This window comes from Faucicola sp. SE7633 (assembly GCF_059264685.1).
Genome location: NZ_JCADBW010000007.1, coordinates 1 through 97,090, shown reverse-complemented (window position 1 = coordinate 97,090; position 97,090 = coordinate 1). Strand labels below are relative to the sequence as shown.

The 97,090-nt window shown below is 50.4% G+C and carries 79 protein-coding genes, 1 tRNA gene, 2 rRNA genes and 2 pseudogenes; 42 read left to right on the top strand and 42 right to left on the bottom strand.

The features are described from left to right. From AC5L4R_RS04485 to rnr, 8 genes are all read left to right on the top strand, one after another. A 23S ribosomal RNA gene (locus tag AC5L4R_RS04485) occupies window positions 1-227 on the top strand; the annotation flags it as partial. A gap of 81 nt (window positions 228-308) precedes the next feature. Continuing rightward, window positions 309-422, top strand: a 5S ribosomal RNA gene (gene rrf / locus AC5L4R_RS04480). 148 nt (window positions 423-570) lie between these two features. Next, on the top strand, window positions 571-1,068 hold the full coding sequence (locus AC5L4R_RS04475) for an NfeD family protein (RefSeq protein ID WP_494472867.1): 498 nt from the start codon (window positions 571-573) through the stop codon (window positions 1,066-1,068). Window positions 1,069-1,137: 69 nt separating this feature from the next. Next, window positions 1,138-2,001: an SPFH domain-containing protein gene (locus tag AC5L4R_RS04470; RefSeq protein ID WP_494472866.1), complete on the top strand. Its 864-nt coding sequence runs from the start codon at window positions 1,138-1,140 to the stop codon at window positions 1,999-2,001. Window positions 2,002-2,202: 201 nt separating this feature from the next. Next, a complete protein-coding gene (gene trhP / locus AC5L4R_RS04465; protein ID WP_494472865.1) occupies window positions 2,203-3,675 on the top strand; it encodes a prephenate-dependent tRNA uridine(34) hydroxylase TrhP in 1,473 nt (490 codons plus the stop codon). Then, window positions 3,672-4,724 (top strand): NYN domain-containing protein, encoded by a 1,053-nt coding sequence (locus AC5L4R_RS04460; protein ID WP_494472864.1) that lies wholly within the window; start codon window positions 3,672-3,674, stop codon window positions 4,722-4,724. The genes trhP and AC5L4R_RS04460 overlap by 4 nt, the downstream gene beginning before the upstream one ends. A 54-nt stretch (window positions 4,725-4,778) precedes the next feature. Beyond that, entirely contained in the window at window positions 4,779-5,036 is a 258-nt protein-coding gene (locus tag AC5L4R_RS04455) for a YfhL family 4Fe-4S dicluster ferredoxin (protein WP_494472863.1), read from the top strand. 140 nt (window positions 5,037-5,176) lie between these two features. Next, window positions 5,177-7,432, top strand: a complete 2,256-nt coding sequence (rnr, locus tag AC5L4R_RS04450) for a ribonuclease R (protein ID WP_494472862.1) — start codon at window positions 5,177-5,179, stop codon at window positions 7,430-7,432. Window positions 7,433-7,520: 88 nt separating this feature from the next. Here the strand turns inward: rnr and AC5L4R_RS04445 are convergent, their stop codons facing one another. Further along, window positions 7,521-8,084: a DUF2799 domain-containing protein gene (locus AC5L4R_RS04445; protein ID WP_494472861.1), complete on the bottom strand. Its 564-nt coding sequence runs from the start codon at window positions 8,082-8,084 to the stop codon at window positions 7,521-7,523. Window positions 8,085-8,283: 199 nt separating this feature from the next. On the opposite strand from AC5L4R_RS04445, the gene AC5L4R_RS04440 reads away from it, so the two are divergent. Beyond that, window positions 8,284-9,054: a ParA family protein gene (locus AC5L4R_RS04440; RefSeq protein ID WP_494472860.1), complete on the top strand. Its 771-nt coding sequence runs from the start codon at window positions 8,284-8,286 to the stop codon at window positions 9,052-9,054. 147 nt (window positions 9,055-9,201) lie between these two features. Further along, complete coding sequence (locus AC5L4R_RS04435; RefSeq protein ID WP_494472859.1) at window positions 9,202-9,957, top strand: LOG family protein; 756 nt, start codon at window positions 9,202-9,204, stop codon at window positions 9,955-9,957. Between the two features lie 92 nt (window positions 9,958-10,049). On the opposite strand, the gene AC5L4R_RS04430 is transcribed toward AC5L4R_RS04435, so the two are convergent. Together AC5L4R_RS04430 and AC5L4R_RS04425 are read right to left on the bottom strand one after the other, a co-directional pair. After that, complete coding sequence (locus AC5L4R_RS04430) at window positions 10,050-11,534, bottom strand: FAD-dependent oxidoreductase (protein WP_494472858.1); 1,485 nt, start codon at window positions 11,532-11,534, stop codon at window positions 10,050-10,052. Further along, entirely contained in the window at window positions 11,527-12,951 is a 1,425-nt protein-coding gene (locus AC5L4R_RS04425; RefSeq protein ID WP_494472857.1) for an FAD-binding oxidoreductase, read from the bottom strand. The genes AC5L4R_RS04430 and AC5L4R_RS04425 overlap by 8 nt, the downstream gene beginning before the upstream one ends. Before the next feature lie 376 nt (window positions 12,952-13,327). Between AC5L4R_RS04425 and serA the strand changes: the two genes are divergently transcribed. After that, window positions 13,328-14,560 (top strand): phosphoglycerate dehydrogenase, encoded by a 1,233-nt coding sequence (gene serA, locus AC5L4R_RS04420; protein WP_494472856.1) that lies wholly within the window; start codon window positions 13,328-13,330, stop codon window positions 14,558-14,560. Between the two features lie 107 nt (window positions 14,561-14,667). Here the strand turns inward: serA and AC5L4R_RS04415 are convergent, their stop codons facing one another. After that, window positions 14,668-15,156 carry a glutathione peroxidase gene (locus tag AC5L4R_RS04415; RefSeq protein WP_494472855.1) on the bottom strand — a complete coding sequence of 163 codons (489 nt, stop codon included), beginning with the start codon at window positions 15,154-15,156 and terminating at the stop codon, window positions 14,668-14,670. A 273-nt stretch (window positions 15,157-15,429) separates the two neighbouring features. On the opposite strand from AC5L4R_RS04415, the gene AC5L4R_RS04410 reads away from it, so the two are divergent. Then, window positions 15,430-17,130 carry an aminotransferase class I/II-fold pyridoxal phosphate-dependent enzyme gene (locus tag AC5L4R_RS04410; RefSeq protein WP_494472854.1) on the top strand — a complete coding sequence of 567 codons (1,701 nt, stop codon included), beginning with the start codon at window positions 15,430-15,432 and terminating at the stop codon, window positions 17,128-17,130. A gap of 108 nt (window positions 17,131-17,238) precedes the next feature. On the opposite strand, the gene AC5L4R_RS04405 is transcribed toward AC5L4R_RS04410, so the two are convergent. The 4 genes from AC5L4R_RS04405 to AC5L4R_RS04390 form a co-directional block, all read right to left on the bottom strand. Further along, window positions 17,239-18,648 carry a sodium-dependent transporter gene (locus tag AC5L4R_RS04405; RefSeq protein WP_494472853.1) on the bottom strand — a complete coding sequence of 470 codons (1,410 nt, stop codon included), beginning with the start codon at window positions 18,646-18,648 and terminating at the stop codon, window positions 17,239-17,241. Between the two features lie 667 nt (window positions 18,649-19,315). Continuing rightward, window positions 19,316-20,662, bottom strand: a complete 1,347-nt coding sequence (locus AC5L4R_RS04400; RefSeq protein ID WP_494472852.1) for an aminopeptidase P N-terminal domain-containing protein — start codon at window positions 20,660-20,662, stop codon at window positions 19,316-19,318. Window positions 20,663-20,800: 138 nt separating this feature from the next. Beyond that, window positions 20,801-21,577 (bottom strand): single-stranded DNA-binding protein, encoded by a 777-nt coding sequence (gene ssb / locus AC5L4R_RS04395; RefSeq protein WP_494472851.1) that lies wholly within the window; start codon window positions 21,575-21,577, stop codon window positions 20,801-20,803. A 101-nt stretch (window positions 21,578-21,678) separates the two neighbouring features. Beyond that, on the bottom strand, window positions 21,679-23,091 hold the full coding sequence (locus AC5L4R_RS04390; protein ID WP_494472874.1) for an MFS transporter: 1,413 nt from the start codon (window positions 23,089-23,091) through the stop codon (window positions 21,679-21,681). 462 nt (window positions 23,092-23,553) lie between these two features. Between AC5L4R_RS04390 and uvrA the strand changes: the two genes are divergently transcribed. Then, a complete protein-coding gene (uvrA, locus tag AC5L4R_RS04385; protein WP_494472850.1) occupies window positions 23,554-26,487 on the top strand; it encodes an excinuclease ABC subunit UvrA in 2,934 nt (977 codons plus the stop codon). 218 nt (window positions 26,488-26,705) lie between these two features. After that, window positions 26,706-27,809: a calcium:cation antiporter gene (locus tag AC5L4R_RS04380; protein WP_494472849.1), complete on the top strand. Its 1,104-nt coding sequence runs from the start codon at window positions 26,706-26,708 to the stop codon at window positions 27,807-27,809. Between the two features lie 75 nt (window positions 27,810-27,884). Here the strand turns inward: AC5L4R_RS04380 and AC5L4R_RS04375 are convergent. Both AC5L4R_RS04375 and AC5L4R_RS04370 read right to left on the bottom strand, forming a co-directional pair. Beyond that, a tRNA-Ile gene (locus tag AC5L4R_RS04375) sits at window positions 27,885-27,961 on the bottom strand. Window positions 27,962-28,061: 100 nt separating this feature from the next. After that, window positions 28,062-28,844, bottom strand: a complete 783-nt coding sequence (locus AC5L4R_RS04370) for a phosphodiester glycosidase family protein (RefSeq protein WP_494472848.1) — start codon at window positions 28,842-28,844, stop codon at window positions 28,062-28,064. A gap of 276 nt (window positions 28,845-29,120) precedes the next feature. On the opposite strand from AC5L4R_RS04370, the gene ndk reads away from it, so the two are divergent. The 5 genes from ndk to AC5L4R_RS04345 all read left to right on the top strand — a co-directional run bounded on the left by ndk (window position 29,121) and on the right by AC5L4R_RS04345 (window position 33,938). Next, window positions 29,121-29,552 (top strand): nucleoside-diphosphate kinase, encoded by a 432-nt coding sequence (gene ndk / locus AC5L4R_RS04365; RefSeq protein WP_494472847.1) that lies wholly within the window; start codon window positions 29,121-29,123, stop codon window positions 29,550-29,552. Window positions 29,553-29,617: 65 nt separating this feature from the next. Beyond that, the gene (ispF, locus tag AC5L4R_RS04360) at window positions 29,618-30,115 is read left to right on the top strand and encodes a 2-C-methyl-D-erythritol 2,4-cyclodiphosphate synthase (protein ID WP_494472846.1); all 498 of its coding nucleotides are present in this window, start codon (window positions 29,618-29,620) and stop codon (window positions 30,113-30,115) included. Between the two features lie 116 nt (window positions 30,116-30,231). Further along, window positions 30,232-30,567: a Grx4 family monothiol glutaredoxin gene (grxD, locus tag AC5L4R_RS04355; RefSeq protein WP_494472845.1), complete on the top strand. Its 336-nt coding sequence runs from the start codon at window positions 30,232-30,234 to the stop codon at window positions 30,565-30,567. Window positions 30,568-30,674: 107 nt separating this feature from the next. Further along, window positions 30,675-32,852, top strand: a complete 2,178-nt coding sequence (dnaX, locus tag AC5L4R_RS04350; protein ID WP_494472844.1) for a DNA polymerase III subunit gamma/tau — start codon at window positions 30,675-30,677, stop codon at window positions 32,850-32,852. A gap of 186 nt (window positions 32,853-33,038) precedes the next feature. Continuing rightward, window positions 33,039-33,938 carry a LysR family transcriptional regulator gene (locus tag AC5L4R_RS04345; RefSeq protein ID WP_494472843.1) on the top strand — a complete coding sequence of 300 codons (900 nt, stop codon included), beginning with the start codon at window positions 33,039-33,041 and terminating at the stop codon, window positions 33,936-33,938. Between the two features lie 102 nt (window positions 33,939-34,040). On the opposite strand, the gene AC5L4R_RS04340 is transcribed toward AC5L4R_RS04345, so the two are convergent. The 3 genes from AC5L4R_RS04340 to AC5L4R_RS04330 form a co-directional block, all read right to left on the bottom strand. Then, entirely contained in the window at window positions 34,041-36,359 is a 2,319-nt protein-coding gene (locus AC5L4R_RS04340) for an esterase/lipase family protein (RefSeq protein WP_494472842.1), read from the bottom strand. A 183-nt stretch (window positions 36,360-36,542) separates the two neighbouring features. After that, window positions 36,543-37,496 carry a tetratricopeptide repeat protein gene (locus AC5L4R_RS04335; protein WP_494472841.1) on the bottom strand — a complete coding sequence of 318 codons (954 nt, stop codon included), beginning with the start codon at window positions 37,494-37,496 and terminating at the stop codon, window positions 36,543-36,545. A gap of 285 nt (window positions 37,497-37,781) precedes the next feature. After that, complete coding sequence (locus AC5L4R_RS04330; protein WP_494472840.1) at window positions 37,782-40,589, bottom strand: penicillin-binding protein 1A; 2,808 nt, start codon at window positions 40,587-40,589, stop codon at window positions 37,782-37,784. A 367-nt stretch (window positions 40,590-40,956) separates the two neighbouring features. Here AC5L4R_RS04330 and AC5L4R_RS04325 point away from each other — a divergent pair, with 367 nt between their 5' ends. The 9 genes from AC5L4R_RS04325 (at window position 40,957) to AC5L4R_RS04285 (ending at window position 50,820) form a co-directional block, all read left to right on the top strand. Continuing rightward, window positions 40,957-42,021: a pilus assembly protein PilM gene (locus AC5L4R_RS04325; RefSeq protein ID WP_494472873.1), complete on the top strand. Its 1,065-nt coding sequence runs from the start codon at window positions 40,957-40,959 to the stop codon at window positions 42,019-42,021. Then, window positions 42,021-42,737, top strand: coding sequence for a PilN domain-containing protein (locus tag AC5L4R_RS04320; RefSeq protein ID WP_494472839.1), 717 nt, complete (start codon window positions 42,021-42,023; stop codon window positions 42,735-42,737). Before AC5L4R_RS04325 ends, AC5L4R_RS04320 begins: the two co-directional genes overlap by 1 nt. Before the next feature lie 3 nt (window positions 42,738-42,740). Further along, on the top strand, window positions 42,741-43,490 hold the full coding sequence (locus AC5L4R_RS04315; RefSeq protein WP_494472838.1) for a type IV pilus inner membrane component PilO: 750 nt from the start codon (window positions 42,741-42,743) through the stop codon (window positions 43,488-43,490). Beyond that, the gene (locus AC5L4R_RS04310; protein WP_494472837.1) at window positions 43,487-44,023 is read left to right on the top strand and encodes a pilus assembly protein PilP; all 537 of its coding nucleotides are present in this window, start codon (window positions 43,487-43,489) and stop codon (window positions 44,021-44,023) included. Before AC5L4R_RS04315 ends, AC5L4R_RS04310 begins: the two co-directional genes overlap by 4 nt. A 51-nt stretch (window positions 44,024-44,074) precedes the next feature. Next, window positions 44,075-46,348: a type IV pilus secretin PilQ gene (locus AC5L4R_RS04305; RefSeq protein ID WP_494472872.1), complete on the top strand. Its 2,274-nt coding sequence runs from the start codon at window positions 44,075-44,077 to the stop codon at window positions 46,346-46,348. 99 nt (window positions 46,349-46,447) lie between these two features. Next, on the top strand, window positions 46,448-47,023 hold the full coding sequence (locus AC5L4R_RS04300) for a shikimate kinase (protein WP_494472836.1): 576 nt from the start codon (window positions 46,448-46,450) through the stop codon (window positions 47,021-47,023). Further along, the gene (gene aroB / locus AC5L4R_RS04295) at window positions 47,020-48,129 is read left to right on the top strand and encodes a 3-dehydroquinate synthase (RefSeq protein ID WP_494472835.1); all 1,110 of its coding nucleotides are present in this window, start codon (window positions 47,020-47,022) and stop codon (window positions 48,127-48,129) included. Before AC5L4R_RS04300 ends, aroB begins: the two co-directional genes overlap by 4 nt. Before the next feature lie 69 nt (window positions 48,130-48,198). Then, complete coding sequence (locus AC5L4R_RS04290; RefSeq protein WP_494472834.1) at window positions 48,199-49,254, top strand: hypothetical protein; 1,056 nt, start codon at window positions 48,199-48,201, stop codon at window positions 49,252-49,254. 63 nt (window positions 49,255-49,317) lie between these two features. After that, complete coding sequence (locus tag AC5L4R_RS04285; RefSeq protein ID WP_494472833.1) at window positions 49,318-50,820, top strand: lipopolysaccharide biosynthesis protein; 1,503 nt, start codon at window positions 49,318-49,320, stop codon at window positions 50,818-50,820. Between the two features lie 360 nt (window positions 50,821-51,180). Here AC5L4R_RS04285 and AC5L4R_RS04280 read toward each other — a convergent pair whose 3' ends face one another. From AC5L4R_RS04280 to trmB, 13 genes are all read right to left on the bottom strand, one after another. Beyond that, the gene (locus AC5L4R_RS04280; protein ID WP_494472832.1) at window positions 51,181-52,077 is read right to left on the bottom strand and encodes an acetoacetate decarboxylase family protein; all 897 of its coding nucleotides are present in this window, start codon (window positions 52,075-52,077) and stop codon (window positions 51,181-51,183) included. A 118-nt stretch (window positions 52,078-52,195) separates the two neighbouring features. Further along, a complete protein-coding gene (locus tag AC5L4R_RS04275; RefSeq protein WP_494472831.1) occupies window positions 52,196-54,394 on the bottom strand; it encodes a primosomal protein N' in 2,199 nt (732 codons plus the stop codon). 47 nt (window positions 54,395-54,441) lie between these two features. Continuing rightward, window positions 54,442-54,822, bottom strand: a complete 381-nt coding sequence (locus tag AC5L4R_RS04270) for a Rid family detoxifying hydrolase (protein ID WP_494472830.1) — start codon at window positions 54,820-54,822, stop codon at window positions 54,442-54,444. 93 nt (window positions 54,823-54,915) lie between these two features. Then, the gene (locus AC5L4R_RS04265; protein WP_494472829.1) at window positions 54,916-57,099 is read right to left on the bottom strand and encodes an HD domain-containing protein; all 2,184 of its coding nucleotides are present in this window, start codon (window positions 57,097-57,099) and stop codon (window positions 54,916-54,918) included. 231 nt (window positions 57,100-57,330) lie between these two features. Beyond that, a complete protein-coding gene (rpoZ, locus tag AC5L4R_RS04260; RefSeq protein WP_494472828.1) occupies window positions 57,331-57,597 on the bottom strand; it encodes a DNA-directed RNA polymerase subunit omega in 267 nt (88 codons plus the stop codon). Between the two features lie 90 nt (window positions 57,598-57,687). Beyond that, window positions 57,688-58,113, bottom strand: coding sequence for a ClpXP protease specificity-enhancing factor (locus tag AC5L4R_RS04255; RefSeq protein WP_494472827.1), 426 nt, complete (start codon window positions 58,111-58,113; stop codon window positions 57,688-57,690). 33 nt (window positions 58,114-58,146) lie between these two features. Then, window positions 58,147-58,803, bottom strand: coding sequence for a glutathione S-transferase N-terminal domain-containing protein (locus AC5L4R_RS04250; RefSeq protein ID WP_494472826.1), 657 nt, complete (start codon window positions 58,801-58,803; stop codon window positions 58,147-58,149). A 122-nt stretch (window positions 58,804-58,925) separates the two neighbouring features. After that, a complete protein-coding gene (locus tag AC5L4R_RS04245; protein ID WP_494472825.1) occupies window positions 58,926-59,642 on the bottom strand; it encodes a cytochrome c1 in 717 nt (238 codons plus the stop codon). Further along, window positions 59,642-60,862, bottom strand: coding sequence for a cytochrome b (locus AC5L4R_RS04240; protein ID WP_494472871.1), 1,221 nt, complete (start codon window positions 60,860-60,862; stop codon window positions 59,642-59,644). The genes AC5L4R_RS04245 and AC5L4R_RS04240 overlap by 1 nt, the downstream gene beginning before the upstream one ends. Window positions 60,863-60,882: 20 nt before the next feature. Then, window positions 60,883-61,470 (bottom strand): ubiquinol-cytochrome c reductase iron-sulfur subunit, encoded by a 588-nt coding sequence (petA, locus tag AC5L4R_RS04235; RefSeq protein WP_494472824.1) that lies wholly within the window; start codon window positions 61,468-61,470, stop codon window positions 60,883-60,885. Window positions 61,471-61,984: 514 nt separating this feature from the next. Next, window positions 61,985-62,380 (bottom strand): 30S ribosomal protein S9, encoded by a 396-nt coding sequence (gene rpsI / locus AC5L4R_RS04230; protein WP_494472823.1) that lies wholly within the window; start codon window positions 62,378-62,380, stop codon window positions 61,985-61,987. Window positions 62,381-62,393: 13 nt separating this feature from the next. Continuing rightward, the gene (rplM, locus tag AC5L4R_RS04225; protein WP_494472822.1) at window positions 62,394-62,822 is read right to left on the bottom strand and encodes a 50S ribosomal protein L13; all 429 of its coding nucleotides are present in this window, start codon (window positions 62,820-62,822) and stop codon (window positions 62,394-62,396) included. Window positions 62,823-62,972: 150 nt separating this feature from the next. Continuing rightward, the gene (trmB, locus tag AC5L4R_RS04220; RefSeq protein WP_494472870.1) at window positions 62,973-63,755 is read right to left on the bottom strand and encodes a tRNA (guanosine(46)-N7)-methyltransferase TrmB; all 783 of its coding nucleotides are present in this window, start codon (window positions 63,753-63,755) and stop codon (window positions 62,973-62,975) included. 179 nt (window positions 63,756-63,934) lie between these two features. Here trmB and AC5L4R_RS04215 point away from each other — a divergent pair, with 179 nt between their 5' ends. Then, window positions 63,935-64,882, top strand: coding sequence for a DUF2628 domain-containing protein (locus tag AC5L4R_RS04215; RefSeq protein WP_494472821.1), 948 nt, complete (start codon window positions 63,935-63,937; stop codon window positions 64,880-64,882). Here the strand turns inward: AC5L4R_RS04215 and AC5L4R_RS04210 are convergent. The 3 genes from AC5L4R_RS04210 to ruvC all read right to left on the bottom strand — a co-directional run bounded on the left by AC5L4R_RS04210 (window position 64,865) and on the right by ruvC (window position 67,925). Continuing rightward, a complete protein-coding gene (locus tag AC5L4R_RS04210; protein ID WP_494472820.1) occupies window positions 64,865-66,211 on the bottom strand; it encodes an MFS transporter in 1,347 nt (448 codons plus the stop codon). The genes AC5L4R_RS04215 and AC5L4R_RS04210 overlap by 18 nt on opposite strands. A 23-nt stretch (window positions 66,212-66,234) precedes the next feature. After that, window positions 66,235-67,086: a formyltetrahydrofolate deformylase gene (gene purU, locus AC5L4R_RS04205; RefSeq protein ID WP_494472869.1), complete on the bottom strand. Its 852-nt coding sequence runs from the start codon at window positions 67,084-67,086 to the stop codon at window positions 66,235-66,237. Between the two features lie 239 nt (window positions 67,087-67,325). Then, complete coding sequence (gene ruvC / locus AC5L4R_RS04200; protein ID WP_494472819.1) at window positions 67,326-67,925, bottom strand: crossover junction endodeoxyribonuclease RuvC; 600 nt, start codon at window positions 67,923-67,925, stop codon at window positions 67,326-67,328. Between the two features lie 192 nt (window positions 67,926-68,117). Between ruvC and AC5L4R_RS04195 the strand changes: the two genes are divergently transcribed. Continuing rightward, on the top strand, window positions 68,118-68,762 hold the full coding sequence (locus AC5L4R_RS04195) for an FxsA family protein (RefSeq protein WP_494472818.1): 645 nt from the start codon (window positions 68,118-68,120) through the stop codon (window positions 68,760-68,762). 137 nt (window positions 68,763-68,899) lie between these two features. Here the strand turns inward: AC5L4R_RS04195 and AC5L4R_RS04190 are convergent, their stop codons facing one another. Next, window positions 68,900-69,232 carry an HU family DNA-binding protein gene (locus AC5L4R_RS04190; protein WP_494472817.1) on the bottom strand — a complete coding sequence of 111 codons (333 nt, stop codon included), beginning with the start codon at window positions 69,230-69,232 and terminating at the stop codon, window positions 68,900-68,902. A 359-nt stretch (window positions 69,233-69,591) separates the two neighbouring features. On the opposite strand from AC5L4R_RS04190, the gene AC5L4R_RS04185 reads away from it, so the two are divergent. From AC5L4R_RS04185 to dld, 9 genes and pseudogenes are all read left to right on the top strand, one after another. After that, window positions 69,592-70,287 carry a hypothetical protein gene (locus AC5L4R_RS04185; protein ID WP_494472816.1) on the top strand — a complete coding sequence of 232 codons (696 nt, stop codon included), beginning with the start codon at window positions 69,592-69,594 and terminating at the stop codon, window positions 70,285-70,287. Between the two features lie 208 nt (window positions 70,288-70,495). Continuing rightward, window positions 70,496-70,927 (top strand): annotated as a pseudogene (locus AC5L4R_RS04180) (Rrf2 family transcriptional regulator); the annotation flags it as partial. A 179-nt stretch (window positions 70,928-71,106) separates the two neighbouring features. Next, window positions 71,107-72,324, top strand: coding sequence for an IscS subfamily cysteine desulfurase (locus AC5L4R_RS04175; protein ID WP_494472815.1), 1,218 nt, complete (start codon window positions 71,107-71,109; stop codon window positions 72,322-72,324). A 180-nt stretch (window positions 72,325-72,504) separates the two neighbouring features. After that, a complete protein-coding gene (gene iscU, locus AC5L4R_RS04170) occupies window positions 72,505-72,918 on the top strand; it encodes a Fe-S cluster assembly scaffold IscU (protein ID WP_494472814.1) in 414 nt (137 codons plus the stop codon). A gap of 170 nt (window positions 72,919-73,088) precedes the next feature. Beyond that, window positions 73,089-73,409 carry an iron-sulfur cluster assembly protein IscA gene (gene iscA / locus AC5L4R_RS04165; protein ID WP_494472813.1) on the top strand — a complete coding sequence of 107 codons (321 nt, stop codon included), beginning with the start codon at window positions 73,089-73,091 and terminating at the stop codon, window positions 73,407-73,409. Between the two features lie 54 nt (window positions 73,410-73,463). Beyond that, window positions 73,464-74,060: an iron-sulfur cluster co-chaperone HscB C-terminal domain-containing protein gene (locus AC5L4R_RS04160; RefSeq protein ID WP_494472812.1), complete on the top strand. Its 597-nt coding sequence runs from the start codon at window positions 73,464-73,466 to the stop codon at window positions 74,058-74,060. Window positions 74,061-74,123: 63 nt separating this feature from the next. After that, window positions 74,124-76,007 carry a Fe-S protein assembly chaperone HscA gene (hscA, locus tag AC5L4R_RS04155; protein ID WP_494472811.1) on the top strand — a complete coding sequence of 628 codons (1,884 nt, stop codon included), beginning with the start codon at window positions 74,124-74,126 and terminating at the stop codon, window positions 76,005-76,007. Window positions 76,008-76,052: 45 nt separating this feature from the next. Further along, complete coding sequence (fdx, locus tag AC5L4R_RS04150; RefSeq protein WP_494472810.1) at window positions 76,053-76,391, top strand: ISC system 2Fe-2S type ferredoxin; 339 nt, start codon at window positions 76,053-76,055, stop codon at window positions 76,389-76,391. Between the two features lie 186 nt (window positions 76,392-76,577). Continuing rightward, window positions 76,578-78,299 (top strand): D-lactate dehydrogenase, encoded by a 1,722-nt coding sequence (gene dld, locus AC5L4R_RS04145; RefSeq protein WP_494472809.1) that lies wholly within the window; start codon window positions 76,578-76,580, stop codon window positions 78,297-78,299. 78 nt (window positions 78,300-78,377) lie between these two features. Here dld and AC5L4R_RS04140 read toward each other — a convergent pair whose 3' ends face one another. Beyond that, window positions 78,378-79,739, bottom strand: coding sequence for an MFS transporter (locus tag AC5L4R_RS04140; RefSeq protein WP_494472868.1), 1,362 nt, complete (start codon window positions 79,737-79,739; stop codon window positions 78,378-78,380). A 164-nt stretch (window positions 79,740-79,903) separates the two neighbouring features. On the opposite strand from AC5L4R_RS04140, the gene AC5L4R_RS04135 reads away from it, so the two are divergent. After that, window positions 79,904-81,358 carry an McrB family protein gene (locus AC5L4R_RS04135; protein WP_494472808.1) on the top strand — a complete coding sequence of 485 codons (1,455 nt, stop codon included), beginning with the start codon at window positions 79,904-79,906 and terminating at the stop codon, window positions 81,356-81,358. 3 nt (window positions 81,359-81,361) lie between these two features. After that, window positions 81,362-82,645: an McrC family protein gene (locus AC5L4R_RS04130; RefSeq protein ID WP_494472807.1), complete on the top strand. Its 1,284-nt coding sequence runs from the start codon at window positions 81,362-81,364 to the stop codon at window positions 82,643-82,645. A gap of 203 nt (window positions 82,646-82,848) precedes the next feature. Here the strand turns inward: AC5L4R_RS04130 and AC5L4R_RS04125 are convergent, their stop codons facing one another. Continuing rightward, a complete protein-coding gene (locus AC5L4R_RS04125; RefSeq protein ID WP_494472806.1) occupies window positions 82,849-84,006 on the bottom strand; it encodes an RNA-guided endonuclease InsQ/TnpB family protein in 1,158 nt (385 codons plus the stop codon). Continuing rightward, window positions 84,003-84,617, bottom strand: coding sequence for an IS607 family transposase (locus AC5L4R_RS04120; RefSeq protein WP_395146462.1), 615 nt, complete (start codon window positions 84,615-84,617; stop codon window positions 84,003-84,005). Before AC5L4R_RS04120 ends, AC5L4R_RS04125 begins: the two co-directional genes overlap by 4 nt. Window positions 84,618-84,695: 78 nt before the next feature. On the opposite strand from AC5L4R_RS04120, the gene AC5L4R_RS04115 reads away from it, so the two are divergent. Beyond that, window positions 84,696-84,857, top strand: coding sequence for a hypothetical protein (locus tag AC5L4R_RS04115; protein WP_494472805.1), 162 nt, complete (start codon window positions 84,696-84,698; stop codon window positions 84,855-84,857). Here the strand turns inward: AC5L4R_RS04115 and AC5L4R_RS04110 are convergent. From AC5L4R_RS04110 to AC5L4R_RS04070, 9 genes and pseudogenes are all read right to left on the bottom strand, one after another. Further along, on the bottom strand, window positions 84,840-85,997 hold the full coding sequence (locus AC5L4R_RS04110) for an ABC transporter substrate-binding protein (RefSeq protein ID WP_067237702.1): 1,158 nt from the start codon (window positions 85,995-85,997) through the stop codon (window positions 84,840-84,842). The two genes, AC5L4R_RS04115 and AC5L4R_RS04110, sit on opposite strands and share 18 nt — an antisense overlap. 22 nt (window positions 85,998-86,019) lie before the next feature. Continuing rightward, complete coding sequence (potC, locus tag AC5L4R_RS04105) at window positions 86,020-86,796, bottom strand: spermidine/putrescine ABC transporter permease PotC (protein ID WP_395146651.1); 777 nt, start codon at window positions 86,794-86,796, stop codon at window positions 86,020-86,022. Window positions 86,797-86,811: 15 nt separating this feature from the next. Then, entirely contained in the window at window positions 86,812-87,720 is a 909-nt protein-coding gene (gene potB / locus AC5L4R_RS04100) for a spermidine/putrescine ABC transporter permease PotB (RefSeq protein ID WP_067237708.1), read from the bottom strand. Further along, on the bottom strand, window positions 87,713-88,855 hold the full coding sequence (gene potA / locus AC5L4R_RS04095; RefSeq protein ID WP_067056090.1) for a spermidine/putrescine ABC transporter ATP-binding protein PotA: 1,143 nt from the start codon (window positions 88,853-88,855) through the stop codon (window positions 87,713-87,715). The genes potB and potA overlap by 8 nt, the downstream gene beginning before the upstream one ends. A 349-nt stretch (window positions 88,856-89,204) precedes the next feature. Continuing rightward, the gene (gene coq7 / locus AC5L4R_RS04090; RefSeq protein WP_067237785.1) at window positions 89,205-89,882 is read right to left on the bottom strand and encodes a 2-polyprenyl-3-methyl-6-methoxy-1,4-benzoquinone monooxygenase; all 678 of its coding nucleotides are present in this window, start codon (window positions 89,880-89,882) and stop codon (window positions 89,205-89,207) included. Between the two features lie 137 nt (window positions 89,883-90,019). Beyond that, complete coding sequence (locus AC5L4R_RS04085; RefSeq protein WP_494472804.1) at window positions 90,020-93,754, bottom strand: AAA family ATPase; 3,735 nt, start codon at window positions 93,752-93,754, stop codon at window positions 90,020-90,022. A gap of 44 nt (window positions 93,755-93,798) precedes the next feature. After that, complete coding sequence (locus AC5L4R_RS04080) at window positions 93,799-95,142, bottom strand: exonuclease SbcCD subunit D C-terminal domain-containing protein (RefSeq protein WP_494472803.1); 1,344 nt, start codon at window positions 95,140-95,142, stop codon at window positions 93,799-93,801. Between the two features lie 601 nt (window positions 95,143-95,743). Then, on the bottom strand, window positions 95,744-96,670 hold the full coding sequence (locus AC5L4R_RS04075; protein ID WP_494472802.1) for a hydrogen peroxide-inducible genes activator: 927 nt from the start codon (window positions 96,668-96,670) through the stop codon (window positions 95,744-95,746). Between the two features lie 306 nt (window positions 96,671-96,976). After that, a pseudogene (locus AC5L4R_RS04070) lies at window positions 96,977-97,090 on the bottom strand (IS5/IS1182 family transposase); the annotation flags it as partial.

Sequence of the window (97,090 nt, the reverse complement as noted above, 5' to 3'; positions counted from 1 at the left end):
GAGGACCAGAGTGGACGAACCTCTGGTGGTTCGGTTGTCACGCCAGTGGCACAGCCGAGTAGCTATGTTCGGATGGGATAACCGCTGAAAGCATCTAAGCGGGAAGCCCACCTCAAGATAAGATTTCCCCAAAGAGCCGTTCTAGACCAGGACGTTGATAGGTTGGGTGTGGAAGTGCAGTGATGCATGGAGCTAACCAATACTAATTGCTCGTTTGACTTGACTATACAACGCCTAATGGGTTGTATATGTTCACCAACGCTGATTCAGTGATTCATTTCTCTATAAGCCGCAAGGCACAAAGCTTTGCTGACGACCATAGCTTGTTGGAACCACCTGATCCCTTCCCGAACTCAGAAGTGAAACGACAATGCGCCGATGGTAGTGTGGTTCGACCATGCGAGAGTAGGTCATCGTCAGCGTTTTATCCTAAACCCCCACTTAGCTAAGTGGGGGTTTTTTATTGGACGCTTGTTTTGTGGTAATTTTCTGCTAAGATAGTAATAAATTATTCTTATTTTAGCCATAAAAAATTGTTAGTATAATATTAATAGGATTTTGACGCATAGAATGACGACTGAATTATTCACCCAAGCGTGGCATTGGCTGGTACTCGGCTTTATCTTAATGATTTTAGAGTTGTTTGTTGGTGCGTGGGTGTGCTTAACGTCAGGTTTGGCAGCGGTTATGGTTGGGCTTTTGGTCGGGCTTGTGGGTTTAAATGTGTTGTTTGCAGTTTTGCTGTGGTTAGCATTGTCTGCGGTATTGACGTGGCTAAGTGTGGCGTATATTCGCCCAAAAATGCGCAACCGTACGACAGCAGGCTTAGGAGCAGGCAGTATTGTTGGGCAAACGGGGATGGTGATTTATGCGCCAACTGCGGCACAAAATGGCAAGGTGCGCTTTAGTGTGCCGATTTTTGGTGCGGATGAATGGCAATGCCGCAGCCAATACGATTTGCCATTACAAATCGGTGAGCGCGTCGTTGTGGTTGATGTGGTGGGCAATGAGCTGCTTGTGCGTGCGATGCAGCCACCAAGCCTGACACAGCAGCATTTGACGCAATAATGTTTAATTTTGCACCAAGCCGATAATTATAAGCGATTAGCCTAAGATGGCAAACAAGGAGCGTGGCACATGTTTTACTTAACCGTGGTGCTGGTGGTGTTGGTACTTTTGACGCTGTTTAAAAGTGTTAAAATTGTACCACAGGGCTACAAATGGATTATTCAGCGTTTGGGTAAGTATCACCAAACGCTTGAGCCGGGGCTAAATTTTATCATTCCATTTGTTGATAGCGTCGCCTACAAGGTGACCACCAAAGATATTGTGCTGGATATTCCTGCGCAGGAGGTTATCACGCGTGATAACGTGGTGATCATCGCCAATGCGGTGGCGTATATCAATATTGTGCATCCCGAACGCGCTGTGTATGGTATCGAGGATTATGAGCAAGGGATTCGCAATTTGGTACAAACGTCGTTACGCTCTATCATCGGTGATATGGATTTTGACAGCGCGTTGTCATCACGCGACCAAATCAAAGCAACGCTCAAGCAGTCGATTTCTGATGATATCGCCGATTGGGGCATTACGCTAAAAACCGTTGAAATTCAAGATATTAGCCCATCACCAACCATGCAAATGGCCATGGAGGAGCAAGCCGCGGCCGAGCGTCAGCGTCGCGCCACTGTGACCAAAGCCGATGGGCAAAAGCAAGCGGCGATTTTAGAGGCCGATGGGCGGCTTGAGGCCTCAAAACGCGACGCACAGGCGCAAGTTGTGTTGGCACGCGGTAGTGAGCAATCCATTCGCTTGATTGCCGAGGCGGTCGGTGAGCAACAAATACCACTGTTGTATTTGTTGGGTGAGCAATACATCAAAGCCATGACCGATATGGCAAAATCATCCAATGCCAAAACTGTGGTTTTGCCGGCTGATATTTTGAATACTGTCAAAGGTATGATGGGCGAAGTTGGCGATAAAATGCCCAAGCCGTAAGATTGCGTCCGCGCTGTAAATAGCGCTATGCATTTGAATATTTTGCGATTTATTGAACATTGTCGGCAATAGCTGATTAAGTTTGCCAAGATGTAAGCCGATAAATCCAACCAAATTACTCAAGTTTATTTTAACCCCTCAAAAATTTTGTTATAATACAGGGCTTTAATTTGTTCAACCATTGAACAGGATATGCCCGTCATGACTCAATCAGCCACCGCGCAAGCCCAAATCACGCAAGATAGCACTGCTCAAACGCATTTGCCAATACGCAAGCCTGAGCTGCTGTGTCCAGCAGGGACGTTTAAAAATATGCAATACGCGTTTGCGTATGGCGCAGATGCAGTGTATGCAGGGCAAGCGCGTTATAGCCTGCGCGTGCGTAACAATGATTTTGATGAAGAAAATTTAGCCAAAGGCATTGCTTATGCGCATGCATTGGGCAAGAAGTTTTATGTGGTGGTTAATATCCAAGCCCATAACGCCAAGCTTAAAACCTTTATCGAGGATATCCGCCCTGTGGTTGAAATGCGCCCCGACGCGCTGATCATGTCCGACGCGGGAATGATTATGATGGTGCGTGAGGCGTTTCCTGAACAAGTCATTCATTTGTCGGTACAGGCAAATGCGGTGAACTGGGCAACAGTCAAATTTTGGCAACAAATGGGCGTGAGTCGGGTGATTTTATCGCGTGAGTTGTCATTGCGTGAGATTGAGCAAATCATCGCTGAAGTGCCTGATATGGAGATTGAAGTATTTGTCCATGGTGCGCTGTGCATGGCATATTCGGGACGCTGTTTGTTATCGGGTTATATTAATAAACGTGATGCCAACCAAGGCACATGCACCAATGCGTGCCGCTGGTCGTACAATACCTATCAAGCCACCGAAAATGAAGTTGGCGATATCGTGCCAAAATCGCCCGAAGTGTTCGTGCCCACGCAAACCGCGCAAGCAGGGGCGATTGGTAACGTCAATCTAAACGGTGATGTCGTCATGCCCGATGATTATGTGCAAGCGCCGTCCGATGAGGTTGTGTTGATTGAGGAACAAGGTCGCCCAGGTGAGCTGATGGCGATGTTTGAGGATGAACACGGCACGTATATTATGAACTCTAAGGACTTGCGCGCGGTTGAGTTGGTGCCAGAGCTGACCCAAATGGGGGTGCATTCGCTCAAAATCGAAGGACGTACCAAGTCACATTATTATGTTGCGCGTACGGCGCAGGTGTATCGTCAAGCGATTGACGACGCGGTGGCAGGTAAGCCGTTTGATGTCAATTTGATTGGCGCGTTGGATGGGCTAGCCAATCGTGGCTACACCGAAGGCTTTTTGCGCCGCCACGTGCATTCAGATTACCAAAACTATCAGTACGGCTCATCCAAAACTGACCATCAGCAGTTTGTCGCTGAGGTAGCCGAGGTGACGCCTGAGCGTTTGACCTTGACAATCAAAAACAAATTATCTGTTGGCGATGTCATTGAAATTATGACCCCAGTGGGTAATGTAAGCTACACGCTCGATGCGATGTGGGACAAAAAAGGCGCGCCGATTGATGCGGCATTGGGTTCAGGTTGGGTATGTCAAATTGCCAATCCGTTTAAGGATATCGACGCGGCAAGCCTACAGTTTGCGCTGATTATGAAGCAAGTGGATGAGCCGATTTTTACATGATATCTCATCAAACTGCCGTAAGCGTCCAAATTGACCAAATTGTCTTGTTGATCGATGCCGATAATGTCGCCGCTCAACAGATCGATGAGGTGATAAGGATTTTGGCAGTGCAGGGTACGCTTGTGGTTCGGCGTGCGTATGGCAACTGGCAAAAGCCGCATTTGCAAGGTTGGCAGGATGTGATATTGCGCCATGCCTTGCAGCCAATGCAACAATTTGACTATTGCAAGGGCAAAAACGCAACCGATATGGCTTTGACTGTCGATGCGATGGATTTACTCTATACCCAGCAAATTGCGGTGTTTGCCATTGTGTCATCGGATTGTGATTTTACGCCGTTGGTGCTGCGACTTAAGCGTGCAGACAAAACCGTGCTTGGCTTTGGCAGCCATGCAACCGCGTCGGCATTGGTTAAAGCCTGTGATAGATTTTATCCGCTCAAACAAAACGCCAATCAGCCGCTGACGGTCGCCGAAAACGCTGGACTTAGCGTACCAAAACTGTCGGGTGAGCAGTTACGAGACAACAAAAAATTACTCAACGCCATCACACAAGCGTTAGCAAGTTGTCGAGACAGCGACGGCTGGGCGACGGTTGCCAATGTTGGCGAGGTGCTTAAGCGTCGGTCTAACATAAGCAGCCAAGATTTTGGCTACCAAACGCTAACCTATTTACTCAAAGAATTGGCGGTATTTGCGCTTAAAACCCAGCAAGGCCGATATTGGGTAAAAGTTGCAGCAGCCCAATCGCCTAATATGTTACCGCACGACACAGCGGCAGCCGTGGCAACAACAGCCAATCAGTTAAAATGCGATACCGCGTTAATCAACGCGATACGCCAAGCGATTGGTGAATGCCAAGATATTCACGGCTGGGCAAAAGTGCAGCAGGTGGGCGTAAAACTTAGCCAAGCCAATATTTCAAGCAAAAACTACGGCTATGCCAGCTTGTCAAAACTGCTAGCGGTGATTGACCTATTTGAATTACGCCAACAAGATACCCATTATTGGGTCAAAGACAAACGCCACGCCAAATCCAAACAAGGCTAATCGGGCGGTGTGTATTTAGTAACGCAAATTTTTAACCCAAACAAGGCTGACGCAATGGCACTCAAAATCACCGCCGATTGTATTAACTGCGACATCTGCGAACCTGAATGCCCGAATGAAGCCATTTCATACGACAACAAGGGGCAAAAAACCTACGTTATCAACCCCGACCTATGCACCGAATGCGTCGGCTTTTATGACGCGCCCACCTGTGACAAAGTATGTCCGATTGATTGCATTATCCCCGACCCTGAGCGGCGCGAAACGCCTGACGAGTTGTTACAAAAGTACAAAACCATCTGGCAAAAATAATTGCTTATCGCTCCCATACCGATAGCAGCTAGCGTTTGGTGGCAAACTGTGTTACCGTAAAGCAATGCCGCATGATACGCGTTATTTTTCACCGATTTGCTACCTATTTTTTTACCCATAATAATTAGTAAGATTCAACAATGAACGATTGGCAAGACCCAAATGCCGCGCTTGAGGCGGCAAATTACGACAACCCGATTCCCAGCCGTGTGCTGATTTTGCAAACCTTGGCCGATAAAGGCGAGGCGACACAACACGAACTGGCAAACCATTTTGACCTAGACGATGTGCAGTATGAGGCGCTGGGCAATCGGCTGAAAGCCATGGTGCGCGATGGCCAGCTTAGCCGCGATGCCGATGGCGGCAACCCGTTTATTTATCGCCCGTTGAGTGAGCGTGATAGCGTGGTGGGTGCGGTTGCTGCCCATGCCAAAGGCTTTGGCTTTGTTCTGCTTGAAGATATGCCCGATTTATTTTTAAATGAATTGGAAATGCGCTGGGTATTTCATGGCGACACCGTGCGCGCGATTGCCACCCAAACCGACAACCGTGGGCGTATGCTGGGGCGTGTGTTGGAGGTTATTGAGCGTGCGCAGATGGCGTACATCGGTAAGCTTGCGCACGATGACGAGGGTTATTTGGTTGAGCTGATTAGCCCAAATGGCCATCAGCCGATTACCATCACCGATGACAACGTTGAGGCGATGCAAGCACAGCTTGGCGACCCCGTGCGCGTGGCAATCATCGACTACCCAACGCAGCACGAGTACGCCACGGGCAAAATCGTTGAACGCTTGGTTGATGACAATGAGCGCGAGCTGATTATCAAAACCACGTTGCTTAATTACGATATACCGTATGAATTTAGCCGCGAAACGTTGGCGCAGGTGGCAAGTTTTCATGAACCCAATGCGCAGGATATAGCAGGGCGTGAGGATATCCGCCATTTGCCGTTGGTGACGATTGATGGTGAGGATTCGCGCGACTTTGATGACGCGGTGTATGCCGAAAAGCGTCGCGGTGGTGGGTATCGCTTGGTGGTGGCAATTGCTGATGTGAGCCATTATGTCACGCCAAACTCTGCGCTTGACCAAGACGCGTACCAGCGCGGTACGTCGGTGTATTTTCCGCATTTTGTTGTGCCCATGCTGCCTGAACGTCTGTCCAACGATCTGTGTTCGCTCAATCCCGACGTAGATAGGCTGTGTATGGTTGCCGATATCAACCTATCGCGCGCAGGCAAGGTCACAGGCTACCGCTTTTACCCTGCCGTCATGCACTCACAGGCAAGGCTGACGTACAACCAAGTCAATGCCTATTTTGCCCATAGCAAAGGCGAGTCAGCAGACATTGCCGTGCCTGAGAGCATCACAGGCAATGCAGCGGTCAAAAAATCCATCAACGTGTTGTATGATTTGTATCACGTCATGTTGGTCAAACGCCAAGAACGTCATGCGATGGAATTTGAAACCACCGAAACCTACATCAAATTTGATGAAACAGGCGATATCAGCGCGATTGTGCCGCGCACGCGTGGCGATTCGCATCGCTTGATTGAGGAGATGATGCTGCTTGCCAACGTTTGTGCGGCGGATTTTGCCCTAAGCCAAGAGCTGCCCGTACTGTACCGCAACCACGACACCCCCGAAGCCGAGCGCGCGGCGCGTGTGAGTGATTTTGTCAAACTGTTTGGGCTAAGTTTTCCGCAAGAAAATCCCACCCAAGCCGACTACCAGCGTATCATCGAGGCAACGCGCGACCGCCCCGACGCGGTCAGCATCCACAGTGTGCTACTCCGATCCATGCAGCAGGCGAACTACGCCCCGACCAATATCGGACATTTTGGCTTGGCCTATGACCGCTACAGTCACTTCACCTCACCAATTCGCCGCTATCCTGATTTGATGCTACACCGCGCCATCAAAGCCAAGGTTTTGGGCAAAAAAATGCCCGTCACCGACTACACACTGGATGAAGCAGGCGAGCAAACCTCGATGACCGAACGCCGTGCCGAAGAAGCCAGCCGCTTTGTTGAGCAGTGGCTCAAAGCGCATTATATGCAAGCACACATCGGTGAGGAATTTGACGGTGTGGTCAGCGCAGTGACCAATTTTGGCTTGTTTGTCACCTTGACGGACTTATTTATTGAAGGCTTGATTCATATTTCACACTTGGGCGCAGACTTTTTCATTTATGATGAAAAAACTCAGCAGCTACTGGGCGAAAAATCAGGCATTGTATTTGGGCTTGGCGACAAGCTGCGTATCAAGGTGGCAGGTGTCAATATGGATACCCAACAAATTGATTTTGACTTGGTTGCCCAACTACAAAAATCTGCCTTCAACCAACGCGGTAAAGGCAAAAAACGCCACAAATCACGCAACGATGACGATTAAGCCTAAGCCGCATCTGTGGTTATCAACACAAAGCCCAAATCAAATTCGCTTGGGCTTTATGTTGCAACACGGTGCTTGTGGTAAGTGCTCAAGGGTTGGGCGCGGTGCTGACACCCTCGACAGGCGGCGGCATTGGATTTGACCGTGGCGGCGCATAGCGTCCTGCGATATGGCCAAAACCGCCAAACCGCCCCCAGCCCCAGTCGTGCCAAAATGAATCGTTGTCGTACCAAATTTGCTCAAGCAGGCGCGCGCGCTGGTAGTTGAGATAGCCTGCATCGTGCGCCTTGAGCAAGTCGAGTGTCTGCTCAGGTGGGCAGATGTTACGATAAGCGATACCCTCGCGCCCAAGTTGGTACGCGCGCAGCGGTGTGCAATACTGCTTTATTCCTGCTTGTCGTCCCTGCTGCCACGCCGCGACATTCGGCAACACGCCGCTTGCTGTGCAGGCTTGTTGGTGGCGTGTGATGGCGGCTTCATCCAGCCCGTTTGCGCCGTCTTGGTAGCCGACGGCTTGCCAATCGGTGGTGGCACATTGTTGGGCAGTCAGTTGGCGTTGGCTGGCGCAGCCTGTCACCGCGACCAGCGCCAGCAGCAGCCAGCCCGTTTGGTACGTTTGTTTGGTTAGCTTTGGCACAGATTTGTGTTGCATGGCTAAATTTGCCCCAAAAAACTGCTGTGTATGCGCTTTACTTTAGCAAATCACACCGACAAAAGCATTTGACAATGGTTAAATTTTTGTTAGGCTAAGCCGTAAGGGTTTGACAAATGAAAGGATTTTGATGGTGGTTTGCCAAGCTTCGGTTTGGGCAATACAGGCGCGTTTGGTGGCGCGTGGTCAGGCCTGTTAAATGCTAGACAACTTCGGGGGGAGTATGCAAACGATTTTGGTTGCCAACCAAAAAGGCGGCTGTGGTAAATCCACCATCGCGGTGACGTTGGCGGCGGCATTGGCAAATCAAGGCAAGCGCGTGGCACTTGCCGATGCGGATGTACAAAAATCCAGTCTGTTTTGGCTCAAGCTGCGCTCTGCTGAGGCTGCGCCAGTTGTGAGCGTGGACTGGCGTGACGCGGATGACATTGGCGAGCTGTCTAAAGCCGCCAGCAAAGCAGATTATCTGGTGATTGACGCGCCTGGTGCGTTGGCAGGCGACAAGGCTGATCAGCTGATAGCCGAATGTCAGGCGATTTTTTTGCCCGTATTGCCTGCGGTGTTTGACTTGGCCAGCAGTCAAAAATTCATCAAAAACTTGCAAGATATCAAGCGCATTCGCAAAGGCAAGGTCAATATCCATGCCGTTGCCAATCGTGTGCGCGCGTCGTTGTTTGAACACGGTGAGCCAAGCCCACGTTTGCATGACTTGTATGCCGAGTTTGATATTCAGCCAATCGCGTGGCTTGCTGAGCGCAGCATTTATCCTGCGTTGGCAGAGCGCGGTTTGAGCATTTTTGACCAACAACAAAAACCGTATCGCGAATTGCAAGCGCAATGGCAACCACTGCTGGATGTACTTGATAATTTGGCAGACACCTCAGCAAAATCTGCCAAAACCAAAGTCGCTGACCCAAAACCACCATCCAAAGACGGCAAGCATAAAACCGCCAACACGTGGTACGAATAATCCGCCAGCCACACGCGCCCAAGGTCGCAAGCGTTGATGCCACCAGCCATTTAACGGCTGAAGGCTGCTGAAGGCTAAGGCGTTTTGTTCATCAAATTGTCTTATTGGCTTGGCATAATGGCAAGCCAATAACAATTAGGAAAACTTATGACTGCACCTGCTGTAACCCTTGCTCATCAACCCATGACCAACCAACCAGCCCCAACCAACAACGTTTTAGACCCTGTCAGTGCCATCAACACCGCCAACGACACCAACACGCGCGACATCATCACCTATGACTACTTAGCACAGATTCGCGCGCAGCAAGAAGCTGCGCCATTGCCCGTGCCGTTGGTGGCAGTGTATTGCGGTTCGCGCGTTGGGCACGCGCCGATTTATGCCGACAGTGCGCGCGCATTGGGCGAGGCGTTGGTCGCACATGGCTACGGCTTGGTGTATGGCGGCGCGGTGATCGGCTGCATGGGTGCGGTTGCCGATGGGGTCATTGACCATGGTGGTGTGGCGGTCGGTGTGATTCCTGAGTTTATGCTTGGGCGTGAGGTGGCACACGCGGGGCTGACGCGCCTGCATCTCACTGATACCATGCACACGCGCAAGGCGATTATGGCAGAATACGCCAGCGCGTTTATTACCTTACCAGGGGGCTTAGGCACGCTTGAGGAAATCATGGAAATCGCCACATGGCGGCAACTGTATCAGCATGACAAGCCGATGTTGATTTTAAACATCAACGGGTTTTATGACCGTTTGATGGAGCATTTGCATTTTACGGTTGAGCAGGGCTTTATGCAGCCTGCGGATTTGACGCGGTTGATTATGTGCAACACGGTTGATGATGCCATCGCAGCCTTGCCACCGATTGTCAAAATGGATGATAGCTTAGACGTGCATAAAATTTAATGGTTGAACCAATCATAAAAAGCCCATCGTGATTTAGCGATGGGCTTTTTACACCTGATACATCCAGTAGGCAAGACCCTAACGTTTTAACATCACTCAGGCAGTACCAATGCGTGATTGACCTTGGCCATATCAACAGGGTAATGCCGCTGTTTGGCAAGCTCAATGGCGCGTGCCTCAACGTCAGCCGCATTGAGTCGTTGCCATTCGGGATGCGTGCGGTGCTGGGCATCCAACAAATCTTGCGCAATTAGGGCATCAACGATTAAATCCGCCACATCAAGCGCGGAATTTGCCTTGATATTCTCGGCAATGGCATAGCGTTTGTCGGCAAAAATTTGGCAATCGGCAACGCGTTGGCTGATGTCATCACTCGGTACTTGCTGCGCACCGTATAGCGCATTATCGATAGGCTCAGCGCGGGCAAACTTTGGTATAAATTCACTGAGGTAGGCGATTGCCGATTCTGTGCGCGTTTTTAAGACCGCTTTGTCCCAGCCTTGCTCAATGTAGCGCACATGCTCTGCCGCGACAGGTGGCTGCGCGCTGTCTGCTGTGGAGTGGGTTAGCCCATTTTCAAACAAAGTGATATTTGGTGTCATGCCGTGTAGCTGCACATAGCCGTGCGTGTAGGGCGTGAACTGTGCCATGCCTTGCGGTGTACCGCGTTCACCATGAAAAATAATCTCAGGCAATGCCATGTGGGGTTGCCAATGGCTGATATAAGACGCTTTAAACTCGACCATCCGCTTGGCGTGAATGCCTGCCATGTCATCAAGCGTGCCTGTGCGAAAACCACACGCATTGACGACAAAATCTACCGTCAGTTGGGCGTGGTCTTGTCCTGTGGTTTGGTAATCGATGCTCCAGCCTGTAGCCGCGCCGTCAGTGGCGTGCTGCGCCTGTAAGCCGTGCACTTTGGTGTGCGTCCATACGTGCGCGTTGGGCAGTTTGGCAAGCTGCAATTCGGCAGAAGCGGCTAAGCGAAAAATATTCCAGCCGTATTCTTGCACCGCCACCACAGGCAGCTGCAATTTTTGCCAATCGACGACGTGGACAAACGCGGCCAGCCAGTCATCGGTCACGCGCGCGTCATCAGCGGTTGCAGGCGGCGTTTGGTGGGCAAGTTGGGCCAAATCATCGTGGTTGTAGAGCCGATAGTAATTTGCAGGCGCGCCCAAGACCGCGTTGCGCGCATCTTGTGCCACCAGTTCGGTGTAATACTCGGTCAAGGCAACCAGCCGTGGTAACAAATCGCTGGCGTTGCCGCGGTCGCGTTTAGGCACTGTGATGACGGTTGGGCGCACGTCAATGCTATCGGGATATAACCGCGCGATGTCAATGCACTGGCGCAGCAAGGTTTTGCAATCCTCGAGCGGAATTTCGCGGTACAAATTACCGCCTGCGTGCAAGTGACACATCGGCGGTGAGTTGATAAGACTGGCATTTTGCTCCAACAAAAACGTCTCCACGCCTGCGGTGGCAAGACGCAAGGCGATCGTTGAGCCTGCCACACCGCCGCCAATCACGGCAACGCGTAGCGGTCGGTCAAGTTGGGGGCTTTGGGGGTTAGTCAAAAATTTTTCCTCGGTTCATGATGTTGTTGTTATCAAACACCTGTTTTATCGCGCGCAAATATTCGATCTCGGTTGGCGTGCGCGTGTAGTGCAAATACGGTTTTTTGGTCATGCCCACACCGTGCTCGGCAGAGATTGAACCGCCGTATTTTTGTACCGTACTAAAGACTTTGTCATTCACCGTTTGGCATTTGGCAAAAAACGCTTCTTTACTCAAATTGTCGGGTTTTAAAATATTTAGGTGCAAGTTACCGTCGCCAATATGCCCAAACCAACAAATTTCAAAATCAGGGTAATTGGCTTTGACAATCGCCTCAATATCAGCGATAAACGCAGGTACATGGCTGATAAGTACCGAAATATCGTTTTTGTACGGCGTAAACACTGAAATCGTCTCAGAAATATACTCACGCAGCTTCCACAGCTCTTGTGCCTGGGCAATGGACTGGCTCATCACCCCATCGACCACCCAGCCGTTTGCCATACATGTCTCAAACAGCTGCATGGCGGTATCCATGATGGGCTCGTACGGTGCTTCAAACTCAAGCAAGGCATAAAAGCGCGTGTCACTGTCAAACGGACGCTGCACATGTCCTGTGGCAAGCAGTTTTTGCACCGCAACATCGTCAAAAAATTCAAACGCTGTCAAATCCAGCGCGCGCTGAAACGTTGCCAAAATCTGCATGATGTGGGCAAATTCATCCACACCCAGCACCATCACCGTCAAATCCCGCGGCGGACGATCCAGCCGAATTTGCGCCTCCGTAATCAGCCCCAGCGTGCCTTCTGCGCCGATGAACAACTGGCGTAAATCATACCCTGTGGCGTTTTTGACCATGCCGTTATTGAGGCGCAAAATATCACCGTTGCCTGTCACCACCGTCAGACCTGCCACCCAGTTGCGCGTCATGCCATAGCGAATCACCTTGATACCACCAGCATTCGTGCCGATATTGCCACCGATTTGGCTTGAGCCACTTGAGGCAAAGTCCACAGGGTAATACAGCCCTTGCGACTCAGCATAGTCTTGTAGGGCTTTGGTGACCATGCCTGCTTGCACCTCGACCAAACGGTCAGCTGGGTAGAAGTTGAGCACTTGATTCATTTTATCAAGGCTTACCACCACCTCACCATTGGCCGCCACCGCGCCTGCTGACAGCCCCGTACGCCCACCGCTTGGCGTGATGACCATGTTCAAGGCATTACACGCTTGCACCACGGCTTGCACCTGCTCGGTGGTTTTGGGCAGCACCACGACAGACGGGTTGGGCTCAAACTGCCGACTCCAGTCACGCCCCCAATATTGCAGGCTCTCTACATCGGTTTTGATTTGCGCCGTATCAAAGGCGTGTGTCGGATGGTTGAGCAAACGTGAGCACAACGCATCGACGGCTGGGCTGATATTTTGTTCGGTCATATTAAACACCCAAATAAGATTTTTTATAGATAAAGACAACAATCGCTTGACAAAATTTGGCTAAATCATAGCATATTTTTGCCACAATAAGCTGTTTTATCGTGTTAAAAGCGGTGGCTATTTGCCCACTTATTATGAAGTTTTATGCAGAATTTAGGATATAAAATGCAATTTTTCTAAATAAAATTCAGCAGATATAAAAGCCAAACACCGTTGCATAAAATATCCTTATCAATGACCAAGAAAAAATTTTTAGCAAATATCTGCCAACGGGTGGCAAGTGTGCTAGGATAAGGCGTGCAATCAACTTATTGATACCCAATTTTGACGGTGACCAGCTCGTTTAACCCATTGAGTTTAATAAAAAGGACAGCGTATGCCACATTGTGTTTCGTTAGACAAAGACAAAATCCGCTTTTTGCTGCTTGAGGGCGTGCACGACAACGCCCTGCAGGTGCTCAAAAACGCAGGCTACACCAATATTGAATACCTCAAAACCGCGCTTGACCCCGATGAACTGGCGGAAAAAATCAAAGACGCGCATTTTATCGGTATTCGCTCGCGCACGCAGCTGACTGCGGACATTTTGCAACATGCCGAAAAACTGATTGCGATTGGCTGTTTTTGTATCGGCACTAACCAAGTGGATTTGGACGCCGCGCGCACGTTGGGCATTCCTGTGTTTAATGCGCCATATTCTAACACGCGCTCGGTGGCAGAATTGGTGATTGCCGAAATCATCATGCTTATGCGCGGTATCCCCGAAAAAAATGCCGTGGTACACCGTGGCGGCTGGAACAAGTCTGCCAAAGATTCGTACGAAGTGCGCGGCAAAACGCTGGGCATCATCGGCTATGGCTCGATTGGCTCGCAGCTGTCGGTACTTGCCGAAGGCCTTGGCATGAAGGTAATTTATCACGATGTGCTAACCAAACTGCCATTGGGCAACGCGCGCCAAGTGGCAAATCTTGATGAATTGCTCGCCGAAGCCGATGTCATCAGCTTGCACGTGCCTGATTTGCCCGAAACGCGCAACATGATTACCGCCGCTGAATTTGCCAAAATGAAACCGCGCACCCACATCATCAACGCCGCCCGCGGTAAATGTATTGATATCGATGCCTTGGCAGACGCGTTACGCAGTGAAAAAGTCATTGGCGCGGCGATTGACGTGTTTCCCAAAGAGCCCAAATCCGCGGATGAAGAGTTTGAATCGCCATTGCGTGCGTTTGACAATGTGATTTTGACCCCACACATTGGCGGCTCGACCCAAGAGGCACAAGCCAACATTGGGCTAGAAGTGGCAGAAAAATTCGTGCGCTATTCTGATGCAGGCGATACAACCTCGGCAGTGAATTTCCCAAATGTCAGTATTCCTGTCAAAGACGGCTCACACCGCTTGCTACATATCCACAAAAACGTGCCAGGTGTGTTGTCACAAATCAACCGCTCGTTTGCTGACGCAGGCATCAACGTGTTGGCACAAAGCCTAATGACGCAAGAGGATGTCGGGTATTTGGTCATGGATGTGGACAACAACGACTCAAAAGCCGCGCTGGAGCGTTTGCGCGCTGTGCCTGAAACCATCCGCGTGCGCGTGCTGTTCTAAGCCTATTTTTCAAAATAAAATCATTAAACAACAGGCGTTTGGTGGATAAACGCCTGTTTTTTTTGGCAAAATTTATGGGTTTGTTATTTGGCTTGGCTGGTGGGTAGCTATGGATTGAGCAGGGCTTCAATATCGCTCGCAATATCCGCAGGCGCGACGGTGGGCGCGTAGCGTTTGACCACCTGACCGTGAGTATCCACCAAAAACTTGGTAAAGTTCCATTTGATGGCATCGCCAAGCAACCCTTTGCCGTGCGCCGCGTGTTTGAGAAAATCAAACACAGGGTGGGTGTTTGCGCCATTCACCGCGACTTTTGCCATCATCGGGAAGCTAACGCCATAATTGACTTGGCAAAACTCGCTGATTTGGTCAGCATCGCCGGGTTCTTGCCCACCAAATTGATTACACGGAAAGCCTAACACCACCAAGCCCTGCTCACGATAGCGTTGGTACAAGTCTTCAAGCCCTGCGTATTGCGGTGTAAAGCCGCATTTACTGGCGGTATTGACAATCAGCACCACCTTGCCTTTGAGTTCGGCAAAATCAAAGGGTTGCCCGTTGAGGCGTTCGGCGCTGAGTTGGTAAAAGTCGTTCATGGTGTTAGCCCCTGTTGGGTGATTAACGTTGAGTAATTAAAAGTGTGCTGGTTGATTGTATTTAAGCACAATGCTGGCGGTTGGGCAATCGGTCTTTATAGGATGCAAGCCATGTGGTATCAAAGTAACGTGTTTGACGTAAGCGCTGCCGCCTGACAAACCGCCTTGATAAAATTGTTGCAAGAAATACTTGCTAAATGTTGGCAATGCGATTACATTAATCGCTAACGCAAGTTTCATTGTAAGTATTGGTTCAACCAAAAGGCAGCCGTCATGCCCAACATCCATACCAACACCCAACCACCGCCAAACCCGTCCGCCTCTCAGCCTGTGACCCAAGGGCAGCGTTTGGCAGCGTTACGCAAAGCCAAAGGCTGGACAACCCAACAGCTTGCCAACCACATGACCGCAGCAGGCGCAAAAGTCAGCCGTGCCGCCATCAGTAATTGGGAGCGCGGCATCAATGGCATTGTGTCAAGCAAACTGCCTGTGCTTGCGCGGCTATTGGATTGTAGTGAAAGCTATTTGCTCTCGGGCGTGCAGCCGCCTGTGGCCAAGACAGAGCCTAAAACACAACCTAAGACACAGCCGCCAACGGTAGCCGCCATGCCATCCACCCGTGCTGTACCAACACATTTTAATGACTTACCCAACCCCGACAGCCACCACGCGGATTTGACCCGCAGCCATTTTGCCCCAACCAACGCGCTAAACACGCGCTATCATTATGAAGCTATGACCATGCAACCTTTGAAAAAATCCGACAAACTCCAACACGTTTGCTATGACATCCGCGGCCCTTTACTGCAAACTGCCAACCAGCTAGAGGCGCAAGGCCACCGCATCATTCGCCTAAACATCGGCAACCCTGCGCCGTTTGGCTTTGAAGCACCGCAAGAAATTCTGTCAGATGTTGCCATCAATTTGCCCAATGCGATTGGCTATTCTGATTCGCAAGGGATTTTTGCCGCGCGCAAGGCGATCTTGCAATATTACCAAGCCAAAGGGCTACATGAAGCCGTTGATGTGTCGGATGTGTATATCGGCAATGGTGTGTCGGAGCTGATTGTCATGACCATGCAAGCCATGCTCAACGATGGCGATGAGGTGCTGATTCCTATGCCTGACTATCCGCTGTGGACAGCGGCGACCAATTTGGCAGGCGGGCGCGCGGTGCATTATTTGTGCAATGAAGAGGACAACTGGCAACCTGATATCGCCGATATTGAACGCAAAATCACGCCCAACACCAAGGGCATTGTGGTGATCAATCCCAACAACCCGACAGGCGCGTTGTATTCACGCGATAATTTAGAAAAAATCGTTGCCTTGGCAGAAAAATATAACTTGGTTTTGATGGCAGATGAGATTTATGACCGTGTGCTATATGATGATGCGGTGCATATTCCGCTGTGTACATTGGCAAAAAATTGTTTGGTGCTTAGCTACAATGGCTTGTCAAAATCGCATCGTATCGCAGGCTTTCGTTCAGGCTGGCTGATGGTGTCGGGCAAAAAACACCACGCGCATGACTTTATCGAAGGTTTACAAATGCTGGCATCCATGCGCCTGTGTGCCAACGTACCTGCCCAATACGCCATCCAAACCGCGATGGGCGGCTATCAAAGTATGCAAGCTTTGACCGCGCCAACAGGACGACTTTATAAGCAGCGCGCGCTTGCCATTGAGCGGCTAAACGCCATTCCAGGTATTTCATGCACCATGCCACAGGGCGCGTTTTACTGCTTTCCGCGCATTGATCGTGAGGTGTATCCGATTGATGATGACGTGGCGTTTATGACGGACCTATTGGTACAACAGCGCGTGTTGATGGTGCAGGGCACAGGCTTTAATTGGCACGCGCCTGATCATTTCCGTGTGGTATTTTTGCCCAACGTGGTGGAGCTGACCGAGGCAATGGACAGACTTGACATATTTTTTGCCAATAAACGCCGCGAGTTTGGTACTGCCTGACATCGTATCACGTGTATTTATAAAAAGACTTTGGCGTTTGGCGAAAGTCTTTTTTGATTGCCAAAAAAAGCCCAGTTTTGTCACTGAGCTTTTTTATAAGGTTAGAATCTATAAGTCAAGACCCAACAAATTCAACACACCCAGCTCTGCCAAAAACACAATCACAATGCCAATTGGTGCAATAACTTTGGTGGTGATTTGCCAAAGCGTCCATTTAAAGCCCGTCAAACCAAGCTCCTCTTGCATACCGCGCTGATTGATGAAGTAAGTTGCAAAAATCAGCGTACCCAAGCCCACAAGTGGTAGCATATACTTACTGGTGGTATAATCTAGCGCGTCAAAAATACCCTGCGGTTTTGCCTCACCATTGACATGAATGGTAAAAATCGTCACATCGCTTAGCACATTAAACGACAACAACGCTAAAATGCCCAATGCCCATGTTAAAACTGCCACTGTCCACGTGGCCGCCACACGGCTAAGCTTGGTTTTTTGCTCCAACAGCGCGACCACAGGCTCAAGCAATGAAATTGACGAAGTCAAAGCGGCAAAGGTCAAAAGCACAAAAAATAGCGTCCCGATCACCAAACCAAAATCCATTTTACCAAAAGCAATCGGCAAGGTCACAAACACCAAGCCAGGGCCACTATCGGGGTCTAAACCATTGCTAAAGATAATTGGGAAAATCGCCAAACCTGCCATCAGTGAAAAAATGATATCCCAAATCACCACCGTACGCGCCGTACTAAACAGCTCAACATCACGGTTGAGGTATGAGCCATAGCTGACCATAATTGCCATACCAAGTGACAAGCAAAAAAACGCATGCCCCAACGCTGAAATCATCACCTTGGCGGTGACTTTAGCAGGATCAAAATCAAACAAATAATGAAAACCGCGCGCAAAATCTGCCGTTGCCATGTTGTAGCCGACAATACCGACCATAATCAGTGCCAGTAGCGGCATCATCCATTTAGCAGCGCGTTCGATACCACCTGCCACGCCGCCTGCCACAATCAGCGCCGACAGTGCCATAAAGATGGTGTGATACACAATTAGCTGAGTTGGGCTTGCCAACATCGCGCCAAAAATATCACCTGTGGCTTTGGCATCCAATCCACCAAACGTATTCATTGCGGTTTTAACCACATAATTGAGCGACCAGCCGCCAATTACACTATAAAACGACAAAATCATGAACGCTGCCAATGTGCCAACCGCGCCCAGTATCCCCCAAGCAGGTGACGCGCCGCTATCGACTGCCACCTTGCGAAAGCTGCTGATCGCATTGCCACCACCACGCCGCCCAATCAGCCATTCGATGACCAACACGGGAAACCCGACCAAGGTAATACACAAAATAAATAAAATGACAAACGCTGAGCCGCCACCTTCGCCCGTCATATACGGGAACTTCCAAATACTACCCAAACCGACCGCCGAACCGACTGCCGCCATCAAAAAGCCAATACGCGAACTCCATTCGCTCGTGGTCTTTGTAGGTTGCCGTTGTGCCATACCGCTCCTTAACGCACTGTTTGAAATAAGTTTACCCAATTTGACAAAGCCGCCATGTAAACCGCGCTCGCCAGCCAATTTGTCACCGAATGCTTAAAAATGCAAACGCTCAATTTTTCATGAAAATGGGATGAATGTCAAATAGTGTTTGACAACTTGCTGGGCGATGATTGATGTAGGATTTTGCGATAGATAAGGCTATTAAACAAACATTTTGCAAAAAATGAATATGTGGTTTTAGCCAAATGTAGCAAAAGTGCTGGGCTAAAAAGGCTACCTAAAGCAAAAAAGGACAACCAACCGTTGTCCTTTTTATCATTCGTTGCCGTAAATCTGCGACTTCAGGCGGTGGATATAAGGCAATTGTTAAATGCGATAAGTTTTGCTATACTCATCTCACTATATTCAATGTCCTACATTCCACAGTTAAGTTAAGACTAAATTGCGAGTACGCAGTAACTTAACTGGTAAGACGTTTCCAAACACACACTTAAGCTAATTCGTGTCTAAGACAATCCTAACGGTAGGATTAGCTTAAAATAAGAATCTAAGATGTACGGTGTGTCGTACGGGCGGTTGCCATTGTCTTAGGTTTGCGGCAGGTCTAACCGTCTTGCAGAAGGAATCCCCGAACGATAGGGAGGGGAGGAAGTCAATGAGCAAACGTTTAAGCCTGTTGCATCAACGCCTCAATCTCTGCCATCGTCTTAGGCACACCACCCGTCAAAACGCGTGGCGCACCCTCGGTAATGACAACATCGTCCTCAATACGAATACCAATGCCGCGATAGCGCTCAGGTACTTGCGGATTGTCATGGGCAAAATACAGCCCTGGTTCGACCGTAATTACCATGCCTGCTTGCAAGGTGCGTGGTTTACCGTCGGTATCGGTATAGCGTCCCACATCGTGCACATCCATGCCCAGCCAATGCCCCGTGCCGTGCATATAAAACGGCATGTACGCTTTATCAGCCATCAATGTGTCAATATCACCACTTAAAACACCCAATTCAACCAGCCCTTGCGTCAAAACACGCAGCGCGGTCTCGTGATGAATACGCGCATGCGCCCCTGCCACAAGGCTATCAATCGCCGCTAAATTGGCACGCAACACGATATCATACACCGCGCGCTGGGCATCACTAAATTTACCCGATACGGGAAACGTGCGCGAGATATCACCTGCATAATGCTGATACTCCGCGCCTGCGTCAATCATCACCAAATCGCCTGCGTGTAGCGGCTGGTCATTTTCAACATAATGCAAAATATTGGCGTTGTCGCCACCTGCCACAATGCTATTGTACGATGGCACACAGCCGTATTGCCCAAACACATACGTCAATTCTGCCTCAAGCTGATACTCGAACATATCGGGGCGTACAGTTTGCATGGCATGACAATGTGCTGCCGCGCTGATATCAGCCGCTGATTGCATCAAGGCGATTTCTTTGTCATCTTTGATTAAGCGCATTTGTGCCAATAACGCGTCTAGGTTATGCACCGTATCGACCACGCCTTCGCCTCGGCGCAAGGTGCGGGCATGCGCCAGCCAGTTTGTCAAATCATTGTCTAGCCGCGCATACACGTGCTGTTTGCCCAGTAGCATGGCAGGCAAGCGTTCATCGGCTTCATTGATCGGGTAAGCTTGCTGCGCACCAAAATCCGCCACCGCGCCTTCCACCCCTGCGCGTCGTCCGTCCCAAATCTCACGCAACTTGTCTTTGGGACGCACAAATAGCGTGTAAATTAATTCGGCGTTGCCTTGTTCTGATAAGACTTTTTCTAGTACCAATAACGCCTCAGGCTCAGCAAAACCTGTCAAGTAATAAAAGCTACTGTCGGCGCGGTACTTATATTCTGCGTCGTTGTTGCGTAGGTGGGTGGGTGCAGTCGCCAAAATCACAATGCTGTGATCGGGCAGTTGGGCGGCAAGACGCGCCCGACGGGCGGCAAAATCGGCTTGCGTCAAAGCAGGCGCGAGCGATAGAGTAGGGCGATACACAGATGACATAAATGACCTTTAATTTTCTAGTTTGCTATGCATATTGTTTAAAAGATAAGGGCACAAAATACAAAAACCAACCGAGACAACGTAACGGTTGGTTTGCTCAAGTGGGTAAGTGATTTACAGCAAAAAAACTTACCGATTTTAGAACGGAATATCATCGTCCACCGCGCTGCTTGGCGGTACTTGATTGTTGGTATGGTTGCTAGCGTCGTTGGCATTGCCGCTTGCATTGGCTGCCTGATCCGCTGGATTGTGCGGTAAGCCTGATTGTGCCGCTTGGGTAGGCTGTTGTTGAAATTGTGGATTACCAAAACCATTGCCTTGTTGGTTTTGGTACGAAGCGTTTTGGTTGTTGGCTGGGTTGTTAAACTGGTTACCGCCTGATGGATTGTTGTAGCCTTGGTTTTGGTGGCTTGGGTTTTGGTGGCTTAGGTTTTGGTGGCTTGGGTTTTGGTAGCCTTGATTCTGGTAATTTTGGTTGTTGTAACTGTTTTGGTTTTGATAGCTGCCTTGCGCTTGATAGCCTTGGTTTTGGCTGCCAAACGAGTCATTGCCATAGCCCATGTTGTCGCCTTGTCCAGATGGTCTGCCGCCAAGCATTTGCATTTGGTCAGCGCGGATCTCGGTAATATAGCGGTCTTGTCCGTTTTGATCTTGGTACTTGCGTGTGCGTAGGCTGCCTTCGATATATACTTGGCTGCCTTTACGCAAATATTGCGCGGCGATTTCTGCCAGCTTGTTGTTAAATACGATGCGATGCCATTCGGTTGCCTCGCGCGGCTCGCCTGTCTGTCTGTCGTTCCATTTTTCGCTGGTCGCCACTGAGATATTGGTAATCATGCCGCCGTTGTCAAAGCGTTTAACATCGGGGTCATTGCCTAGATTACCGACGATGATGACTTTATTTACACCACGCATGTTGATTTCCTTATTTAAATTTACTCAAATTTTAGATAAACTTATTTTTAGCAAGCCTTAAAAAAACTTGCCTGCTCACGGTTATTTTGCCTCAATTTAATTTAAATAGCTAGCGGTTGGCCGATGAGATGCGACAGTTGTTGTCGCGCCGCGTTGTCAAGTTGGTTTTTATCAAGTTTTAAATAGGCAATGCCTTCATCTGCCATGACGACAATTTCATCAATACCGTTAATGGCTAGCAAGTTTTGCGCCCACAGTTGGCGCGCGCCAGTTTCGCCTAAGCTCAACAAGTCAGGTGGCAGGGCAATCGTTAGACTGGTCAAATACGGTGGTGGCGCGATTGGGTAAATAATCGCCAGTGCCATCGCGGCAAGTAATCCCAAACACACCCAACCGACCCACGCGGCATGGGTTAAAAGCACGCCACCGAGCGCACCACCGACGAATGCGCCAAAAAATTGTGCCGTCGAATTCACGCCCATCGCGGTGGCTTTATTGGCAACAGGCGCGCGCTTAGAAATCCATGACGGAATGGTCGCCTCAAGGCTGTTAAAACCGATATAATACACCGCCAAACCGCCAATCAGCCCGACACTGGTTTGCCCAAACGCTGCCAATAATGCCAGCCCAACCACCAACGCAGCAAGGCTTGCCAAAAATACCGCGCGCATTTGGCGGCGTTTTTCGGCAATCACAATCAACGGCACGGCGATGACAAAGCCAAGCAGCAGCAGCGGCAAATACACCAAACCTTGCCCACCAACCGACAAACGCAGCACACTGGCAAATTGTGCAGGCAATAGCGCAAACATCGCGGTCATCGTCAAATGCAGCGCAAAAATCGCCACATGCAGGCGGTTGATGTCGCCAATCGCCAACACATCGCGCAGCTGTGTGCGAAAACTGGCGAGCGTACCGTTTGGTGCATTCGTATCTGTGGACAACAGCTGACGCAGCACACGTGTGGGGCTAGGTACCAACAGCAACAGACCCATCGCCAAGATTGCCGCCAAGGCGGTCAGCCAAAACAAACCTTTTAGCCCAATCCAATGGGTCAGCACAGGCCCTAGCCCAAACGCCACCATCACCGACAGCGCGATGGTTAGCCCCATTGCTGCCATGGCTTTGGTGCGGTGTTCCTCACGCGTGATATCGGCAAGCAATGCCATCACCACCGCTGACACCGCGCCACTACCTGCCAGCAGCCGCCCAACAATTACCGTGTAAATATCCGTCGCCAGCGCGCAAATTACCCCACCGATGGCAAACACCAATAATCCAATAATAATCATGGGTTTACGCGGATATTTATCAGCAAGCAGGCTAAACGGGATTTGCCAAATCGCCTGCCCAAGCCCGTATACACCAATTGCCAAGCCAACCAACAGCGGCGTGGCATGCTGATACTGTAGCCCATACACGGCAAATACAGGCACAATCATAAACAGCCCCAGCATCCGCAAGGCAAAAATTCCGCCCAAGCCGACGATGGCTTTTTTTTCTGCGCTGTTCATGGGTTGGGGTATTGCCATTTGGCTGGTCGTTTGTCTTGCCACGCTACCGCCCGTTTTATCTGTCAAAAACGCTATTATATGCCGATTTTTTGGGTTTAGAAAATTATTTGCTTGAGCAGGCTTTTTTAAGCACAGTTCAACTGCCCGTGAGCATACAACCGCAAATTTTGGCAGTTAAAAATAGTCAAAGTATGCCGCTTGCTGATAATGGCGAGTCGATGGCGCGTGTCATAGCAAGACGATAAAAATTTTAGAAATTGATGGTGGTTATCTGTATACATTTAAAAAATATCATAAATTAAATTAATAAAAAATGAAAATAGATTGCTATTTGTCTAAAATCTATTGTCTATCTAAAATCTGCGTCTGTGCTTGAAACCACCGCCACACCGCCCCATAAACCAACCAGTTTTTTCTCAATTTAATCATGAATTTTTTAAAAATAACTGAAGTAAACGATTTATGGCAGCCAATCACCAACCCAATGACGCGATCAAAATCCGTGGCGCGCGCACCCACAACCTCAAAGACATCGACATCGACATTCCACGCGACAAACTGGTCGTCATCACAGGCTTGTCGGGTTCGGGCAAATCCTCACTGGCGTTTGACACCTTATACGCCGAAGGACAACGCCGCTATGTAGAAAGCTTGTCGGCATATGCGCGTCAGTTTTTGTCGCAAATGGAAAAGCCTGAGGTCGATAGCATTGAAGGTTTGTCACCTGCGATTGCCATCGAACAAAAATCCACCAACCACAATCCGCGTTCAACCGTCGGCACGATTACCGAAATTTATGACTATTTGCGCCTGCTGTATGCGCGGGTGGGTGTACCGATGTGCCCTGTGCACCACTTGCCCATGGTCGCGCAAACGGTGACCGAAATGGTCGATACCGTCATGGCGCTGCCCGAAGATAGCCGCTTGATGGTGCTGGCGCGCGTCGTCGATGATCGCAAGGGCGAGCATATTCAGTTGCTCGAGCAGCTTAAGGGACAAGGCTTTGTACGCCTGCGTGTCGATGGTGAAATTTATGACATCGATGACGTGCCGCCGCTTGCCAAAACCTTCAAACATACCATCGATGTGGTGGTTGATCGTTTTAAAGTGCGTGCAGACCTAGGCAACCGTGTGGCAGAAAGCCTAGAGACTGCGCTACGATTGGGCGGTGATATTGCGATTTTGCATGACATGGATGGCGAGCGCGACGACCAAGTGTTGTCCGCCAAACACAGCTGCCCTGTGTGTGACCGCGCCGTTGCCGAGCTTGAGCCCAAATTGTTTAGCTTTAACAATCCGTATGGGGCGTGTCCTGTGTGCGATGGGCTGGGCAAACGCCAGTATTTTGCTGCCGAAAAAATAGTCCAAAATCCTGATAAAACGCTTAATCAAGGCGCGGTCAGCGGTTGGGACAAACGCCATGCGTATTACTTTGGCTTACTGACCACGGTTGCCAAGCATTATGATATCGACATGGATATGCCATGGAACAAACTGGCGAAAAAACATCGCGATATCATTCTTAATGGTTCGGGTAAAGACAAAATGACGTTTAATTTTGTCGATGAACGCGGTCGCCGCTCAACCAAAACCGTACCGTTTGAGGGCGTGTTGCCGTATATGGAACGCCGTTATCGCACCACACAAAGCAACCTTGTGCGTGATGAATTAGCAAATTATCTTGCCGATGCGACGTGTGACGCGTGCCACGGCTCACGGCTTAATGAAATCGCGCGTAACGTTGAGGTCAAAGACCGTACGATTGCTGAGATGGTCAAGTTATCCATCGGTGAAGCGATGGCGTACTACCAAACCCTGCAGTTTGATGGTGCCAAAGGCGAAATTGCCGCCAAAATCATCAAAGAAATTCGCGAACGTTTAGAATTTTTGGTCAGCGTAGGATTGGATTATCTGACCTTGGCGCGTTCTGCCGAAACGCTATCGGGTGGTGAGGCACAGCGCATTCGCCTAGCCAGTCAAATCGGGGCAGGCTTGATGGGCGTGATGTATGTGCTTGACGAGCCGTCGATTGGCTTGCACCAACGCGACAACGACCGTTTGCTGCAAACCTTGACACGGCTACGCGACTTGGGCAATACCGTGATTGTTGTTGAGCATGACGAGGACGCGATCCGCCTTGCCGATCAAATCATTGACATCGGTGTGGGCGCAGGCGTGCATGGCGGACATGTCATCGCGCAAGGTACGGCTGAGGAAATCGCCAAAATTCCCGATTCTTTGACAGGGCAATATTTGTCAGGCAAAAAGAAAATCGCTGTGCCAAGCGTGCGCCACACCGCCAAACGGGTCAATGGCCATACAGACGATGCACAAGACAACCCTCAAGACAAAGCACAACCCAAAGCCAAAGCCAAAAAATCTGCCGATGATGATCAGCCGATGATGGTGACATTGAGCGGTGCAACGGGTAATAACCTAAAAGATGTGACCTTAAACCTGCCTGTGGGCGTGTTTACCTGTATCACAGGCGTGTCAGGCTCGGGCAAATCAACCTTGATTAACCGCACCTTGCTACCGCTTGCGACCACACAGCTTAACAACGCCACCACCCAAGTGGCTGAGCCGTTTGACAGTATTTCAGGGCTTGAATACCTCGATAAAGTCGTTGATATTGACCAAAGCCCGATTGGACGCACGCCGCGCTCTAACCCTGCCACCTACACAGGCGTGTTTACACCGATTCGCGAGCTATTTGCGCAAGTACCCGAAGCCAAGGCGCGTGGTTATCAGTCAGGGCGGTTTAGCTTTAACGTCAAAGGCGGACGTTGTGAGGTTTGTCAAGGCGATGGCTTGATTAAAGTAGAAATGCACTTTTTGCCCGACATGTATGTGCCGTGCGATGCATGTCATGGGCAACGTTACAACCGCGAAACGCTAGAAATCACCTACAAAGGTAAAAACATTGCCGATGTATTGGCGATGACGGTGGAGGACGCGGCGGAATTTTTTGAAGCCATCCCTGCTATTCATCGACGCTTGCAAGCCTTACAAGAAGTGGGGCTTGGTTACATTCGCTTGGGACAATCCGCGCCGACGTTATCGGGCGGTGAGGCGCAGCGCGTCAAACTTGCCAAAGAGCTGTCTAAACGCGACACGGGGCAGACCTTGTATGTGCTTGATGAGCCAACCACAGGGCTGCATTTTCATGACATTGCTAAATTGCTGGATATCTTGCACACACTGCGCGATCGTGGTAACACCGTGGTGGTAATTGAGCACAACTTAGATGTCATCAAAACCGCGGACTGGATTGTCGATTTGGGGCCTGAAGGCGGCTCGGGTGGCGGTGAAATCATCGCTGAAGGTACGCCTGAGGACGTGGCGGATAATCCAAAGTCACACACAGGTCGGTTTTTAAAGCCATTATTGACCTGACCGCGTAACATTTGATCAACCACTCAAAAGCCCTAATCGGGGCTTTTTTTATGGTTTGTGTGAATCTTACTGGCAGGACGCGGCAGAATTGGTTAAGATACCTGACCGTCATAATATAAATAACTTATTGTTTTACTAAATATTTTTAATGGCTAGTTTTTGATAGCCAAATTTTGATAGCCGATTTTAGGCAGTGGCATGAACACAAGGAATAGCGTATGACAAAAAAAACGTGGTTAAACCATCGATTTGACATCAATTTGCCTGTATGGACGGTGGTTGCGCCCGTGCTGGCGATCGGGCTACTAAGCCTGCTGTTATTATTTCATCCTGCGCATGGGCTGATTGATGCAATCACAGCCGTTTTGCTGATGGCATCGGTGTTCGCTGCGGTGCATCATGCTGAGGTCATCGCCCATCGGGTTGGTGAACCATTTGGTACGTTGGTGTTGGCGGTGGCGGTCACGCTGATTGAGGTGGCGTTGATTGTGGTTTTGATGAGTGGTAGCCCCATTGAAGACCGTGCGGTATTGGCGCGTGATACTGTGTTTGCCGCTGTCATGTTGGTGTTTAATGGCATCATCGGGCTGTGTTTGTTGATTGGTGGCTTGCGCAATTTTGTTCAAAAATATGAATTAGAAGGCGTAAATAAAGCGGTGGGCGTGCTGCTGACCATGTCGCTGATTGTGTTTATTTTGCCTAACTTCACTGAATCAATAGGCGGCGGTCTGATGCTGCATTCGCAAGCGATTTTTATTGGCATTAGTTCGTTTATTTTGTACGCGGCGTTTATTTTTACCCAAACCGTGCGTCATCGCGATTATTTTATTGCCAGTGAAGGGGAGGACAATCACTTAACGGATAATATGCGCACGGTGGCCGTTAGTGCGGTGTGGTTGGTGTTAGCGTTGGTTGCGGTGGTGGGGCTTGCCAAGATGTTATCGCCGCTGATTGAGGCGACGGTAAATGACTTTGGATTGCCCAAAATCATCATTGGGATTATCATTGCGGCGTTGGTGCTGTTGCCTGAATCGGTCGCTGCCGTCAAAGCAGCCTACAACAATCGTTTACAAGTGAGTTTAAATTTGGCATTGGGTTCGGCGATGGCATGTATCGGGCTGACCATCCCAACGATTGTGGCACTTACGGCGTTTACGGGTGACCCGTTGGTGCTGGGGCTGACGGCAAAATACAGCTTAATGCTAATCATCACCTTGGTGATTACCAGCAACACGCTGCGCACGGGTAAGACGACGTTTTTTTCAGGTGTGGTGCATTTGGTGCTATTGGCGACGTTTATTTTCTTTTCAATTGTGCCGTGATTGGGACACAGCTATTTTAACTTTTAGACAAAAATAGGGGTTCACGCAAACCGTAAACCCCTATGAATTTGTATATGGTAGGCCCAGCAGGACTTGAACCTGCGACCAAAGGATTATGAGTCCTCTGCTCTAACCAACTGAGCTATAGGCCCAACATGGGCGCGTGCTTGACGCTCCAGCAAGTAAGCCCATTATCATACCGTAAAAAATTTTTTTTGCAACGATTTTAAGCGGTCGGCAAGGTTTTGATGGTCATGATTTACCGCTAACCACCAACATCGCGCCCATACGGATATTGTCCGAGCGCTCCAAGTTTTCGCTATACAACGCCGATGCCGTGCCACCGTCCAAAAACAGCGCGTTATCACAGCGCAGTTGCTCTTTAAACAATCGGGCAAATTGATAAAAACTGACCCACGTGTCACTGATGACAAACTTAACGCGCCCATCTTGGCACACGCCCACACCATTACGCAGCTTGGCGGACGTGCTTTGTGGGTCAAAACTGGGATGAATTTTGCCATCAATCACCAACATAGGACCCGATTGCGTGGCATAGGTTGGTCGAAGCCCGTTTGCCAGTTGTTTTGCCATGGCTTGGCTTTCGGTGATGTGATAGCCACGATCATCCCACCAAAACACGCCATTGGGCAGCAGATGAAAATTGCCCGCGCCATTTTTGAGGTTTAATGAGCGAATCTGTTGCCCGCCAATCACCGTGTAGCCAATCGGCGCGTACTTGCTGTCGTACATGCCTGCATTCATGGCAAATTGCACTTGCCCAAGCTGCTTGCGCCGCGCGAGCGCTAGTAGATTATCAAACGTCAGCAGCGGCTGGTTGCTTGGGCTGTCACGCCAAACAAGGCGCAGGGTTTGGTTGGATTTTGGGGCAAATTCACACAGCGTATAAGCAAATGGCTTTTTGAGCGCGCGGCAGGGTGGCTCGGGCGTGTTGGCGGTGCGATAGCTGCCCCCGAGCAGCGCAGCGGCAACCGATGCTATACCGATAACAACGCCCCACGTTTTTGCCATCATACCCGTTTGCCTTTTGAGATTGTCGCCAAATCACGGATTTTAAAGGTATATTGTAGCAGGTTTAGGGCAGTTGGGTGACAAATTGTTAAGCTATCGCACGGTTTTTTAGGCGTATAGCTGGCAAAATCCACCAAAACAAAGTGCAAAAAAAGCCCAATAAAAAAGAGTGTGATTTACGCCCAATCACGCTATAATAGCCAAAATTTGCGCAAACGTATTGATGAACTTTGACCGAATTTTGTTATTTTTACCTGTTAAAATTAAAGGAAAAACACAATGGCAATCGAACGCACTTTATCAATTATCAAGCCTGATGCCGTGGGCGGCAATCACATTGGCGATATCTACAGCCGTTTTGAAAAAGCAGGCCTGCGCATTGTTGGCGCAAAAATGCTGCATTTGGACAATGACAAGGCAGGCGGATTTTATGCCGAGCACAAAGCGCGTCCATTTTATAATGATTTGGTGAAGTTTATGACTTCAGGCCCTGTTTTGGTGTCGGTGCTTGAAGGTGAAAACGCGGTTGCCAAACACCGTGAAATCATGGGTGCAACCAACCCTGCTGATGCTGCCGAAGGCACAATTCGCCGTGATTTTGCCAACAGCATTGATGAAAACGCAGTACACGGTTCAGATTCGACCGCATCGGCGGCGCGCGAAATCGCTTATTTCTTCAGCGATGATGAAATCTTGCCCCGTACGCGCTAAACTGGCGGTTTGGTTAAACTGGCAACGGTTAAACTGGCAACAAAGACACGTGGGGAAGTGCTAGCATGCTACGTATCGGACAAGGCATTGATGTGCATGCCTTTATTGACCGTCAAACGCCCGACCAGTACGTCACACTGGGCGGCGTGCGTATCCCCCATACCCATAGCCTGCTGGCGCATTCTGATGGCGATGTGGTGTTACACGCACTTTGTGACGCACTACTTGGCGCACTAGCGCTGGGGGACATCGGGCAGCTATTTCCCGACAATGACGCACAGTTTAAGGGCATTGACTCTTGTGTGTTGCTCAAAGAAGTCTATGCCCGCGTGCGTGCGCAAGGCTATGTGCTTGGCAATGCCGATATCACCGTGATGGCAGAACGCCCCAAGCTTATGCCACACCGTGCTGCCATGCAAGCGCGTATCAGCGAGGTATTGGCTTGCGCACCCGAGCAAATCAGCGTCAAAGCGACAACGACTGAACGACTGGGCTTCACAGGGCGGCAAGAGGGCATCATGGCAAGCTGTGTGGTGCTGCTAACCCAGCCCGATTTGCCCTAAACAAGCCAAAATCAGCCCATGGCTGGTTTGACTATTGATTTTGTGTGCCGTCGGGCTTATATAGGGCCTAACGCATCGTACGTTTTAATTTTTTCGAATGAGCCAAAGGTATCACCATGACTGCAAATGCCAGCGATATTGAACAAACCATTCGTGACCAAATTGCCAACCACAGCGTGTTGCTTTATATGAAAGGCACGCCGCAGTTTCCACAATGTGGATTTTCAGCGCGGGCGGTTGAGGTTTTGACCCAAATTGGTCGCCCTTTTGCCTTTGTCAATATCTTAGAAAATCCTGAAATCCGTGCAACGTTGCCAAAAATCGCCAATTGGCCAACGTTTCCTCAGTTGTGGGTGGCAGGGGAGTTGATTGGCGGTAGCGATATCATTTATCAGATGTTCCAAGATGGTGAGCTGCAGCCGTTGATTGAAGCCAATAGCCCTGCGCTATAAGTTTTTATTAGCGTCAATAAGGTTAGGGCTGCTTCGGTGGCCCTATTTTTTCCCATCGTTTTTATCTTTGAATTGAGTTTGGCTAATTATCTAGCTGTGCATTGTCTATGTATCAAGTGCTTGCCCGCAAATACCGCCCGAAAAACTTTCATCAGCTGTTGGGGCAAGAGCATGTCAGTCAAGCGCTGATTAATGCGATTGACCAACGCCGCTTGCACCACGCGTATTTGTTCACGGGCACGCGTGGGGTGGGCAAGACCACGATTGCGCGGATTTTGGCCAAATGCCTCAACTGTGAAACGGGTATCACCAGCGAGCCATGTGGCGTGTGCCATACGTGTCAGGCGATTGATGCGGGGCGGTTTATTGATTTGATTGAGATTGATGCCGCCTCACGCACCAAGGTGGAGGATACGCGCGAGTTGCTTGACAACGTGCCTTACGCGCCGACCCAAGGGCGTTATAAGGTGTATCTGATTGACGAAGTGCACATGCTGTCCACGCACAGCTTCAATGCGCTGCTCAAGACGCTAGAAGAACCGCCCGAGCATGTCAAGTTTTTGTTAGCCACAACCGACCCACAAAAATTGCCCGTGACGATTATTTCACGCTGTTTGCAATTTGTCTTGCGTCCCATGCTTGCCAATCAGCTGGTGGCGTATCTTGGGCAGATTTTGCGTCAAGAGCATATCGGCTTTGATGAAGCCGCGCTGTGGCAGTTGGCAAACAGTGCCAAAGGCTCAGTGCGTGATGCGCTGTCTTTGACCGACCAAGCGATTGCGTTTGGCGGTGGGGTGATTCATGCCGATACCATCGAGCAGATGTTGGGGTTGATTGATCAAGCCGATCTGGTGGCGTTGCTGACGGCGATTGCCACCCAACAGCTTGATGCCGTCAGCGTCATCATGCGCCAGTTACGCGCGCAAGTGGTCGATGCCAAAGCGGTGATGGACACGCTAGCGGATATTTTGCACCAAGTGGCGTTGGTGCAGGTGTTGCCATCGCTGGATTTGGCGGCAGATATGGGCTTGCCTGCGCATGAGGCAGACAAGCTTGCCGCGCTTGCCCGTCAGATTGCCCCCCCGTTGGTGCAGTTGTATTATGATATCATCGTCAAGGCGCGTGAGCAGTTGGCATTGGCAAATACGCCACAACAGGCGCTGGATATGTGTTTGTTACGTCTGTTGGCGTTTAAGCCGCTAGCACCGCAGTTTGTCCCCGTTGCCGAGCCGATAGCTGCGTCTGCTGCGCAACCATTGCTGGATAAGACGAAAAACGTCGCCTTGGCTGCGCAAAATTTGGTCGCTGACCCAAGCGCAAATTTTACCGCTCAGCCATCTATCGATAACCAAACGGCTGCCAGTTTAGCCACCCAGCCAACCAACAAGGCAAACCATGTGGCATCAAATACCGATGATGCTGGCGTGGCACAAGCGCCTAAGCCCAATAAGCCAAGCGAGCAGGATTTTGACCCAAAGCTAGCACTTAAGCCACACACCAACCCTCAACCTTGGGTAGCTATCGAACCACCCGTTGCCGCCGCTGACGACAACTTGACACCCACTATTGCCACAACCCCGAGTTTGGCTGAGCCACCTTCAAATCCACCTGCGACTAATCAGCCGCCAACAGCCGATATTGAGCCTACACTGGCTCATGATGAGCCAAATTTATCGGCAGATACATCCCAAAATCTAGATAATCCAGATATAAACGCGCAACGTCTAGCGGCCAGTGACGCACAGCCGCCTGCGGTATTTGATTTAACAGCGCCCACTAAGTCTGCTGACAACCCCGCCACAACGCCACAGCGACCAGCAGCGTCTCCGTTTGACGTATTGCACCCTGCGGCGCAAACGCTGGCTGGCGACTGGACACCTGCCAAGTGGGACTATTGGGTGTATCAAGCGCGCGAACACGGCTGGCTAGCAAATGACGAGCTGACCCTTGCCAAACACGGCAACATGCAAGGCGTGATTGGTGGCGCAAGTGAATTTATCACCGCCGATCGTGTGCTAAGCGATAGCATCGCGTTTGAGAATTTGGTCAAAGCACTGCGCAAACAGTTTAGCACTAGCACAGTCAAGCTGACCCTCAGCGAGCAACAGCCCGCACACGCTACCCCAGCACAAGCCGATGATGAGCGTAAGCAACACGCCTATGACCTCGCCCGTGCGCAAATCAGCCAAAGCCCCGTCATGCAGGCATTGAATGCGCAGACACCGATAACGGATTTTGTCGTAGCCTTAAACCCGAATACCAACGATACCCATCAGCCGAATTAAGCACGTATGACCTACACCGCGTTGTGCGCGTTATTTAGCTAAAATGTATTTTATAGAAAGAAATGTTTACAAACAAACAATAAAATTCCAGTAAGATTGTTTAAATGTATTTCATAAATGCGTATAATACAGCCTTAACGCTTAAACGTTAAACCATCAGTTTTACGATACACAACCAAGGTCATTATGTTAGATAATTTAAGAGGTATGGCGGTATTCGCCAGCGTGGTGCGTCACGGCTCGTTTAGCGGTGCCGCCAAAGAGTTGGGCATCACAACCAGCGCGGTCAGCCAGCAAATTCGCTCTCTTGAAAACGATTTGGGCGTGGTGCTATTGCACCGTTCGACCCGTAAGCTCAGCCTAACCGAGGCAGGTGCAAGTTTTTATGAAAGTGCCAAAGATGTGGTTGCCGCTGCCGAACAAGGGCGTATCCGCGTCAATCAACTGCGTGATGAGCTAGCAGGCAACCTGCGCATCGCAACCACGCCAGAAATCGCGGTCAATCATCTATTGCCTGCGCTTTCGTCATGGATGGCAGCGCATGATGATTTGACCATTCACTTTGAAGCCGATAACCAATACGTTGATTTGATTGAAGAGCGTATTGATATCGCGCTACGCATGACCCCTGCGCAAAACGACAGCAGCGTATCAATGACACCTTTGACCGAGGTGCGCCAACTGCTTGTGGCCTCACCCGACTATTTGCGCCAGTTTGACAAAATCACTGACCCCAAGGCATTAAGTGAGCTGCAAATCATTGGTATTAGTCTACTAAAAGACCCTGTTCAGCTGGATTTGACCAGCGTTGAAGGCGGCAAAAAAACCCGAGTGAAGCTCAATTCACGCATCCAAACCAACAACGTCATGATGGCAACCACCTTGGCAAAAGAAGGCCATGGTGTGGTGCGTTTGATGTCGTTGGATGTACAAAAAGAGTTGGCAAGCGGTGAATTGGTTGAAGTCTTACCAGGTTATCAGCTACCAAGCTATATGCTGTACGCTGTCACACCCAACCGTGAGCAGCAGCCTGCCAAAATCACACGCTGTTTAGAAGTTTTGACCAAATACTTTAGCAAAATTTAATCAAAATTGCATCAAAAAAAACGGCTTGTCGATGGCAAGCCGTTTTTTTTGGTTGAATGTTAAGCCGTTGGCTTGCGCGCAAACGGCATGGGTTTTGCTTAACTAAGAGACGCGCTTAGCGGTGGGTGATGGGCTGGGGGTTGGGTGAGCATTGAGCTGACGGCGCAAAATACGGCGCAATTCTAAAATTGCCTGTGGGTCGGTGTGGATATCATGTTTACCGCTAAAGATTTTTTCACTTTCTGCGCCATCTAGGTGTGAGCTGCTATACGGCACGACACCGTCGGATAGATTGCTGGTTACACCCGTTTTGACCTGTTGTAGCAGTTGCTGGTTTTCATCAAGGCGCGCTTGTGCGGCTTGTAGATTGGCAGAGTTATAAAACGTTGCTGCAGGGTTATTGGCAGCGGCTTTACTTTGCTCCAGCGCGTTCAGCAAATCTTTGTCATTCGCGCCAATTAGCACATTGGTGGTGACGCGTGGGGTGACGTGCAAGTTTTTGGTCAGTTGAACAAAAAACGATTGATCGCTTAGCTGACTGGCACCATTTTGCAAAAACAGCCCTGCTAGTGGATTATTTGCCAATTCCCCTTCGGTAAAAATACTGGTCAAGTTTTGGCTAACGGTTTGCAAAAAACCTGCCGGTAGGTTAATCAGCCGCCGAAGCGCGCGGGCAAACCAGCGGTCGGCAAAGTCTGTACCGCGAAATGGCGCATTGATAAAAATCGCCCGATCCACTTGCGGCATGGCGTGCAGTATAAAGCGGTCGTTAAATTCTTCACGACTGGTGACGGTCTGCTCAAGCTGGCGCATGGCATAGGCATCGGGCGCATTGGGGTTTTGGTTAATCAAATCGCGCAACCGAGGGCGCAAGTCATCGTTTGACACCAACATACGCCCAATGACACCGCCCAGACTATGCCCAACCAAAACCGCGTGCTGGCTGGCAGGTGCGTCGCCTGCTGGATCGACTTGCCTAAACGCCGCTTGCAACAGCCTCGCAATTTGGTAGCGGTTTTCTAAAATTGGCAGGTTGGTCGGATAAAATACTTGCCAAACTTGATAATTATCACGCAATGTTGGGTCATTAAAAATATCGTTGGTCAGACTAATCCATGTTTCAGGGCTGGATGCCAGACCGTGTAGCATGACAATAACGCGCTTGTTGGGGTTGTACGGCTCTAGCATAAACACATGCGGCTGGGTGGTCTGAAAATTCTTGCTGAGCATGTTAAGCTTGCTAATCGGGCTTAATGAATTATCACTAAGCCACATGCCATACGCCGCCGAAAAATTGGCCGACAGTGCCACAGGATGCCCCAGTATGGTGGCACGGCGTGTTTCAAACGGGTCATAGATGCTCAGGGTAAAATCATGCGTGGTGAGTAAATCGTCCAACGTCTCACCCTGCGGCACCAACAGTAACGTTACAGGCAAATGCCCCAATGAGTGAATGCGCTCTTGTAACGATAAATCATTGCGCTGGCTGTTGAGGATTTGGTTGCGGACTGATACCGTATAGCGGTCATCCAAAATCAGCACATAATCAACACCAAAACCATCGCGGCGGCTGATACTATTAAACTGCGATAAATTTAATTGGTTACTGGATACCAGCCGCGTTGGCAGACGCGTTTCTTGCGTTGATAGCTGACCCAAATTGATACGAATACGGTTGTCATTGACTTGATAGCTGGGTTCAAATCGGCGTTCATACAGCCGATCGCCCAGTTCATCCAATGCCGCATTATAGATATCTTTGATTTGTACATCGCGTTCGCGCGGCGGATAGATGACATCGCTTGTCGTCAGCGCGTTTGTGGAGCTGGTGTCCGTGCTAGATGGCGCAGGTTTTTTAATCCAATCATACATCAGATAAATATAAGCAAAGCGCACCGCCTGTAGCATGTCATCTTCTATCGCCGCTTGGCAATCAATTGGTCGCTCACCCGTCTTGGGGTCGGGCGGTGGCGGCGCATCGGCGACGTATTGTTTGGCATAATCGGTCGCCAGTTCGCGTGGCGATGGGCTGCAGCGATAGCCATCTTTGAACCGCAAAGCAGCAGAATAAAACAGCTCACTGTACGCGCCATACAAGGATTTATCATTGCTAAAATTCGCTTTTTGCAAGCTGACAATACAGCGCGGCATATCAGCGATGCAGTCATCAGCTTGCAAGCCTGCGCCAAGCAGTCGGCTTTGGGTGTCGTTACTCAAGCGCTGGCTGGTTAAGACATCGGCACGCTGCGCCATGATGGCTTGTGCGGTGCTGCGTTTGCCAACGGGAATGGTTTGACATGCCGACAGCGACAACACGCTGGCAGCGGCAAGCGTTGTGAGGCTAAGCTGCACAAAATGCCGCCAGCCAGCCAGCGGTTGGTGAGCCGCCGATAAACCAAGCATACAGGTTATAGAATTCATGAAAATAGCACAGATGCGATGATGGGGCGGCCTTTGGCGACACCCAACCCAATCAAGGTGATAAAAAGTCAGACTATTTTACCCAAGTTATCAACCAAAAAATACCCTATCAAACTGACTGATAGGGTAGATTATCGCTAAGCTAAATTGTATCTTAAACGCTTTATCAATAGGATAAAATTATCAGCGCTTCAGATTAGCCGCTGGAATTTCCCAAATGTAGTATTTGCCGCTATTGACGATGTCAAGCTGCGCGTCGATATAAGGGTCATTGGGGTATTGCGCTTTAAAATCATTTAAACGGCGAATGGCATTGTCGCGCTTATCATCAAGCAAATCAGCCTGTGCCAAGCTTTGGGTCGCCTCCTTGTAGCCCATGCGCTCAGCCTTTTCAAGGTATTTAGCACCCTCTTGGAAGCCGCCACCTTCTGCCAGCATTGTACCGTATAAGAAATTGGCTTCGGCGCTGTCATCAAGTCTTAGCGCGCGGCTGACATAGTTGCTGGCGCGTACCGCATAGTTTGAACCCAAATCAAGGTTACGCCCTATCGCGTTGAGCTTTACTGCGCGTAACAGTACATCATAAGACGCATTGGGGCGAGCGGCATACGGCTCAATCCACCCCGTTAATTGCTTGAGACGCTGGGTGGTGTTGTAGCGGTCGGTGCGACTGGCAAAAACAGGCGGATAGTGGCGTGCTTTGGGCGATGCTTCTGCCAAAAAATCATCAATCACACTGACATCAAGCTCTGCGCCATTGGCATCGGTGGTGGCAGGCACGATGACGGTTGGCACGGTGGAGACATTGCTAACACGCAAGGTTGGCATGGGAACATTTTGTAAGCCCTGTGCCGTTACATTAGTACCGACCCAAGTCACGGCATTGACTTTGGGGTAGCTGACGGTGGTCAGGGTTGGCTCAGTGGCCAAAATCACCAAATCATCGGCAGGTACGGGGGGCGCGATGGTTGCCTCGGTGTCTGATACCGCGCTATTGGCTACAATTTTGGCAGATTTTTTGGCGTTAATCTTGCTTGCGCTTGAGGTCGTGCGCTGTTTGGCTGCTTGGGCAGGGGTTGGCGCAAGCAGGCTTGCACAGGCGATGGCGATGAGGGCAGGGGTAAAACGTTGCAACATACAATCAATCCTTACAAAACACCGCAATATCAATATAAATAATGGCTACGGTGATAGGTGGTTATAAAAAATTTCGGCATGCGAACACCGTTTTGACTATAAAATATAGGATTTTTATGGGTAAAAACGGCATGGCAGATACGATGACGCAAAAACGTTAGCCTGTCAGTAGTCCGATTGTTACACAGCTGCTTAGGGCATCAATGCGCGCCACACGACAGCCAGCATTGTTGGCAACAAGCCCTTGATTTCATACCGTCAAGGGTCGGCGCGCTGCCTCAAAAATCAGTTGGCGGTACTGTGTGGCACAGGCTCATTGGTCGCTAGTTGTGCAAAGTTGGTGTCAGCGTCGGGCTCAGAGGCCGCCTCCTCAGGGCGTTTGCGTGCAACGGCTTGCGGCGGCTTGCCATCATCGTTTTTAGCTTCGCCGTTTTTATCGTCTTTGATGGGCTTGCCTTTGCTATCAACGCGGCGCTCACCGTCGTCGGTCAGCTCAATGGTTTCTTGCTCTTGTTTTTTGGATTTGGCGCGGTTATCCACCGAGACCCATTCAACTGGCGTATCTTGTAGGGCTTTTGCGGTGTAGTCCATCCAAATCGGTAAGGCTGCCACACCGCCAAATTCACGTCGTCCTAGACCCATCGGCTGGTCAAAACCCACCCAAACAATCGTCACCATATTTGGGTTGATACCTGCAAACCATGCGTCTTTGGCTTCGTTAGTGGTACCCGTTTTACCACCGATGTCTGAGCGATTTAACGCAAGCGCGCGTCGTCCTGTGCCTCTTTGCACCACGTCACGCAAGATATTTGCCATGTTGTAGGCGTTGCTGGCAGAGATAATCCGCGGTGCTTGCTGTGCGGTCGTTAGCTGCTCAACAGGGGCTTTGAGCTTGTCTGTGTCGGGGCCTGCGTCGTATAGTTGTGCTTGTAGCTGCGCATTACGGGCTTGTAGGGCAGCGGCAGTTTGGGCAGCTTGCTCTTCGGGGGTCAGCGCTTTGCTGTCTTGGTCTTTGTTTTTGCTGTCTTTTGCTTGCTGCGCTTGCTTCTCTTTTTCTTTGTCCGCCTTTTCCTTGTCTTTATCAGGATTGGCTTTATAACCTGCTAGTGGGTTATCGTTGAGCAAGTCGGCAGGTTCTTCAGGTTTTTTAGTGCTTGTGTCTAATGTACCTGCGGCCATGGCTTGTAGTTTTTCTTCATGCTGTTTGAGCAAATCGGCGTTGGTTTTTTCTAGCTGCTGATTAAAGCAGACCGCACAGGCTTGCTGTGGGTTGGCTTGGTACAACAAGCGGTTATGGTAGTCAAAAATCTGCTCGATAAAGTACGGCTGAATGCGATGCCCGCCATTGGCAAAGGTTGAGTAACCTGTGGCCATCTGGACTGGGGTCGCGTCACCTGCCCCCAATGCTAAGGACAAGGTGGTCGGCATTTTATCTTTTTCAAGCCCAAACTGATCCAACAGCTCACGCGTCCGCGGTACGCCTGTGGATTGTAGGACGCGAATTGACACCAAGTTGCGTGACATATACAAGCCTTTGCGTAGCGGAATCATGCCGAGGTTGCGCCCATCGGCGTTTTTTGGTGTCCAGTCACCCACTTTAAGCGGGCCATCAGAAATCAGTGTGTCGGGGCTAAAGCCTTTTTCTAGCGCGGCGGTATAAATCAAGGGTTTGATGGTTGAGCCGGGTTGGCGATAGCCTTGCAAGGCGCGGTTAAATTTACTTTTATAAAAGTCAAAACCGCCGACCACGGCAAGCAGCGCGCCGTTTTCGGGGTTGATAGATACCAGTGCACCTTCAACAGCGGGCACTTGTACCAATGACCATTCATTGCTGCTGCCACGACGGGTGACATAGACGATGTCATGTGGTTGAAGGATGTTATTTGAGGTATAAGTGGCATCGGGCGTTTTGTAGTGCAAAGTCGCCCATCGCTGTCCTGACCACGGAATTTCAATCTGGCTGCCATTTTGCATGACTGCTTGTGCGGTGCCGCCTGCAGGCGCTTTGATAATTTCAACAGGATACAACCCATTCATGATAGGGTAGTTGGCAAGCTTGGCAGGATGCGCTTTATCACGCGTGTTGCCCAACGCGCCGCGCCAACCGTGGCGGCGATCATAGGCAAACAGCCCGCGTTTTAGCGCATTTTCGGCATATTGCTGTTTGTCACTGTCAATGGTCAAACGCACGCGCCAGCCTGAATCAATCACGCCCTCGCCGTATTGCTCAACCAACGCAAAACGCGCCATTTCTGCCAAATACGGGAAGTTTTTATCAAGTTTGGCTTGATAGAGGTGTAAGCCGATTGGCGCGGCAATCGCCTCTTCATACTGCGCTTGGCTAATCGCGCGGTTTTTTAGCATTTGTCCCAAAATCCAGTTGCGTCGCTCAAGGGCGCGTTTGGGGTTAGCCACGGGGTTGTATTTAGACGGTGCTTTGGGCAAGCCTGCAATCATCGCCATTTCGGCAACCGTAAGGTTATCCAGTGACTTGCTATAGTACTGTTTGGCGGCGGCTTTGACACCATACGCGCCCATCCCAAGATAGATTTTATTGACATACAGCGTCAAAATTTCTTTTTTGGTGAGTTGTTCTTCAATTTTACGCGCCAAAAACAGCTCAGTGAGCTTACGGTTGAGGGTGCGCTCAGGCGATAAAAAGTAGTTTTTGGCAACCTGCATGGTGATGGTTGAGCCGCCTGTTTGCCCCTCATCGTCAGATACAGCCTCTGTTAAAGCGCGCCCAATACCTTTAACGCTAATGCCGCTGTGTTCAAAAAACGTCGCATCCTCAGCCGCCAAAAACGCATCAATCATGGTCTTAGGCAGCTGCTCATATGCCACAGGCAAGGACATGGTATTGCCGTACTGCCCAATTAGCTGATTGTCATGGGTATAAATCTGCAGCGGCATGGCAAGCTTGGCTTGCTTAAGCTCATCCAAACTTGGCAGCGTTGGCGTGATATACATTGCCATACCATAAAATCCGATAGGTAGGGCAAGCATCAACAGCAAAAACAATGCCACAAGACCTAGGCATACATTGAGCAAAAAAGACAGCCAAAGCGGACGAGATTGAGCAGTTTGCGGCATATTGAATAAGGCTTGTAGCAAAATAAAATCACATTATAACCAAAATTGGCAAGCGTCGCGCAAATGTTGATGAAATTTTTTTGTTCTTGCTTTTTATCAAGTTAGGTAAACTTAAATAAACCTGTCTTAAACGATGAAATCACATGATGCAGCGTTTTTAACATAGCCGCTTGCGCGCTTATGAAAAACTAGCTTCTTAAAGCCAAACAATCAGCATTCGCGCTAGACTGGGTGAAAAATAGCAGGTTATCTGATTTTTACGCCATTTAGGAAAATGAGCAATAAAAAACATTGAAATGTAATCTAAACTACAGTAAGGTATCGGCATTTAAGAATAGTTACCTACCGCGGCACAATAAGGAACATTATTGTGAGGTTTTTTACAAAAAACAACAAGCAGCTCATTGGGGTCGATGTCACAACGACGAGCGTAAAAGTCGTTGAACTCACCCGTCAGCAAGGTTTATTTCACCTCAAAAACTACGGTATTGCGCCGCTACCGCATGGCTTGGTGGCGGATAAACGCATTGTAGATGTCGAGGCGGTTAGTGATATCCTCGCCAATCTTACGCGTTCGCTAAACTTATCAACCAATCAAGTGGCAACCGCCGTTGCTGGCACGTCAGTCATCAGCAAAGTCATTGAAATGGACAGTGATCTCAATGACGTTGAGCGCGAGGCGCGGATTCGCTTGGATGCCGAGCAGTATATCCCGTATCCACTAGACGAGGTCAATATTGACTTTGATGTCCTAGGACCGTCAGCCAATAGCCCAACGATGGTAGATGTGCTGCTTGTGGCATCGCGCAGCGAAAACGTCGATCAATGCGTTGAGCTGATGAGCCTTGCAGGTCTAACTACGAAAGTTGTGGATGTTGAAGCTTATGCGATTGAACGGGCGTTTGGTTTAATTGTTGATGGTCTGCCGGTTGCAGGCGAGGCGCAGCATGTCGCGCTCATCGATATTGGACATAACCAAACCACGCTGTATATTGCACGCGACGGGCAGTTTATTTATAGCCGTGAGCAGCTATTTGGCGGTGCACAGCTCACCGAGAGCATCCAAAGCCGCTATGGATTGACGCCTGAAGAGGCCATGCAAAGCAGACGCAACGCAAGTTTGCCCGCCGATTACCACACTGACGTGTTAGCACCGTTTATAGATTTGGTGGTGCAGCAGATTACACGCGCCTTGCAGTTTTATTTTTCGACCAGTCAAAGCCATCACATCAATCATATCTTGCTAGCAGGCGGTACAGCGAATTTGTCAAATCTTGCCTCACAGGTTGAGCGCAAGCTGGGCAATCCCACCAGCGTTGCCAATCCGTTTTCGCATATGACGATTGCACCACATATCGACACCATGGCATTAATTGCCGATGCGCCAAGCTTGTTGGCTGCGTGTGGTTTGGCGTTAAGGAGTTTTGACTGATGGCGCGCATTAACTTACTGCCTTGGCGTCAAGAGATTCGCGAGCGCAAAAACAAAGAGTTTATGACACTGCTTATTGCTGTGTTGCTGCTGTCATTATTGGGCGCTTTTGCGGCGTGGAGCTATTTTAACCGCGAGCTTGAGCAGCAGCAACAAGCCAATGAAAGCATCAAACAGGCCAATACAGATTTAGATAAAGCCTTAGAGAAGATTTCAACGCTTGAGCAGCAGCGCAATGACATCATCGAGCGCATGAAAGTCATTCAAGACTTGCAAGGTCGCCGCCCTGTGCCCGTACACGTGTGGGATGATATCGCGCGCCTTGTGCCAGCGCAGATGTACCTTACCAACATGAAACGTGAAGGCGATGTCATCACATTCACGGGGCAAGCGGACGACCCCAATGTGGTATCAACCTTTATCCGTAACTTAGACGGCTCACAGTGGCTAGCAGACTCAGCGGTAGTCAGCTTAAGCCAACCCAATGCGGTGGCGTACCAAAACCAAACCGCCCGGTCTACCGCGCCCAATAACGCCAACGGCACAGGGGCTGAGCCGCGCCCTGAGTACCCTGAAGATAAATATATCACATTTGTTGTGACGACCAACATTGCCAGTGCGCAATCTGCCAGTACAGTTGCCAGCACAGCGATAGCGACTTCTTCTGCCGCATCGGCGGATACACCAGCCAGCACTGCCAGCACGGCTAAGGAGTAACTGATGGTTAAATTAACCAAATCTACCCGTAAGCCGCTATTTGGCAGAACCAAAACCACCAAAACCACGCCACTAACAGCAATCAAACCTGCCAAAAAATCGTTTGATTTAAAAGCATTTGCTGATAGCTTTAAATCGCTGGATCAAAATAACTACGGCAGCTGGCCGCTACCTGTAAAAATCACCGTGCTGGCTTTTATTGTGGGGCTGGTTGCCATGCTAACTTGGTTCTTACCAATCAGCAGCAAGCGTGATGAGATTGCCTCAGCAGAATCTGAGCAGCAAACTTTGCTTGATCAGTACCGTGAAAAAGAATCCAAAGCGCGCCACCTCAAAGAATATGAAGACCAAGTGGCAAAAATGCAAGCAGATTTTCGTGAACTGCTCAATCAATTACCCAAAGAGACACGAATCTCAGATTTGGTTGATGGTATCAACATGGCAGGTATGAGCAGTAACATTCGCTTTCAAGACATCAAGGTTGAACCAGAGGTATCGCAAGAGCTGTTTATTGAGCAGCCGATTCGCATCGCCGCGGTGGGCAATTATCACGAATTTGGGCAGTTTTTAAGCGGACTTGCCAAGCTGCCGCGCATCATCACCTTACATGACTTTGAGGTCACCAATCCGCAGCCAAGCCTTGATCATCTGCCTGAGCTGAATTTGGTGCTTAATACCAAAACCTATCGCTCAAAAGAAATCACCGAAACCGCAGGCAAAGATGCAACCGACGCAGCACAGGAGGCGAAATGATGTCACACCACGCATGGCAAGCATTCGCCTTGACTGGGCTGATGTTAGCGGCACTAACAGGCTGTCAAGACCGCGTTGCCTTGGCGCAGCAAGATATGCAAGATATCCGCAACCAACCTGCCCAACCGATTCAGCCGCCACCAGAGCCCGAGGTGATTGAGGCGTTTAATTACAGCGCGCAAAACCTGCGCAGCCCGTTTATGCCGCCAAGCCAAATGCTACAGGCGACCCAACAAGAGCAAATCCAAGGCGTGCGCCCCGATGCCACCCGGCTCAAAGAACCGCTTGAGCAGTTTGAACTCAATGAGCTTAGCTACAAAGGCACGATGATGTCACAAACGGGTCAGCAGGTTGCGCTGATTCAACGCCCAGATGGTAGCATTGCCACGGTCGGCGTGGGCAATTATTTGGGTAAAAACGATGGCCGCATTGCCGAGATCACACCTGCTCAGATAAACATTATTGAAATCGTACCAGACAGCCGTGTCGGCTATGTCGAAAAGCCCAATACCTTGGTGGTAGCCGCCAATTAAGATGACCCAGCTAAAACCGTTAAAAAGATGATAAAGGATGTTGCCATGACCATGTTTGCGTATTTGCGCCGTAATCATTTTCATTTGACTCGGTCAAAATCGGCTAAATTATCGGCTGTCAGTCTAGCGGTCAGTGCAGCGCTAGTAAGCCCGACAGTGTGGGCGGCTGATACCAGCATCAATGCCATCAGCGTAAGCGAGCCGCAGCCTGGTGTCACTGAGTTAAACATTGATTTTTCCAATCAGCCGATTAAGCCGACCGCCTATGAGCTTGACAACCCTAAGCGGTTGGTGCTTGACTTTAATAATGTCGATCAAACATTAAACAACCGTCTGACGGCATTTAATCAAGGCAACATCAAAGAGGTAACCGCAATTGAAGGCGGCAATACCACACGCCTAATCATCGGTGTCAATGACCAGCAAGTGCTTAGCACACGCACAGCCGATCATCGTCTGGTTGTCACCATGCAAGCGCCCAATGTATCTGCGCCACCTGCGCCAGTTGAAATGGCATCCGCCGCGCCAGTGGTCGCCACACCGCCTGCCGTGCAGCCCGTTGCCGACAAAGATACCGCCCAAGCAGCGCGTGACACGATGGTGGTTAAAGTCAATCCGCTGCTCAATCCTGCCGCCAGTTTTTCACGCAGCTACAATTATGATGGTTTAAGCTCTATTAGTGTCTCACCGCAAGGCAACGGCAGCACGATCACCATCAACGTCAGCAATCCTCATATCCCCCTTGATGTCCAGCGCAGCGGCGATGAGCTGGTGGTGCGCATGACAGGTGCAACTGTGCCTGTACGCCTACAACGCCAAACCGCAGGGGCAGGCATTGTGCAAAACGTGGTGGCCAGCAACCAAGGCAACAACGGGGTGATTCGCATCGTCATGAATGGCGATTATGAATACAAAGCCTATCAAACAGGCAGTCAGCTTAGTATCAATGTCACACCGCCCAAGCGCTTGACCGAACCAACCCTTGAAGAACGCGTCTACACAGGTGAGCCTTTATCACTTGAATTCCAAGATGTCAGTGTGCGCACGATTTTAGAAGTACTGGGGCAACATACCAACACCAACATCATCGCCAGTGACTCGGTAAGCGGTAACATCACCTTGCGTCTGATTAATGTGCCGTGGGATCAAGCCTTAGATATTATTTTAAAAAGTAAAAACCTAGACAAGCGTGTCAATGGCAATGTGATTTGGGTCGCGCCTGCCGAAGAGCTACAGGCGCAAGAACAAGCCCAGTTACAAGCCCTACAAAAAAATAAAGAACTTGCGCCACTGCGCACCGAATTTATTCGTCTAAACTACGCCCAAGCTGATCAACTGCGCCAGATGATTGAATCACGCCGTAGCGCAACCAATGACAGCGGCAACGGTTCATTGTTATCGCCGCGTGGTACGGTGACGATTGATGCGCGTACCAACACGTTGATTGTACAAGACACCGCCGAGATTATCAGCAATATCCGCGAGCTGGTCAATAAGCTTGATATCCCTGTCCGCCAAGTCATGATTGAGGCGCGTATTGTCAGTGCCAATGATGGTTTTAGTAAAGAGATGGGCGTTAAATGGGGCATTTTGTCCAACGGGCTGCATAAAAACCGTGACTTGTTGGTTGGCGGTTCGATGCAAACCGTGAATGAATTGAAAAAATATGACATGCAATCCATCACGGTGAACGGACAGAGTATTTCTTATCCAGAGTATACCATCACCCGCCCCGATAACCTCAACGTTAATTTAGGCACAGTGGCTGACCCGGCAGGGCGCATCGCATTTGGTTTGCTGAGCATTTCAGACTTACTGCTTGATCTTGAGCTATCGGCCATGCAGGCAGACAATAAAGGTGAAGTGATTTCAAGCCCCAAAGTGCTAACCGCTGATAAACAAACCGCCAAAGTGATGTCAGGCACGCAAATTCCTTATCAAGAAGCGGCCGCCAGTGGGGCAACTTCAACCAGCTTTGTTGAGGCGGCCTTAAGTCTTGAGGTGACACCAAACATCACCCCCGATGGGCGCATTGGCATGCAGCTCAACATTGAAAACGGCTCACCAACCATCATCAATGGCGCGACCGCGGTTGCCAAAGATTCAATCCAAACCAACGTGGTGGTGGATGATGGACAAACGGTAGTGCTAGGCGGCGTGTTTAAAAACAACATCACCAATGGCGTGACCAAAGTGCCATTTTTGGGCGATATTCCTTATATCGACCGTTTCTTTAAGCGCACCAGTAAAACCAACACCAAAGAAGAGTTGCTTATTTTTATTACACCCAAACTCGTCAATGATAACCTAAGCCGTGTGCGTTAAGCGCTGCCCCAAGCACCGAAAGTGTGCGCGTGCTGTATGGTAGTTTGCCGCAAATCATCGTATAATGACGCTAAGTAATACGATGATTTGTGGTTTTTTATGCAGACACGACCGCCGCTTTTGGTGCTTATAGGCCCGATGGGTGCAGGTAAAACAACGATTGGCAAACTACTTGCTCAGCAGTTGGGCTACGATTTTTTTGACAGCGACAAAGAAATTGAAGCGTCAGCAGGCGCAAGTATCGGCTGGATTTTTGATAAAGAAGGCGAGGCAGGTTTTCGTGAGCGTGAAACGCGTATGCTGGCACGCTTGACCGAGCAAGACGGGCGTGTGATTGCCACAGGAGGCGGCGCGATTACAACACTTGCCAATCATGCTTTGCTCAAACGCGGATTGGTGATTTATCTCAACGCCAGTGTGGATACCCAGTACGCCCGAACCTGCCGCGACCGCAACCGTCCGCTATTACACACCGAAAATCCTAAGCAACGCCTAGCCGAGTTGTTTGCGGTGCGTGCGCCAATTTATCAGCAGTTGGCAGACCTAGAAATCATAACGGGGCATACCTCACCGCGACGGTTGGTGCAAGAGATTATCGACCAACTTGCGCAGCCTGCTGGCGTGCCGACGCATCCTTTAACCGATAGCCTGACCGATAACGAATTGACCCAATGACATCAGCGCAGCCTTCACACGTTTATCATACCTTGCTTGTCCATGCACAGGCGCATCATTATCCGATTGTGATTGGACAAAACTTGCTGGCGGAGTTTGATTTTGCGCCCTATATTCGCGGTAAGCAGGTTTTGGTGGTCAGTAATGATACGGTCGCGCCGTTGTACTTGGAGGCGGTATTAGCCAGTTTGCCGCAAGACAAAATCGTCCAAACGTGCATTTTGCCCGATGGCGAGGTGTACAAAACCCAAGCGTCGATAGATAAAATATTTGATGCGCTGATGACGGCGCACTTTAACCGCGACTGTACGCTGATTGCGCTTGGTGGTGGTGTGATTGGGGATATGGTGGGTTTTGCCGCAGCGTGCTTTATGCGTGGGGTGGATTTTATCCAAATTCCCACCACCTTATTGGCACAAGTGGATTCCAGCGTTGGTGGCAAAACAGGCATCAATCATGCATTGGGTAAAAATATGATTGGTGCGTTTTGGCAGCCGCGCTTGGTGCTGGCGGATATGGCAACGCTTGCGACATTGCCAGCGCGCGAATTGTCGGCAGGTTTGGCAGAAGTCATCAAATACGCGCTGATTGGTGATGTTGAGTTCTTGGCATGGCTTGAGACCAATATGGCGCGCTTGTTGGCGTTAGACACCAAAGCCTTGGCGTATGCCGTGCTAACTTGTTGTCAGCACAAGGCAAATTTGGTTGCCGAGGATGAATTTGAGGCAGGGCGGCGCGCGTTGCTGAACTTTGGGCATACCTTTGGGCATGTCATCGAAACGCACATGGGCTATGGCAGTTGGTTACACGGTGAGGCGGTAGCGGTGGGAATGCTACAAGCCATGCAGCTAGCGCAGCGTATTGGCTGGCTTTCGGCCAATGACGTTGCCCGTGCCAAAACGTTGATTGCTGCCGCCAAGTTGCCCGTCGTGCCGCCTGCGATTGCGGTGGATACCGCGCTGGATTTGATGCAGCATGACAAAAAGGTACAGGCAGGCAAAATCCGTTTGATTTTACTCAAAGCCTTGGGGCAGGCGGTGATTACCGCAGATTATGACCCAATGGCACTGCGTGCGGTGCTAGCAGGTGAGGCAGTCGCAGCGTAAGCGATTTGCCGTGGTGCGTTATTTTTGCGCTGTGTTGGTTATTATAGGCTGATTTTACAAGGCTAATTCATGATTGCGACGTTATCAAACGCCTACCGTTCTTGGGCATTTCGGGTCACCATTTGGCTGTTATTTGCCGCAGCGGCAGGCGGGCTGACCTTTTTGGTTTGGGGCGCAGCGCAAGTCAAACCAACGCTAACCAAGCAAGGGCAAACCGCCGATAACCCGATTATCCCCGATCCGACTGCTTTATTGGCGAGTAAAGCGCCCAATGAGACGGTCGAACTGGTCAAGCCCGTTAAATTTGACGCGATTATCCGCGATATGCGTAATTATCCTGCGGAATTTAAAGACATCAATTTTATCAAAGCCAATAAAAACAAATACACCGTACAGGTGATGAATGTCGGTGAGCATGATGTGGTCGCAGATTATCTGCTGACCCGTGGGGATCGCAACCAGTTTAACTACTTTCGTATCGCCGATGGGGGTGCTAAAGCCAATCAAGACAGTAAACAAGATAATATAGATGGGCAAAAACGCTATGTTTTGACCTATGGGTTATTTGCTAGCCAAGCTGAAGCCAACACGGCCAGCCGCAGCGTACCGTTTGATTTGCCACCAACGGTGAAGCCGATTGTCGAGGCAATCAGCGTGTATGAGCCAATTATGGATGATTATGAAATCAGCCTACCAGTGCAAGATTTGAGCAATGCGCCGCGCGCGGTCAGACTCAATAAAACCGACAAAGAGCTGCCTGCGCCCAAAGCCAAACCAAAACCAAAAACCGACAGCAAGTCAAAAACAAGCGACAGCAGCAAGTCAAATGACAAAGCAACCAATCAAGCGCAAAACAAGCCCAAAGACAGCGACAACACAACAAAACCTGCGCGAAGCATCAAAGAATCAGCCAATAAACAAGACACGTTGTCGATTCAAGAAACCCGTGCACCGCGCAGCAGTGAATCGCGTCCACTGCCTGTAGAAAGTAGCCCACCGCCCAAACTACCACCCGAACCACCGCGTGAACGCCCTGCGCGCAGTAGCGAGGGCGGCAGCTCAAGCGGTAATAGCGGTAACAGTGCTGGCGGTGGCAGCACAAGCGGCAGTGCGGGTGGCAACTAGCCATCTGTTGCGCTGATTTTGGTTGGTGGGTTTGAGTCATAAGCAGTTGGGTCATAAGCAATCGTGGTAAACGTCAAACGCCTATTGGGTGAAACGCTGATTTACGGTATTGGGGCGATTTTGCCGCGTGTCATCACGTTTTTGCTAAATCCGCTGTATATCCATTACATTGACAAACAAGCGTTTGCGGTATTTACCAGCCTGTATGCATGGATTGCGTTTGTTAATATCGTGCTGACCTTTGGTTTTGAGACCGCGTATTTTCGCTTTGCGGCCGTTAAACCTAACCCCGACCAACCAGTCGATACCCAAACCACCAAACAAGCCGCCGTTGCCCAAGAGTCGCGCGTATTTAATACAGCGTTTTGGTTTGTGGCAGGGCTTGCCAGCACGTTTTTGATCAGCGTTTTGGTCTTCAATCAGCCCTTAGCCAATCTGTTGGATTATGGCGCACATCCTGAATTTGTGCGCTGGATGGCGTGGATTGCGTTTTTTGATGCGCTGTGTATGCTGCCGTTTGCGTGGCTGCGTTTTTATGGCTATCCTGTGCGCTATTCGTTGGTGCGGGTGATGGCGATTGTGCTACAAACTGCGGTGGTGATTGCCCTGTTTACGGTAGTACCCACATCCGTCGCGGCAACATTTGGGCTGACCGCACAAGTTGCGTATCCGTTTTATGCCAATTTGCTGGCCAGTATCGCCACCTTTGTTATGCTGTTGCCGATTGTCGCCCGTGTGCGGCTGCGCTTTGATCGTGCGCTGTTTCGCCAGATGGTGGCGTATTCTTACCCTGTGATGCTGGCAGGGCTGGCATTCATGGTCAATGAAAATTTTGACAAAATCATCCAATATTATTTGATTGATAAAGCCGATGCAGGCGCGTATGGTGGCTGCTACAAGCTTGCCGTGTTGATGACGCTGTTTGTCACCGCGTATCGGATGGGCATTGAGCCGTTTTTGTTTAAACAAATGCAATCGGCGGATGCTAAGCAGACCTATGCGCGTATGACGGAATACTTTGCGTTGTTCGCCTCTGTGGTGGCACTTGGTATTATTGCCAATATTGGCTGGCTCAAGCGGCTGTTTATCACCGATGCCAGCTATTGGACGGCGATTGGCATTGTGCCGATTATCGTCATCGCCAATTTGTGTTTTGGCATTTATTATAACCTCTCAACCTGGTATAAGGTGACTGACCGCACGTTGGTGGGCTCGGCGATTTCATGGATCGGTGCAGGCTTAACCATTGGGCTACATTTGCTGTTGCTATCGCGGTATGGCTTTATGGCATCGGCGTGGATTACGCTGGCGGTGTACGCGGCGATGATGGTAATTTCTTATGCGTTGGGGCAGCGGTTTTATCCCATCGCGTATCGGGTCAAAAAGGTGGGCGCGCTGCTTGCGGTGATGGTGCTGGCAAGTGGGTTGGTGGTGTGGTCGGGCTATGCGTTTTGGTGGTCAAATCTGCTGCTGCTTGGCTATATCGTCTTGCTTGGCTACAGCGAACGCAAACTGCTGTTGCCTATGTGGAGCAAAGTGAAGCATCACCTACCGATGTTGGGTTAAACTTTTAAGCGTTTTAAAATAAAATAAGCGTTTTAAAATAGAACAAAAGCTAAAAAATCAGAACCCTTGCGTGAGGTGAATACGATTGATTGGCTAACAGGTAGAGCAGACAAGAAAATTATTAGGTTAAAAAAGGCATTAATTATGGCACGTGCCTAGCTAGTACAACCTAGGCGATAGGTGCAGAAAACAGGGGAAGAATACAGGCTCAAGTAAGACACCAGTGGTAGAAAAATCTTCTGCTGAAAAGAACGTCTAAAAGCTTATGACTGTGCTAAAAATTTTATTACGGCAGTTCCTAAAATAAAAAAGACAAGCACGGTTAGCGGTTGCCTTTTTTATTTAATCTGTTAGAAAAACTTAGTCGATTTGCAACGCCTCACCAAACACCACGCCTTCATTAAGGCGCAGTTGCAAGCTATCGGTGTAAGTGACCGACAAGGGCTGCGCACCGTCCACGCCCAATTGCCGTAAGCGCTGCGCCATCGGGTGGGTTGATTGGCCAACCGTCAAGACAAAATCGCCTTTGCCTGCAAGTTTCGCGCCGTTGATGGTGCGCGTGTTGGACGTTGCGCGAATCAAATCGCCGTCAAGCTCGGAATACAAGACCAAGTCCGACCACGGTGCAGGCACACGGTTACCAAACTGCCCTTGTAAGCGCACAATATCTTGCGTGTTGTCCTGTGGGTGTTTGACCGCGCCCATAAAGCCGTCATCGCTCAATCTAAAGTCAATCTCGGTGACAAATTTGGGGTAGCCCCAGCCTTCGACACCTGCCACGCACGCCAATTTGTCTGTTACAGGCAGATCCACCACCCAAAACCCCGTGTTGCGGCGGTCGGTGGGTAACGCCATGTCCAGCAATGGCAATTTGGATTTGGCATGGTAGCCTGCCTGTTTGGGGCGCACCAAAATCACAGGCGAGACTTCAAAATACGGGTTGCCATCGGTCAGTTCACGATAATCATAAAACGCAATGCTAAACAGGGCTTTGTTGCGCGCTAATTTAATCACCTCAACCTGATGGCTGCGCACGACTTGTTGGGCTTTTTTATAATCTACCAAAAAAAACGCAATCAAGCTGGAGGCGTCAAAGTACTTGACGGGCAAGTGGTTCACATCGCCTGTGCTAAGCGGCTGTTGTTTGACAGCTTGTTGAAAAAAGGGGTCATATTGCCATTGAGTTGTGTGGCTTTGTTTTGGGCGGTTGATGGATTTTTCCTGATGGATTGGTAGAAATTTTGCCAAAAAATTCATTGGGTTATCCTTAAAGTTTGAAAAATTCAGTGTAAAACAAAATTGCGTTACATCGTGTATCGCTGTGTGTTAGCCGTGTTTAATGTGTTTTTAAACGTGCAATCAATACACCCATGCGTTAGCCCCATCCCACAGGGTCAATGTCCAACGTCAAACGCATATAAGCGGCGGATGGCATGGCCAGCACGTGTGCCCACCATTGGTTTAATAAATCGTGCAAGGTCGCGCGGTTTTGGCTCAGTAGCAACAACTGTGAATGGTAGCGGCTATTTTTTTTGGTCATCGGTGCGTCGATAATCGGTGATACACTCACGCCAAGCGCGTGCAAGCGCTCAGACGGTGGCAATAGCTGCCGCGCGTCACCCAAGGCTTGATGGTTTTTTGCCAATGTCTTACTCTCAGCGCGTACCAAGCAGGCGTGGCGATATGGCGGTAAGCCAAGCATTTGGCGTTCTGTCAATAACTGCCGCGCCAGTGCCAAATACCCATGCCGCACCAAGGTGAGTAGGGCAGGGTTTTCGGGTTGTACGGTTTGGATCAGCACGCGCCCCGCCTTGTCGGCGCGGCCAGCACGTCCCGCCACCTGCACCATCAGCTGCGCGGTGTACTCAGGTGAGCGAAAATCCGCCGACAAAAAACCACGGTCAGCGTTTGGCATGACCACCAAGGTGACATTGGCAAAATGGTGTCCTTTTGCCACCATCTGTGTGCCGACCAAAATCGCCGCTGGCTCATCGTGAATTTGCTGGTACAAGCGTTGCCAACTGTCCTTGCGTCGCGTGGTGTCGCGGTCAATTTGAATAATGGGCGTGCCTGCAAACAGCGCCTGTAAACCCTCAACCAGCCGTGCCGTGCCCATGCCCATCGGGTCAAGGTTGGTGCTGTTGCACACGGGGCATGCGGTTGGAATCATTTGCTGCCAGTCGCAATGGTGGCATTTAAGCTGCGCCACGGGTGTGTAATGCACGGTCAAATGCGCGTCACAGCGTGGGCAATCGGCTTGCCAGCCACACGCCGAACATAGCAAAATCGGTGCATAACCACGGCGATTGAGAAATACCAACACCTGCTCACCGTGATCAAGCGTGCGCTGCATCGCGGCGATGACGTTACTGGCTAAACCGTGTTGAGATTTATATTGGCGCGCATCGACGATTTGCATGGGCGCAAGTTGGGCGTTGCCTGCGCGTGCTGTTAGGGTCAGCTCTTGCAATTTGCCCTGCTGCACCAACGCAAGGCTTTCAAGCGAGGGCGTCGCCGTACCCAACACCACGACAATGCCGCGTTTAAACCCGCGATATAGCGCGACATCGGTGGCATGATAGCGCAGTGTATCTTGTTGTTTATAAGACAGGTCATGCGCCTCATCAACGATAATCATACCCAAATTGGCAAATGGATACAGCACCGCTGAGCGCGTACCGATGATGATTTGGGCATAGCCTTCGCGGCACGCCTGCCAGCCCGATAGCCGCGCGGTGTCGGTCAGTGCCGAATGCAGCATCAACACGTCAGTGGCAAAACGTTCAGCAAAACGCTGGCGTGTCTGTGGGGTCAAGCCGATTTCTGGTACTAAAATCAGCACCTGTTGCCCTGTGGCCAATACCTCGGCCATGGCTTGTAGATACACCTCGGTCTTGCCGCTGCCTGTGATGCCATTGAGCAAAAAGCCGTGATAACCGCCTGCGTGATACGCCTCGGTGATAGCATCAACGGCGCGTTGTTGATCGGCATTGAGCATAAGGCTATTGACCGCCTTGGTGATTGGTGCAGGTTTGTCGGGCGCGCGCCAATGCGATGTTAGCAAGCCTTTTTGGGCAAAGTCTTGTAAAAATTTGCGCTCAACACCAGCTGCCAAGGCTTGCGACTCGGCAAGCGGCGCACCACGGCTGAGCATTTCAAACAATGCAAATTGCTCGCGCTGTTTGTGGGCACGGGCGCTGATATCGCCATCTTGTAGCGCGCGCGCCAGCTGCCAATATCGCTCGCTAACATGCAACGCCGCACCTTGGCGCAGCAGCGTTGGCAACATCACCGCATACACATCACCCAGCGGATAATGATAATACTGCGCCAACCACGCGGCAAACGCACGCATATCGTCGGTTAGCAGGGGCATGGTGTCAATGACCGCCTGCACGGCTTTAATTTTATCGGGTGCAAGCTCACTGTGCGCAATGTGCGCGACCACGATGCCAACCAATGACTGCCGCCCAAACGGTACACGCACACGCGCACCAACGGGCGGCAGCACCGTATCAGCGCGGTAATCAAACACCCGATACAGCGGCACGGGCAACGCCACTTGAATCAGCATAAATACCGTTTAGCGCGGAGCAGCCAGCAAAATTTAAACCAAAACGCTTAGGCGACGTGCAAAATCGCCTCGATTTCAACCACCGCGCCTTTGGGCAACGCGGCAACTTGTACCGCAGCGCGCGCAGGGTAGGGCGCGGTCAAGCGTTCAACAAACAGCTGATTTAGCGCATCAAAATCGCCCAAGTCCGTCAAAGATACATTGAATTTGACCACATCCGCCAGTGAACCGCCTGCCGCTTGGCAAATTGCCGCGATATTGTCTAGTACTTGGCGCGCCTGTGACTCAAAGCCTTGCGCCAGCTGCATGGTTTTGGGGTCAAGCCCGATTTGCCCCGACACATACACGGTCTGCCCAACCTTGACGGCTTGTGAGTAAGTGCCTACGGCGGCAGGTGCGTTGTCGGTTTGGATAATTTGACGGCTCATAAATTATTCCTTAAGAAATTATCTAAAAATCAAGCGGTTAAAAAATAAATACAGCGTTTTTGGCAAGCTTCCCAATCAGCCGCAACCCAACACTCACGCCATGGCCGCAACCTCGTCATTCCATTGGTACAGGCGTTGGATATTGGGATAGCCCAAATAGGTACGTAAGCGTAAAATCAGCTGCGCCAACTGTTCGCGGCTTTGCACCACGACAAACAGCAAGCTGTAACCTGCACGGTGCTCAATGCTCTCAAACCCTGCATTGACCTCACGCACCAAAAAAATGGCCTCGCTGACTTGCTCATCGGTCAGCCGCCGATGGATGCGCAACGCTGCATCAAAATACACAGGTTGGTTGAGCTCATCTGCTTCACATGCCTGCCGCCAGTGCAGTGGTATGACCTGATAATCATTGATTTTGCGAATTTCATCAATCGAAAAACACTTGTGGCGGTGCACCACCAAGCCATTTTTTGACAAATGCCCCACAATCGGGTCACCATAAATCGGATGGCAACAGCTTGACAGCGTCGCCTCCATACCGGGGGCATCGCTAATCAGGCTTTGCGGCTGGTGGTCGGCATGGGCATGGGCTTGGTTTTGGGCAAGCTGCTCGGGGGTCAAAAGCCAAGACACTGCGATTTGCGGCAACAGCTTGCCCGTGGTCAGCTCCTCAAACAGCGCCGCCCTATCGGCAAGGCCGCGCCAGTGGAGTAGTTTTTGCCACGCGTAGTCATCAAGCGTGGTGATATCCAAGCCTTGATTGGCCAGCGCGCGCGCAAACGCTGCTTGGCCTTGCGTCTGCCGCTGCGCTGCGGTCAAGCCTTTGAGCCAGTCAAACAGCACGCGCCGCGCTTTGTTGGTGGCAACAAATCCCAGCCATTCAGCTTTTGGCTCGGCATTGGTATCGGTTTCTAGCTGCACGGTTTGCCCTGTTTTGAGCACCGTGCCAAGTTTTGCCTTGTGCCCGTTGATGGTCGCGCCCGTTGCGTGCATGGCAAGGCTGCTACTGACTGCAAAGGCAAAATCCAGTGCCGTTGAGCCGCGCGGCAACTCATAAGCGTCGCCTTTGGGCGTGTAGCAGATGATTTTGCGTTCATGCAAATAATCGATCAGTTTATCAACCACTGCCACCGCCTCGCTGGGCATGGTTTCATCCACCGCATGATCATGGATTAGGTTTTGTAAATTGCGTAGCGACGCTTGGATGACACTGCGGCTTAGATACGATGCCTCTTCACCCATCAAAATACCCAACCGTGTGGTTTTGAGCATGGTTTTGGTTAAGATTTTGATTTTAATGGTGTTTTGTTCGGTGTGATAGGTCAGCGTCAAAGACTGATTGCCGCCTGCCTGCGGATGGCGAATGTGGTCTTCGATTTGACTGGCAGGAATTTGGTATTTTTCGGTCAAATAGCGTGCCACACGGTCGCAATGCTCGATGGTGTCCATGACCAGCATAAACTCATGCCGCCATAGCAAGTCATTGATTTCACCACGATTTTTAAAAAATTGGCGAAACAGCGTCACACGGTTATCCACGTCTTTGACATAGCCTTTGACGTTGAGACGATTTAGAACAATATTTAAATAATTGTGGATTGACTCGCGCTGAAATGCTCGCCCCAATCCGTGCTGCAACAGTTTATCCGACAATTTGTGGTACATGGCAGCGTTTAGACTGCGGTAACACAAAATCTCGATATAATCCGCCAAATCATTTAGTCCCATAATCCGCGCAAACGGCACATAAAAATCCAACGTCTCTTGCGCGGTTGATTGCTGTTTTTTTTCGGGCACGGCGTCAATGGTGCTCATGTTGTGCAAGCGGTCAGCAAGTTTGACAATCAACACGCGTGGATCTTCAAGCGTTGCGGTGATGATTTTATAAAACGTATTGGCTTTGTTGATGTGTTTTTCGTTGGAGGATTTAAGCTTGGTCACGCCATTGACGATTTGTGCCACATCCGCGCCAAACTGCGCTGTGATGTCGGCTTCGGTCACCGCCGTGTCTTCCACCGTATCATGTAAAATCGCCGCCACCAGCGTTTGCACATCCATGCGAAAACTTGCCAAAATCTCCGCCACCGCAATCGGGTGGGTGATATATGGCTCGCCCGATTTGCGTTTGTCATGAATATGCGCGGCATCGCCAAACGCACACGCGCGCAGCACCTGCTCACGATCCGCCGCTGACAAGTAGCCTAACAGGCGCATCAAATCATGTTGCGCGGCATCCACCTCGGGGTGACTACGCTTTGGCAATGTGGTTGGCATCAATTTTCCCCATCAAACAATGCAGCGATAGCAAACGCGCCACGCCTCGCGCTGAATCATCCAAGGTGCTTACTCCATGGTGTTCGTAGGCTGCTAAAAGATATCTTAATTAATCGTATTTTGGGCCAAAAGTCAAGTAAAACCAGACCAATACGCCAAAAACGCCAAATTTTGTCGATAAAAAACCCCCAAACAAACAGGGGGTTAAGCAGACTACCTGATGACCTGCAATTAAAAAGGCTGTCCGCTAGAAATCGTGAAGTTAAGCTCATCAAACGCTTTGGGTAATTCACGCTCAGGCTGGCTCAAAATGTCTTTGGTCACCAATCCTTCAGCAATCTCACGCAGCGCAATCACCGTGGGCTTGTCGTTCTCACGCTCAACCATCGGCTCAGACACACCGCGAGCCAACTGGCGTGCGCGCTTACTGGCAACCAAAATCAAATCAAAACGATTGTGAATATTGTCCAAGCAGTCCTCTACCGTTACTCGCGCCATTGTCACCTCCACCGTTGAGCTAAATTTGGTTAATCGTTTAGCATAGCAAATTTTTTGACTAAAATCCAGTTGGTTTTTGGTGCTAGCCGCTTATTCGATAATCTTTAGACCTGCCGTGTTGGCGCGTTTTGGGCGACCCGTTGGGCTGGTGTTGGGCGCATTGTCCGCCGCTGGGGTGTAATTGGCGTACTCATCGGGGTCAAAAAATGTGCCCACCGTGTTATCTTCCTTGGCATAAATTCCCATCAGCGCTGGCATGGGTAGCCAAATCTCACGCGACACACCACCAAACCGCGCATAAAAATGGATAAAGTCATTGCTGATTTGTAGGTTGCCCGTGGCTTGACTGGCGATATTCAGCACGATTTTGCCCTCTTGCACGTATTCGGTTGGCACTTGCACATTTGGGTAGGTTGCATTCACCATGATATACGGGGTCAGCGCATTATCCTCAAGCCATGCAAAAATCGCGCGTACCATGTACGGACGGGTCGGGGTTAGGGTTAGATTATCCATAATGCTCTCTTAAAATTTTTTTAAAAATAGCGTCTATACAAGTTTTAGACTGGCCTGAAATGTCGGACGCGCAAACACGCGCGCGCAATAATTCAACAAAGGTCGGCAAAGCGTGGTTGGCAAGGTGATTTGCATGGCAGGCAAGCGGTACAACATCGGCGCAAGCAAGCAATCACACAGCCCAAAGGTATCGGACAAAAAATACACCCGATGGGCAAACAGCGGTGCAAGTGTGACCAAAGAATCCGTCAGCGATTTTCGTGCCGCTTGCGCACGTGTAGCATCTAGCGTGTCAGCGTGGGTCAGTAGCACATCGGCAAGCTGTAACCAGTCTTGCTCAATGCGCCACATCAGTTGCCGATATTGTGCGCGCGTATTGGGCGTTTCAGGTAGCAGCCGATACGCAGGATAGCGGTCTTCTAAATACTCAAAAATCACCGCGTTGTGATACAACACCAAATCTTTGACCACCAACACAGGTAAGGTGTTATACGGGTTTAAGTCTGCCAAATCCTCACGGTTAAAGACCGTTGAGTCGGGTGCGTTAGCATTGCTTGCTGGTGTGGCAAGCGCAGGCACGCTCACTTCATCAAAGCCAATTTGCTTTTCAAGCAATGCTAAGCGCACTTGGTGGCTCAAATAACCATCATCGGCATATAAAATCGGCGTATTAGACAGTGGCGGCAGCATACAGCGGCATCAACGTGAGGCGCAAAAGCATTAGCCTAGCGTATTTACTGCACTTTGACAAGATGTGCGCCCAAAAACAAACAAGGCAGCCATGGCTGCCTTGTTTTAATCACCGCAATGAATTATTTCACGTCTTTCCAGAATTCTTTATTCAAGAAATACACAGGGATAAACAACAACAATAAGAACACCAGCACATACACGCCAATCACTTTGCGCTCATGTGCCATAGGCTCGGCCAGCCACGCCATGAAGTTTACAATATCACCGATGTTTTGGCGGTATTCTTCTTTTGAGGTGTTCATTTGCATATCATGCAACACAAACGGCATGGCAACGTTGTGTAGCACCAAGTTGTTAGCACCCCATGGGCGGCTTGGGTCTTCATAAAAGCCAAGCAGGTAGGTGTAGACCCAGTCTGGACCGCGCAAACGCGTCTCTGAGGTCAAATCTGGTGGCTGTGCACCAAACCAGCTTTTTTGCATTTCTGGGTCAATACCAGCGGTGATATGATCACCGACTTGGTCGGTGGTCACCATCAAGTATTTTTCAACCAACTCTTTGGGAATATCCAAATCCTTGTACATCTTAGAGTAGCGCACATATTGCGCGCTGTGGCAGCCCACGCAGTAGCTCATAAACAGTGATGCACCGCGCTGAATTGAGGCTTTGTTGGTCAAATCCACAGGTGCTTTTTCACAGTGCAGCGGGTGTTCTGTGCCTGCGGCATCGGTGTAGCTACCACAGCCATGACCGCCTGCCGCTTGGGCTTGGCAAGCACCTGCTGCCATCGCCACCGCCAAGCCCATGCCGACTAAGGTTTTTTGCAACGCTTTCATTAGTGATGACCTCCAGTGACACGTTCAGGGGGCTGTTTGCACGTTTCAATTGAGGTATAAAACGGCATTAAAATAAAGAACAAGAAGTACAAAATCGTACATACCCGTGCGACGATGGTTGCGATGTCACTGGCAGGGGTTGCCCCCAAATAGCCCAAAATCAAGAAGCTAATCACAAAAATAGCCAAAGCAACATGTGACATCCAGCCTTTGTAGCGAATTGAGCGTACAGGCGAGCGGTCAAGCCATGGCAACACAAACAAAATCGCAATCGCGCCACCCATCACCAATACCCCGGGCAATGCCGAACCAAACATTGATGGCGTTGCACGCAGCATGGCATAAAATGGCGTGTAGTACCAAACAGGCGCGATATGCTCAGGTGTTTTAAGCGGATTGGCGGCTTCAAAGTTTGGTGGCTCAAGGAAATAACCACCGCCTTCTGGGAAAAAGAACACCACCGAGAAGAACACCATAAAGAACACCACAATACCCACCATGTCATGCACGGTGTAGTAAGGGTGGAACGCCACGCCATCAAGTGGCACGCCGTTTTTATCCTTCAAGCGTTTGATATCAATACCGTCAGGGTTGTTTGAACCAACGTGGTGCAATGCCACCAAGTGGACAAAGACCAGACCCACCAAAATCAACGGAATGGCGACCACGTGCAAGGCAAAAAAGCGGTTGAGCGTGATGCCTGAGATGATATAGTCACCTTTAATCCATTCGCCCAACGCATCACCAATGACAGGGATGGCCGCAGGCAAGTTCAAGATAACTTGCGCACCCCAAAATGACATGTTGCCCCAAGGTAGCAAATAACCAAAGAAGCCCTCGGCCATCAAGCACAGATAAATGCCCATACCGATGAGCCAGACCAGCTCACGCGGCTTTTTGTATGAACCATACAGCAGCGCGCGGAACATATGTAGATACACCACAACGAAAAACGCCGACGCGCCCGTCGAGTGCATGTAGCGAATCAGCCAACCGCCTTGCACATCGCGCATGATGTATTCAACCGACGCAAACGCACCTTCAGCGCTTGGGTTAAACATCATTGTTAGCCAAATGCCTGTGACCAGCTGGTTTGCCAGTACCACCATTGACAACACGCCAAAGAAATACCAAAAGTTAAAGTTTTTTGGCGCATAATACTTTGACATGTGGTATTCATAGGTTTCGGTCGCAGGAAAACGCGCGTCCACCCAATGCATAAAACGTTTACCCATGCTCATTATGACACTCCCACCGTCAAGATTGTGCCGCTAAAATTATAGTCGGGAATCGCCAAGTTACGCGGTGCAGGCACGTTTTTAAACACACGCGCTGCCAAATCGTACTTTGAACCATGACACGGGCAAAAAAAGCCACCCAACCAGCTTGCACCACCCAAATCTGCTGCGCCCACCTCGGGACGAAAGCCTGGTGCACAGCCTAGATGCGTACACACCCCTTCACACACCAAGATGTTTGAACCATCGCGTGAACGCGTCGGGTTTTTACAGTAGTCTGGCTGCACCGAGCCATCTGAGGTTGGATCAACCAACAAAGAATCCATTTTAGACAAATCGTCCATCATCTGCTTGGTGCGATTGACGATATAAATGGGCTTACCACGATACTTGACGACCACCATCTGACCTGATTCGATCGAGCTGGTGTCATAAGTCACAGGCGCACCCGCCGCTTCGGCTTTGGCACTTGGAAACCATGAGCGCACAAACGGGGTGGCAATCGCGCCCACTCCAACCGCGCCCATCGCCGCCGTGGTGGCAATCAATACTCTTCGACGTTTGACATCGACGCCTTCGGCATGGTTCATTAATTATTCCTCCAAATTAACGCCGCAACACCTTGCTTCATACGCCCTTGGCACAAAAACTGGCTTGGGCATTGGGCTGGGTCGCCGTTATAACGTCCAACTCACGCTTAACTTAAATGGGTTTAAGTTGGCTGCATTTGGCTTCAGTTGCATAACTGAATCAAATCAGCACTGCCCTGACGCTTTGTGGTCACCGTCATGCGCTGATTATCGGCGCAACGGGCAAAGATAGGTTGTGCAATTGACGCGGCGTTAAATCAATTTGGGTTATATGACGGTATATTGCTACACCGTTGCTAAATCCACACTATTTCTAAGGCTATTTTAAAGCAGAAGTGGGCTAAATTCTACCGTCATCGCGTCTAAATTTCGCTAATCTCGGCTATTTTAAGCTATTTTGGACGCAAAATAAATGTTACGCACCGTTTTCAACACAAAATAATCGTGAAATAAAAAAACCCTTGCGTTGGACACAAGGGTTTTTGGAAACGTACAAAAAACGTGATAAAAAATCTTAACGTTTTGAGAACTGTGGACGTTTACGCGCTTTGCGTAGACCCAATTTTTTACGTTCCACTTCACGCGCATCACGGGTGACAAAGCCAGCTTCTTTCAAGGCAGGCTTTAAGGTTTCATCTGAGTCAATCAATGCACGGGTGATACCGTGGCGGATTGCACCTGCTTGCCCGTTGATACCGCCACCTTTAACGGTGACATAGATGTCATACTTATCGGCAGCATCAAGCAATTCTAGCGGCTGACGCACCACCATCACTGAAGTTTCGCGGCCAAAGTATTGCTCAAGTGGCTTACCATTAACCGTGATATTGCCTGTACCTGCTGACAAAAATACACGTGCGGTTGAAGTTTTACGGCGACCTGTGCCGTAGTTGCGATCTGCTGTTGCCATGCGATGCTCCTAATTAGATATCTAAGACTTGTGGCTGTTGCGCGCTGTGTGGATGCTCGCTACCAGCGTAAAGTTTAAGTTTTTTGATCATGGCATAGCCAAGCGGGCCTTTTGGCAGCATCCCTTTAACGGCTTTGTGTAGCACGTCTTCAGGCTTGTGCGCTAACAGCTTGGTGAAGTTGGTTTCTTTAATACCCCCAGGATAACCTGTGTGGCGGTAGTACTTTTTGTCTTGCGCTTTTTTGCCAGTTACCGCGATTTTGTCCGCGTTGATGACCACGATATAATCGCCTGTATCAACGTGCGGGGTGTATGAAGGCTTATGCTTACCACGAAGGCGGGCAGCAATTGCACTCGCCAAGCGACCGAGCGTTTTACCTTCAGCGTCCACGACATACCAGTCGTGCGTCACTTCATGTGGTTTAGCACTGATAGTTTTCATGTTAAAAACCTTTTAAGGACAATGTTGAGAGGGATGTCTGGGAAACGAGGGCTCTCAAAATTTGAACGCATATTATAGGCACTTGTTAGCCGTGTTGCAAGCGCCTTGTTAAAATATTCTTATGGATAGCCGCGCCCCAATCGGGCAAATTTAGTCGGCAAGTTTTTGATATAACACATCAAAAATCGCCCGACCTTCATTGATACCGCGCTGCTCAAACTTGGTCAGCGGCCGAAAATCGGGACGCGGTAAAAATTGCCCGTTGCCTGCGGGGTTGTTAAATTCGGGCATAGCATCTAGGACGACAAGCATAGCTTCGGCGTATTCTGCCCAGTCGGTGGCGGCGTGAAAATAACCGTTTGGCTTGAGGGCGCGGCTGACGATGGCCATGCGCTCAGGCTGCACAAAGCGGCGTTTGTGGTGGCGTTTTTTGGGCCATGGGTCAGGAAAGTACAGCTGCACGGTGTCAATATGGGCGGCAGGTAGCTGGTTGAGTAGGGTTATCGCGTCGCCTGCAATCAGCTTAAGATTGGTCAAACCCGCTTGCCCTGCCAAATACGCACAGTTGCCCAAACCTGCTTCATGCACTTCAATGCCAACAAAGTTACGCATCGGCGCGGCTTGTGCCATTTGTACCAATGTTGCGCCCATACCAAAGCCAATCTCTAGCGTTAAGGGTCTATCAGGCGCGGTAAATAAGGTGCGCAAGTCGGTAATGCCTGCGATATCCAACGCTTGCCGCGCAGGCGCATCTTGCACAAAAAAGCGCGCAAACTCAGGCTGCAACCCTGCTTGCGCCTTTTTGCCCATATGGGTTTTGCGCTTCATGAAGGTTTGGATACCACGGTGATGGCTGGTGTCTGACGGTGTATTTGCCGCATAATCGCTGGTGGTGGGCAAATCGGTCGGTTGATTTAGGTCATTGATTGGCATGGCAACAGGGTCAATAGGGCAAATGTGAGGGCGGTCAATCGCGTAATTGCTAAACAAAAGTTTGCTAAATTTGCGCGCAAAAAGCTGCGGACACGGCTAAAAATGCGCTATTATATGTCAAAAGTGCGGCGCAATAAACCAACGCGCACGCCACATAAACGACAATTTGCTAAATTTGTATGCTATTTATTGAAACCACATCGCCGCCACCATTTTGGCAAGCCCAACTGACGGATCAACAGCGGCTGGCGTATGACAAAGCCTTTATCGGTAAGCGATCACAGGCGTATTATCTCAAACGCTTTGCCGAGTTTGACCGCGCAGGCAAGCTCTCGCCCAAATGGCATTGGGCAGGGTTTTTGATGACGTTTCCGTGGCTACTGTATCGCAAGCGTTATTTGGATAGTATCGTGTATTCGGTGGCAGGTTGGTCATTTATTCAGCTTGTCATGACGCTGGTGTTGGTGTTGGCGGAGTTTTTGTTGGTGCAGGACTTGGATGCGGCATGGCGTATGCCGTTACGTATTGGGCTTGGGCTTGTAGTGTGGGTTTTTTGGGCGGTCATGGTCGGGCGGTGGACGGACGCGTATTATTACCGCATGGCACGGCGCGAGATTGCCGACGCAATTGAGCTATATCCGCGTGATGAAGCCGCACAGATGGCGCATTTGCGCGAACATGGTGGGGTGAGCTTGCTGGGTTTGGCGTTGGCGTTTGGGTTTTATGCGTTTTCGTTGGCGGTGATTCAGGTGCAGTTTTTGCCGATTTATGCCAAGCAAAAAGCCAATGACACCCTGTTTATGGCGTATGATATTGTCAATAACGCCCAAAAACGCGTTGAGGCGATTTATCAAGCCACGGGCAACTGTCCGCTTAACACACCGCTTTCGGCCGACAGCCAACGCGTGCGCTTGCAAGTGTTGGCCGCCGCCGATGGTGTACCCACAACCAGTCATTGCATGATTCAAGCCACCGTGCAAGGCGTGCCATTTCCCAATCGTTGGCTCAATGGACAAACGTTGGTCATGTATCGGCAAAGTGATGACCGCAAACAGACGGGCTGGGGCTGCGTCACCTCGCTTAATCGCAAACAAACCCCAAAACAGTGCTTAACGGCAGAGCGTTGATGGGCGGGTCAATGTGCGCTGCCAAACCACAATCGGCAACAAACACAGCAAGCCTATGACCATGCTCAAGCCAAAGTGCAGCGCATAACCCAGATGATGCGCCAAATAGCCACTGGCAAAATGCGCCACACCACTAAGCACCGTCAGCAAACACACCTGCAACGTGTAATCACTGCCTGCATAACGCCGCCGTGCGTAGTGCATGATGGTGGTTAGCATCGCAATCAGTGCCAACGCTGCGCAAAAATGCTCCAACGCATTGACCGCGTACAGCCAGCCATACTGGCGCAACCAACCTTGCGCAAACCCCATCGCAGCCACCCCGTACAGCCCCGTTGTCACCGCTTGCAAGCCATTAAACCAAAGCAGCGCCGTCTCGCGCTTGATATGACGCAGCGCAAGCGTCGCCACCCACGCACCCGTCAATGAGGCCGCCGAGCCAAGCACCGTTACCCACAGACCCATATCGGCAAGGCTTACGCCACTATCAACCATCATCGGCTTGACCATACCGCTAGAAATGCCATCGGCAATTTTAAACACCAATAAAACCCCAAGCCACGCGCGCAGCTCACGACTCGCCATAAAATAACGGTACTGCGCAATCAATGCTTGCCAAAGCTGAAAAAAATGTGGATGGATGGGGCGTGTGGTTGCCTTGCTGTCGGTTGGTGCGGCGTTCACCACCGCTTCGCGATACCGCCAAATCGGCACAGTATTGAGCAGCACCAGCCCTGCCAACGCCAAAAATCCGCCGCGCCAGCCGACGCGCTCTAGCCACATCAGCAGCAGCCCGCCGCCAACAATCAGCCCAACGCGGTAGCCAATCACCTGTATGGCATTACCTTGGCTTTGTTGGTGGCGTGCATCGGATTCAGTCAAACCACGGGGCAAATTTGGATCGGCTTTAAGCAGCCGTGTCGCCAAGCCATCGGTGGCGATATCTTGCGTCGCACCAAGCAGGCTTAAACCAAACAGCACCGCATACAACTGCACCACAGCGGTATTGTCTTGCAAACGCGTCGGCTCAAAAAATGCCACCACGACAAGCAACGCCACCGCCAAGAGCTGGGTGGGCAAAATCCAACTACGCGCCTGCCCAAGGCGCGCCGAATAATGCGTATCCACCCACGGCGACCACAAAAACTTGACCGCCCACGGCAGCATGACCAGCCCCGACCAGCCAATCATCACCAATGATGCCTGATAGCTGCGCAAAATCGCAGGCAATGCTTGGGTGATAAAACCTGCAGGCAAGCCTTGTGCCACATAGAGCGTCAGCAGCAAGGCTAAGGTTTGGCGTTGGCTGAGGTGGGCAGGGGTGGGCATGGATTTAACTGACCAACAGCTAGCTAACTAAACACCACCGTCTTGTTACCTGCCACAATCACGCGGTTGTCTAAATGCCAACGCACCGCACGCGTCAAAACGTTGCGCTCAACATCTTGCCCCAATGCGCGCAATTCAGCGACACTATGGCGATGCCCCACGCGTAGCACATCTTGCTCAATAATCGGGCCTTGATCCAAATCTGCGGTGACATAATGTGCCGTCGCGCCAATCAGCTTCACGCCCTTATCATACGCCTGTTGGTAAGGATTAGCACCAACAAACGCAGGCAAAAATGAATGGTGGATATTGATGATTCTCATTGACCATTTGGCGACAAAATCCGCTGACAAAACCTGCATATAACGCGCCAACACCAACACATCACAATCGCCAACCAATGCCTGTAACGCAGCCTCACTGGCGGCTTTATTGGCATTGTCCACGGGCACAACGTGAAATGGCACGCCAAAATTCTCGACCGCACGGCGCAAGTTTTCGTGGTTACCCACCACGCACGCGATATCACACGCCAACTGGCCGCGCTGCCAACGCCACAGCAAGTCAAGCAGCGCATGGTCAGCCTTGGTCACCAAAATCGCCATGCGTTTACGCTGGCGGCTGTCAAAAACCTGCCAATCCATGGCATACACCTGCGCAACCTGATTGGCAAAGTCATCACAAAACGCTGCCTGCTGCTGCGCCCAGTCTTGTACCGCAAACGCTAAGCGCATAAAGTATTGTCCGCCCTCCAGTGCCGTTGAATACTGATCAAGGCTGATGATATTGCCGCCGTGGCGATACACCGCCGCCGATACCGCTTGCACAATGCCTGCTTGGTCTTGGCATTTTATCAGCAGCACGATGGTGGTCATCGCCTCACTGGTCGCTGGCGCGGTCGGCAGGGTTGGGTTGGGTTGCTTCATGTGGGTGGTCCAAACTAAAATAGATAAAACTTATACCTTAAAAAAAGAAAGATAGCACAAAAAACACACAATAAAAACAAACGATAAGAAAAACAATTTGCGCAAACAACACCTCACACCCAGCGCAACACAATGACAAAGGGCGCAGCACGCCATTGGATAACCGTCTGATGAAACCTCAACCACCATCAAGGCGTTTTTACCAAACTCTCAAGTGCCTCAGCAGGCAAACGCCAGCGCCCTTTTTTCTTGCCGCGTCCGCTACCGCGATTGAGCAAATTAGCCCCTGTCATCAGTTTGTTTAAACTGTGCTGGTGATAAGCATGGCAAATCGCGCACGCCAACCCGTCTGCCGCGTCGGCTTGTGGGGTGACGTTCAAATCAAGTAAGCGCACAACCATCGCCTGAATTTGCGCTTTGTCTGCCGCGCCATAGCCACACACCGCCTGCTTGATTTGCCGTGCTGTGTACTCCTCAACCACCAAATCTTTGGCAACCAATGCCGCAATTGCCGACCCACGCGCCTGCCCAAGTTTAAGTGCTGAATCGGGATTTTCTGCCATAAATACCTGCTCAATCGCCGCTAACATCGGCTCATCGGTGTATTTTTGGTAATACTCAACAATCCGCGAGATACCAAAAAAAATCCGCTTCAACCGCTCGGGCATCTCAGGCGATTCGGTATAAATCGTACCTGCGTCCAAAAACGTCAAACTATCGCCGTGCTGGCGAACGATGCCATAACCCGTCATGCGTGAACCGGGGTCAATCCCAATAAAAATTGTCATAACCTATACTTATATACCAGCAAAATACGGCTGAATCTTAGCCAACGCGTCATTATACACGACTTTAAACCCATGTTTTGCCCCAGCAGCAGACTTGATAACTGCTAAAATGCCCTTATCATAACACTGAATTTGGCGTATAAAATTGCCTGTTAAAATCCGTTAAACATTTGCCCAAAAGGACACCGCTTGATGATTGGAAATGTGCTTGGCATTGCCATAGTTTGGTTTATCATTGAAATGCTGGTTTGGTATCTGATTGCCCAATTTATCAGCGGCTGGTGGGTGTTTGGCTGGTTTATTGTGGCGGCCGTCATTGGCGTGATGCTGATTAAAAAAGGCTTAGGCACACTCAAGCCCATGGCAGCGCAAGCCCAAGCCGCCATGCTAAACCCAACCATGCGGCCGCAAGAAAACACCTTGGTGCGCGCGCTGGCATTGTGTTTTGCAGGGGTTTTGTTGGCACTGCCGGGTATCTTAAGTGACATCATCGCGCTGATCGTGCTGTTGCCCGTGGTGCAAAACAAAGCCAAAAACGCAGCAAAAGACTACGCCACCAAAAACCCCGAAAAACTCATGCAGATGATGGCAAGCCGTATGGGTGGGATGGCAGGAATGCCGGGCATGGACGCAGCCCAAATGCAGCGTATGCAAGAAATGATGCGCGGCGGTGCAGGCGGCAACCCATTTGCAGGCATGGGTGGTTTTGGCAACATGGCCAACACAGGCAGCAATCCAGCAGGTGCGCGCCCCAATCCCGCCACGCGCGCGCGCTTGGGGCGTACCACGATTGACGGACAAGCCAAAACCGTCAATCGTTCTGCCAACGATGATTGATAGACAAGCGTGCTGACGGCATAAAAAAATCGCCTCTATAGTGGGGGCGATTTTTATTGAGACCGATTTGGGCTGTTGTATGCGTGTTGCCGTAAGCGTTAAGCACAGCCGCCCATCAATCCACGTGGATTGGGCGTTTATTTTTTAGCGTCTTTGGTCACGCCGTTTACGCCGTCTTTTAGGCCTTTACCTGCTTTAAAGCTTGGCACGCGGCTGGCTGGGATTTGCATTGATTCGCCCGTTTTTGGGTTACGTCCTGTGCGTGCTTGACGCTCTTTGACGCTAAACGTGCCAAAACCCACCAATGACACTGTGTCATTGTTGCTCATCGCGGCTGATACCGCATCGATAAATGCGTTAAGCGCGACGGCAGCTTGCGCTTTGTCCAGTCTAGGCTCGCCTTGTTCGCCATTGCTTTTGTTTTCACGGCTGTGCTCAACCATGCTGTCAATCAATTCTGATTTATTCATCCGTTTATTCCTTCCAAAAGTCCCGCTGGGTGTCAGACGGGCAGCCAGTCTTCATCAATATCATTTAGTGCGCTGTGGTGTCAATCGGCGCTTAAGGGCCGAATGGCTTTGATTATAAGTAAAGTACTGCGGCTAAACAAGCGTGTTTCTGCGGTTTTTGTATGGTTTTGCATGTTTTTGGTAAAAATAACGCTCAAAGCGCATTAAAAGTCGATGATTAGCAGGTAAAATAGCGCAAACAACGCGCCAAATATACGGGCATAAGATTGGCATTGCTTGCCAACGCTGCTAAAATGGGCGCTGTTTTAATTTTAATTTATTCAGTTTTACTTTTAACATCACCGACTGTTGAGAAGCCGATGAACCCATCAACCCAACCAACCTCAGCCCATAACCACACGTGGAATGACACGCTGCTCAATGTTGTGTTGGCGGTGGTTGAAACCATCATCACCTTGTTGCTGCGCTTTGATGCGCCATTGCGTCAAGCGGCGTATCCATTGGCACACAACAACACCGTGGTGTGCGTGCGCTCGTATGTGCCGCATGTGACGTTTTATGCCACATTCACCGTCAATGGCGTGCTACTTGACAGCCAGTTGCAACCATCGCAGCAAGTGGATGTCACCATTAACGGGTTTACGTGGCAAATCGCGCAGGCGATTTTTACCAACCAACCCAAGGCGATTGACGCGCTACAAATGCGTGGTGAAGCGGATGACGTGGCGCACGTCACGCATTTTTTAAATACCGTTGGCGTGGTGCAAGTTGTCCAACAGCTGATCGGCTCAATCAGTAAAAAAGGCAAAAAATCTGCCCAAACAGACGCTGCAGCACAAAACCAGGCCGTCAGCAAGCAACAAGCAATCGCTGAGTATAAAGCGCGCATCAGCGAGCAAGAAAGCCAAATCAACGCGCTGACTATTGAGCAAGCCCAACACAACGCCCAAATTGCCGAACTCAACAGCAAAAACAAAACGTTGAAAATTGCTTTGATGGTCGTGGCGGTACTGTGGATTATTACGCTGATTGTTTGGTGGTGGATGGCGCGTTAATAGGTTTGTTTGCCACACGTTGGTTGAGGTAGTTATTTGTCTTGGATAATCTTGACTAAAATGCTAAGAATTAATCTTGACTAAATAACTCGGGTTTAATTATAATAGCCTTCATCAAATGCGATGAAGGTTTTTGTTTTTTTATACGCTTCATCAAATTGCACGGATGTAAGTAAATAGTTAAGCCACGACAATCAGCGGAGATGTTATGAGATTAACCACGCGCGGGCGTTATGCGGTGACCGCCTTATTGGATTTGGCGTTGCAAGATAGCCAGCACGCTGCCGCCGTGTCGTTGTCCGATATTGCCAAACGCCAAGCGATTTCGATTTCCTACCTTGAGCAATTGTTTTCTAAATTGCGTAAGCAGGGGTTGGTGGTCAGCACACGCGGAGCATCAGGCGGCTATCATATTGCCAAACCACTTACTGATATCAGTGTGATGCATATTATCGCAGCGGTTGATGAATCGATCGAGGCGCGCGCCTGTGAGGGGCAAGGCAATTGCCAAGACGGCGCGATGTGCTTGACGCATGATTTGTGGACAGGATTGTCCGAGCATATCGCCGATTATTTGTCGAATGTCACGCTTGCCGAGCTAATCGCTGGGCAAAACGTGCGCCAGATTGCCGAGCGACAAGAGCGCGATGTCCAGCGTTTAGAGCAACTAAACGCTGAGCAGCCAATATCGTTAAAATTTGCATCAGACTATACCGACACACGCGATGCCAAGCCCGCCTGCAATAGCAAAGCAAGCAAGGCTGCGTATCGTAAAGCCAATACCACCTGCACCACCAAACTTCGGGAGAATATGCCAGCATGAGCCATCCCATTTATTTAGATTATGCCGCCACCACACCCATTGACGCACAAGTTGCGCAAAAAATGATGCAATACATGACCTATGAGGGCGTGTTTGGTAACCCTGCATCGCGCTCACACGGTTTTGGCTGGCAAGCAGAAGAAGCCGTTGAGAACGCGCGCCAACAAATCGCTGATTTGGTCAATGCCGATCCGCGCGAAATCGTGTTCACCTCGGGCGCAACCGAGTCAGACAACCTTGCGCTCAAAGGTGTGGCGCAGTTTTATAGCGGCAAGGGTAAACACATTGTCACCAGTAAAATTGAGCACAAGGCGATTTTAGATGTCTGCCGCGAACTTGAGCAACAAGGCTTTGAAATCACCTATCTTGAGCCAGAACAAGGCACAGGCTTGATCCATGTCGAGCAGGTCAAAAATGCACTGCGCGATGACACGATTTTGGTAAGCCTGATGATGGTGAATAACGAACTAGGCACACTGACCGATGTGGCGGCAATTGGTGAGATTACCCGTGAGCGTGGCATCATCTTGCATGTCGATGCCGCGCAGGCAGCTGGTAAAACACCGATTGATCTTGCCACCATGAAGATTGACTTGATGAGCTTTTCGGGTCACAAAATCTATGGCCCGAAAGGAATCGGCGCGTTGTACGTCAGCCGTAAGCCACGTGTGCGCCTAAAAGCGCAAATGCACGGCGGTGGGCATGAACGCGGTATGCGCTCAGGCACATTGCCAACGCACCAAATCGTGGGCATGGGTGAAGCATTTGCCGTTGCCAAAGAAAAAATGCCGACCGAGCAAGCGCGTATTGCAAAACTGCGTGAGCGGCTGTGGAATGGGCTTAAAGATTTAGACCAAGTGTTTTTAAATGGCGACTTTGAGCACAGTATTCCGAACATCGTGAATATCAGCTTTAACTTTGTTGAAGGTGAGTCCATGATGATGTCGCTAAAAGACCTTGCTGTGTCATCGGGATCAGCGTGTACCTCAGCAACGCTTGAGCCATCGTACGTGCTACGCGCTATTGGGCGGTCAGACGAATTGGCACACAGCTCAATTCGCTTTAGCCTTGGGCGTTACACCACAGAACAAGACATTGACCGCGTGATTGAAGAAGTGCGCAATGCTGTCACCAAACTGCGCGAATTGTCGCCCTTGTGGGATATGTACCAAGACGGCATTGACTTAGACAGCGTCGAATGGAGCGCGCATTAAGTCCTTGATTTTTAGCCACAAACCGCCATCTAAACATCAAGTTAAAGGCGAGAGTTTAAGGGAAAAATAGGCTAGCTGACCTGTAGCCGTTGCTCATGATAATAAATGCAGCGGCCGCGGTTTTGCCAGCGTACGCACACAAACCACCAGCCCAAACTGGTAAAAAATTAGGAGTCAAAAATGGCTTATAGCGAACAAGTGATTGACCATTACGAAAACCCGCGCAACGTCGGCAATTTTGACAAAAATGCCAAAAACGTCGGCACAGGCATGGTGGGCGCGCCTGCGTGTGGCGATGTCATGCGCCTACAAATCCAAGTCAGTGATGATGGCATCATCGAAGACGCGCGTTTTAAAACCTATGGTTGTGGCTCAGCGATCGCGTCAAGCTCGCTGGTCACCGAATGGCTTAAAGGCAAAACGCTAGCACAAGCGCGTGAAATCAAAAATAAAGACATCGCTGAAGAATTGGCGTTGCCGCCTGTTAAGGTACACTGCTCGGTACTTGCCGAAGACGCGATTAAAGCGGCGATTGAAGACTACCAAAACAAAACAGAGCAAGCCCACGCGGCTACCACTGAGGCAAGTGCGTAAGTTTTTTTAGGTAAACTAAAAGCCAAGTCAGTTAAGTGGGCTTGGCTGATGTCTCTGAGTAGATGCCTTTAGGTAGATGTCATTAAATAGTTACCCTTTAAATAGTTACCCTTTGAGCTTTTGTCCAATCATCGGCAATCGCAATCACCCCATTCCAATAAGGAGCTACCATGATCCAGCTAACCGAACGCGCCGCCGACTATGTGCGCAATTTTTTGCAAAATCGCGGGCATGGTGAGGGCATTCGCGTGGGTGTGCGTACCGCTGGCTGCTCGGGGCTGGCGTATGTGCTTGAATTTGTCGATACCCCCGACAGCACTGACGAACGCTTTGACAGCCATGGTGTCAATGTGTTTGTTGATCCAAAAAGCTTGGTCTATCTCAACGGCCTACAGATGGATTATGTCACCGAAGGCCTAAACGAAGGCTTTAAATTTACCAATCCTAACCAAACGGGCGAATGCGGCTGCGGTGAGTCATTCACCGTTTGATGGATCATACCGTTCGATAGATAATTGGTACAAGCATTGGGTGAGGGGTGTGTGATGGTCAATTATTTTGCATTAATGGGAATGCCAACGGATTTTGCGCTGGATGAGGGGCAACTGGCAGCAAATCTGCGCCGTTTGCAACAGCAGTATCACCCCGATATGCAGGCGACCGATGAACCCGTAGCCCCCATATCAGCCAGCCAAACTGTTGATTTAAGCCATCTTAATGCCGAGCAGCGATCGGCGCTGATCAATACGGCATATGATACGCTAAAATCCGTTGATAGCCGCGCCTTGCATTTGCTTGCATTGCGCGGTTTGACGCTATCACCCAACGCCTCGATTGCTGATGGTGAGTTTTTGGCCCGTGCGATGGAGTTTCGCATGGCACTTGAGGAAGCAGACAGCACCAGCTTGCCTGCGCTAACCACCGAGCTTGATACTTGGCTGCGGCACAGTACGGCAGAATTTGCTGACGCATATGCCGCGTTGATAGCCTTGCCTGAGCAGGTTTCGGCAGATCACCCGATGGCTAAACGTGCACTGGCAACAGTGCAGCGGTTGCAGTTTTTGGTCAAGGTATCGCAAGATGTGGCAAAAACTGCCGATCAACTGGCACAAGCCGATGATGATACTGATTTGTATGTTTGATGCGTTTGTGCTGTTAGCCATCAATCATTTGAATTTTAGATTTTTTTAGGGCGTGATTGTTGTATGTCGTTATTGCAAATTGCTGAACCCAACCAAAGCGCAACCCCTCATGCACACCGTTATGCGCTTGGAATTGATTTAGGTACCACGCGCTCACTGGTGGCGGTTGTGCGTTCGGGACAGGCACAAGTATTGGGCGAGCAAGACAACGATAAGCTGCTGCCATCGGTGGTATATTTTGGTGCTGACCAAACGCTGGTGGGGCAGGCGGCTGAGGCAATGTCGGAACAAGCACCTGAGTATACCGTGCGCTCGATTAAGCGTTTTATGGGGCGTACGGCTGCTGATATTCGCTTTAACCATCCATATCAGCTGACGGGTGATGCAGGCTTTATGCCCAGTATTGTCACCCCACAAGGCAATAAAAACCCTGTTGAAATCTCCGCGCTGATTTTGCGTAAGCTTTATGAACGTGCTGTGCGTGCTTTGCCTGCCGATAGTACCTTGCAAGCGGTTATCACTGTACCTGCGTATTTTGATGAAGCCCAACGGCAAGCCACCAAAGACGCGGCAGTATTGGCAGGTATTGATGTGTTGCGTTTGCTCAATGAGCCGACTGCTGCCGCGTTGGCGTATGGGCTTGATGCGCAGCAAGCACAAGCCTATCATCTGATTTATGACTTGGGCGGTGGGACGTTTGATGTATCCTTGCTCAAACTCAACCAAGGTGTGTATGAAGTTATCGCCACAGGCGGTAACAGCGCGTTGGGTGGTGACGATATCGACCGTTTGATCGCACATTGGCTGCTTAAACAAGCAGGTTTTGACCCTGCCCAAGTCAGTGCTGCTGACAAACAACGCTTGAATGTACAGGCACGTCACTACAAAGAACAACTCACCGACGCACCAAGCGTTGAGGTACAAGTCGCTTTAGCCGACCAGACGGCTGACCCATGGCGCGGCACACTCAGCCAAGACCAATTGGTGGATATCATCCACCCTGTGACCACGCGCACCTTGGCGGTATGCGAGCAGGTGCTGCGTGATGGCAAGCTTGACGCGGCTGCGCTTGACGCGGTTGTGTTGGTGGGTGGATCAACACGGATGCCTGTGATTCAGCAAGCGGTGCGTGAGGCGTTTGGGCAAGAACCGTTGTGTAAGCTTGATCCCGATGAAGTCGTCGCGCTGGGTGCTGCCACTTACGCCCAACAACTGCTGCACCAAGACAGTGATAATCAAGTACTGCTACTGGATGTCACGCCGCTGTCATTGGGGCTTGAGACGATGGGCGGCTTGACTGAGGTTATCATTCCGCGCAACACGCCCATCCCCGTTGCGCGTCAGCAGGTGTTTACCACCTACCAAGACAACCAAAACGCCATGATTATCCATGTGGTGCAAGGCGAGCGTGACCAAGTGGCAGACAACCGCACGCTGGGGCAGTTTAAGCTGACCGACATACCTGCAATGAAAGCTGGGCTTGCGCGTATTGAAGTGACCTTTGCCATTGATGCCAACGGGCAACTGACTGTCACCGCCAAAGAGCTGACCACGGGTAAACACAGCCAAATTCACGTCACGCCTGCGTACGGTCTGTCAGAAGCTGACCAACAAGCCTTGCTGCAAGCTGGGTTTGACAATGCAGCGGCGGACAAAGACGCGCGTAGCTTGATTGAGCGCAAAGTCGAGGCACAACGTGAGCTGCTGGCGGTTGATTCGGCAGTGGCAGAATTTGGCGCGTTATTGACAGATGACGACCGCCAAACGTTGCTGGCCGCGATGGACGCGCTCAAGCACGCGCTTGCCCGTGATGACGCTGCCGCGATTGACGCAGCCAGTGACGCGCTAAAACCGCACAGCGACGATTTTGCCGCGCGTATCATGAACCAAGCCGTTGCCGATTCTTTGACAGGCACCGCGATGGATGACTGGCAAACGTCTTCTTGATACCATTATTTGTATGACCATTGTTGTTAGCAGTTAGGAAAAGCCATGCCAACCATTACCGTGTTACCCCATCACAGCATTTGCCCAAATGGCACAAGTTTTGAGCTGGCAGAAGGTGATAACCTGTGCGCAGGTTTATTGTCGCATGATGTCCAGATTGAGCACGCGTGCGATATGTCAAAAGCCTGTACGACCTGCCATGTTGTGGTGCGTCGGGGCTTTAATAGCCTTGATGAAATGGATGATATCGAAGCTGACTTGCTTGACCGTGCGTGGGGGCTTGAGCCTGACTCTAGGCTGTCTTGCCAAGTGCGTGTTGCCGATGAAGATTTGACGATAGAAATACCCAAGTACACCATCAACCATGCGTCAGAAAATCACTGATTTCACCCACTAGCAGACTATCTAGCCGCGCTTGCCCAAGTCGCGGCTTATTTTTTGCTTGTTCTTGGCGCGTATTGGCTTTAAGATAAACCCTTGTACAAAAAAGATATCTAAAAAACGGCGATTGACGCATCACCGTAACCACGGCTGGTTAGTCGCAGCCATTTGACAAGCAAAGGGTTTATAATGTCCACATCCACCACCACACAAGCACTGATTGAACAACTCAACCAAATCGTTGGCAACCAACACGTTTTGACCACCGACCAGCAGACGCGGCGGTTTCGGCAAGGGCAGCGGTTTGGTGAGGGCAAGGTGTTGGCGGTGGTGTGCCCTGGTACGCTGCTTGAGCAATGGCAGGTGCTACAAGCGGTGATTGCAGCGGATTGTATCGTTATCATGCAGGCGGCCAACACGGGCTTGACGGGCGGCTCAACACCGTATGGCGATGACTATGACCGCCCTGTGGTGGTAATTAGCACCTTGCGGCTTACGGGCATTCAAGTCATCAATGATGGCAAGCAAGTGGTCTGTCTGCCAGGCGCGACGCTAGATAGCCTTGAGCATACGCTAAAACCCTACAACCGTGAGCCGCATTCGGTGATTGGTTCGTCATGTATTGGCGCGTCGGTGCTGGGCGGTATCTGCAACAACTCAGGCGGCGCGTTGGTGCGTCGTGGCCCTGCCTATACAGAGCTTGCATTGTATGCGCAGGTCGATGACGCAGGGCAGCTGCACTTGATTAACCACTTGGGCATTGACTTGGGTGGCACGCCTGAGCAAATCTTGACACGCTTACAAGCGCAAGACTACACACCGCGCGATATCCACAACGACGATGACCGCCGCGCGTCGGACAACCGCTACGCCCATGAGGTCACCCAAGTTGATGCCGATACGCCTGCACGCTTTAATGCCGACCCGTCGCGGCTGTTTGAAGCGTCGGGTTCGGCAGGCAAGGTGTGCGTATTTGCCGTACGCCTTGATACCTTTGCCAAAGTAGATAGCAGCGTGTTTTATATCGGCAGCAATGACCCACATGATTTGACCGCTATTCGTCGCCATCTGCTGACCGCCTTGCCAAGCTTACCGATTGCAGGCGAGTACATCCACCGCACCGCGTACAACATCGGCGAAAAATACGGCAAAGACACGTTTTTGTTTATCGAAAAATTTGGCACGGTCAATGTGCCCAAAGCCTACGCGCTCAAAGACAAGGTGGATGCGGTACTGGCGAATTTTAATATCAACCACTTGACCGACCGCATGTTACAGGCGTTTACGTTCTTTTTGCCCAGCCACTTGCCCAAGCGTATGAATGACTTTCGTGACCAATATGAACACCATTTAATTGTGCGCGTGGAAAACGACAGCAAGGCGGCAACCGCGCAGTTTTTACAAGACTATTTTGCCGCGCACTCATCGGGCAGCTACTTTTTGTGCGATGCTGAGGAGGGACGCAAGGCGTTTTTGCACCGTTTTGCTGTGGCAGGCGCGGCGATTCGCTACCGCGATACGCACAAAGCCGACGTGGAAGACATCGTCGCGCTGGATATCGCGCTGCGGCGCAATGACGCGGATTGGGTCGAGCAGTTGCCGCAAACGCTTGAAGACAACATCGTGCACAAGCTGTACTATGGGCACTTTTTTTGTCATGTGTTTCATCAAGATTATATCGTCAAAAAAGGTGTCAATCCGCTTGAGATGGAGCACGCCATGTGGACACTTTTGGACAAACGCCAAGCTGAGTACCCTGCCGAACACAACGTTGGGCATTTATACATCGCCAAGCCTGCTTTGGCGCAGTTTTATCGCAAACTTGACCCGACCAACACCTTTAATGTGGGTATTGGGCACACGCCAAAATTTAAATATTGGGGCAAACAAAAAGCCAAAAACTTGGCGTAAGTGGCGAATTTTAAACGACATAAAAAATCCCCGTGACACAACGGGGATTTTGGCTAACCATGGCGGTGGAGAGGCGGTCTAATCAATCAAATTCGTGTCTTTGGTCTCACGCAAGGTGGCAATGGCAATCAGTGACAACACCGCATTGGCCGCAATATACACACCCACGCCAAACATGCCGTAATTTTCATTGATTTTAATCGCCACCAACGTCGCAATCGACGCGCCGACAATCGCCGCAAAGTTATACGCCAGCGACGCGCCTGAGTAACGCACCTCAGTTGGGAACAGCTCGGGCAACAAGGCTGCCATCGGGCCAAACGTCATGCCCATCAGCACCATGCCAATCATCAGCAGGACAAACACACTCATCGGTGTGCCATTGGTCAAAAACAGCGGCAAACACAGGCCAAACACCAAAATGGCAAACGTCACGGCAAGCAGCCACGTTTTGCGCCCGATTTTATCCGCGGCAACGCCCGAAATACTGATAAACAAACCAAATACCAACGCACTAAGCAGCAAAAAGCCCGTAAACGTATTTGACGGGATACCAAGCCCCGTCGGGTGTCCTGCCGCGGACACGCTCACAGGTGTTTTAGAATACACCTGCACAAACGCGGTCATGATATAAAACAACACATACGTCGTCGAGGCGGCAAACGTGCCTTGAATAATCGGACGCCAGTATTGGGTAAACACCTTCATGACAGGCGCTTGCACCTTTTTGCCCTCTTGCTCGGCGGCGCGAAATACATGGCTTTCATGCAAATTTAGGCGCACATACAGCCCGACCAACACCAGCGCGAACGACAGCAAAAACGGAATCCGCCACGCCCATTCTACCAATGCCTCTTTGCCCAGCGTCGCGCTTAGGATAAAAAACAGCCCATTGGCAAGCAGCAGCCCAATCGGCGCGCCTAACTGCGGAAACGTGCCGTACCACGCGCGTTTGCCCTCGGGCGCGTTTTCGGTGGCAACCAATGCCGCGCCGCCCCATTCACCGCCCAAGCCAATGCCTTGCCCGATACGACACAGGCACAGCAAAAGCGGTGCGAGCACGCCAACTTGGGCGTACGTTGGCAGCAGCCCAATCACCACCGTAGATAGCCCCATCGTCAAAAGCGACGCAACCAACGTGCGCTTACGCCCCAAACGGTCGCCAAAATGCCCAAAAATAATCGAACCCAGTGGACGCGCGATAAATGCCAATGCAATGGACACCAGTGACAAGAGTGTTGCCACGTGAGCATTACTTTTGTCAAAAAACTGACTGTCAAAAATCAGCACCGCTGCCGTGGCATAGATATAATAATCATAAAACTCAATCGCTGTACCGACCATCGACGCAATCGCGACTTTCATCGGGTCATTGCGCGGCGTGTCAGTGTGCGCGTCATGCGCCGTGTGTGGGGTAGAAGAAGTAGTCACCGACATAATAAACCTATCAAAACTTGGCAAACGTGCTGACACCTCGTGTTTGCAACGTTTTATCCAAAGTACTTAGCAAAAAATAACTATAAATCATTGCAACAAATTAGCAAGAAAAATATCTATCAGAAATATTTTTGAACGCACCAACTTTTGGTTAAAGGTGGATAATATTGTCACCGCTATCCCGCAAACTTGTCGCGCGCAACAAGGCAAAAATGCGTTACAATGGCAAGTTTGGACAAGACAAAGACAACCTTATGACGGCTGATTGGTTCGCGGTAGCGCACACCCAAGCGGATTTAGAGAATTTGGCATTCGACGTGGGCGATGGTACGCGCGCGCCGCACAACGTGATTTTTACGGGTGTGGCAGGCAGCGGCAAGACCCATCGGTTGCAGCAGTTGGCACGCGCCTACAGCGAAACGCGCCCCCCTACTGATGGTGCGACGTTGCTTGATGCGCTGGTGGGGACGCTAAGTTGGCGTGAGCTGTTGTGTCTGGTGTTTTTGCAGCAAGCGCAGCAAGGCAAAACCTTGCTCAAAGTTCCCGAGCTGACCGGTCACCCATTTTTTGTTGCCAAAGCCGCGCAAAATCAACGGCAAAATAATTTAGCCAACACGGCATGGTCGGTGCTAATGACCCACAGCAGCAAAGATTCTGCCACCGTGCGCTACAGCCAACGCGCGGCACAGGCGTTTTTTGACAAAGACGCGGGCAGTAATTGGTTTTTGTTGCCAGAGAGTATGCCGCTGTTGGCGGATTTACAGACCCAGCTTGACGACTACCAAACAACGCTCAAGCAAGCCTGCGCGACGACGATTGCGCGGTTTCGGTTGGTCAGCTTTCACCCTGCGTACGGCTATGACGAGTTTGTCGAGGGTATTCGTCCGCAGGTCGGCACGGGCGGACAACTGGCGTATCACATCCAAGCAGGCGCGTTTTTGCAACTGTGCGCCGAGGCCGCCGCTGACCCCACGCACCGCTACGCCATGTTGATTGATGAAATCAATCGTGCCAACGTCGCGCGTGTGTTCGGTGAGCTGCTCAGCCTGATTGAGCCGAGCAAGCGGCTGGGTATGCCCGATGCCATGCAAGTTCAGCTGGCGTATTCGGGCCAGCGGTTTGGTGTGCCAAGTAACGTGGATATCTATGCCACCATGAACACGCAAGACCACACGCTAGCACCGCTGGATTTGGCATTGCGGCGGCGGTTTCGGTTTGTGACTTGCCTGCCACAACCGCAGCTATTGGGGACGGTGACGGCAGCGGATGGATCAGAGGTTGATTTGTCGCGCTTGTTGATGGCGTTAAATGCCAAAATCAGTCAAATATTGGGCGCAGACAGCCTATTGGGGCACAGTTTTTTGTGGCAAGTCCACGATATGGCGACGTTGGCAACGGCGTTTAGCCAAACGATTATTCCGCAGTTGCTCCACGTTTGTGGGCAGCAAGGCGAGCTGTTACACGCGATTTTGGGCGGTCAAATCGTTGAGCTGTTGCCAAGCGCATCTAGCCAAGCTGCAGGCTTTGGCTACCTATCTACACCCAATGCCGCGCGTTTTCGCATGCATTTGGCCGCTTTGTATGAGGCGGCGACTTATCAAGCGATGTATGCCGATGACTAAGCTATGCCTGCGCTAACCCATGCTCCACCAACGTTGGTGTGTTTTGAGCACCAAGTTTTGACCCGTGCCGATTTTGCCGATGGGCGTGACTTTGATTGGCTGCTTGAGCAGTCGTTAGAACTGTTTGGCATAGCGCGTAAAAGCGGTGTGTGGCAGATAAAAGTCGGGGCGTATCTTGGCGTGATTGGCTTGCCCAGTGGCGCAACGCTGGAGGTTTTGCCCAAAATCGTGCGACAGTTTGGGGCAGATACAGCCTGTGCAATGACACACCAAACGCGGCAATGGCTGGCGACCATGCTGGCGCGGGTATGGGGGCTGCCTGTCAAGCATGTACCGACGCTTGCCACACAGCAACCCATCGCGCCATCAGCGCCGCCCGATGGGTCAGACACTTGGCTGTTGGTGTGGTTGTGTCATGTGTTTAGCCAGCTTTGGCGACATTACACGCCCAACCAACGCTACCAAACCCACGAGCACAACGCCCATGCCTTGCAAGGCAAGCTGCTGCTGCGTGAGCAGTTGCGCCACAATGTGCATCAGCCAACGCGGTTTTATCAGCACATTGACCAACACAGTGCGGACACGGCGTGCAATCGGTTGGTCAAAACCGCGTATCAGCGTTTGCTCGGCATGGTGCGTGGGGCAAATCCGCTGCCTGTTTTGCCGCTGACTTGGCACAGCTTGCCCGTTGCCCAAGTGGCACAATACGACGCGCTGTGGCAGCACGCTGGACACGAATTGACCACCTTGCCTGCCGCGGTTGCCCGTGCCAATCAGCGCTTATTACATTTTTGCCATCACGTGCTAGGCGCAGCGCAGCTGGGTGCAAGCTATGGCACAGCTTGGCAACCGACGTTGCTGTTTAACATGAACACTGCGTTTGAACACTGGGTCAGCGCGCTGCTGGCGGCAAAACTGTCTGCCAATGCCACGCTTGATACCAAGCGTAAATATGCGTTTGCTTATGAGGCGGATAAAAAACCGCTCACCATCCAACCCGACGCGGTGCTACGCTGTGGCGACGCGGTGACGGTGCTGGATATCAAGTGGAAAACCGTGGCGACGTTGGCGGATGTGCGCTTGGCGGATTTATACCAAATATTGGCGTATGCTGATAGGCTGGCAGCACGGCAAGCGTGGCTGGTTTATCCGACGTTGGACACACAAGCGACAGCGGTGCAGGTTGTCCTCAACCAACCGCGTGCCTCAACGCTATGGCGCGTGCCGTTTTGCGTGCTCAATGAAAATCTAGCTATACCGCCTGATGATGCGTTGTTGTGTTGCTAGGCGGATTTTGTATGGAAGTTTGCCAAACAGTTGTCTTCATCCATGCGTCAAGGAATGCCGTTCCGAAAAACCTACCTAAATCTACCAAATGGCAAAATTAGCGTTTTCTTTCTACTTCACCGTTGTTTGCTCTCGCCATTGGGCTAAAGTCTTACATCAACTCCATAGACTGACACGGTGGAACTCACCGCCTTATTAACTGCCTAGACAGTTAAAACTTTTGTTGCATTGTTTAAAATATTGATACTGGCGTTTATGTCACGGTCATGCTGGGTATGACAGCTAGGGCATTGCCAGTTACGCACATTCAAGGTCAAATCCGCTTTAGCTATGATAAAGCCACAATTTGAGCAGGTTTTACTTGAGGGATAAAATCTATCCACTTCTTTAACGACTTTGCCCCACTGGTTTGCCTTGTAAATCAGTTGGCGTTTAAACTCGTAAAAGCCTAAATCACTAATCGCACGGCTTAATTTACGGTTTTGCACCATGCCTTTTACGTTCAGATTTTCAATACAAATCACATCATAGCTTTTAACAAGCTGTGTGGTGAGTTTGTGGCTAAAATCTTGGCGTATGTTGCTGATTTTGGCGTGTAATCGTGATAGCTTGGCTTTCGCTTTGGCACGATTGTTATTACCTTTTTGTTTACGGCTCAGTTGTTTGCTTAGGCGTTTGAGTTTTTGCAATTGCTGTTTAAGCGGTTTGGGTGCTTGGATTTTTGTGCCGTCTGATAACACGGCTAAGTCGGTAATGCCTAAGTCTATGCCAACTGCTTTACCTGTTTTTGGTAAATGGTTTGTGATAGTTTTAAGTTCAACTGCGATACTGACAAACCAGTTTTCGCCACGCTTAAATACTTTGGCAGATAGGATCTTTCCAGTATGACGTAAGTTTTCACGCATTTTCACCCAACCGAGCTTGGGAATTTTTATGCGGTTTTGGTCTATTCTGAATTGGTCGTTGGATAGGCTAAATCTATCATCAACGCCTTTTTTACGAAATTGTGGGTATTTGGCTTCGCCTTTAAAAAAGCGTTTAAATGCGTCCCCTAACTGCATAATGGCAAGCTGTGGGCTACATTTGGTAACTTCTAACATAAAGGGAAACTGGGTGCGTTTGATGGCGTTCAGCTGTTTACGCAAGCTGCCTTGTGATGGTTTGTTTAGTTTGGTGATGTCAATTTCAATACCGTTTGCTAGGCAGTCGTCACGGTAGGTCTTATCCGCTTGATATTGGTTTTGCCATTCTGCCAATGCCCAGTTATAGGCAAGGCGAGCGACACCGCAAGCCTTAGCAAAGTAGGTGGCTTGTTTGTCTGTTGGGTCAAGTCGAATGATGTGTCCACGAATGACGGTCATTCTAAAACCTCTTTGACAGCTTCGAGTAGTTTTTTATTTTTTTTACTGCGTGAGCCGTAAAGTCTAGCACTAAATACGGTGATAATTTCGAGTACGTCTTGGGCGAGTTCTTCTTCAAAGGATGGGTTTTCACTTTGATTGATGATGACTATTTCCACGTTTCTTGCTTCACATAGGGCAAAGATAAGTTCTGCTCCAAAGCGCAATAGACGGTCTTTGTGGGTAAGTACCAATCGCCCTATTTGGTTCTCAAGTATGCCATCAAGTAGCTGTTTTAAGCCTTTTTTGTGGTAGTTCATGCCACTACCTAAGTCGTTGATAATTTCATACGTCCAACCTTGTTTGGCACAGTACATTTCTAAGACTTGAATTTGACGGTGTAGGTCTTCTTTTTGGTCGTGGCTTGATACACGAGCATAAGCTATGGTTTTGCGGTCTTTATCGCCCATGCCGTGGAGTAAGTTAGGGTTGATTTTGCTGATGTCGTAACGTCTATGCCCTTTTGGGGTGCGTTCTGCGACAAGTACGCCTGTTTCGTCCCATCTGCGCAAGGTTGAGATAGACACGCCTAACTGCTGTGAAGCTTGATTGATACTTATTAATCTATTCATAATAGGTATTATTGCATAGATTTAGGTAGATTTAAATAAAAAGTTAGTAACCCCAATAACCCACTGGTTAATACCTCGATGGCAGCGCACGAAGTTATCATCATGGCACGGTTTTGGGATACTGCATTGGGTTGTGTGATTGGTGTGATAGGTGGGGCGGTGATGTATTCAACATCCGTGCGCCCCAAACTACAGAGCTTGGAGCGACGTTTGATGTCGCGCTTACATATCCACCTTTAACCTGTCCCAATAGCGTTGATACAATGCCATGGTTTGGTCACCAACATCCTCACGAAACAGCGCGTGTTGTAGTTCGGTGGGTGGTGGGTAGATGATTGGGTTATTGGCAATCTCAGGCGGCATCAGCTGACGCGCCGCCTCGTTGGGCGTGGCATAGCCAATTGCCTGACTGATGATGGCAGAGTTTTTGGGGCGCATCAAAAAGTCGATAAACGCGTGGGCGTTGGCGCGGTTTTTGGCGTTTTTGGGGATAACCATGTTATCCATCCACATCACCGCGCCTTCGGCAGGATAGATAAAATCCAGCTCAGGCATGCCTTGGTCTTGCGCCATCACTACCTCGCCGTTCCATGCCAAGCCCAAATACGTCTCGCCTTCCATAAACGGCATACGCGGCGCGTCGGAATTAAACGTGCGCACGTTTGGCATCAAGGCTTTGAGCTTTTCATAAGCTTGGCGGATCTGCTCGGGGTCGCGCGTACTGGTTGGATAGCCTAGGGTCAAAAGTGCCATGGCAAACACGTCGCGCAAGTCATTCATCATCATGACGCGCCCACGGTATTGAGGTCGCCACAGGTCATCCCATTTGTTAATCGTTGATTTATCAATGCGTTGGGTATTAACAGCAATACCCGATGAACCCCATAAATACGGCATGCTAAAGCGGTTTTTGGGGTCGAACCCGACATCAGTAAAGGTGTCAGATAGATATTTAAAATTTGGCAATAGGCTATGGTCAAGTGGCTCGAGCATCGCCTCTTTGCGCATTTTATCGACAAAATCCGTACCAGGGAACGCCACATCATACTCGCCGCTACCGTTCATCAGCTTAAGCTTGGCGTACATCGCTTCGTTGGAGTCAAACGTGCTATAAATCACCTCAATGCCCGTTTCAGCGGTAAAGGCTTTGAGCACCTCATCGGCGATATATTCTGTCCAGTTATAGACATTGACCACGCGCCGCCCACGAGTATTGGCGGTCGTGCTTGCCTCTGTATCGGTTGATTGCGGTTTTGCTTGACAGCCAAGCAAATTTGCCACGCCCAAACCCCCAACACTTGCCAAGCTAGCCGCGCCTGCTAGCCGCGCTGCGTTGCCCAAAAAACGTCGGCGGGCAGGATTGGTCAGCGGTTTTACCATAATAAAATCTCCTCGCCCAGTTTTAACGTTTTTTTAACAACAATAGCTGTGATACCGCAAGCCCAATCAATGAAATCACCAACAAAATTGTACCTATTGCATTGACTTCAGGCTTGACCCCGACGCGCACCATCGAATAAATCTGCAAGGGCAAAATCTCAAAATCTGGCCCAGTGACAAACGTTGATACCACCACATCATCCAATGACAACGTAAATGCCAACACCCAACCTGCCAAAATGGCAGGCAAGACAATCGGAATAAGCACCGTGCGGATCATCGTCCACTCACTGGCCCCCAAATCGCGCGCTGCTTCAAGCAAACGGTTGTCAAGGCTTGCCAGCCGTGCCGACACCGTGATGACCACAAACGGCAGGCAAAACGTGATATGCGCGATCAACAAAGTGACAAAACCCAGTTGCCAACCCAAGATCAAAAACAACGCCAACAGCGAGATCGCCAACACAATCTCAGGTGACATCATCAGCACAAACAACAAGCCTTGTAGCAGTGATTTACCGCGAAAATCATAACGCTGCAATGACATCGCCGTTAAGCCACCAATCGCCGTGGTCAGCGTCGCGGCCACCACCGCCAACAGCACCGAATGCCACGCCGCTTGCATCATCGCAGCATTGTCAAGCAATGCCCGATACCAGTCTAAGCTGATACCGCCCCATTGATAACCGACCTTTGAGGCGTTAAACGAAAACACCACCATCACTACAATTGGCGCAAACAACATGGCATAAATGGCGGTAAGATACGCCCGTGCTAGCCACTTTGCTGTAGCCCCCATGCTTCCCCCTTGCCGTTATGCCAATTCGTTATAATCAGTCTTGCCAATGCGCTGGCTACTCACGCGATATGCCAGCACCAGCACCGCCATCGCAATCGTTAGCAGCACACTTGCCGCCGCGCCAAATGGCCAGTCACGCGCATCCAAAAATTGCGCCTTGATGATATTACCGACCAACAAGTTACGCGAGCCGCCCAAAATATCAGCGACATAAAACATACCCATCGCAGGCAATAGCACCAATAACACGCCTGAAATAATGCCAGGCGTTGTCAAAGGCAAAATCACATGCCAAAATGTCTGCCAGCGATTTGCGCCCAAATCCTTAGACGCCAATACCATATCCGCGCGCAAATCGGTAAACACCGCATACAGCGGCAAAATCATAAACGGCAATAGCAAATACACCAAACCGCCAATCACCGCCTTTTGGGTGTATAAAATCTGCAGCGGCTCATGAATCAAGCCTAAGCTAATCAGCGCACTGCTTAACAGCCCATTTGCCGCCAAAATCAGCTTGACCGCATACAGACGTACCAGTGAATTTGTCCAAAACGGAATCACAAGCAGCAGCATCAACAGCGGCTGCACGCGCGCCTTGGCGCGGCTGACGAGCCAAGCAAACGGATAGCCAAGCAACAAGCAAATAATCGTTGTGATCGCCGCCATTGACAGTGAATGCAAAAACACCTTGACATACAGCGGATCAAGCAGACGCGCATAGCTTGCCAACGTGACAGGCAATGCCAAAAACTTATCTTCATCACGGCTCAAAAAACTTGCCGCAATGACAATTAAATTTGGCAGCAGCGCGAACACGACCAACCACGTCCAAATCACCGCCAAGGTGGCGCGGCGAAAGGTGGCGCGTTCAGGCGCGCGGCGGTTAGCGGTTGGAGCAGGGATAGTAGCTGGTTTATTCATCAGGCAAAATCCACTCCCAACCATCAACCCAATCTACGCGCACCTCTTGCCCAAGTTTGTAGTTAAAATTCGGGTCATCTTCGTTAAAATACTCGGACGCTTTGACCATGGTACCATTATTTAGCGCAATGACCGAATCAAGTGTACTGCCTTTGTACGAACTATCCACCACATGCCCGACCAATCCGCCATGTCCCTCGTAGGTATAATACACGCGAATATCCTCAGGGCGCAGCAGCAAATTCACCGTTTGCCCAACTTGTACAGCAAATTTGGGCTTAGGCAGCTCGCGCACCATGCTAAACTCTGGCGTATTTTGGGCTTGTTCGGCAACTTGTACGCGAATATGACTGTCAGTCACCGCGAGCACCTGTGCTTTGAACAAATTGGTTTCGCCAATAAAACTTGCCGTAAACAAATTGGCAGGGCTTTCATAAATCCCAATCGGCGTATCAATCTGCTGAAACACACCGCCTTTCATCAGCGCGATACGATCCGACATCGACAATGCTTCTTCTTGGTCGTGGGTCACAAACACAAACGTGATACCCAGCTCACGCTGCAAACGTTTAAGCTCAGACTGCATTTGCACGCGCAGCTTGGCATCAAGCGCCGATAACGGCTCATCAAGTAGCAGCAGCTTAGGGCGATTGACCACCGCGCGCGCAATCGCAATACGCTGTTGTTGTCCGCCTGACAAATCTTGCGGCTTACGCGCCAACGTGTGCTCAAGCTGCACCATTGCCAACGCCTCACGAACGCGTTGGTCAATCTCTGCTTTGGGCACTTTTTTAAGCTTCAAGCCATACGCCACATTGTCATACACCGTCATGTGTGGAAACAGCGCATACTGCTGAAACACCGTATTAATCGGACGTTTTTCGGCAGGCAGCATGGCAATATCCACGCCATCAAGCTCAAGCCGTCCGCCATCAGGCATCTCAAAGCCGCCAATCAAACGCAGCAACGTGGTTTTACCGCAGCCTGACGGGCCAAGCAAGGTCAAAAATTCACCATGATAAATATCAAGGTTGATGCCTTGTAAAATCGGATTATCGCCATAGGCTTTGCTTAGGTTTTGGATACGCAGCAGCGGCGTGCTGGCAGGAGCGGTTGGAGCGGTTGGGGTAGCCATAGGCGCAATCTCACTAAAGGCTAACGGAGTCGTGGCGCAGGCTGCCATGGGGCAACACAAGCACACAACAGGCAAAAATTTTTTGGGATATCACCCCTAAATCATGACGCGCAGGTCATCCGTGGTTTAAACGATCATGGGTTTAAACGGGCTAAAAAATGCGCACAGTATAACGATTTTTTGCCGCCATGTAATGACAAATTTTGATTTTTTGCTGAAAAATTACTGTAATCGATCACACAGGCAAGCAAATCAGAGGATTAAACAAAAACCGCTGGCATGCGTCAGCGGTCAAGACAGCCGTTTTGTCAAAAAATGCGTGATTAGGAATACACCTTAGTCAAAAAATTTATACGTAATACGCGGTTTTTTTCATGCAATTTGCCAAAAAGCGCATACCTGCTCGTACAGGCGGTGCCAAATTGGACGCACCTGCTGCCATGGCTTTGTCGCGGTGATGCAATTCTTCAACGTCCATTTGTGCCAAAATCTGCGCGCTGCGGTCATCTTGCGGTGGCAAGCTACCGATATGCTCGTTTAAATGCTCACTGACCTGTGTTTCGGTTTCGGCAACAAAGCCTAGACTAAATTCATTAGAAATCACGCCTGCCAATGCGCCAATACCAAACGACAGTCCATACCACACAGGCGTGAACACGCTGGGATGGCTGCCCAATTCTTGTAGGCGTGTCTCACACCATACCAAATGATCGACTTCTTCTTGCGCTGATTGTTGCATGGCTTGTTTGACGGCGTCGTTTTTGGCGGTCAAGGCTTGCCCGTGATATAAGCCTTGGGCACATACTTCGCCTGTGTGATTAACGCGCATCAAGCCTGCTACGTGACGCGCCTCTTGTACCGAAAGTTTGGGCAAGTGATTGTTTTGCACGGGCAGTGGGCGTGTGCTTGGGTTACTGTTGGGTACGATGGCACGCAGGGCGCGGTCAAAGCTCACGATACCGCGTTCAAGCAGCGATTGCGGGCGATCGTGCGCCCAAGCGGTCACAGAATTGGGTTGGGTAGCCATATTTTTTAACATTAAATTAAATTTATTAACATGATAAAAACGCCTCGTTGGTCTTGAGTATAGCAAATCGCCAACGGTCAAACAATGCGCGATTTTGTACCGCCCAATGGCACACCACGCTGGCGACAAGCCACGTTTTAGCCAAGCCGTTGCACGCCATTGCCCTTGATTTGACTGATACCGCCACTTGTGGGGATAACTTGAATTTGGTTGGCGATGCGGTCTTTAAGCGCGGTCACGTGTGAGATCACACCAATAAACTTGCCTGCCTCGTGCAGACTGGTTAGGGTATCAAGCGCGATGTCAAGCGCGTCTTCATCCAACGTGCCAAAGCCTTCATCTAAGAACAACGAATCCACGCGGATGTGCTCGCCGACCAGATGCGATAGCCCCAGCGCCAAGGCTAGGCTGATGATAAAGCTTTCACCGCCCGATAGGTTTTTGCTTGTGCGCTGCTCACCGCCTTGGTATTTATCGATCACGTTGAGCATCAAGGACTCATCGGGGGCAGTAATCAATAAATAGCGGTCAGACATTTTGGCAAGCTGGCGATTGGCGTTGTGTACGACGACATTTAAGGTCAGGTTTTGGGCAAAGTTGCGGAATTTTTTGCCATCATTGGAGCCGATGAGGTCGTGCAGCAGTTGCCAGTCGCGGTATTCGGCTTCGGCAGCGGCGATGGTGTCTAATAGACCGCGTTGTTGGTCTTGGCGTTGGCGTTGTTGGGTGAGCTGTTGGCGTACGCTGCCGCGTTGCTCGCTCAAGGTTTGTTGCTCGGCAGTGGTTTGGGCAAGGCGTTCGCCCAATGCTTGAGCAGACAGCGCAGCAAGTTCGGGTGCGACCGATGATTGCTCAAGCACGGTTAAACGCTCTTGCGTTTCGCGCTGCTTGCTTTGGGTTTGTACAAGCGTTTGGGCAAGCGCATCGGCAGTTTGCTGTAGCATCGTGCGCTCGGCTTCGCTTAATGTGGCGGCTTGATAGTCGGCTTCATCGACAAAGCCAACTTGTGCCCAACGCGTATGCAGGGCAGTGGTCTGCTGTTGCATGTCGTGTTGGTCATCAATCAACTGGCTGGCAAGTCGGGCAATATCGGCATTGAGGGTTTGTAGCGCGTGCGCGGCATCAGTTTGTGTTTGTTGGGCAGTTTGCCAATTATCCAGCGCGGTATGGCGGTTTTTGCTTAATGTCTCAGCGTAGGTATCGGGGTTTTTGTCACCAAATAGTGCGTGTCGCTGGGCGTGTTGTTGTGCAATATGACGCTGTAAGTTTTGCAGGTCTTGTTCGGCTTGTGCCAAATGGGTCTGTAGGCTGGTTTGCTCGGCGGTCAAACGTGTCAAGGTTTGCTCAAGCTCGGCTTTGCGCTGTTGGTTGGTGCTCAGCTGCTGCTGGTCGGCATGAATTTGGTTTTGTAGCGTATCTAGGCTGTGGCGTATCTTGGTTAGTGATCGGCTGCTGATGGGCTGCGTAAGGTCAAACGGCGGCACGGTTAGGGTTTGATACGGCGCAAGTTGGGTGCTGATTTCGCGTTGTACGCGGTTAAGCTGTTTGGTCAGATCGTTTAGACGGTCATGGTGATCGGCAAGTTGTTCTGCTAACGATTGCTGTCGGTGCGCCAATAGATGATGCTGATTTTGGCAGGCTTGCACGGCTTGTTGTAGGGTTTGGTGGGCGGTGGACGCCTGTTCAAGCTGCTGCTCGGCGCGTTCGATATTATCTAAACGGGTTTGTGTTGCAGCAAGCATGCGCTGTACGTCTTGTAAGGCGGCGTTGGTGCGTGTGCTGTCGGTCAGATGTTGATAATGGTTATCGGTATCTAACGTGCCAATGCTGGCGTATAAATCGGTCAGTTTGGCGGCAATGTGCTGTTGTTCGTGCGCGTAGTTGGCTAATTGGTCGGTGATTTGCTGCTGATTTTGCTGTTCGCGCGCTTGCTGTAGGCGCAGCTGTTCAAGCGCTTGGGTGATGCTGGCAAGCTCGGCTTGTGCGTGGCTAAGCTGCTGCTCGGTAGTGTTTGGCGCGGCAGGCTGATGGCTGGCGTACGGGTGTGTGGTCGCACCGCACAAGGGACAAGGCTCGCCGTCTATCAAATGGGTGCGTTCACTTTGTAAATCAGCGATTTTATACAGCAGTTTTAAGTTGTCATTGAGTAGTGTAACGCGCGCATTGGTGTGCTGTTGCTCGCGAGTTTGCGTGTCAATATCGGTAGCAAGCTGGGCCAATGTTTGTTGCAAGGTAGCGTATCTGCTGTGAAGTTGCTGCTGCGCGTTTTGGTTGGCTCGGGCTTGGGTTTGTACCTCGTCAAGGCGCTGCAAGGCTTGTTCAAGGCGCGTCAGTTGGGTATGGCGTTGCTGCCAATCGCTGCGGCTGCTATCTGCCAGTAGCGTTGCCATGAGCTGCTGCGTATTGTTTACATGCGTCTGTTGGGTGGCGAGTTTGGCGTTTAATTCGGTCAGCTTGGCGTTTAATTGGCGTTGTTGGTTGATATTGTCGCGCTCGGCTTCGGCTAGACGGTGTTGGTCGGTTTGTGCGTTGCTATAGCGCGTTTCGATATCTGCCAAATTGGCGGCGAGACCTTCTACACGGGTGATGGTTTGCGACAAATTTTGCCAAATGGGCTGGGCTAAACGCTCGGCTAGGGTTTGTTCAGTTTGGCATGCGTGCGTGTAGTTGGCTTGTTGTTGGTGTAGGGTGTGGTTTAGCTGTTGTAAATGGCTGTTTTGCTCGTTTTGTGCGCGTTGGCGATCTTGTTGCTGGCTGATTAATTGGCGCAAAGTCGCGTCTTGCTCGCGCACACGGTTGAGCATGGGCTGTGCGTCGCGCCATGCTTGATCGCGCTGCTGATAACTGGCTAGATGCTCAGCGGTCTGCGTTTGGGCGTGGTGGGCGGCGGCTTGGCAGGCAGGGCGTTGGTCGCTTAAGGCGGCGTGCTCGGCTTGTGTGCGCTGGTGGCGTGTGCGGGCAAGCTGCAGCGCGCGGTAGTCGCCTGCCAACTCCAACGCTTGCTTGGCGCGTTGTAGTTTGCGCTGGCTGGGTGCAAAGTCATGGATTTGGTTTTGAATGTCCGCAAGCTGCGTTTGATACGCGTGTAAATTGTGGCGCAAGGTATCCAGATTTTTTTGGCGTTGTTCGGCGGTCTGTAGCTGTTGGATGGCTTGCTGGTTGGCGGTGAGCTCAGCGTCCAACCTGGTCGCTTGCGCGTTTAGTGCCGCCAGTTTATCCGCGTCAAGTAGCTGTAAACCCTGTAGATTATCCTTTAAACGCGCCAACGCCTGTTCGCGCTCGCGTTTAAGCTCATGCACCTTGACAGAAATATCGGCATAAATCGTCGTGCCTGTGATACGCTCAAGCAGCGGTGAGCGTTCATCGGCATTGGCCTGCAAAAACTTGGCAAAACTGCCTTGCGCCAACAACATCGAGCGCGTAAAACGTTCAAAATCCAGTCCCGTCAGCGCAACAACCGCGTTTTTGACCTTGCGTGTTTGGTGCTCAATGACGTTGCCCTTGCCATCTGGGCCGTGTTCGGCAAGCTCATGCTGGGGCGATTGTAATATACCATCCACCTTGTGGTGTGCACGCCACTGTGCCCAGTGACAAATATACTCACCGTCTTGGGTGGCAAAAATCACCTCGCTAAAACATACGCCCGTCTGGCGCGACATCAGCTCATTGCGGCTTTTGGATAGTTCGCCCAATCGTGGGGTTTCGCCATACAATGCCAAACAAATCGCGTCCAAAATCGTACTTTTACCTGCGCCTGTTTTGCCCGTGATGGCAAAAATACCGTCGTTGGCATAGCTTGGGTGGCGAAAGTCGATTTGCCACTCACCGCGCAATGAATTTAAATTTTGAAAGCGTAAAGCCAAGATTTTCATGATAGTTTGGACTAACTTAGGTGGATAAAAACGGGTTTGGGATTTTAGGATTGCGCGATTTGTGTACCGCTGTCTTGCATACGCGTGAGCACCTCGGCATACAGCGCGCGCAGCATATCCTTTTGCGCATCACTCGTGTGACTGACTGCCAGCCGACGCTCAAACACCTCATGCACGTCCAAATCTTGTAGCGACTCATCGGGCGTTTGGGCGTGTAAAATAGCCGTGCTCTCGGTTTGGTTGATTTTTTTGAGCACCAGCAAGCGGCTGTCGGCCACCAACGCATCGACCTGCCCGACAAAATCGGGCAACGCCTCATCGCCTGTGTAAGTCACCTCAAGCCACACCACCTCGCCCGATTGTTTTAAATCCTCTAACGCCTTGGCAATCGTTTGCCAATCGCCGCTAACACGCGCCAGCCGCTGAAACACAGGCACGCGCAGCGACTCAAGCAGCACAGTGGGGCTGAGGCGTTCATGGGCAAATGGCTGTAAAGCTAAATCTTTTGGCGTATCTGGCGTAAGGTTAGCCGCCGCGTGAGCCAAGAAATCATCGAGCGCCACCGCCTCGCCAAAACGCACGATATGCACCAGTTTATCGTGCTTGAGCTCACCAAACCCCATCGCTATCGGTGATCCACTGTAGCGAATCCGCGCCTGCCCGGCCACCGTTTGCGGCAAATGCAGATGCCCCAGCGCAACATAATCCAACGCGCTGTCAAATATATCCGCGCCAACGTGCGCCAATGAACCGACGTACAATTCTCGCACGCCATCACCTGTCGAACCGCCAGCCGTGAATAAATGCCCCGTACCAACCAACGGCACATGCCGCCCATACGCCGCCAAAATCCGCGCCTGCTCAGCTTTGGCAAGCTCGGTCATCTCGCCGTAATGCTGGGTAATGCCGTGCTTGAGTTTTTGTGACTTATCGGCTAGGCTCTCGCCTGCGCTGACTTGGCGAATATCGCGGTCGCGCAAATACGGCACCGCCAGCACAATCAGCTCAGGCACGCCATCACAATCGTTTAACACCAACAAATCATCACGGCGCGTATCACTGATACTGCCGATGACGTGGATGTCAAACGCCTTGAGCAATGGCTTAGGCGCGTTCAAAAAATTCGCCGAATCGTGGTTGCCGCCAACCACCACCACATGGCGGCAAATCTGCGCCGCCTGCACCAAAAAATTGTAATACAATGCCTGTGCACGCGCGCTTGGGGTCATGGTGTCAAAAATATCACCCGCAATCAGCAGCACATCAATGGCTTGCGCACGTAACGCCGCCACCTGCCACGCCAAAAACCGCTCAAACTCAGCATAACGCGCCATGCCATGCAGCCGCCGCCCCAAATGCCAATCAGACGTGTGTAACAAACTGAGCATAGCGGTGACATCCTCACAAATCGTTTAAAAATACCATATAGCAAAATAAAACATAGCAAAAATAGACGCTTAGTGCCTCTCATCTATGTCGCTCATCCTAGCGCGTTGCCAAAAAAAGTGCAATGATTAAAAACGTCTTCGCAAATCACGCAAATTTGCCCCAGACAGCATAGACAGCCCAACGCCCGCCAACAAAAAACCGCCAAGCTTTAGCGATTTGGCTGGCGGTTTATCATTCGTTGCCGTAAACTTGCGACTTCAGGCGGTGGATATAAGGCAATTGTTAAATGTGATAAGTTTTGCTATACTCATCTCACTATATTCAATGTCTTACATTCCACAGTTAAGTTAAGACTAAATTGCGAGTACGCAGTAACTTAACTGGTAAGACGTTTTCAAACACACACTTAAGCTAATTCGTGTCTATGACAATCCTAACGGTAGGATTAGCTTAAAATAAGAACCTAAGATGTACGGTGTGTCGTACGGGCGGTTGCCATTGTCTTAGGTTTGCGGCAGGTCTAACCGTCTTGCAGAAGGAATCCCCGAACGATAGGGAGGGGAGGAAGTCAAGTAAAAAATTGACACAAGCTGCCAAACGCTATGCCACCGTTTGCGCCTGCTTGCGCGCTTGGTCTTGTTTTAACGTCTCGGCAAACCGATTGCCCAGCAAACTGATATCATCCACACGCGCATAATTAAGCCTGGTGACAAACGCCAACCGTCGATGCGGGCCAGGCTCAGCCAGCGGAATCAACGCCACATTTGGGTTTTGTTGGTGAATCTGCTGACGCGCAAGCTCAGGCACCAGCGTCGTCCCCATGCCGCTTAGCGCCATCTGAATCAGCGTCGTCAAACTGGCATCGCTAAACGCCTCGCGCATACGGCGCTTATCCACATGGCACACCGCCAGCGCGTGATCAGTCAAGCAATGCCCCTCACCAAGCAGCAACAGCGGACTATCCAACAAATGCTCACTGTCAAGCTCAGGCAGCACCGCACGGCTGTCATTGGGCGCGACCACCGCCAAAAAATTCTCTGCCCAAAACTCAAACGTCAATAACCCATCGGTGGCATAGGGCAACGCGATAATCGCCGTATCAATCACCCCATAACGCACCTTATCCAGCAGGCGTTCGGTCTGCTCTTCGACCACCGTCAGCTTAAAATCAGGAAATTGCGCGCGTAAATCGGGCAAGACTTTGGGCAACAAAAACGGCGCAATCGTTGGAATCATGCCTATCGTCATGGGATAGGCAAGGGGGCTTTGGTGGCTTTGCGCACGCGTCACCAAGTCATTGACCTCAGAGAACACACGCTGCGCCCGTGCCAAAATCTCCTCACCAATCGGCGTGATCAGCACCTGTTTGTTATTGCGCTCAAAAATCTGCGTATCAAGCTGTTTTTCAAGCTCAGCAATACCAAGACTCAACGCCGATTGCGAAATACTACACGCCTCTGCCGCGCGTTTAAAATGCTTATACTTCGCCACCGCCAGCGCAAATTCCAATTGTCGTAACGTAATCATCTGCCGTATCATTCCTTACGCGCCCAGCCGTCCTTGTCAATCACGGCAAGTGCTTTTTGTCAAAAGGTTATCATAAGACGATTGGGCGCAAAATCAGAATTAACCGCTAAATAATCCGCCCAAACACATTTAGGAGACCTTTGCACAAACCAGCGACCATCTCTCGACACCAATTTCAAACTCAACTAAAAACAGGAATTGGTGTTAAAGAAGCGAAAAAAGTCACCGAATTGGCATAAAAGCCTCCTAAATTGCCGTAAATTAACGTCTATTGGCTAGTTTTACCAACCAACAGACACAATAACCCTAAGCGACCCCATATTTTCGCTTCAAGCCTAGGGCAGTTTTTAAATTATGCACTATGCTAGCAAGCAAAGTACTGGTATGAAATTGCATTAACCCAAGGTGACGAGCCTTATT

What these genes read in the sequence shown, in the direction of transcription:
- AC5L4R_RS04400 (WP_494472852.1), bottom strand. Translation starts at nt 20,662, where the DNA reads ATGTCATCTGTGTATCGCCCTACTCTATCGCTCGCGCCTGCTTTGACG.
- serA (WP_494472856.1), top strand. Translation starts at nt 13,328, where the DNA reads ATGCCACATTGTGTTTCGTTAGACAAAGACAAAATCCGCTTTTTGCTG.
- AC5L4R_RS04215 (WP_494472821.1), top strand. Translation starts at nt 63,935, where the DNA reads ATGCTATTTATTGAAACCACATCGCCGCCACCATTTTGGCAAGCCCAA.
- fdx (WP_494472810.1), top strand. Translation starts at nt 76,053, where the DNA reads ATGCCAACCATTACCGTGTTACCCCATCACAGCATTTGCCCAAATGGC.
- AC5L4R_RS04345 (WP_494472843.1), top strand. Translation starts at nt 33,039, where the DNA reads ATGTTAGATAATTTAAGAGGTATGGCGGTATTCGCCAGCGTGGTGCGT.
- petA (WP_494472824.1), bottom strand. Translation starts at nt 61,470, where the DNA reads ATGAACCATGCCGAAGGCGTCGATGTCAAACGTCGAAGAGTATTGATT.
- AC5L4R_RS04370 (WP_494472848.1), bottom strand. Translation starts at nt 28,844, where the DNA reads ATGATGGCAAAAACGTGGGGCGTTGTTATCGGTATAGCATCGGTTGCC.
- AC5L4R_RS04310 (WP_494472837.1), top strand. Translation starts at nt 43,487, where the DNA reads ATGATGTCACACCACGCATGGCAAGCATTCGCCTTGACTGGGCTGATG.
- AC5L4R_RS04125 (WP_494472806.1), bottom strand. Translation starts at nt 84,006, where the DNA reads ATGACCGTCATTCGTGGACACATCATTCGACTTGACCCAACAGACAAA.
- purU (WP_494472869.1), bottom strand. Translation starts at nt 67,086, where the DNA reads ATGACCACCATCGTGCTGCTGATAAAATGCCAAGACCAAGCAGGCATT.
- AC5L4R_RS04470 (WP_494472866.1), top strand. Translation starts at nt 1,138, where the DNA reads ATGTTTTACTTAACCGTGGTGCTGGTGGTGTTGGTACTTTTGACGCTG.
- AC5L4R_RS04305 (WP_494472872.1), top strand. Translation starts at nt 44,075, where the DNA reads ATGTTTGCGTATTTGCGCCGTAATCATTTTCATTTGACTCGGTCAAAA.
- iscA (WP_494472813.1), top strand. Translation starts at nt 73,089, where the DNA reads ATGATCCAGCTAACCGAACGCGCCGCCGACTATGTGCGCAATTTTTTG.
- AC5L4R_RS04475 (WP_494472867.1), top strand. Translation starts at nt 571, where the DNA reads ATGACGACTGAATTATTCACCCAAGCGTGGCATTGGCTGGTACTCGGC.
- AC5L4R_RS04275 (WP_494472831.1), bottom strand. Translation starts at nt 54,394, where the DNA reads ATGCTGATTCAAGTGGCGTTGCCCGTGCCGCTGTATCGGGTGTTTGAT.
- coq7 (WP_067237785.1), bottom strand. Translation starts at nt 89,882, where the DNA reads ATGGCTACCCAACCCAATTCTGTGACCGCTTGGGCGCACGATCGCCCG.
- ndk (WP_494472847.1), top strand. Translation starts at nt 29,121, where the DNA reads ATGGCAATCGAACGCACTTTATCAATTATCAAGCCTGATGCCGTGGGC.
- potB (WP_067237708.1), bottom strand. Translation starts at nt 87,720, where the DNA reads ATGAATAAACCAGCTACTATCCCTGCTCCAACCGCTAACCGCCGCGCG.
- AC5L4R_RS04265 (WP_494472829.1), bottom strand. Translation starts at nt 57,099, where the DNA reads ATGCCAACCACATTGCCAAAGCGTAGTCACCCCGAGGTGGATGCCGCG.
- uvrA (WP_494472850.1), top strand. Translation starts at nt 23,554, where the DNA reads ATGGCAGCCAATCACCAACCCAATGACGCGATCAAAATCCGTGGCGCG.
- potA (WP_067056090.1), bottom strand. Translation starts at nt 88,855, where the DNA reads ATGGCTACCCCAACCGCTCCAACCGCTCCTGCCAGCACGCCGCTGCTG.
- AC5L4R_RS04340 (WP_494472842.1), bottom strand. Translation starts at nt 36,359, where the DNA reads ATGAATTCTATAACCTGTATGCTTGGTTTATCGGCGGCTCACCAACCG.
- grxD (WP_494472845.1), top strand. Translation starts at nt 30,232, where the DNA reads ATGACTGCAAATGCCAGCGATATTGAACAAACCATTCGTGACCAAATT.
- AC5L4R_RS04110 (WP_067237702.1), bottom strand. Translation starts at nt 85,997, where the DNA reads ATGGTAAAACCGCTGACCAATCCTGCCCGCCGACGTTTTTTGGGCAAC.
- AC5L4R_RS04315 (WP_494472838.1), top strand. Translation starts at nt 42,741, where the DNA reads ATGGTTAAATTAACCAAATCTACCCGTAAGCCGCTATTTGGCAGAACC.
- AC5L4R_RS04250 (WP_494472826.1), bottom strand. Translation starts at nt 58,803, where the DNA reads ATGCTGCCGCCACTGTCTAATACGCCGATTTTATATGCCGATGATGGT.
- rpsI (WP_494472823.1), bottom strand. Translation starts at nt 62,380, where the DNA reads ATGGCAACAGCAGATCGCAACTACGGCACAGGTCGCCGTAAAACTTCA.
- AC5L4R_RS04280 (WP_494472832.1), bottom strand. Translation starts at nt 52,077, where the DNA reads ATGAATTTTTTGGCAAAATTTCTACCAATCCATCAGGAAAAATCCATC.
- hscA (WP_494472811.1), top strand. Translation starts at nt 74,124, where the DNA reads ATGTCGTTATTGCAAATTGCTGAACCCAACCAAAGCGCAACCCCTCAT.
- AC5L4R_RS04415 (WP_494472855.1), bottom strand. Translation starts at nt 15,156, where the DNA reads ATGAACGACTTTTACCAACTCAGCGCCGAACGCCTCAACGGGCAACCC.
- rplM (WP_494472822.1), bottom strand. Translation starts at nt 62,822, where the DNA reads ATGAAAACTATCAGTGCTAAACCACATGAAGTGACGCACGACTGGTAT.
- AC5L4R_RS04195 (WP_494472818.1), top strand. Translation starts at nt 68,118, where the DNA reads ATGATTGGAAATGTGCTTGGCATTGCCATAGTTTGGTTTATCATTGAA.
- AC5L4R_RS04455 (WP_494472863.1), top strand. Translation starts at nt 4,779, where the DNA reads ATGGCACTCAAAATCACCGCCGATTGTATTAACTGCGACATCTGCGAA.
- dnaX (WP_494472844.1), top strand. Translation starts at nt 30,675, where the DNA reads ATGTATCAAGTGCTTGCCCGCAAATACCGCCCGAAAAACTTTCATCAG.
- AC5L4R_RS04300 (WP_494472836.1), top strand. Translation starts at nt 46,448, where the DNA reads ATGCAGACACGACCGCCGCTTTTGGTGCTTATAGGCCCGATGGGTGCA.
- AC5L4R_RS04390 (WP_494472874.1), bottom strand. Translation starts at nt 23,091, where the DNA reads ATGAACAGCGCAGAAAAAAAAGCCATCGTCGGCTTGGGCGGAATTTTT.
- AC5L4R_RS04460 (WP_494472864.1), top strand. Translation starts at nt 3,672, where the DNA reads ATGATATCTCATCAAACTGCCGTAAGCGTCCAAATTGACCAAATTGTC.
- AC5L4R_RS04120 (WP_395146462.1), bottom strand. Translation starts at nt 84,617, where the DNA reads ATGAATAGATTAATAAGTATCAATCAAGCTTCACAGCAGTTAGGCGTG.
- AC5L4R_RS04445 (WP_494472861.1), bottom strand. Translation starts at nt 8,084, where the DNA reads ATGCAACACAAATCTGTGCCAAAGCTAACCAAACAAACGTACCAAACG.
- aroB (WP_494472835.1), top strand. Translation starts at nt 47,020, where the DNA reads ATGACATCAGCGCAGCCTTCACACGTTTATCATACCTTGCTTGTCCAT.
- ssb (WP_494472851.1), bottom strand. Translation starts at nt 21,577, where the DNA reads ATGCGTGGTGTAAATAAAGTCATCATCGTCGGTAATCTAGGCAATGAC.
- AC5L4R_RS04435 (WP_494472859.1), top strand. Translation starts at nt 9,202, where the DNA reads ATGACTGCACCTGCTGTAACCCTTGCTCATCAACCCATGACCAACCAA.
- AC5L4R_RS04255 (WP_494472827.1), bottom strand. Translation starts at nt 58,113, where the DNA reads ATGGATAATCTAACCCTAACCCCGACCCGTCCGTACATGGTACGCGCG.
- AC5L4R_RS04175 (WP_494472815.1), top strand. Translation starts at nt 71,107, where the DNA reads ATGAGCCATCCCATTTATTTAGATTATGCCGCCACCACACCCATTGAC.
- AC5L4R_RS04240 (WP_494472871.1), bottom strand. Translation starts at nt 60,862, where the DNA reads ATGCATTGGGTGGACGCGCGTTTTCCTGCGACCGAAACCTATGAATAC.
- ispF (WP_494472846.1), top strand. Translation starts at nt 29,618, where the DNA reads ATGCTACGTATCGGACAAGGCATTGATGTGCATGCCTTTATTGACCGT.
- rnr (WP_494472862.1), top strand. Translation starts at nt 5,177, where the DNA reads ATGAACGATTGGCAAGACCCAAATGCCGCGCTTGAGGCGGCAAATTAC.
- potC (WP_395146651.1), bottom strand. Translation starts at nt 86,796, where the DNA reads ATGGGGGCTACAGCAAAGTGGCTAGCACGGGCGTATCTTACCGCCATT.
- trhP (WP_494472865.1), top strand. Translation starts at nt 2,203, where the DNA reads ATGACTCAATCAGCCACCGCGCAAGCCCAAATCACGCAAGATAGCACT.
- AC5L4R_RS04160 (WP_494472812.1), top strand. Translation starts at nt 73,464, where the DNA reads ATGGTCAATTATTTTGCATTAATGGGAATGCCAACGGATTTTGCGCTG.
- AC5L4R_RS04115 (WP_494472805.1), top strand. Translation starts at nt 84,696, where the DNA reads ATGGCAGCGCACGAAGTTATCATCATGGCACGGTTTTGGGATACTGCA.
- AC5L4R_RS04440 (WP_494472860.1), top strand. Translation starts at nt 8,284, where the DNA reads ATGCTAGACAACTTCGGGGGGAGTATGCAAACGATTTTGGTTGCCAAC.
- AC5L4R_RS04405 (WP_494472853.1), bottom strand. Translation starts at nt 18,648, where the DNA reads ATGGCACAACGGCAACCTACAAAGACCACGAGCGAATGGAGTTCGCGT.
- AC5L4R_RS04410 (WP_494472854.1), top strand. Translation starts at nt 15,430, where the DNA reads ATGCCCAACATCCATACCAACACCCAACCACCGCCAAACCCGTCCGCC.
- AC5L4R_RS04425 (WP_494472857.1), bottom strand. Translation starts at nt 12,951, where the DNA reads ATGACCGAACAAAATATCAGCCCAGCCGTCGATGCGTTGTGCTCACGT.
- iscU (WP_494472814.1), top strand. Translation starts at nt 72,505, where the DNA reads ATGGCTTATAGCGAACAAGTGATTGACCATTACGAAAACCCGCGCAAC.
- AC5L4R_RS04185 (WP_494472816.1), top strand. Translation starts at nt 69,592, where the DNA reads ATGAACCCATCAACCCAACCAACCTCAGCCCATAACCACACGTGGAAT.
- AC5L4R_RS04210 (WP_494472820.1), bottom strand. Translation starts at nt 66,211, where the DNA reads ATGCCCACCCCTGCCCACCTCAGCCAACGCCAAACCTTAGCCTTGCTG.
- AC5L4R_RS04085 (WP_494472804.1), bottom strand. Translation starts at nt 93,754, where the DNA reads ATGAAAATCTTGGCTTTACGCTTTCAAAATTTAAATTCATTGCGCGGT.
- AC5L4R_RS04130 (WP_494472807.1), top strand. Translation starts at nt 81,362, where the DNA reads ATGCCTGCGCTAACCCATGCTCCACCAACGTTGGTGTGTTTTGAGCAC.
- AC5L4R_RS04330 (WP_494472840.1), bottom strand. Translation starts at nt 40,589, where the DNA reads ATGCCGCAAACTGCTCAATCTCGTCCGCTTTGGCTGTCTTTTTTGCTC.
- rpoZ (WP_494472828.1), bottom strand. Translation starts at nt 57,597, where the DNA reads ATGGCGCGAGTAACGGTAGAGGACTGCTTGGACAATATTCACAATCGT.
- AC5L4R_RS04270 (WP_494472830.1), bottom strand. Translation starts at nt 54,822, where the DNA reads ATGAGCCGTCAAATTATCCAAACCGACAACGCACCTGCCGCCGTAGGC.
- trmB (WP_494472870.1), bottom strand. Translation starts at nt 63,755, where the DNA reads ATGCCAATCAATGACCTAAATCAACCGACCGATTTGCCCACCACCAGC.
- AC5L4R_RS04290 (WP_494472834.1), top strand. Translation starts at nt 48,199, where the DNA reads ATGATTGCGACGTTATCAAACGCCTACCGTTCTTGGGCATTTCGGGTC.
- AC5L4R_RS04320 (WP_494472839.1), top strand. Translation starts at nt 42,021, where the DNA reads ATGGCGCGCATTAACTTACTGCCTTGGCGTCAAGAGATTCGCGAGCGC.
- ruvC (WP_494472819.1), bottom strand. Translation starts at nt 67,925, where the DNA reads ATGACAATTTTTATTGGGATTGACCCCGGTTCACGCATGACGGGTTAT.
- AC5L4R_RS04335 (WP_494472841.1), bottom strand. Translation starts at nt 37,496, where the DNA reads ATGTTGCAACGTTTTACCCCTGCCCTCATCGCCATCGCCTGTGCAAGC.
- dld (WP_494472809.1), top strand. Translation starts at nt 76,578, where the DNA reads ATGTCCACATCCACCACCACACAAGCACTGATTGAACAACTCAACCAA.
- AC5L4R_RS04245 (WP_494472825.1), bottom strand. Translation starts at nt 59,642, where the DNA reads ATGAAAGCGTTGCAAAAAACCTTAGTCGGCATGGGCTTGGCGGTGGCG.
- AC5L4R_RS04190 (WP_494472817.1), bottom strand. Translation starts at nt 69,232, where the DNA reads ATGAATAAATCAGAATTGATTGACAGCATGGTTGAGCACAGCCGTGAA.
- AC5L4R_RS04075 (WP_494472802.1), bottom strand. Translation starts at nt 96,670, where the DNA reads ATGATTACGTTACGACAATTGGAATTTGCGCTGGCGGTGGCGAAGTAT.
- AC5L4R_RS04380 (WP_494472849.1), top strand. Translation starts at nt 26,706, where the DNA reads ATGACAAAAAAAACGTGGTTAAACCATCGATTTGACATCAATTTGCCT.
- AC5L4R_RS04080 (WP_494472803.1), bottom strand. Translation starts at nt 95,142, where the DNA reads ATGCTCAGTTTGTTACACACGTCTGATTGGCATTTGGGGCGGCGGCTG.